This window comes from Nocardioides gansuensis (genome assembly GCF_003076135.1).
Classification (GTDB): Bacteria; Actinomycetota; Actinomycetes; order Propionibacteriales; family Nocardioidaceae; genus Nocardioides; species Nocardioides gansuensis.
Genome location: NZ_QDGZ01000001.1, coordinates 561,298 through 675,327 on the forward strand (window position 1 = coordinate 561,298; position 114,030 = coordinate 675,327).

General features: G+C 71.8%; 102 protein-coding genes, 1 tRNA gene and 1 riboswitch (2 of these 104 cut by a window edge). Of the genes, 62 read left to right on the forward strand and 41 right to left on the reverse strand.

Annotation, left to right across the window (positions count from 1 at the left end):
* Positions 1-940, forward strand: the 3' portion of a protein-coding gene (locus DDE18_RS02695) for a DUF480 domain-containing protein (RefSeq protein ID WP_211754371.1). Its footprint begins 269 nt before the window's first position; 940 of the gene's 1,209 nt are visible here — the last part of the coding sequence; its start codon lies off the left edge, out of view; the stop codon is at positions 938-940.
* 9 nt (positions 941-949) lie between these two features.
* On the opposite strand, the gene DDE18_RS02700 is transcribed toward DDE18_RS02695, so the two are convergent.
* The 3 genes from DDE18_RS02700 to DDE18_RS02710 form a co-directional block, all read right to left on the reverse strand.
* Entirely contained in the window at positions 950-1,207 is a 258-nt protein-coding gene (locus DDE18_RS02700) for a PspC domain-containing protein (RefSeq protein WP_116570662.1), read from the reverse strand.
* Between the two features lie 117 nt (positions 1,208-1,324).
* On the reverse strand, positions 1,325-1,837 hold the full coding sequence (locus tag DDE18_RS02705) for a mycothiol transferase (RefSeq protein ID WP_116570663.1): 513 nt from the start codon (positions 1,835-1,837) through the stop codon (positions 1,325-1,327).
* Between the two features lie 55 nt (positions 1,838-1,892).
* The gene (locus DDE18_RS02710) at positions 1,893-2,288 is read right to left on the reverse strand and encodes a hypothetical protein (protein ID WP_116570664.1); all 396 of its coding nucleotides are present in this window, start codon (positions 2,286-2,288) and stop codon (positions 1,893-1,895) included.
* A 300-nt stretch (positions 2,289-2,588) separates the two neighbouring features.
* On the opposite strand from DDE18_RS02710, the gene DDE18_RS02715 reads away from it, so the two are divergent.
* The 5 genes from DDE18_RS02715 to DDE18_RS02735 all read left to right on the forward strand — a co-directional run bounded on the left by DDE18_RS02715 (position 2,589) and on the right by DDE18_RS02735 (position 11,173).
* Complete coding sequence (locus tag DDE18_RS02715) at positions 2,589-4,910, forward strand: ATP-binding protein (protein ID WP_116570665.1); 2,322 nt, start codon at positions 2,589-2,591, stop codon at positions 4,908-4,910.
* 55 nt (positions 4,911-4,965) lie between these two features.
* On the forward strand, positions 4,966-6,543 hold the full coding sequence (locus DDE18_RS02720; protein ID WP_116570666.1) for an FAD-dependent monooxygenase: 1,578 nt from the start codon (positions 4,966-4,968) through the stop codon (positions 6,541-6,543).
* Complete coding sequence (locus tag DDE18_RS02725; RefSeq protein WP_116570667.1) at positions 6,540-6,725, forward strand: hypothetical protein; 186 nt, start codon at positions 6,540-6,542, stop codon at positions 6,723-6,725. Before DDE18_RS02720 ends, DDE18_RS02725 begins: the two co-directional genes overlap by 4 nt.
* A gap of 158 nt (positions 6,726-6,883) precedes the next feature.
* Complete coding sequence (locus tag DDE18_RS02730) at positions 6,884-7,249, forward strand: VOC family protein (protein WP_116570668.1); 366 nt, start codon at positions 6,884-6,886, stop codon at positions 7,247-7,249.
* 453 nt (positions 7,250-7,702) lie between these two features.
* On the forward strand, positions 7,703-11,173 hold the full coding sequence (locus DDE18_RS02735) for a PxKF domain-containing protein (protein ID WP_133241135.1): 3,471 nt from the start codon (positions 7,703-7,705) through the stop codon (positions 11,171-11,173).
* Positions 11,174-11,243: 70 nt separating this feature from the next.
* Here the strand turns inward: DDE18_RS02735 and DDE18_RS02740 are convergent, their stop codons facing one another.
* The 6 genes from DDE18_RS02740 to DDE18_RS02765 form a co-directional block, all read right to left on the reverse strand.
* Entirely contained in the window at positions 11,244-12,563 is a 1,320-nt protein-coding gene (locus DDE18_RS02740) for a guanine deaminase (RefSeq protein WP_116570670.1), read from the reverse strand.
* Positions 12,560-13,378, reverse strand: coding sequence for a xanthine dehydrogenase accessory protein XdhC (gene xdhC / locus DDE18_RS02745; protein ID WP_165820993.1), 819 nt, complete (start codon positions 13,376-13,378; stop codon positions 12,560-12,562). The genes DDE18_RS02740 and xdhC overlap by 4 nt, the downstream gene beginning before the upstream one ends.
* 13 nt (positions 13,379-13,391) lie before the next feature.
* On the reverse strand, positions 13,392-15,800 hold the full coding sequence (gene xdhB, locus DDE18_RS02750; RefSeq protein WP_116570672.1) for a xanthine dehydrogenase molybdopterin binding subunit: 2,409 nt from the start codon (positions 15,798-15,800) through the stop codon (positions 13,392-13,394).
* The gene (locus tag DDE18_RS02755) at positions 15,797-17,251 is read right to left on the reverse strand and encodes a xanthine dehydrogenase small subunit (protein WP_116570673.1); all 1,455 of its coding nucleotides are present in this window, start codon (positions 17,249-17,251) and stop codon (positions 15,797-15,799) included. Before DDE18_RS02755 ends, xdhB begins: the two co-directional genes overlap by 4 nt.
* Positions 17,248-19,173 (reverse strand): 2-oxo-4-hydroxy-4-carboxy-5-ureidoimidazoline decarboxylase, encoded by a 1,926-nt coding sequence (uraD, locus tag DDE18_RS02760; RefSeq protein WP_116570674.1) that lies wholly within the window; start codon positions 19,171-19,173, stop codon positions 17,248-17,250. The genes DDE18_RS02755 and uraD overlap by 4 nt, the downstream gene beginning before the upstream one ends.
* 153 nt (positions 19,174-19,326) lie before the next feature.
* Entirely contained in the window at positions 19,327-20,853 is a 1,527-nt protein-coding gene (locus DDE18_RS02765) for a PucR family transcriptional regulator (RefSeq protein ID WP_165820994.1), read from the reverse strand.
* Between the two features lie 169 nt (positions 20,854-21,022).
* Between DDE18_RS02765 and DDE18_RS02770 the strand changes: the two genes are divergently transcribed.
* The 11 genes from DDE18_RS02770 (at position 21,023) to DDE18_RS02820 (ending at position 33,447) form a co-directional block, all read left to right on the forward strand.
* Complete coding sequence (locus DDE18_RS02770; RefSeq protein ID WP_116570676.1) at positions 21,023-21,739, forward strand: aspartate/glutamate racemase family protein; 717 nt, start codon at positions 21,023-21,025, stop codon at positions 21,737-21,739.
* A 34-nt stretch (positions 21,740-21,773) separates the two neighbouring features.
* Positions 21,774-23,279: an NCS1 family nucleobase:cation symporter-1 gene (locus DDE18_RS02775; RefSeq protein ID WP_116570677.1), complete on the forward strand. Its 1,506-nt coding sequence runs from the start codon at positions 21,774-21,776 to the stop codon at positions 23,277-23,279.
* 106 nt (positions 23,280-23,385) lie between these two features.
* Complete coding sequence (locus DDE18_RS02780) at positions 23,386-24,204, forward strand: hydroxypyruvate isomerase family protein (protein ID WP_116570678.1); 819 nt, start codon at positions 23,386-23,388, stop codon at positions 24,202-24,204.
* 30 nt (positions 24,205-24,234) lie between these two features.
* Positions 24,235-25,134: a 2-hydroxy-3-oxopropionate reductase gene (locus DDE18_RS02785; protein ID WP_116570679.1), complete on the forward strand. Its 900-nt coding sequence runs from the start codon at positions 24,235-24,237 to the stop codon at positions 25,132-25,134.
* A gap of 1 nt (position 25,135) precedes the next feature.
* Positions 25,136-26,911 (forward strand): glyoxylate carboligase, encoded by a 1,776-nt coding sequence (gene gcl, locus DDE18_RS02790; protein ID WP_116570680.1) that lies wholly within the window; start codon positions 25,136-25,138, stop codon positions 26,909-26,911.
* A 10-nt stretch (positions 26,912-26,921) separates the two neighbouring features.
* A complete protein-coding gene (locus DDE18_RS02795; protein ID WP_116570681.1) occupies positions 26,922-28,046 on the forward strand; it encodes a glycerate kinase in 1,125 nt (374 codons plus the stop codon).
* A gap of 13 nt (positions 28,047-28,059) precedes the next feature.
* Complete coding sequence (locus tag DDE18_RS02800; RefSeq protein ID WP_116570682.1) at positions 28,060-28,938, forward strand: fumarylacetoacetate hydrolase family protein; 879 nt, start codon at positions 28,060-28,062, stop codon at positions 28,936-28,938.
* A 69-nt stretch (positions 28,939-29,007) separates the two neighbouring features.
* A complete protein-coding gene (locus DDE18_RS02805; RefSeq protein WP_116570683.1) occupies positions 29,008-30,510 on the forward strand; it encodes an NCS1 family nucleobase:cation symporter-1 in 1,503 nt (500 codons plus the stop codon).
* The gene (gene allB / locus DDE18_RS02810; RefSeq protein WP_116570684.1) at positions 30,507-31,862 is read left to right on the forward strand and encodes an allantoinase AllB; all 1,356 of its coding nucleotides are present in this window, start codon (positions 30,507-30,509) and stop codon (positions 31,860-31,862) included. The genes DDE18_RS02805 and allB overlap by 4 nt, the downstream gene beginning before the upstream one ends.
* A complete protein-coding gene (locus DDE18_RS02815) occupies positions 31,859-32,695 on the forward strand; it encodes a bifunctional allantoicase/(S)-ureidoglycine aminohydrolase (protein WP_116570685.1) in 837 nt (278 codons plus the stop codon). The genes allB and DDE18_RS02815 overlap by 4 nt, the downstream gene beginning before the upstream one ends.
* Before the next feature lie 17 nt (positions 32,696-32,712).
* Complete coding sequence (locus tag DDE18_RS02820) at positions 32,713-33,447, forward strand: SDR family oxidoreductase (RefSeq protein ID WP_245916405.1); 735 nt, start codon at positions 32,713-32,715, stop codon at positions 33,445-33,447.
* 26 nt (positions 33,448-33,473) lie between these two features.
* Here the strand turns inward: DDE18_RS02820 and DDE18_RS02825 are convergent, their stop codons facing one another.
* The 6 genes from DDE18_RS02825 to typA form a co-directional block, all read right to left on the reverse strand.
* Positions 33,474-34,511, reverse strand: a complete 1,038-nt coding sequence (locus DDE18_RS02825; protein ID WP_116570686.1) for a LacI family DNA-binding transcriptional regulator — start codon at positions 34,509-34,511, stop codon at positions 33,474-33,476.
* Between the two features lie 28 nt (positions 34,512-34,539).
* Positions 34,540-36,009 (reverse strand): GH1 family beta-glucosidase, encoded by a 1,470-nt coding sequence (locus DDE18_RS02830; protein WP_116570687.1) that lies wholly within the window; start codon positions 36,007-36,009, stop codon positions 34,540-34,542.
* Entirely contained in the window at positions 36,006-36,830 is an 825-nt protein-coding gene (locus DDE18_RS02835; RefSeq protein WP_116570688.1) for a carbohydrate ABC transporter permease, read from the reverse strand. Before DDE18_RS02835 ends, DDE18_RS02830 begins: the two co-directional genes overlap by 4 nt.
* Positions 36,827-37,849, reverse strand: coding sequence for a carbohydrate ABC transporter permease (locus DDE18_RS02840; RefSeq protein WP_116570689.1), 1,023 nt, complete (start codon positions 37,847-37,849; stop codon positions 36,827-36,829). Before DDE18_RS02840 ends, DDE18_RS02835 begins: the two co-directional genes overlap by 4 nt.
* Positions 37,850-37,906: 57 nt before the next feature.
* Positions 37,907-39,247 (reverse strand): ABC transporter substrate-binding protein, encoded by a 1,341-nt coding sequence (locus tag DDE18_RS02845; RefSeq protein ID WP_165820995.1) that lies wholly within the window; start codon positions 39,245-39,247, stop codon positions 37,907-37,909.
* A 389-nt stretch (positions 39,248-39,636) separates the two neighbouring features.
* Entirely contained in the window at positions 39,637-41,526 is a 1,890-nt protein-coding gene (typA, locus tag DDE18_RS02850; protein ID WP_116570691.1) for a translational GTPase TypA, read from the reverse strand.
* A 126-nt stretch (positions 41,527-41,652) separates the two neighbouring features.
* Between typA and DDE18_RS02855 the strand changes: the two genes are divergently transcribed.
* Positions 41,653-42,990 carry a protealysin inhibitor emfourin gene (locus tag DDE18_RS02855; protein WP_116570692.1) on the forward strand — a complete coding sequence of 446 codons (1,338 nt, stop codon included), beginning with the start codon at positions 41,653-41,655 and terminating at the stop codon, positions 42,988-42,990.
* A gap of 9 nt (positions 42,991-42,999) precedes the next feature.
* On the opposite strand, the gene DDE18_RS02860 is transcribed toward DDE18_RS02855, so the two are convergent.
* Both DDE18_RS02860 and DDE18_RS02865 read right to left on the reverse strand, forming a co-directional pair.
* Positions 43,000-43,689, reverse strand: coding sequence for an aspartate/glutamate racemase family protein (locus tag DDE18_RS02860; protein ID WP_116570693.1), 690 nt, complete (start codon positions 43,687-43,689; stop codon positions 43,000-43,002).
* Positions 43,690-43,747: 58 nt separating this feature from the next.
* Entirely contained in the window at positions 43,748-44,497 is a 750-nt protein-coding gene (locus tag DDE18_RS02865; protein ID WP_116570694.1) for an SDR family oxidoreductase, read from the reverse strand.
* 25 nt (positions 44,498-44,522) lie between these two features.
* On the opposite strand from DDE18_RS02865, the gene DDE18_RS02870 reads away from it, so the two are divergent.
* Genes DDE18_RS02870 through DDE18_RS02890 form a run of 5 tightly spaced genes read left to right on the forward strand, consistent with a single transcriptional unit; the run spans position 44,523 to position 50,225 of the window.
* Positions 44,523-45,398 (forward strand): ribonuclease HI family protein, encoded by an 876-nt coding sequence (locus tag DDE18_RS02870; RefSeq protein WP_116570695.1) that lies wholly within the window; start codon positions 44,523-44,525, stop codon positions 45,396-45,398.
* Between the two features lie 27 nt (positions 45,399-45,425).
* The gene (locus tag DDE18_RS02875) at positions 45,426-45,827 is read left to right on the forward strand and encodes a hypothetical protein (RefSeq protein WP_116570696.1); all 402 of its coding nucleotides are present in this window, start codon (positions 45,426-45,428) and stop codon (positions 45,825-45,827) included.
* A gap of 50 nt (positions 45,828-45,877) precedes the next feature.
* Positions 45,878-48,433: a non-ribosomal peptide synthetase gene (locus DDE18_RS02880; RefSeq protein ID WP_116570697.1), complete on the forward strand. Its 2,556-nt coding sequence runs from the start codon at positions 45,878-45,880 to the stop codon at positions 48,431-48,433.
* 14 nt (positions 48,434-48,447) lie between these two features.
* On the forward strand, positions 48,448-49,713 hold the full coding sequence (gene mshA, locus DDE18_RS02885; protein ID WP_245916406.1) for a D-inositol-3-phosphate glycosyltransferase: 1,266 nt from the start codon (positions 48,448-48,450) through the stop codon (positions 49,711-49,713).
* Positions 49,710-50,225 carry a type III secretion system chaperone family protein gene (locus DDE18_RS02890; RefSeq protein ID WP_281258326.1) on the forward strand — a complete coding sequence of 172 codons (516 nt, stop codon included), beginning with the start codon at positions 49,710-49,712 and terminating at the stop codon, positions 50,223-50,225. Before mshA ends, DDE18_RS02890 begins: the two co-directional genes overlap by 4 nt.
* A 99-nt stretch (positions 50,226-50,324) precedes the next feature.
* On the opposite strand, the gene DDE18_RS02895 is transcribed toward DDE18_RS02890, so the two are convergent.
* From DDE18_RS02895 to DDE18_RS02905, 3 genes are all read right to left on the reverse strand, one after another.
* Positions 50,325-51,242 (reverse strand): DMT family transporter, encoded by a 918-nt coding sequence (locus tag DDE18_RS02895; RefSeq protein ID WP_245916407.1) that lies wholly within the window; start codon positions 51,240-51,242, stop codon positions 50,325-50,327.
* A gap of 110 nt (positions 51,243-51,352) precedes the next feature.
* Positions 51,353-52,030, reverse strand: coding sequence for a response regulator transcription factor (locus DDE18_RS02900; RefSeq protein WP_116570698.1), 678 nt, complete (start codon positions 52,028-52,030; stop codon positions 51,353-51,355).
* Positions 52,027-53,298, reverse strand: coding sequence for a sensor histidine kinase (locus DDE18_RS02905; RefSeq protein WP_116570699.1), 1,272 nt, complete (start codon positions 53,296-53,298; stop codon positions 52,027-52,029). The genes DDE18_RS02900 and DDE18_RS02905 overlap by 4 nt, the downstream gene beginning before the upstream one ends.
* A gap of 123 nt (positions 53,299-53,421) precedes the next feature.
* Here DDE18_RS02905 and phoU point away from each other — a divergent pair, with 123 nt between their 5' ends.
* Positions 53,422-54,078 (forward strand): phosphate signaling complex protein PhoU, encoded by a 657-nt coding sequence (gene phoU / locus DDE18_RS02910; RefSeq protein WP_116570700.1) that lies wholly within the window; start codon positions 53,422-53,424, stop codon positions 54,076-54,078.
* Between the two features lie 139 nt (positions 54,079-54,217).
* Here the strand turns inward: phoU and DDE18_RS02915 are convergent, their stop codons facing one another.
* The 3 genes from DDE18_RS02915 to DDE18_RS02925 form a co-directional block, all read right to left on the reverse strand.
* On the reverse strand, positions 54,218-54,961 hold the full coding sequence (locus tag DDE18_RS02915; protein WP_116570701.1) for a phosphoglyceromutase: 744 nt from the start codon (positions 54,959-54,961) through the stop codon (positions 54,218-54,220).
* A 41-nt stretch (positions 54,962-55,002) separates the two neighbouring features.
* Positions 55,003-55,509 (reverse strand): copper chaperone PCu(A)C, encoded by a 507-nt coding sequence (locus DDE18_RS02920; RefSeq protein WP_116570702.1) that lies wholly within the window; start codon positions 55,507-55,509, stop codon positions 55,003-55,005.
* A 72-nt stretch (positions 55,510-55,581) separates the two neighbouring features.
* Positions 55,582-56,301: a UbiA family prenyltransferase gene (locus DDE18_RS02925; protein WP_116570703.1), complete on the reverse strand. Its 720-nt coding sequence runs from the start codon at positions 56,299-56,301 to the stop codon at positions 55,582-55,584.
* Between the two features lie 221 nt (positions 56,302-56,522).
* Between DDE18_RS02925 and DDE18_RS02930 the strand changes: the two genes are divergently transcribed.
* Complete coding sequence (locus DDE18_RS02930; protein ID WP_116570704.1) at positions 56,523-57,008, forward strand: CarD family transcriptional regulator; 486 nt, start codon at positions 56,523-56,525, stop codon at positions 57,006-57,008.
* 73 nt (positions 57,009-57,081) lie between these two features.
* Positions 57,082-57,675, forward strand: coding sequence for a 2-C-methyl-D-erythritol 4-phosphate cytidylyltransferase (locus DDE18_RS02935; protein WP_116570705.1), 594 nt, complete (start codon positions 57,082-57,084; stop codon positions 57,673-57,675).
* Here the strand turns inward: DDE18_RS02935 and DDE18_RS02940 are convergent.
* Positions 57,599-58,303 carry an IspD/TarI family cytidylyltransferase gene (locus DDE18_RS02940; protein ID WP_116570706.1) on the reverse strand — a complete coding sequence of 235 codons (705 nt, stop codon included), beginning with the start codon at positions 58,301-58,303 and terminating at the stop codon, positions 57,599-57,601. The genes DDE18_RS02935 and DDE18_RS02940 overlap by 77 nt on opposite strands.
* Positions 58,304-58,495: 192 nt before the next feature.
* Between DDE18_RS02940 and DDE18_RS02945 the strand changes: the two genes are divergently transcribed.
* The 3 genes from DDE18_RS02945 to DDE18_RS02955 all read left to right on the forward strand — a co-directional run bounded on the left by DDE18_RS02945 (position 58,496) and on the right by DDE18_RS02955 (position 63,632).
* Complete coding sequence (locus tag DDE18_RS02945) at positions 58,496-60,034, forward strand: MFS transporter (protein WP_211754372.1); 1,539 nt, start codon at positions 58,496-58,498, stop codon at positions 60,032-60,034.
* 104 nt (positions 60,035-60,138) lie between these two features.
* On the forward strand, positions 60,139-62,244 hold the full coding sequence (locus DDE18_RS02950; RefSeq protein ID WP_116570707.1) for a molybdopterin oxidoreductase family protein: 2,106 nt from the start codon (positions 60,139-60,141) through the stop codon (positions 62,242-62,244).
* Positions 62,241-63,632 (forward strand): FAD-dependent oxidoreductase, encoded by a 1,392-nt coding sequence (locus DDE18_RS02955; RefSeq protein WP_245916408.1) that lies wholly within the window; start codon positions 62,241-62,243, stop codon positions 63,630-63,632. Before DDE18_RS02950 ends, DDE18_RS02955 begins: the two co-directional genes overlap by 4 nt.
* A gap of 5 nt (positions 63,633-63,637) precedes the next feature.
* Here DDE18_RS02955 and soxR read toward each other — a convergent pair whose 3' ends face one another.
* Positions 63,638-64,099 carry a redox-sensitive transcriptional activator SoxR gene (soxR, locus tag DDE18_RS02960; protein WP_116570708.1) on the reverse strand — a complete coding sequence of 154 codons (462 nt, stop codon included), beginning with the start codon at positions 64,097-64,099 and terminating at the stop codon, positions 63,638-63,640.
* Between the two features lie 46 nt (positions 64,100-64,145).
* Here soxR and DDE18_RS02965 point away from each other — a divergent pair, with 46 nt between their 5' ends.
* From DDE18_RS02965 to DDE18_RS02985, 5 genes are all read left to right on the forward strand, one after another.
* Positions 64,146-64,850 carry an SDR family NAD(P)-dependent oxidoreductase gene (locus tag DDE18_RS02965; protein WP_116570709.1) on the forward strand — a complete coding sequence of 235 codons (705 nt, stop codon included), beginning with the start codon at positions 64,146-64,148 and terminating at the stop codon, positions 64,848-64,850.
* Positions 64,847-65,941 carry an S-adenosylmethionine:tRNA ribosyltransferase-isomerase gene (locus tag DDE18_RS02970; RefSeq protein WP_116570710.1) on the forward strand — a complete coding sequence of 365 codons (1,095 nt, stop codon included), beginning with the start codon at positions 64,847-64,849 and terminating at the stop codon, positions 65,939-65,941. Before DDE18_RS02965 ends, DDE18_RS02970 begins: the two co-directional genes overlap by 4 nt.
* A gap of 78 nt (positions 65,942-66,019) precedes the next feature.
* Positions 66,020-68,647 (forward strand): nitrite reductase large subunit NirB, encoded by a 2,628-nt coding sequence (gene nirB / locus DDE18_RS02975; protein WP_116570711.1) that lies wholly within the window; start codon positions 66,020-66,022, stop codon positions 68,645-68,647.
* Positions 68,644-68,988, forward strand: coding sequence for a nitrite reductase small subunit NirD (gene nirD / locus DDE18_RS02980; RefSeq protein WP_116570712.1), 345 nt, complete (start codon positions 68,644-68,646; stop codon positions 68,986-68,988). The genes nirB and nirD overlap by 4 nt, the downstream gene beginning before the upstream one ends.
* Positions 68,985-70,106, forward strand: a complete 1,122-nt coding sequence (locus DDE18_RS02985; protein WP_116570713.1) for a uroporphyrinogen-III synthase — start codon at positions 68,985-68,987, stop codon at positions 70,104-70,106. Before nirD ends, DDE18_RS02985 begins: the two co-directional genes overlap by 4 nt.
* Here DDE18_RS02985 and DDE18_RS02990 read toward each other — a convergent pair.
* From DDE18_RS02990 to ispF, 3 genes are read right to left on the reverse strand one after another with little or no spacing between them, the layout of a single operon-like run.
* Positions 70,082-70,504 carry an alpha/beta fold hydrolase gene (locus tag DDE18_RS02990; protein WP_342748897.1) on the reverse strand — a complete coding sequence of 141 codons (423 nt, stop codon included), beginning with the start codon at positions 70,502-70,504 and terminating at the stop codon, positions 70,082-70,084. The genes DDE18_RS02985 and DDE18_RS02990 overlap by 25 nt on opposite strands.
* Positions 70,464-71,033: an alpha/beta fold hydrolase gene (locus tag DDE18_RS02995; protein ID WP_116570715.1), complete on the reverse strand. Its 570-nt coding sequence runs from the start codon at positions 71,031-71,033 to the stop codon at positions 70,464-70,466. The genes DDE18_RS02990 and DDE18_RS02995 overlap by 41 nt, the downstream gene beginning before the upstream one ends.
* Positions 71,030-71,512 (reverse strand): 2-C-methyl-D-erythritol 2,4-cyclodiphosphate synthase, encoded by a 483-nt coding sequence (gene ispF, locus DDE18_RS03000; RefSeq protein ID WP_116570716.1) that lies wholly within the window; start codon positions 71,510-71,512, stop codon positions 71,030-71,032. The genes DDE18_RS02995 and ispF overlap by 4 nt, the downstream gene beginning before the upstream one ends.
* A 60-nt stretch (positions 71,513-71,572) precedes the next feature.
* On the opposite strand from ispF, the gene DDE18_RS03005 reads away from it, so the two are divergent.
* Positions 71,573-73,093 carry a molybdopterin-dependent oxidoreductase gene (locus tag DDE18_RS03005; protein ID WP_116570717.1) on the forward strand — a complete coding sequence of 507 codons (1,521 nt, stop codon included), beginning with the start codon at positions 71,573-71,575 and terminating at the stop codon, positions 73,091-73,093.
* A gap of 9 nt (positions 73,094-73,102) precedes the next feature.
* Here DDE18_RS03005 and DDE18_RS03010 read toward each other — a convergent pair whose 3' ends face one another.
* Positions 73,103-74,287, reverse strand: a complete 1,185-nt coding sequence (locus DDE18_RS03010) for a C39 family peptidase (protein ID WP_116570718.1) — start codon at positions 74,285-74,287, stop codon at positions 73,103-73,105.
* An 84-nt stretch (positions 74,288-74,371) separates the two neighbouring features.
* On the opposite strand from DDE18_RS03010, the gene cysS reads away from it, so the two are divergent.
* Genes cysS through DDE18_RS03025 form a run of 3 tightly spaced genes read left to right on the forward strand, consistent with a single transcriptional unit; the run spans position 74,372 to position 78,238 of the window.
* Positions 74,372-75,784: a cysteine--tRNA ligase gene (cysS, locus tag DDE18_RS03015; protein WP_116570719.1), complete on the forward strand. Its 1,413-nt coding sequence runs from the start codon at positions 74,372-74,374 to the stop codon at positions 75,782-75,784.
* Entirely contained in the window at positions 75,784-76,740 is a 957-nt protein-coding gene (gene rlmB / locus DDE18_RS03020; RefSeq protein ID WP_116570720.1) for a 23S rRNA (guanosine(2251)-2'-O)-methyltransferase RlmB, read from the forward strand. The genes cysS and rlmB overlap by 1 nt, the downstream gene beginning before the upstream one ends.
* A 1-nt stretch (position 76,741) precedes the next feature.
* Positions 76,742-78,238: a metallophosphoesterase gene (locus DDE18_RS03025; protein ID WP_245916409.1), complete on the forward strand. Its 1,497-nt coding sequence runs from the start codon at positions 76,742-76,744 to the stop codon at positions 78,236-78,238.
* A 33-nt stretch (positions 78,239-78,271) separates the two neighbouring features.
* Here the strand turns inward: DDE18_RS03025 and DDE18_RS03030 are convergent, their stop codons facing one another.
* Both DDE18_RS03030 and DDE18_RS03035 read right to left on the reverse strand, forming a co-directional pair.
* Positions 78,272-79,543: a DUF4032 domain-containing protein gene (locus tag DDE18_RS03030; RefSeq protein ID WP_116570721.1), complete on the reverse strand. Its 1,272-nt coding sequence runs from the start codon at positions 79,541-79,543 to the stop codon at positions 78,272-78,274.
* Positions 79,544-79,564: 21 nt separating this feature from the next.
* Entirely contained in the window at positions 79,565-81,400 is a 1,836-nt protein-coding gene (locus DDE18_RS03035) for a glycoside hydrolase family 13 protein (protein WP_116570722.1), read from the reverse strand.
* A 79-nt stretch (positions 81,401-81,479) separates the two neighbouring features.
* Here DDE18_RS03035 and DDE18_RS03040 point away from each other — a divergent pair.
* Positions 81,480-81,552 (forward strand) — tRNA-Thr (locus DDE18_RS03040).
* 105 nt (positions 81,553-81,657) lie between these two features.
* Here DDE18_RS03040 and DDE18_RS03045 read toward each other — a convergent pair.
* Genes DDE18_RS03045 through DDE18_RS03055 form a run of 3 tightly spaced genes read right to left on the reverse strand, consistent with a single transcriptional unit; the run spans position 81,658 to position 83,897 of the window.
* On the reverse strand, positions 81,658-82,257 hold the full coding sequence (locus DDE18_RS03045) for a DUF305 domain-containing protein (protein ID WP_116570723.1): 600 nt from the start codon (positions 82,255-82,257) through the stop codon (positions 81,658-81,660).
* Positions 82,254-83,099, reverse strand: coding sequence for a pyridoxal kinase PdxY (pdxY, locus tag DDE18_RS03050; RefSeq protein WP_116570724.1), 846 nt, complete (start codon positions 83,097-83,099; stop codon positions 82,254-82,256). Before pdxY ends, DDE18_RS03045 begins: the two co-directional genes overlap by 4 nt.
* A gap of 24 nt (positions 83,100-83,123) precedes the next feature.
* Positions 83,124-83,897 (reverse strand): dioxygenase family protein, encoded by a 774-nt coding sequence (locus tag DDE18_RS03055; protein WP_116570725.1) that lies wholly within the window; start codon positions 83,895-83,897, stop codon positions 83,124-83,126.
* A 133-nt stretch (positions 83,898-84,030) separates the two neighbouring features.
* Here DDE18_RS03055 and DDE18_RS03060 point away from each other — a divergent pair, with 133 nt between their 5' ends.
* The gene (locus DDE18_RS03060) at positions 84,031-84,717 is read left to right on the forward strand and encodes a uracil-DNA glycosylase (protein WP_116570726.1); all 687 of its coding nucleotides are present in this window, start codon (positions 84,031-84,033) and stop codon (positions 84,715-84,717) included.
* Between the two features lie 56 nt (positions 84,718-84,773).
* Positions 84,774-85,448 carry a TetR/AcrR family transcriptional regulator gene (locus DDE18_RS03065; RefSeq protein ID WP_116570727.1) on the forward strand — a complete coding sequence of 225 codons (675 nt, stop codon included), beginning with the start codon at positions 84,774-84,776 and terminating at the stop codon, positions 85,446-85,448.
* A 19-nt stretch (positions 85,449-85,467) separates the two neighbouring features.
* Here the strand turns inward: DDE18_RS03065 and DDE18_RS03070 are convergent, their stop codons facing one another.
* Entirely contained in the window at positions 85,468-86,664 is a 1,197-nt protein-coding gene (locus tag DDE18_RS03070; RefSeq protein ID WP_116570728.1) for an alpha/beta fold hydrolase, read from the reverse strand.
* Between the two features lie 119 nt (positions 86,665-86,783).
* Here DDE18_RS03070 and DDE18_RS03075 point away from each other — a divergent pair, with 119 nt between their 5' ends.
* Entirely contained in the window at positions 86,784-88,343 is a 1,560-nt protein-coding gene (locus tag DDE18_RS03075; protein ID WP_116570729.1) for an FMN-binding glutamate synthase family protein, read from the forward strand.
* Between the two features lie 4 nt (positions 88,344-88,347).
* Here the strand turns inward: DDE18_RS03075 and DDE18_RS03080 are convergent, their stop codons facing one another.
* Complete coding sequence (locus DDE18_RS03080; protein WP_281258328.1) at positions 88,348-89,787, reverse strand: alpha,alpha-trehalose-phosphate synthase (UDP-forming); 1,440 nt, start codon at positions 89,785-89,787, stop codon at positions 88,348-88,350.
* A 153-nt stretch (positions 89,788-89,940) separates the two neighbouring features.
* On the opposite strand from DDE18_RS03080, the gene napA reads away from it, so the two are divergent.
* From napA to DDE18_RS03105, 5 genes are all read left to right on the forward strand, one after another.
* A complete protein-coding gene (napA, locus tag DDE18_RS03085; protein ID WP_116570731.1) occupies positions 89,941-90,237 on the forward strand; it encodes a nucleoid-associated protein NapA in 297 nt (98 codons plus the stop codon).
* A 7-nt stretch (positions 90,238-90,244) separates the two neighbouring features.
* Entirely contained in the window at positions 90,245-90,787 is a 543-nt protein-coding gene (locus DDE18_RS03090; protein WP_116570732.1) for a LytR C-terminal domain-containing protein, read from the forward strand.
* Positions 90,788-90,835: 48 nt separating this feature from the next.
* The gene (otsB, locus tag DDE18_RS03095; protein ID WP_116570733.1) at positions 90,836-91,684 is read left to right on the forward strand and encodes a trehalose-phosphatase; all 849 of its coding nucleotides are present in this window, start codon (positions 90,836-90,838) and stop codon (positions 91,682-91,684) included.
* 73 nt (positions 91,685-91,757) lie between these two features.
* Positions 91,758-91,900, forward strand: a riboswitch (SAM riboswitch).
* A gap of 11 nt (positions 91,901-91,911) precedes the next feature.
* Positions 91,912-93,204 (forward strand): threonine synthase, encoded by a 1,293-nt coding sequence (thrC, locus tag DDE18_RS03100; protein ID WP_211754373.1) that lies wholly within the window; start codon positions 91,912-91,914, stop codon positions 93,202-93,204.
* A gap of 20 nt (positions 93,205-93,224) precedes the next feature.
* Positions 93,225-93,503 carry a MoaD/ThiS family protein gene (locus DDE18_RS03105; protein WP_116570735.1) on the forward strand — a complete coding sequence of 93 codons (279 nt, stop codon included), beginning with the start codon at positions 93,225-93,227 and terminating at the stop codon, positions 93,501-93,503.
* A 52-nt stretch (positions 93,504-93,555) separates the two neighbouring features.
* Here DDE18_RS03105 and DDE18_RS03110 read toward each other — a convergent pair whose 3' ends face one another.
* Positions 93,556-94,044 carry a GDYXXLXY domain-containing protein gene (locus tag DDE18_RS03110; RefSeq protein ID WP_116570736.1) on the reverse strand — a complete coding sequence of 163 codons (489 nt, stop codon included), beginning with the start codon at positions 94,042-94,044 and terminating at the stop codon, positions 93,556-93,558.
* Entirely contained in the window at positions 94,041-95,255 is a 1,215-nt protein-coding gene (locus DDE18_RS03115) for a DUF2157 domain-containing protein (protein WP_165820998.1), read from the reverse strand. Before DDE18_RS03115 ends, DDE18_RS03110 begins: the two co-directional genes overlap by 4 nt.
* A gap of 138 nt (positions 95,256-95,393) precedes the next feature.
* Between DDE18_RS03115 and DDE18_RS03120 the strand changes: the two genes are divergently transcribed.
* Positions 95,394-96,224 (forward strand): SGNH/GDSL hydrolase family protein, encoded by an 831-nt coding sequence (locus DDE18_RS03120; protein WP_116570738.1) that lies wholly within the window; start codon positions 95,394-95,396, stop codon positions 96,222-96,224.
* A gap of 3 nt (positions 96,225-96,227) precedes the next feature.
* On the opposite strand, the gene DDE18_RS03125 is transcribed toward DDE18_RS03120, so the two are convergent.
* Positions 96,228-97,571, reverse strand: a complete 1,344-nt coding sequence (locus tag DDE18_RS03125) for a rhodanese-like domain-containing protein (protein ID WP_116570739.1) — start codon at positions 97,569-97,571, stop codon at positions 96,228-96,230.
* Between the two features lie 96 nt (positions 97,572-97,667).
* Between DDE18_RS03125 and DDE18_RS03130 the strand changes: the two genes are divergently transcribed.
* From DDE18_RS03130 to DDE18_RS03145, 4 genes are all read left to right on the forward strand, one after another.
* Positions 97,668-98,408: a class I SAM-dependent methyltransferase gene (locus DDE18_RS03130; protein ID WP_116570740.1), complete on the forward strand. Its 741-nt coding sequence runs from the start codon at positions 97,668-97,670 to the stop codon at positions 98,406-98,408.
* Positions 98,405-99,268, forward strand: a complete 864-nt coding sequence (locus DDE18_RS03135; RefSeq protein WP_116570741.1) for an ATP-grasp domain-containing protein — start codon at positions 98,405-98,407, stop codon at positions 99,266-99,268. The genes DDE18_RS03130 and DDE18_RS03135 overlap by 4 nt, the downstream gene beginning before the upstream one ends.
* Before the next feature lie 214 nt (positions 99,269-99,482).
* A complete protein-coding gene (gene groL, locus DDE18_RS03140; RefSeq protein WP_116570742.1) occupies positions 99,483-101,108 on the forward strand; it encodes a chaperonin GroEL in 1,626 nt (541 codons plus the stop codon).
* A 302-nt stretch (positions 101,109-101,410) separates the two neighbouring features.
* Entirely contained in the window at positions 101,411-101,905 is a 495-nt protein-coding gene (locus DDE18_RS03145) for a hypothetical protein (RefSeq protein WP_116570743.1), read from the forward strand.
* Here the strand turns inward: DDE18_RS03145 and DDE18_RS03150 are convergent.
* Complete coding sequence (locus tag DDE18_RS03150) at positions 101,902-103,185, reverse strand: MFS transporter (protein ID WP_116570744.1); 1,284 nt, start codon at positions 103,183-103,185, stop codon at positions 101,902-101,904. The two genes, DDE18_RS03145 and DDE18_RS03150, sit on opposite strands and share 4 nt — an antisense overlap.
* Before the next feature lie 235 nt (positions 103,186-103,420).
* On the opposite strand from DDE18_RS03150, the gene DDE18_RS03155 reads away from it, so the two are divergent.
* The 9 genes from DDE18_RS03155 to DDE18_RS03195 all read left to right on the forward strand — a co-directional run bounded on the left by DDE18_RS03155 (position 103,421) and on the right by DDE18_RS03195 (position 112,998).
* Positions 103,421-103,972: a nucleotidyltransferase family protein gene (locus tag DDE18_RS03155; RefSeq protein WP_116570745.1), complete on the forward strand. Its 552-nt coding sequence runs from the start codon at positions 103,421-103,423 to the stop codon at positions 103,970-103,972.
* Between the two features lie 45 nt (positions 103,973-104,017).
* Positions 104,018-104,899: an AAA family ATPase gene (locus tag DDE18_RS03160; protein WP_116570746.1), complete on the forward strand. Its 882-nt coding sequence runs from the start codon at positions 104,018-104,020 to the stop codon at positions 104,897-104,899.
* Positions 104,896-106,032: a vWA domain-containing protein gene (locus DDE18_RS03165; protein ID WP_116570747.1), complete on the forward strand. Its 1,137-nt coding sequence runs from the start codon at positions 104,896-104,898 to the stop codon at positions 106,030-106,032. The genes DDE18_RS03160 and DDE18_RS03165 overlap by 4 nt, the downstream gene beginning before the upstream one ends.
* Positions 106,025-107,152, forward strand: coding sequence for an XdhC family protein (locus tag DDE18_RS03170; protein WP_116570748.1), 1,128 nt, complete (start codon positions 106,025-106,027; stop codon positions 107,150-107,152). The genes DDE18_RS03165 and DDE18_RS03170 overlap by 8 nt, the downstream gene beginning before the upstream one ends.
* Before the next feature lie 12 nt (positions 107,153-107,164).
* Positions 107,165-108,427, forward strand: a complete 1,263-nt coding sequence (locus tag DDE18_RS03175) for a sigma-54-dependent transcriptional regulator family protein (protein ID WP_245916410.1) — start codon at positions 107,165-107,167, stop codon at positions 108,425-108,427.
* Positions 108,428-108,535: 108 nt separating this feature from the next.
* Entirely contained in the window at positions 108,536-109,006 is a 471-nt protein-coding gene (locus DDE18_RS03180) for a (2Fe-2S)-binding protein (protein WP_116570750.1), read from the forward strand.
* The gene (locus tag DDE18_RS03185) at positions 109,003-111,465 is read left to right on the forward strand and encodes a xanthine dehydrogenase family protein molybdopterin-binding subunit (RefSeq protein ID WP_116570751.1); all 2,463 of its coding nucleotides are present in this window, start codon (positions 109,003-109,005) and stop codon (positions 111,463-111,465) included. The genes DDE18_RS03180 and DDE18_RS03185 overlap by 4 nt, the downstream gene beginning before the upstream one ends.
* A complete protein-coding gene (locus tag DDE18_RS03190; RefSeq protein WP_116570752.1) occupies positions 111,462-112,316 on the forward strand; it encodes an FAD binding domain-containing protein in 855 nt (284 codons plus the stop codon). The genes DDE18_RS03185 and DDE18_RS03190 overlap by 4 nt, the downstream gene beginning before the upstream one ends.
* A 7-nt stretch (positions 112,317-112,323) precedes the next feature.
* Positions 112,324-112,998 carry an SRPBCC family protein gene (locus tag DDE18_RS03195; RefSeq protein WP_116570753.1) on the forward strand — a complete coding sequence of 225 codons (675 nt, stop codon included), beginning with the start codon at positions 112,324-112,326 and terminating at the stop codon, positions 112,996-112,998.
* Here DDE18_RS03195 and DDE18_RS03200 read toward each other — a convergent pair.
* Positions 112,995-113,609 (reverse strand): alpha-ketoglutarate-dependent dioxygenase AlkB, encoded by a 615-nt coding sequence (locus DDE18_RS03200; protein ID WP_116570754.1) that lies wholly within the window; start codon positions 113,607-113,609, stop codon positions 112,995-112,997. The genes DDE18_RS03195 and DDE18_RS03200 overlap by 4 nt on opposite strands.
* A gap of 131 nt (positions 113,610-113,740) precedes the next feature.
* Between DDE18_RS03200 and DDE18_RS03205 the strand changes: the two genes are divergently transcribed.
* Positions 113,741-114,030: the 5' end (the start) of a GntR family transcriptional regulator gene (locus DDE18_RS03205; protein ID WP_245916411.1), read on the forward strand. Its footprint extends 430 nt past the window's final position; 290 of the gene's 720 nt are visible here — the first part of the coding sequence; its start codon is at positions 113,741-113,743; its stop codon lies off the right edge, out of view.

Consider the following 114,030-nt stretch of genomic DNA (forward strand, 5'->3'; position numbering starts at 1 on the left):
GCGGCTCGGGCTGGATCCGGACGAGCGGGCGCTCCTGACCGTGCTGTTGCTCCGGGGCCCGCAGGCGCCGGGTGAGCTGCGCACCCGCACGGAACGGTTGCATGCGTTCGCCGACCGAGGCGAGGTCGAGGCGTGTCTACGCCGGATGATGGGGCGTCCCCAGCCACTGGTGCACGAGCTCGAACGGCAACCCGGGCAGCAGGACCGACGCTGGGTCCACCTCCTCGGGCCGACTCCGCAGCAGGCCGTGGCCGCCCCGCCGGCAGTCGACCGGGACGCCGTGATCGCCGACGGCGCGGACCTGCGCGACGTACGGGTGCGGTCGTCCTACGGCGCCATCGCCGCTGCCTATGCCGACCAACTCACCGACGAGCTGGAAGCACTGCCGTTCGAGACCTGGCTGCTTGACCGGGTGGTCGCCCATGCCGCTGGGCAGCCCGTGGTCGAGGTCGGCTCGGGCCCGGGACACATCACGGCGTACCTGGCCGACCGTGGCGCCGACGCCATGGGGATCGATCTCTCGCCCGCGATGGTGGTCGAGGCCCGCCGGCGCTTCCCGGGTCGGAGCTTCGAGGTCGGCGACCTGCGGCTGCTGACGCGCCCTGCCACAGCCTCCGCCTGGGCGGCCGTGCTGGGGTGGTACTCCCTGATCCACCTGGCGGCCTCCGAGCTGCCCGACGCGGTCGCGGCCCTGGTCCGCCCGCTCGCTCCCGGCGGATGGCTGGTCGTCGGCATGCATGCCGGAGCCGAGGTCCGCCACCTCGACGAGTGGTTCGGCCACGAGGTCGACCTCGACTTCGTGCTGCACGAGCCGGGGTTCGTGGTCGGGAACGTCGAGGCCGCCGGTCTCGTCGACATCGAGTGGTATGTGCGCGGGCCCCTCTCCGCCAGGGGTGAGACGACCCAGCGCTTGTACGTCGTGGCTCGCAAGCCCGCCTAGCGGGCGTTCTCAGGCGGCGGGGGCCGGCGGGGTGCGCGGCGGCTGGGTGCCGACCGCCTCCTCCGAGGGCATCAGGATCCACAGGAGGGGGTAGACCAGGACCTGGCTGCCGGGAAGGACCATGAGGAGCAGCACGAAGAGGAGTCGCGCGGTCCACGGTGCGATCCCGAAGCGCCGGGCGAGGCCGGCGCACACGCCGCCCAGGATCCGCCCGTCCCGGGTGCGGACAAGACCCTGGTGAGCGAGGCGCTCTTGGATCTGGTTCATGGTGTGCTTCCTTCAGATGGTGTCGTGGGCGTCTCCCCGACACCTCCAGTGTCCTCCGTCGGGCTTTCTCGGGGTATCGGGTGCGACCCCGAGCCACCCCCGAGGTCTGGGCTCAGCTCAGTCGAGGCGCCGCTCGAGCAGCCCGCGGACGTAGGCCGCCTGGCCGATGTGCTGCGTGGCGTCGTTGACGACGCTCACCAGTCGCACCCCCAGGGTGACCGGAGGATCCCAGCGCTCGTCGACGACCCGGTCGAGGTCGCTGGGTGTCAGCGTGCCGACGTATGCCAGGACCGCCTCGGCCACCGCGTGGTGGTAACCAGCCAGGAGGTCGGATGGCACCCTGACGGCGGCGACCTCGGCTGATGAGTGTCCGTAGCCGTGGGCGGCGGCCGGGAACGGGAGCCCGAACCGTTCGTACCAGCCGTCGGAGGTCCAGACCTGCTCGGTGCCCGCGACCTCGGCGACATGGTCGTCTGCCACCCGGGTCAGGTGCCAGACCAGCCAGGCGATCGAGTTGGCGTCGGGGTCGGGGCGCCAGGCGAGGTCGTCTTCGTCGAGCCCGTCGACGACTGCCGGTACTTGCTCGCGGACGCGGGTGAGGGCGTCGGCGAGGACTTCGTCGATGTTCATGACCCCACTCTGCCGGAACCCGGACTGACGGAGGTCAGACCGAGCACCGTTGGCGCTAGAGGTCCTGCGTTGTCCCCAGCGCGTCGGGGTCGAGTCGCGGCGGCACGCTCGCGAGCGCGGACTGGACGAGCGCGGTCCGGGCCTTGACCAGCACGGCGCGCCGCACTCTGCCCAGGTCTTGTCCGACCAGCTCCGCGACGATCTCGCTCACCTGCTGGTTCGTGTACGACGGGCGGGTGCCCGGCTGAACCTCGATGTCGGGCAGGGCTGTCAGCACGGGCAGGACCTGGCTGCCGACGGCGTCGAGCAGCTTGTACTTCTCGTAGCGGTCCATGGCGTCCCAGGCCGTGTCGATGTCTGGGCTGCTCTTGCGGAACTTCTTGCGCGCCGCCACCACGGACTTCGCCGCTCCCGCGACTGCTGCGGTGAGCTCGTGCTCGGTGAATCGCATGCACCCAGCATGGCGGGTGCGCCGCGATGTGTAGGTCCTGGCCCCTGTGACCACCTGGGCCAGGGCCTGGGCGACGTCTGGCTCCTCGAACGCCGGGGGCCCACCGGACCTGCGCCTCCTGGGGAGCCCATCGTCGCCGAGGACGGCCCACTGGTGGACCGTCGAGCTCGCCCGTCTCAGCCCGGCCTGTCGACGGCTCCTCCTCGTGTGTGACCGCGAATCCGGTGAGACCATCGAAACTGCGGGCGTCGTGCGCTCAGACCGGTGGGCGACGTTCATCCCGCCGGAGGAGGACGGGCCATGCCTCTCCCAGCCGAGGGCGCCGGAAGCTCAGCCGGCCGCCTACCCCGTCCGCGGAGTAGCTTCGTCGGCAGGGAGGGCGAATTGGCGTCGGCTCGCCGCCTGCTCGAGGGCACCCGCCTGTTGACGCTGACCGGACCCGGCGGTTCGGGGAAGACCCGGTTGTCCATCGAGCTCGCTGCTCGCGGTGGGGTGGAGTTCCGCGACGGCGTTCACTTCGTCGCACTCGCCGCGGTCACGGACCCAGCCTTGGTGCCGGCATTGATCGCGCAGAGCATCGGCCTGCAGGACGCCCGAGGGCAGTCACTGTCACTGCTCGAACACGTCAGCAACGTCCTGGCGAACCGCCAGGTGCTGCTGATCCTGGACAACTTCGAGCAGGTCTTGCCGGCCGGCGAGTTCGTGGCGGAACTCTTGGGCGCGACGACCAAGCTGCGGGTCCTCGTGACGAGCCGCTCACCACTGCACGTGTCGGGTGAGCAGGAGTTCCAGGTCCCTCCCTTGCTCCTTCCCAAACCGGACTCGATGGTCTCCGCGTCGTCCCTCGCCACCTGTGAGTCCGTCCAGTTGTTCGCTGCCCGGGCCTCGGCCTCGGTATCCGGCTTCACCGTCACCGACGAAAATGCCGGGGCCATCGCGGGGATCGTGGAAAGGCTCGACGGGCTGCCACTGGCGATCGAACTGGCCGCGACACGTATCAAGGTGTTGCCACCGGAAGCGATCCTGGACCGGCTCGCGGACTCGCTCGGACTGTTGGTCGGTGGCAACCGGGACGTCCCGGATCGCCAGCGGACGCTGCGAGCCACGATCGCCTGGAGCCACGACCTGCTGAGTCCGGCGGCAAGGCGACTGCTGGCGTCTTGCTCAGTCTTCCGTGGTGGTATCGCCCTGGAGCACATCGAGGCCGTCGGCGCCCAGGCGCTGGACCTCGGCGTGCCGGTGCTGGAGGCAGTCCAGGAGCTGGTCGACCAGAGCCTCCTCCGGCCGGCCACCTCCTCCCTGCCGGCCCCTCGGTACGCGATGCTCGAGACGGTGCGCGAGTACGCCGTCGAGCAGCTCAGCGGTCTGCGGCAGCACGAGCACGTGCGACACGCCCACGCCTCGGTCTTCTGGGATCTCGCGAAAGATCTCCCCCGACCGCCGTCATCGCCCGACCGGGCCGGCCTCGACCGGCTGGACGTCGAGCACGACAACTTCCGGGCGGCGCTGGACTGGTACGGCGAGACGGATCCGGCCATGGCGCTGCGCCTGGCCAACCGGCTCACCGGGTTCTGGTCGGTACGAGGGCACTTCTCCGAAGGGCGACGACGGCTGGCCAGCCTGCTCGACGCGGTCGCCGCCGACGATCCGGAGCGGTTGGACGCGCTCAACGGCGCGGCGTGGCTCGCCACCGACCAGGGCGACCGTGCTGCGGCCATCGGGATGCTCGACGAGAGCATCGAACGCGCCCGCGCCGCGCATGACGCGGTGCGCGAAGCGGCTGGCCTGTGCTGCCGGGGGCGGGCCAAGCTGATCATCGGCGACCCGACCGGCGGCCGCGCCGAGATCGAGCGGGCGCTCGAGCTGCAGGGCGCGGCCGGTGACGACGTCGGGTTCGCGGCGACCCTGTGGCTGGCCGGGGCAGCAGCGATGTTCGATGACGACCTGCGTGCCGCAACGGAACGGCTCGAACGCTGCGTCGAACTCTCAGCGACATGGCGGCTGCCAGCCGTCGGAGCGCGCGCTCTCCAGCTTCTCGGCGTGGTCCGCATCGAGCTCGGCGACCTCGCCGGTGCCACAGCGGCGCTGGCCAAGGGCGTGCCCGCGATCGTCGATCTCGGCGATCGCTTCGCGATCCCCGTCGGATTCAGTGCTCTGGCAGGGCTCGCCGCCAAGACCGGCCGGCCGGGGGCAGCGCTCAAGCTGGCCGGCGCTGCGGCCGCGTACGAAGAGGTCAACCAGACCAACCGCCCACAAAAGATCCGCGCAGAGCTGGACGCCTGGCTGGCGCCGGCCCGCGCGCACGTGGGCGCCGCAGCCCAGAGATTGTGCGAGCAAGGCCGACAGCTGTCACTCGGCGAGGCGCTCGCACTGGGTCTGGACGACACCCGAGAGGACGCCTGGCGGATCGGGCCCTCGCCGAGGCTCACTCGCCGCGAGCGGGAGGTCGCGATACTCGTGGCCGAGGGCCGGAGCAACCGCGAGGTCGCGAGCCTGCTGTTCCTCTCGATCAGAACGGTGGAGGTACACGTCGACCACATCCTGACCAAGCTGGGCTTCTCCAACCGCACGCAACTGGCGGCCTGGGCCCACTCTGAAGGCCTTGTGCCACGAGATAAGTAGCGGCTACGTAGTTCTTCAGACGATTCGCGACGCGAGCCGAACCAGCGTTGCGGGTATGACCACAACACAAGCCACGGCACCCGAATGCCAGGTGCTCGTCGTCGGCGCCGGGCCTACCGGCCTGACCCTGGCGGCGCAACTCCTCGCCATGGGAGTTCGCACCCGTGTCATCGACAAGGGTGAGGGACCAGTTCTCCAGAGCCGAGCGCTCGGCATCCATGCGCGCACCCTCGAGCTCCTCGACACCATGGACCTGGCGGAGGCATTCCTCGACCAGGGCCACCAGGTACGGCGCGTACGCATGTATGCCGGGACGCGAAACCTCCTCGACCTCGATCTGGCTCGCAACGGGTCCCGATTCGGCTTCGTGCTGCACCTCCCGCAGAGTCAGACCGAGACACTCTTGCGCGCCCGTGTGCGAGAGCTCGGCGGCACCATCGAGCATCGGGTGGAGCTTGTGCGCGTGGAGGAGCGAGGCGACGTGGTCGACGCGACGCTCCGCGACGTCTCGGGCCTGGAGATCCACGTGAACCCTGGCTACGTGGTCGGCTGTGATGGCGCACACAGCCGTGTGCGCCATGAGATCGGGCTCCCGTTCGAGGGGCAGCCATACCCGCAGGACTGGCTGCTCGCCGACGTCGCACTGGACGGCGCCGGCAGCGACGACGCGGTGCATGCATTCTTCCGCCCGGACGGACTTCCCTTGGTCTGCATACCCATGGGTGGGCGTCGCTGGCGTGTGGTCATGGCGAACGCCGGCGATCGCGGCGACCGGCCGCCGACATTCGCGGACATCCAGGCGCTCGTCGCGGATCGGGCGCCACGGCCAATCGAGGTCGCGGATCCGGCGTGGCTGGCCTCGTTCCGGTGTCAGCTGAGGTCGACCACCAGCTACCGGCGAGGGCGTGTACTGCTTGCCGGCGACGCCGCACACATCCACTCACCTGCCGGTGGCCAGGGCATGAATACCGGGATGATGGATGCGCACAACCTCGCCTGGAAGTTGGCGCTGGTCGCGGAGGGCCGCGCCCCGGACGCGCTCCTCGACACGTACGGCCAGGAGCGCGGCCCCGTGGCGTCCGGCGTACTGGAGTTCACTGACCGGTTGGTCGGGTTGCTGACCATGCGGAACCGGGCCAAGCGTGCTGTGCGCGACACCGTCATACCGATTGCCAGCCGACTGCCGGCGGCGCAACGCCGCGGGGCCCGAAAGCTGTCCCAGGTTTCGGTCGCCTGCCCGTCGAGTCCGCTCATCGAGCCCGGCGGTCACCGCCGCGGCCCGAAACCCGGCGATCGTCTACCTGACGTCCAGATCCGCACCCAGCACGGACCAGCCCCTCTCTACCGTCTGCTCGGCAGTCGACGCCACGTACTCATCGTGTCCGGTCCCCGGGTCCGCGTCGCGTTCGAGGCGGCCGGCCTCCACATCTACTCCGATCTTGTCGATGTCGTCGACGGAGATCCGAAGGGTGCATTCGCGCTCGTTCGGCCGGATGGAATCCTCGCCGTGCGTGGGTCCGGGAGCGAGACTCGCCGTGTCCTGGACTACCTGCAGCGGCTTGGCGGCGAAGTGCCCCCCTCCTGGTCGGAGCATGGTGCTCCACCGATCAAGGCTGACATTCTGCAGCCATGAGCCGAACTATCACGGTCACCATCAAGGGCGAGGTCGACGACGACCGCTACGCCGACCTGGCGAATGCCATCTGGCTGGTCGCTTACAACACGGGGCTGGAGTTCACGGTTACGCCGGACCAGGAGGCCGAGCCGAGCCGGCTCAACGAGGCCTGGAGGAACTATGGCGAGGTCAGCTGGTGATGGGCCACTTCGCTTGAATCCGCCGACAGCGCCCATGTGGCACAGACCTTCCCCACGCGCCATCGGGCTTCAGCCAGCGCGCCCAGCGACTTTGCGGGCATATCGGGCATTGCATACAGGCCCTCGGCATGAGGTCCCGGTGACGGGACAATTTCAACGTGAGGATCGAGCTCACCCTTGACTGCTCTGACCTCGACCGCATGTCGCAGTTCTGGCGGGAGGCCGCATGCTTCGTGGTGGACGGCATCATCGAGGGCCGGTACGTGTCCTTGGGTGGGCACCCCGTCACTCTCACCCTTCAACGCGTCGACGAGCCGAAGACGGTCAAGAACAGGATGCACCTCGATCTGTTGGTCGATGACCTCGATGCTGAGGTTCGCCGTCTCGAAGAGCTGGGCGCAGTCCGACTGTCGGCGGCCGCACATGAAGAGTTCGGTCAGACCTGGTTCGTCATGGCGGACCGGAGGGCAACGAGTTCTGCGTGGCCAAAGGCTCCTGAGGGCCCGGCCCGGGACAGCGGATAGATCACGTTCGTGAGTTTGCTGTAGAGCTCGCCGACCCCGCGGTAGTGCTCCTCGAGGCGAGGCCGAGCGGCTTGCGGTGGTCAGCGTCGGGAGTCACGCGACGAAGGCACGCAGCGGGTCACCTGGTCGGCCAGCCGCGGGTCTCTCATCTCACAGGTCGCTCGCCACGGCGTCGTAGGTCACTGCCCGGTGCGAGCCGACCAGCTCGAGCGAGGCGCGGGAGAAGGTGGCCTCGGCCACGACTACCCCATTCGGTCCGTCACCGCTGTCCGTCAAGTGCCCGAATGGGCAGTGTGGATGGCTCATCCAGACCACCCGATCGGAGTCGAACGGATCGTTCTGGGCGTTTTGCTACGCGCGGAGCGGCACGGCTGCGACTGTGCAGTGGGTCCTCGGGAGCTCGCCATGTTGTGCCGGGTCATTGCCGGTACGTCAGATCCCTGGGGAGACCTCATGCGCACACCGCTTCGTCGTACGGTGACCCTGGCCGCGGCCACGCTCGTGCTGGCCGCGTCCGCGCTGCCCGCATTCGCCGACAACGTGACCACCGACGAAGGCGACGCGGTCGTCCCCGGGGTCACCCAGGTCAATCTGGGCGACGTCTGCGCCGGTGCCTCGGCCTCCCGGACCCTCGGGTTCAACCTGGTCCGCACCGGCGGCACCAACAACAACACCTGGGCCGACGGGGCGGAGGTCACGGTCATTCCGGCGTCGGGGTCGATCGCCACCGGCCGGGGCACGGTCTCCCTGGGCAGCCTGACGAAGACGCTCGGCAGCACCTGGACCACGTCCGGCAACAACACCTCGGTCGACGCAGGCGACGCCACGATCGGCCTGGCCGTCGCCGCCACTGCGCCCCTGGGCGCCGGGTCCACCGGATCGGTCACCTACTCCGCGACCGGCGCCTCCGCAACCGGTGGCACGAACACCCGCACCGTCAGGGTCGCGGTGAACTGGAACGTCGTGAGGTGCGCGCCGGTGGACACCACCCCACCGCAGGTGAGCTACACCCTCGACTCGTCCGCGCCCACCGGCAGCGACGGGTGGTACACCGGCGACGTCGCGATCGACTGGACCGTCTCCGACGCCGAGTCGAGCGCAACCACCACCGGCTGCGCCGACAGCACGCTGTCCACCGACGGCACCCGCGTCTACTCCTGCACGGCAACCAGCGCCGGCGGCACCACCGGCCCGGTGCAGGTCACCCTGAAGCGGGACGCGACCGCTCCCACCGTGTCCCCGCTCGTCACCGGCGAGCTGGGCGAGGACGGCTGGTACGTCGGCGACGTCGACGTCACCTGGGCCATCAGCGAGGACGGCTCCGGCGTCGGCTCGTCGGTCGGCTGTGACCCCGCGACCCTGGAGACGGACGCGCTCGCCCGGACCTACACCTGCACCGTGAGCGACGTGGCCGGCCACCGGACCACGCAGTCGGTCACCGTCAAGCGCGATGCCACCCAGCCCGCGATCGAGCGCACCGTGAGTGGAACCGTGGGCAGCAACGGCTGGTACACCAGCGACGTCCAGATCGGCTGGAGCGTGGAGGACTTCACCTCCGACGTGGCGACCACCACCGGCTGCGCCCCGGTCACCGTCTCGGTGGACACCCCCGGCGACAGCTTCACCTGCGCGGCCGTCGACCGCGCCGGCAACGAGGCCTCCGACACCGTGACGATCAAGCGGGACGCCACCGCACCCGACATCACCTTCACCCGCACCGGCGAGCCAGGGCAGAACGGCTGGTTCATCGGCCCGGCGGCGCTGGCCTGGCAGGTCTCCGACGACACCTCCGGAGGCGTGGCGACCGACGGGTGCCAGGCGCGGACGGTGACCGACGACACCGATGCCGACGGGGCAGCCTTCACCTGCACAGCCATGGACGCGGCCGGCAACGTGGGCTCGGCCACCGCGGTCGTCCGCAAGGACGGCACCGACCCGACCGTCACCCACGACGTGGCCGGCCCGCGGGGAGACAACGGCTGGCACACCGGGGACGCGACCGTGACCTTCAGCTACGACGACGTCAGCTCGGGCGTCGTGACCTGGCAGGCCTGCGACGGCGGCACCGTGTCCGAGGACACCGCAGGCATGGAGTTCACCTGCGCGGTGACCGACGAGGCCGGCAACACCGCCTCCGACAGCGTCACCGTGAAGCGGGACGCCACCGAGCCGGCCATCGCGAAGGTGGTCTCCGGCACGGAGGGCAGCAACGGCTGGTACACCGGCGACGTCGGCATCGACTGGACCGTCTCCGATGCCATGTCCGGCCTGGCCGGCACGAGCGGCTGCACCGACGTGCTGGTCAACGCCGACACCGCGGGCACCGACTACATCTGTTCGGCGACCGACCGGGCCGGCAACCCGGCGACCGTGACGGTGCGGGTGAAGCGGGACGCGACGGCACCCAAGGTCACCCCGGTCGTCACCGGCCTGGTCGGCGACGACGGCTGGTACGTCGGCGACGTGCTTCTCCGCTGGGAGGTCGCCGAGCACGGCTCCGGAGTGGACACGACGAACGGCTGCGACGAGGCCACGCTGAACGAGGACACTGCCGGCCGCACCTACACGTGCACCGTGAGCGACAATGCCGGCAACCTCACCACCGTGTCGACCACCCTCAAGCGGGACGCCACGAAGCCGCTCATCACCCTGACGGTGTCTGGCACCGAGGGCGCGAACGGCTGGTACACCGGTGATGTCTCGGTCGACTGGACCGTCTCGGACGCCACGTCCGACCTGGCCACCACCACCGGCTGTAACGACGTCGTCCTCGATGATGACACCTCCTCAACCACCTACACCTGCGCGGCGCGGGACAAGGCCGGCAACCAGGCCAGCGACAGCGTCACGCTGAAGCGGGACACCGTGGCCCCGATTGTCGGGCGCCAGGTCGCCGGCCCTGAAGGCGTGGACGGCTGGTACGTCGGAGACGTCTCGGTCCGTTGGACGGTCTCCGACGAGCTGTCCGGCGTGGCCGCGACCGACGGGTGCGACGAGGTGATCCGCAGGGAGGACACCACGGGTATCACCTACACCTGCACCGTCACCGACGAGGCGGGCAACAAGGCCAGCGACAGCGTGACCGTCAAGCGGGACGCCACCCGGCCGGTCATCACCAGGGCCGTGTCCGGCGCCCAGGGCGCGGACGGCTGGTACACCGGCGACGTGCTCGTGGACTGGACCGTCTCCGACGCGACGTCCGGCTTGTCCTCGACCAGCGGGTGCGACGACGTGACCCGCGACCAGGACACGGTGGGCGTCACCTACACCTGCACCGCGAAGGACGCGGCCGGACTCGAGTCGTCCGACACCGTGACCGTCAAGCGGGACGCGACGGGCCCGGAGGTCACGCTCATCGGTGGGCCGGTGTCGGGCGCGGCGTACGACTTCGGGGACCCGATCCCCACGCCGACCTGCACCGCCTCCGACGCCACCTCGGGTGTGTCCCCGGCCGGCTGCACCGTCACCGGCGGCGGCGCCGAGGTGGGGAGCCACGCGTTCACCGGCTCCGCCTCCGACAACGCGGGCAACGCCGGCTCCGCGTCGGCCGGCTACACGGTTCGGGCCTGGACCCTGGACGGCTTCTACAAGCCGGTCACGATGGGCACCAGCGTGGTGAACACCGTCAAGGCCGGGTCGACAGTGCCGCTGAAGTTCAACGTCTACAAGGGCGGCACCCCGCTCACGACGTCCGCCATCGGCGCGGTCTTCTCGGCCAGGAAGGTCACCTGCAACGGTGCCGCGATCCCGGACGCGGTCGAGGAGTTCAGCACCACCGGCCAGACCAGCCTGCGTTACGACGCCACCGCCGGCCAGTGGATCCAGAACTGGGCCACTCCGTCGTCGGGCAAGAACTCCTGCTACCGGGTCACCATGACCACCGCGGACCGCTCGAGCATCTCGGCGGACTTCCTGCTCAAGTAGCCGGAGCGACCGGGGGACTGGCCCCGACAGCCACACCGGCTGCCGGGGCCAGTTGTCCGCATCCGGGCTCTCAGCCCGCGACGACCTCCAGATCCCCCGGTCGCGGAGGAGCGAGATCCACCTGCTCCCCGCTCACCCACACCGCCCGCACATCGGCTGCCGTCCCGAGTGCAAACACCCGGGCCAGCGCTTCCTCCCCATCAGCAGTATGCGCGAGCCCGACGTCCAGCGGCGACCCAGGCGCAGGCCGCAGCCACTGGGCATCAAAGCTCTGCCCCACGGACAAGTCGCCGACATCCGGCAGGTCGAGCGCTGCGGCACCGGCACTGGTCGCCAGGTGCAGCAGGTGCGCGGGGGAGAGCGGATGGCCGTCGGGACCGAGCAGCTGCTGGGCGAAGTAGGCCTGCAGGCCCTCCTTCAGCAGCGAGAAGCCGGTGCCCGCGCCGACGTCGGAGCCGAGCGCCACCCGCACGCCGTACGACAGGTGGCGGGCGAGCGGGAAGAGGCCGCTGCCCAGCGCCGCGTTGCTCGTCGGGCAGTGCGCGACCGCGGAGCCGGCGTCCGCGAGCAGGGCGAGCTCGGCGTCGGTCGGGTGCACGTTGTGAGCGAGCACCGTGCGCGGGCCGAGCAGGCCGCTGGCCCAGTAGGTCTCGACATAGCTGCGGCCGTCGCAGAGCTCGGCCACGGTCGCGATCTCGCGCGGGTTCTCGTTCACGTGCGAGGTGGCCAGGGCGTCCGGCACCTCGGCGAGCACGGCCGCACACGACGCGAGCAGCCCGTCGGTGCACGACAGCGCGAACCTCGGGATCACGGCGTACCGGCTGCGCCCGACGCCGTGCCAGCGCTTGGCCAGTGCGATCGAGTCGTCGTAGGCCTGGGCGGGGCCGGTCAGCAGCTCGGGCCGCAGCAGCCGGTCGCTCACCACCAGTCCGCTGGTCACGCGCACGCCGACCCGGGCCGCCTCGGTGAACAACGCGTCGACCGCCGGGGCGTAGTGCGCTCCGAAGACCAGGGCGCTGGTCGTGCCGGCGGAGGCGAGCCCGCGCACGAAGTCGGCGGCGACCCCCGTGGCGTAGCCGAGGTCCGCCATCCTGGCCTCCTCGGGCAGCGCGCACCGCTCCAGCCAGTCCAGCAGCGGCATCCCGAGGCCGCCGATCACGCGCACCTGCGGGAAGTGCACGTGCGTGTCGACGAACCCGGGGAGCACCACGCCGCCGGTGAGGTCGACGACCTCCTCGGCCGGGTGGCGGCGCCGGAGCTCGGCGTAGGGCGCTCGCTCGCGGATCACGCCGTCCTCGACCAGCAGCCCGGCGTCGACGTCGGCACGGAGCGTGCCTCCGGTGAAGGGGTCCTCCGGCGTGTCCAGGAAGGTGCCGCGGAAGATGGTCATGCGGTCACCTCGGGATGGGAGGCGTGCTCGGCCGCGAAGACCTGCAGCAGCCAGGCGGCCACGCTCACCGCGATGGTGGCCGGCTCCTTGCCCGTCATGCCGGGCAGGCCGATCGGCGTGGTGATCCTGGCGATCGCCTCGGGGGAGTGGCCCTCGTCGGCGAGCTTGCGCTGGAAGCGCGCCCACTTCGCCGCCGACCCGATCAGCCCGATCGTCGCGGGCCGGCCGCTGCGCAGCGCGGCGTCGCACAGGGCGGCGTCCTCGGCGTGGTCGTGGGTCATCACCAGCACGTGCGTGCCGGGCGGCAGCTCGCCGAGCACGAGCTCGGGCAGCACCGGCACGCGGTGCACGTGCACCTCGGCCGCCGCGTCATCCAGCACCGCCAGCCGCTCGTCGACCAGCTGCTCCGGCCGGGAGTCGACCAGGTGCAGCTCGAGGTCGTGGCGCGCCAGGATCCGGGCCAGCTCCAGCCCGACGTGGCCGACGCCGAAGATCGCGACGGACGGCACCACCGGCAGGGGCTCCAGGAGCAGGGTCACCTCGCCGCCGCAGCACTGGACGCCGTGCTGGTAGGTCGCCTTGTCCGACAGCGCCACCTCGAGGGTCTCGGGCGAGGTCGCGCCGTCGGCGAGCATCGCCCGCGCCCTCTCGATCGCGACCGCCTCGAGGTTGCCGCCGCCCACGGTCGCCCACGTGCGGTCCGCGGAGACCACCATCTTGGCGCCCGCCTCGCGCGGCGAGTGGCCGCGGACCGAGGCCACGGTGACCAGGACGCCCGGCTGCCGCTGCTCGCGCAGCGACCGGATCGCCTTCATCCACTCCACGTCGTCACCCCCGTCCCTGTACGGCGGGCACGGGCGCCTCGCGGTCGGCCGGGACGCCGTCGACGTCGACCCGGGCAGCAGCGTGCCCGGCCCGTGCCCGGTCGAGCGCCCAGTAGACCGCCTCCGGCGTGGCGGGGGAGGCGAGCTGGACGCTGGTGCCTGCCGGGCCGAACGCCGCGGCCGCCTGGCGCAGCGCCTCGCGCACCGAGAACGCGAGCATCAGCGGCGGCTCGCCGACGGCCTTCGAGCCGTAGACCGCGCCGTCCTCGTGGGCCTTCTCCAGCAGCGTGACGTGGAAGACCTCGGGCATCTCCGAGAAGCTGGGCAGCTTGTAGGTGCTCGCCGACTGGGTCGCCAGGCGGCCACGGTGCGGGCCGTCGCTCTCGTCCCAGCGCAGGTCCTCGAGGGTGAGCCACCCGGCGCCCTGCACGAAGCCGCCCTCGATCTGGCCGATGTCGACGAGGGGGCTGAGGCTGTCGCCGACGTCGTGCACGATGTCGACCCGGCGCAGCGTGTAGGCGCCGGTGAAGCCGTCGACCTCGACCTCGGCGGCAGCGACGCCGTACGCGAAGTACTTGAACGGCTCGCCATACATCGCCTCCGAGTCCCAGTGCAGGCCCTCGGTCCGGTAGAAGCCGGCAGCCCACAGCTGCACCCGCTGCATGTAGGCGTCGTGGACGACCTCCTCCCACGACAGTCGCTCGTCCCTGGCCGACAGCCCGCGCACCGCGCCGTCGACGAACCGCACGTCGGGCACGCTCACCCCGAGCCGCCCGGCGGCAACCCGGGCGAGCCGCTCGAGGATCTGCTCACAGGCGTTCTTGATCGCGGCGCCGTTGAGGTCGGCACCCGAGCTGGCAGCGGTGGCCGAGGTGTTGGGCACCTTGTCGGTGCGGGTCGGCGCCAGGCGCACGCGCGACATCGGCACGCCCAGCGTCGTGGCCGCCACCTGGATCATCTTCGTGTGCAGGCCCTGGCCCATCTCGGTGCCGCCGTGGTTGATCAGCACCGAGCCGTCCTTGTAAACGTGCACGAGCGCGCCGGCCTGGTTGAAGGCGGTGAGGTTGAACGAGATGCCGAACTTCACCGGCGTCATCGCCAGCCCCCGCTTCACGTGCGGGTGGGCGGCGTTGAACCGGGCGATCTCCGTGCGGCGCCGCTCGACGTCACCGGTCGCCAGCACCTGGCTCCAGCAGGCCTCGAGCCGCTCGGCATGGCGCACCGGCTGGCCGTACGGCGTGGTGTGGTCGGAGCGGTAGAAGTTGCGCCGCCTCAGCTCCAGCGGGTCGACGCCGAGCATGGGCGCGCACCGGCCGAGGATGTCCTCGATCACCATCATCCCCTGGGGCCCGCCGAAGCCGCGGAAGGCGGTCTGCGAGGTCTTGTTGGTCTTCGCGATCCGCCCGTCGACGCGGATGTCGGGGATCCAGTAGGCGTTGTCGATGTGGCACATCGCGCGGGCCATCACCGGCTCGGACAGGTCCAGGCTCCAGCCGCCGTCGGAGGTGAGGGTCGCGTCCAGCGCGACGATGTGGCCGTCTGCGTCGAAGCCGGCGCGCCACCTGGCGTGGAAGCCGTGGCGCTTGCCGGACATGGTGATGTCCTGGGTGCGGTTGAGCCGCAGCCTCACCGGCCGGCCGGTGAGCCGCGCGCCCAGCGCCGCGATCGCGGCGTACCCGTGCGGCTGCATCTCCTTGCCGCCGAACCCGCCGCCCATGCGCAGGCACTGCACGGTGACCTCGTGGCTCGCGAGGCCGAGCACGTGGGCCACGATCTCCTGGGTCTCCGACGGGTGCTGGGTGCTGCTCTGCACGAAGACCTGCCCCGCCTCGTCAACCAGGGCGAGCGAGGCGTGCGTCTCGAGGTAGAAGTGCTCCTGCCCGGCGAACTCGAGCTCGCCCTCGAAGACGTGCGCGGCGCTCGCCAGCGCGGCGTCTGCGTCACCACGCGCCAGGTGCCGCTGGGCGCCCTGGAAGCTGCCGGCCTCGATCGCCTCGCGCACCGTGACAAGGGCCGGAAGCGGCTCGTAGTCGACCTCGACCGCGGCCGCGCCGAGCCGGGCGGCCTCCTGCGTCTCGCCCAGCACCCAGCAGACGGCGTGGCCGTGGAACATCACCTCGCTGGGGAAGAGCGGCTCGTCGTGCTTGACCCCGGCGTCGTTGACGCCGGGCACGTCGTCGGCGGTCAGCACCCGCACGACCCCGGGCACGTCGTACGCCGGCGCGACGCGCAGCACCGTCACGCGCGCGTGCGCGTGCGGTGCCTGGACCGGCCAGGCGTGCAGCACGTCGCGCGTGCGCGCCACCAGGTCGTCGGTGTAGAGCGCCTCGCCGGTCACGTGCAGGGCGGCGCTCTCGTGCGGCAGCGGCAGGCCGACCACCGCGTGCTGCGGGCGTTCGGACAGCGTGCTCATGCGATCGCCTCTTCGCGTGCGGTCCGGGCATGCAGCCGCAGCAGCGACTGGCCGAGCATCGCCGAGCGGTAGGACGCGCTGGCCCGGTGGTCGCTCATCGGCGTCCCCTCGGTGGCCAGCACGGCGGCCGCCTCGCGCACCGTCGGCTCGGTCCAGGGCCGGCCGACCAGCGCCTCCTCGGTGGCCAGCGCGCGCAGCGGGGTGGCGGCCACGCCGCCCAGGCCGAGGCTGGCGCGGGCGACCACGCCGTCCACGACGTCGAGCGCGTAGCCGACCGCGACGCTGGAGATGTCGTCGAACCGGCGTTTGGCGATCTTGTGGAACGCGGTCAGCCGGGCTTGCGGCAGCGGGATGCGCACGGCCCGGATGAGCTCGTCGGGCAGCCTCACGGTGGTGCGGTACCCGGTGAAGTAGTCCGCCAGCGCCACGCGCCGGTCGCCCCGCTGCGACGTCAGCACGACCTCCGCGTCGAGCGCCAGCAGCGCCGGCGGGGCGTCCCCGATGGGGGAGGCGGTGCCGAGGTTGCCGCCCAGGGTGGCGCCGTTGCGGATCAGCCGGGAGGCGAATTGCGGGAACAGCTCGTCCAGCAGCGGCACCCGCCCGGCCAGCAGCCGCTCGATCTCGGTCAGGGTGAGCGCCGCGCCGAGGTGCACCGCGTCGTCGCCGACCTCGAACTCCCGCAGCTCCGGCAGCCGGTCGACCGCCACGACGTACGGCGCCCGCGCGCCGCGCAGGTTCACCTCCACGCCGTAGTCGGTGGCGCCGGCGACGACCTCCGCCTCCGGATGGCCGGCGAGCAGCCCGAGCGCCTCCGCAAGGTCGGCGGGCCGCACGAACTCGGCGCCGTCGGCCACCACGCGGGTGGTGGCGGGAGCCGGTGGGGGAGACGTACGCCGCGCCGCGAGGCCGTCGTCGTCGGCGGGCAGGCCGAGCGCGTACGCCGCGTCGCGGATCGGCCGGTAGCCCGTGCACCGGCACAGGTTGCCGCTCAGGGCGTGCAGGTCGAAGCCGTTCGGCCCGTGCTCGTGGTCGGTGCTCCCACCGCCGTTGCCCGAGCCGGTCGAGCCCCGGCCGGGCCGGTAGTACTCCGCGGCCATGCTGCACACGAAGCCGGGCGTGCAGTAGCCGCACTGCGAGCCACCCCGGACGGCCAGCTCCTGCTGCACCGGGTGGAGGTCGGTGCTGCGGCCCAGCCCCTCGGCGGTGACCACCTCCTGGCCGTCGAGCGCGGCGACCGGGACGAGGCAGGCGTTGACCGCAGTCCACTCCGTCGCTGTGTCGATCCCTGGGCGGGCGACCAGCACCGAGCAGGCCCCGCACTCGCCCTCGGCGCAGCCCTCCTTGGCCCCGGTCAGGCCACGATCACGCAGCCAGTCCAGCGTCGTGGTGTGGGCGGCGATGCCGGTGAGCGGCACCTCGTCGCCGTTGACTGTGATCCTCGGTGTGCTCATCGCTTGCTGCTCCAGGGGGTGCGGGCACTGTGGATGGGGTTGGCCTCGCGGAGGTAGTCGTCGAACCGGTGACCCGCGATCTTCGCGATCTCGATCAGGGCGGCGGCGTGCTCCTGCGTCTCACAATTGTCCAACCGCTCGCGGCCCTCGGCGAGGATCCGGTCGAGTGAGTCCGAGTCGCGCACCGAGATGACGAGGGGGAAGCCGAACCGCTCGCGGTAGGCCTCGGTCAGCGCGGCCAGCTCGTCCTGGTCCGGCTCGGCCAGGTGGGTCAGCCCGCGGGAGGACTGGTCGCGCAGCGAGGCCTCTCCGGTGAGCCCGTCGGCGACCAGCCGGGACCCCAGCTCCGGGTAGGACTCGATCAGTTGGCGCTGCTCGTCGGTTGAGCCGGAGAACAGGGCCTGCTGGAACGCGCGGCGCAGGGCGTGGGTGTCGGCGAACGGCCGCTCCGCCCAGGCCCGCTCCACCATCCAGCGGGGGCCCTGGAACAGTCCGGCGAACGTCTCGACGAACTGGTCGCGGCTCATCTTGTTGACCTGGTCCAGCCGGACGCTGTCGCCCGGGAAGCCGGCGACGGCCGGTCCGAAGTCCTTGCCGATGTGGTGGAAGACGATGTTCAGCACGATCGCGGTCAGGCTGCCCAGGGTGATGCCGCTGCCGAAGATGATCTCCGCCCAGCTGGGCACGGCCTGCGCCACCTGGGGCTGCGCGGTGACATACATGGCGAGCCCGACGCTGGAGGCGACGATCACGACGTTGCGGTGGTCGTGGAAGTCGACCTTGCCGAGGGTCTGGAAGCCGACGACCGCGACCGTGGCGAACATCGCGAGGGCGGCTCCGCCCAGCACCGGGTGCGGGATCCCCGCCACCACGGCGCCGGCCTTCGGGACCAGGCCGATCAGCATCATGATCAGGCCCGCGCTGGCGACGACCCAGCGGCTCTTCACCCGGGTCAGCCGGACGAGGCCGACGTTCTCGGCGAAGCAGGTGTAGGGGAAGGAGTTGAGCACGCCGCCGAGGCTGGTGGCCAGGCCGTCGGCGCGCAGGGCCCGGGCGATGTCCTCGCGGCCGACCCGCTTCTCGACGATCTCGCCGGTCGCGAACACGTCACCGGTGGTCTCCACCGCGGTGATCAGCATGACCACGATCATCGAGACGATGGCGGCGAAGGAGAACTGCGGCCAGCCGAAGTGGAACGGCGTGGTCACCCCGAGCCAGGCCGACTGCTCGACGGCGCCGAAGTGCGCGTCGCCGAAGGCCCAGGCCACCACGGTGCCCACGACCAGGCCGATCAGGACCGCCACGGTCGCCATGAACCCCTTGAAGACGCGCTGGATGACGACGATCAGCGCCAGGGTGCCGAGCGCGTAGGCAAGGTTGCGGCCGCTCGTCGGGTCCGACGTCGGACCGGCGCCGCCGGTGGCGTCGGCCGCGGCGACCGGGAGCAGCGCGAGGCCGATGATCGTGATCACCGAGCCGGTGACCACCGGCGGGAAGAACCGGATCAGCCGGCTGAAGAACGGCGCGATCAGGAAGGTCGCCAGTCCGGCCACGATCACCGCGCCGTAGATCACCAGCAGGCCGTCTGTGCCCCCGCCGGCGGCCATGCCGATCGCGATCATGGGCGAGACCGCGGTGAAGGTGACGCCCTGGAGCAGGGGCAGCCGCACGCCCACCTTCCAGAAGCCGACCGACTGGATGATCGAGGCGATGCCGCAGGTGAACAGGTCGGCGTTGATGAGGTGGATCAGCTGCTCGGTGCTCAGCCCGATGGCGTTTGCCAGCAGGATCGGGACGATGACCGCCCCGGCGTAGAACGCCAGCACGTGCTGGAAGCCGTACACGGCGAGCTTGCTCGCGGGCAGGATCTCGTCGACGGGGTGGACGGGGGTGCTCGGGTGTGTCTTCAGGCGTGTCTTCATCGGGAGGACTCCTCGGGGCGTCAGGGGCCACCAGTTGCCTGTGACCCACAGCACATGCTCCGCCGCTGCGGGCGTGGAGGGGCACCCGACGAACCTCCGAATCCACACCCTGTCGAGGTGGTCCGGTTTGTGCGATCTGCCAACAAGTCCGCGTCAACGGGACTTGAGCGCGAGGAAGACGTCGACCCGGTCCTCCAGCCGGGACAGGTCCCGGCCGGTCAGCTGCTGCACCCGCTCGATGCGGTAGCGGACCGTGTTGACGTGCAGGTGCAGCGCCTCGGCGGTGCGCGACCAGGAGCCGGAGCAGGCCAGGAAGGTGTCCAGGGTCGGCACGAGGTCGGCGCCGGTGCGCTCGTCATGCTCGAGGACCGGGCCGAGCACCCGGTGTGCATAGGTGCGGCGTACGTCGTCGGGCACGGCCGCGAGCAGCAGCACGTGCGAGGTCACCTCGTCGGAGCCCACGACCGACACGGGCGCGCGCCCGGCGTGGGCGACGCGGTGCGCGAAGCGGGCCTCCTCCAGGGCGCCGGCCAGGTTGTCGGTGGGGGCCTCGCCGCTCGCGCCGACCGAGAGTCGCCCGCGGCCGGTGCCGGGCGCCAGCCGACCGAAAGCCGCGTGCAGCCGGGCCGCCAGTCCCGCTGTGGCGGGCAGGATCCCGACCAGCCGGCCGTCGCGGTCCGGTGCCACGACCGGCGAGCCGACCGTCAGGGCGACGTCCTCGACCAGCGCCTGCCCCGTCTCCAGGGGGCCGTCGCCGACCAGCTCGGCGACGACCACGACCACGGGCTGCGTCGGGTCGAGGCCGGCCTGGCGGAGCCTTCCCGCGACGTCGGCGTGCGGTGCTCCGGCCTCGATGAGCCCCACCGTGTCGGCGGCGAGTGGCCGCACGGCGCGGAGTCCCTCGTCGCGGCGCGACCGGTCCAGCGCCGCGATCGCGCAGAGCTCCTGCACCGCCTCGACGTGGTCGCGGGGCCACTCGGCGTGGTCGCCGTCGGCGGCCAGCAGCCAGCCGGTGAGCCGGTTGCCCAGGCCGGAGCCGATGGGGAAGACGGTGTACGCCGTGCCCGCCGCGTCGACGCCCGCGGGCAGCCGGTCGGCGGTCAGGAACCGCCTGACGAGGAGGTCGACGGTCGGGTCGTCGAGCTCGTGGGGACCGGGCACGACGTGGCGGCCGGTGGTGGTGAGCACCCGGCAGTCGTGCCCCACCTCCGCGGAGACCCGGGCCGCCAGCTCGTCGAGGCTGCGCCCGTCGGCCAGCGCGGAGAGCAGCTGGCGCTGACGGGCCAGGCTGACCCTCGCCCCCGTCGCGGCGACGCCGCGCGCCGCGACGTACTCCGCGATGTCGGCGAAGGCGACCTCGGTCGGCACCTCGACCAGCGTCACCCCGTGCCGTCGGCACGCCTCGAGCAGGTCGTCGGGGACCGTCCCGAGCAGCGCGTCGCCCGCCAGCACCGTGGTGACGCCGCGCCCCGCGACCGACGCCACGAACGCCTCGCTGTCGTCGGCGCTCCGGCGCCAGACCAGCCCGGTCAGCACCAGCTCGCCCCCGGTGAGGTAGCGCCCCGGCTCGAGCAGGTCGGTGGTGACCACGCGGCCCACCGGCCGCTCCAGCGAGCCCGGCGCCTCGTGCAGCACGCGCAGCCCCAGCCGCGGCGCCTCGAGGAGCTCACGCAGCAGCATGGGCGGCCTCCTTCTGGAGGAAGGTACAACGCCGACCGGGACAGGAGCTGTCTGGAGCGACTCCAAAGAGTGTAGGGGCCTTGACGGCCGGTTGTGCTGCGGCTCACACTCGCTGCCATGCGGAAAAGAATTTCCGCAATACGAAAGCACTAGCGACCGGAGACACGCCGTGAAGATCCTCGTCGTCAACGTCAACACCACCGCCTCGATGACCGAGGGCATCGTCCGCTCCGCGCGGGCGGCCGCCCGGCCCGGCACGGAGATCGTCGGGCTCACCCCGCGGGTGGGCCCGGAGTCGTGCGAGGGCAACTTCGAGAGCTACTTCGCGGCGCTGGCCGTGATGAACGAGGTCGTCCAGTACGACGGCCAGTACGACGCCGTCGTGCAGGCCGGCTTCGGCGAGCACGGCCGCGAGGGGCTCCAGGAGCTGCTCGAGGTGCCGGTCGTCGACATCACCGAGGCGGCCGGCCATGTGGCGTCGCTGCTCGGTCACCGGTACTCCGTGGTCACCACCCTGGACCGCGCCGTGCCCCTCATCGAGGACCGGCTGCTGCTGGCCGGCCTCGACCGTCGCTGCGCCTCCGTGCGCTCCAGCGGGCTGTCCGTCCTCGAGCTCGAGGACGACCCCGACCGCGCCGTCAAGGCGATCGTCGACGAGGCCGAGCGCGCCGTGACCGAAGACCACGCCGAGGTGGTCGTGCTCGGGTGCGGCGGGATGGCCGGTCTCGACGAGGCCGTACGCCGCGCCACCGGCGTACCGGTCGTCGACGGCGTCGCCGCCGCGGTCACCCTCGCCGAGAGCCTCGTCGGCCTGGGCCTGTCCACCAGCAAGGTCCGCACCTACGCGCCACCGCGCCCCAAGCGGATCACCGGCTGGCCGCTCTGACCCCCTCCCCTTCACTCACCCTGGAGAACCCCCGATGAACCACCAACCGATCGACCAGCTGGCGCTCTCATCGCAGGACCCCGATGGCCGGCTCTACAACGACGACCTGAAGCCCGCGCAGCCGCACGAGCGGCAGTGGAACACCTTCAGCCTCTTCTCGCTGTGGATGAACGACGCCCACAACGCCGGCAACTACAGCTTCGCCGCCGGACTCTTCCTGCTCGGCCTCAGCCCGATCCAGGTCACGCTCGGCATCCTCGGCGGCGCGCTGATCATCTTCGGCGGCTGCTGCATGTCCGGCTTCATGGGGCACGACACCGGGACGCCGTACCCCGTCGTGAGCCGGCTGGCCTGGGGCATCTGGGGGGCCAACTTCCCCGCCCTGGTGCGCGGCACGGTCGCGATCGCCTGGTACGGCATCCAGACCTTCCTGGCCTCGATCGCCCTGAAGGTGCTGCTCCTTCGCTTCATCCCCAGCACCGAGTCGCTCGCCGACCAGTCGTTCCTCGGCATGGACCTGCTCGGCTGGCTCGCGTTCCTGCTGCTCTGGGCGGTGCAGATGGCCGTCGTCGCCAAGGGCATGGAGGCGGTCCGCCACTTCCAGGGCTGGGCCGGACCGGGCATCTGGGCGGTCATGATCGTGCTCGCGGTGTGGATGCTGTGGCAGGCGGGCTGGAGCATCTCGTGGACCGAGGGCGGTGGCGGCGACAGGCTGAGCACCGGCGAGAGCTGGTACCAGACGTTCGCGGCCGTCGGCCTCACTGTCGGCGTGCTCGCCACCCTGATGCTCAACTTCTCCGACTTCGCCCGCTACTCGCCGTCGCGCGGTGCCGTGGTCAGGGGCAACGCGTGGGGCCTGCCGTTCAACTGGACCGCCTTCGCGCTCACCTCGGTGATCGTCTCGGCTGCCTCGGTCAAGGTGTACGGCGAGGCCGTGCTCGACCCGGCCGTCCTCCTGGAGAAGTTCGAGAACGACTTCGTGGTCCTCGTCGGCACCGGGGTCTTCGTGCTCGCGACCATCGGCGTGAACATCGTCGCCAACTTCGTCTCCGCGGCCTACGACATCTCCAACGTCAACCCCAAGCGGATCAGCTTCAAGAAGGGCGGCATCATCACGTCCTTCGCGGCGCTGCTCTCCATGCCGTGGAACCTCTACAACAGCCCCGAGATCATCGCGTACTTCCTCGGCGGCCTCGGTGCGCTCCTCGGTCCCTTCTTCGGGATCATGGCCGTGGACTACTTCCTGTTCCGCAAGGGCCGGTTCAGCCTGCCCGATCTCTACGACCCGACCCCGCGCTCGGCGTACTACTACAAGAACGGCGTGAACCCGCAGGCGGTGATCGCCTTCCTGCCGTCGGCCGTGATCGCGCTGACGCTGGCCCTGGTGCCGGTCTTCAAGGACGTCGCGCCGTTCGGCTGGTTCATCGGCGCCGCCCTGGGTGCGGTGGCCTACGCGTTCGTGACCCGGGGCCAGGCGCCCGCGACCCCGGCTGCCCTGGCCGGCGTGTCTCGGCCGGAGGTCGAGCCGCTGCTCGACTGAGTGTCCCGGCGTGGTCCGGCCCTTGACGAGGCCGGACCACGCCATTACCGTACTTCCAAGATCCAGAAGAGAAATTCCGCAATACGAAATCCTGAGGGAGGCCCCGATGAGCCACTCGCTCCGCCACGAGGTCAACTGCTCGATCCTGTTCACGGAGCTGCCGCTCCTGGAGCGCCCGACTGCGGTGAAGGCGGCCGGCTTCGACGCCATCGAGTTCTGGTGGCCGTTCGCCGAGGCGGTGCCCGGCGACCGCGACGTCGACGCGTTCGTCACCGCGGTCCAGGACGCCGGCGTCCAGCTCGTCGGCCTCAACTTCTTCGCCGGCGACATGCCGGCCGGCGACCGCGGCGCGGTCTCCTGGCCGGCCCGCGCGGCGGAGTTCCGAGACAACGTCGACGTCACCGTCGGCATCGGCGAGCAGCTGGGCTGCCGGGCCTTCAACGCCCTCTACGGCAACCGCGTCGACGACGCCACCCCCGAGCAGCAGGACGAGCTGGCAGTCGAGAGCCTGACGACCGCGGCGCGCGCCGCGGCCCGCATCGGCGGCACCGTGCTGCTCGAGCCGGTCAGCGGCGCCCCGCGCTACCCGCTGCTCACCGCCGCCGACGCCCTGGCGGTCATCGACCGGGTCCAGTTCGAGTCCGGCGTCGACAACCTCGGCCTGCTGGCCGATCTCTACCACCTCGCCGTCAACGGCGACGACGTCGACAAGGTGATCGCCGACCACGCCGGCCGGATCGCCCACGTGCAGATCGCCGACCACCCCGGCCGCAACGAGCCCGGCACCGGCGAGCTGCCGCTCGAGCGGCAGCTCGCCGACCTCGAGGCCCGCGGGTACGCCGGGTGGGTCGGCCTCGAGTACAAGCCCACCGGCGCCTCCGCCGACAGCTTCGACTGGCTGCCCCGCGAGCGCCGCTCCGCCTGATCCCACGACCACCTCCGAAAGGACCCCCCAATGACCGACATCGCCTTCATCGGACTGGGCATCATGGGCAGCCCGATGGCCGTCCACCTGGCCAACGCCGGCCACGCCGTCGCCGGCTACAACCGCACCCCGGACAAGACCGGCCCCCTCGTCGAGGCCGGCGGCCGCGCGGCGGACTCGGTCGCCGACGCCGTCAAGGATGCCGACGTCGTCTGCGTGATGGTCCCCGACTCCCCGGACGTCGTCGACGTGCTCACCGGCGAGGACGGCGTGTTCGCCCACGCCCAGCCCGGTGCCCTGGTCATCGACTTCTCCAGCATCCGCCCCGACGTGACCGCCGATCTGGCCAGCCAGGCGCGCGACAAGGGCTTCCGCTACCTCGACGCCCCGGTCTCCGGCGGCGAGGCGGGCGCGAAGAACGCCGCGCTGTCGATCATGGTCGGCGGCGAGGGCGACGACTTCCAGGCGGCCAGGCCCGTCTTCGACGCGGTCGGCAAGACCGTCGTCCACGTCGGCCCGAGCGGCTCGGGGCAGACCGTCAAGGCGGCCAACCAGCTCATCGTCGCCGCCAACATCCAGGCCCTCGCCGAGGCCGTCGTCTTCCTCGAGGCGTACGGCGTGGACACCAAGGCCGCGCTCGAGGTGCTCGGTGGTGGCCTGGCCGGCTCCAAGGTGCTGGACCAGAAGAAGGAGAACATGCTGGCCCGCTCCTTCGAGCCCGGCTTCCGCATCGAGCTGCACCACAAGGACCTGGGCATCGTGACCGCCGCCGCCCGCGAGGCCGGCGTCGTGATCCCGCTCGGCTCGCTGGTCGCCCAGCTGATGGCGTCCGCCCAGGCGGTCGGCGACGGCGGGCTTGACCACTCCGGCCTGCTCCGCGGCGTGGAGCGCCTCAGCGGCCGCCCCTCGACATCCGACAAGGAGAACTGACATGGCACGCATGCGCGCGGTCGACGCCGCCGTCCTGATCCTGGAGAAGGAGGGTGCCACGCAGCTGTTCGGGCTGCCCGGCGCCGCGATCAACCCCTTCTACAGCGCGGTGAAGAAGCACGGCGGCCTCAAGCATGTGCTCGCGCGGCACGTCGAGGCCGCCTCCCACATGGCCGAGGGCTACACCCGGGCGAAGGCCGGCAACATCGGCGTCTGCGTCGGCACCTCGGGACCGGCCGGCACCGACATGATCACCGGGCTCTACTCGGCGTCCGCCGACTCGATCCCGATCCTGTGCATCACCGGCCAGGCGCCCACGGCCAAGCTGCACAAGGAGGACTTCCAGGCGATCAACATCGCCGACATCGCCAAGCCCGTCTCGAAGTGGGCGGTCACGGTGATGGAGGCGGCCCAGGTCCCGGGCACCTTCCAGAGGGCCTTCCAGCTGATGCGCGAGGGCCGGCCGGGTCCGGTCCTGGTCGACCTGCCGCTGGACGTCCAGCTCGCGGAGATCGACTTCGACATCGACACCTACGAGCCGCTGCCGGTCTCGCGGCCGGCCGCCACCCGGGCGCAGGCCGAGAAGGCGCTGGCCATGCTGAACGACGCCGAGCGCCCGCTGATCGTCGCCGGCGGCGGCGTCATCAACGCCGACGCCGCCGACCTGCTGGTCGAGCTGGCCGAGGTCACCGGCGTGCCGGTCGTGCCGACGCTGATGGGCTGGGGCACGATCCCCGACGACCACCCGCTGATGGCGGGCATGGTCGGCCTGCAGACCTCGCACCGCTACGGCAACGCGACGATGCTCGCCTCGGACCTCGTCCTGGGCATCGGCAACCGGTGGGCCAACCGGCACACCGGCTCGGTGGCGACCTACACCGAGGGCCGCACGTTCGTGCACGTCGACATCGACCCCACCCAGATCGGCCGGGTCTTGGCGGCGGACTACTCCATCCCGTCCGACGCGAAGGCGGCGCTCGAGATGTTCCTCCAGGTCGCCAGGGAGTGGGCCGCCGAGGGCCGACTGGCCGACCGCGCGGCGTGGGCCGAGGAGTGCCGCCAGCGCAAGCGGACGATGCAGCGGAAGACCAGCTTCGAGAACGTGCCGATCAAGCCGCAGCGCGTCTACCAGGAGATGAACAAGGCCTTCGGCCCGGACACCCGCTACGTCACGACCATCGGGCTGTCACAGATCCAGGCCGCGCAGCTGCTCCACGTCTACAAGCCGCGGCACTGGATCAACGCCGGCCAGGCCGGTCCGCTGGGCTGGACCCTGCCCGCCGCGATCGGCGTGGCCACCGCCGACCCCGAGGGCCAGGTCGTCGCACTGTCGGGCGACTACGACTTCCAGTTCCTCATCGAGGAGCTGGCGGTGGGCGCCCAGTTCAACATCCCCTACATCCACGTCGTCGTGAACAACTCCTACCTGGGCCTGATCCGCCAGGCTCAGCGCGGCTTCGACATGGACTACTGCGTCCAGCTGTCCTTCGACAACGTCAACAGCCCCGAGCTGGGCAACTACGGCGTGGACCACGTCAAGGTCGCCGAGGGCCTGGGCTGCAAGGCGATCCGGGTCACCGATCCGCAGGATCTCCAGTCCGCGTTCGAGAAGGCCAAGGCCCTGACCGCCGAATACCGCGTGCCGGTGGTCGTCGAGGTGATCATGGAGCGCGTCACCAACGTCTCCATGGGGGTCGAGATCGACGGCGTCGTGGAGTTCGAGGAGCTCGCCGAGCGCGGCGAGGACGCCCCGACCGCCATCGCCATGCTCGACTGAGCGAGACGCCGTGCCACGCGTGCTGATCGCCTCCGACAAGTTCAAGGGGTCGCTCACCGCCGCCGCCGTCGCGGCGGCGGTGGGTGCCGGCGTACGACGCGCCCGCCCCGACGCTGTCGTGGACTCGGTCCCCGTCGCCGACGGGGGCGACGGCACGCTGGCCGCCGCGCTGGCCGCGGGCTTCGAGCCGGTCCCGGTGACCGCCAGCGGGCCCACGGGCGAGCCGGTCCCCAGCGGCTATGCCCGGCGCGGCGACGTCGCCGTGGTCGAGCTCGCCGACGTGTCGGGGCTGGTCCGCCTGCCCGACGGGCCGGCGCCGATGACCGCGTCGAGCCGGGGCGCGGGCGAGCTCGTCGCCGCCGCCGTCGAGGCCGGGTGCCGGACCATCGTGCTCGGCATCGGCGGCAGCGCGAGCACCGACGGCGGGGCCGGTCTGCTGCGCGGGCTCGGCGCACGCCTCCTGAGCGCGGAAGGCCGCGAGCTGCCCGAGGGCGGCGGGGCACTGGCCGAGGTGGCGACGCTCGACCTGGCCGTCCTGCGCGACAGGATGGCAGGCGTCGACGTGGTCGTGGCCTGCGACGTGGACAACCCGCTCACGGGCGAGCACGGCGCCGCCGCGGTCTACGGGCCGCAGAAGGGCGCCGGCGCCGGACAGGTCGTCGACCTGGACGATGCGCTGACCCACTGGGCCGACGTCGTCGCCACCACCACCGGCCGCGACCTGCGCGACGTGCCCGGCGCCGGCGCTGCCGGCGGTGTGGGCTTCGCGGCGATGGCGGTGCTCGGAGCGCGGCTGCGCCCGGGCATCGAGCTGGTCCTCGAGCTCGTCGGCTTCGCCGACCGCCTCGCCGGAGCCGACCTCGTCGTCACCGGCGAGGGCGCCCTGGATGCGCAGACCCTGCACGGCAAGGCCCCTGCCGGCGTCGCGTCCGCCGCCCGCGCGGCCGGCGTCCCGGTGGTCGCCGTCTGCGGGGTCAACCGCCTCGACACCGAGCGCCTGCGTGCGGCCGGCATCGCCACGGCGTACGCCCTCACGGACCTGGAGCCCGACGTACGCCGCTGCCTCACGCACGGCGCCCCCCTGCTCGAAGAGCTGGGCGTGCGGATCGCGGCCGACCACCTGCCGGTCGCATGAGGCGGGCCGCGCGATGAGGCTGCTGCGCGTCGGTCCGCCGGGCCGGGAGCGGCCCGCCGCCCTGGACGCCGACGGGATCCTCCGCGACCTGTCGGGGGTGGTCCCCGAGATCGACGGCGCCCTGCTCGCCGACCCCGTCCGGATGGCCGGCCTGCGGCAGCTGGTGCTGCCAGGACTGCCGGCCGTGCGTGGCAACGTACGAATCGGCCCGCCGGTCGCGCGTCCCGGCAAGGTCGTCGGCATCGGGCTGAACTACAAGGACCACGCCGCCGAGGCCGGCCTGGCGATCCCCGACGAGCCCGTGGTGTTCCTCAAGCCGTCGACCACCGTGAGCGGGCCCTACGACCCCGTCGAGCTGCCACCCGGCAGCACCAGCAGCGACCACGAGGTGGAGCTCGGCGTCGTGCTCGGCCGGCGACTGAAGGGCTGCACCGACCCGGCGGCCGCGCTCGACGCGGTCGGGGGCTACCTCACCGCCGACGACCTGACCGAGCGCGCGCAGCTCGCCAAGGGCCCGACGTGGGCGAAGGGCAAGTGCGCCGACACGTTCACCCCGATCGGGCCGTGGCTGGTCACCGCGGACGAGGTCGGCGACCCGCAGGCGCTGTCGCTGGAGCTGTCGGTCAACGGCTGCGTGCGGCAGTCGGGCTCCACGTCCCTGATGGCCTACGGCGTGGGGGAGCTGCTCGCGTTCGTCAGCTGCCTGATGACCCTCGAGCCGGGCGACCTGGTGCTGACCGGGACGCCCGGGGGAGTGGCCGCCGGGCGGCCCGACCCGAAGCCCTTCCTCCGCGAGGGGGACGTCGTCGAGGCCGAGGTCAGCGGCCTGGGACGGCAGCGGACGCCGGTCCTCACGAGTCAGGGGCGCGGACCCGTTGACGAAGCGGTGTGACCCGCGTAACTTTTCCTCCCAGTAGAAATGAGTTTCCGCAACGCGGAACCTACGAATGGAGTCCCGCGCATGAGCCACGACGTCGAGACGGGTGACCACGGCATGACCGTCACTCCGAGCAGTCGCCTCTGGAACGAGGACCTGGCGCCCACCACGGAGCGCACCTGGGGGACCTACAGCCTCTTCGCTATGTGGATGTCCGACGTGCACAGCATCGGCGGCTACGCCTTCGCCGCGGGCCTGTTCTTCCTGGGCCTGGTGGGCTGGCAGGTCTTCATCGCCCTGGTGCTGGGCATCACGGTCGTCTTCTTCCTGATGAACCTCACCGGCTTCGCCGGCCAGAAGACCGGCGTGCCGTTCCCGGTGATCGCCCGCATCTCCTTCGGTGTCTACGGGGCCAACCTGGCCGCCCTGATCCGGGCGATGATCGCCATCGCGTGGTATGGCATCCAGACCTGGCTCGCCTCGCAGGCGGTCGTGGTGCTGGCGATCTCGGCCCGGCCGTCGCTCGCGCAGCACACCGACGGCGGCTTCGCCGGCCTCTCGCCCCTCGGCTGGGTGGCGTTCGCGGTGCTCTGGGTCCTCCAGCTGCTGGTGATCCGGCGCGGCATGGAGACCGTGCGCCGCTTCCAGGACTGGGCCGGACCGGCCATCTGGCTCGTCATGTTCGTGCTGGCGGGGTGGATCCTCATCGAGGCGGGCTCCGACTTCTCGCTCGACCTGGGTGCCGACACCAAGAGCGGTGGCGCGGCCGTCCACGCGTTCCTGGCCGCCATGGCGCTGACGATCACCTACTTCTCGACGCTGCTGCTCAACTTCTGCGACTTCTCCCGCTTTGCCCCCGACCGCCGCACCGTCGTCCGCGGCAACTTCTGGGGCCTGCCGGTCAACTTCCTGGCGTTCGCGGTCGTCACCGTCGTCTGCACGGCCGGCTCGATCTCGGTCTTCGGCGAGGCGATCACCGACCCGGTGGCCATCGTCGAGCGGATCGACAACGTGTGGGTGACCGTGATCGGTGCCGTCACCTTCGTGATCGCCACCATCGGCATCAACGTGGTCGCCAACTTCGTCTCCGCCTCCTACGACCTGGCCAACGTCGCACCGAAGTGGATCGACTTCCGCCGTGGCGGCCTGATCAGCGCCGTGGTCGCCGCGCTGATCACCCCCTGGCATCTCTACAGCAGCCCGGTGGCGATCAACTACTTCCTCGGTGGGCTCGGCGCCCTGCTCGGCCCGCTGTTCGGCGTGATCTTCGTCGACTACTTCCTGGTCCGCCGCCAGCACGTCGTCGTCGAGGAGCTCTACCTCGCCGACGCCCGCAGCCGCTACTACTACAGCAACGGCTGGAACCCGAAGGCGCTCATCGCCGGCACCCCGGCCGCGGTCGTCGCGCTGGTGGTGGCGCTCTACAAGCCGCTGGCAGACTGGGCTCCGTTCTCGTGGTTCGTCGGAGTGGCGATCGCCGGCGCGCTCTACTACGCCATCGCCCGGCGCGGTGTCCGCACCGTGGTGATGCCCGGCGAGGGCGAGACGGTGCCGACCGCGAGCGGACAGGAAGGAGCCCACGGATGAGCGACGAGCTCGACCTGGTGATCCGCGCCCGCCGGGTGGTGAGCACCGGCGGAGAGGTCGACCGCACGATCGGCGTACGGGACGGCTCCATCGCGGTCATCGAGCCCTACGACTCCGACCTCACCGCCCGCCAGGTGGTCGAGCTGGCCGACGACGAGGTGCTCATGCCGGGCATCGTGGACTCTCACGTGCACGTCAACGACCCGGGCCGCACCGAGTGGGAGGGCTTCGCCACCGCCACCAGGGCAGCGGCCGCCGGCGGCGTCACCACGATCGTCGACATGCCGCTCAACAGCATCCCGCCCACCTGCGACGTCGAGGCCCTCGAGCTCAAGCGCAAGACCGCCGCCGACCAGGCATACGTCGATGTCGGCTTCTGGGGCGGCGCGATCCCCGGCAACGTGCCGCAGCTGCGGCCGCTCTTCGACAGCGGCGTGTTCGGCTTCAAGTGCTTCCTGCTGCACTCCGGCGTCGACGAGTTCCCCCACCTCGACCCCGAGCAGCTCGAGGAGGCGATGCGGGCCATCCGGGAGTTCGACGGGCTGCTGATCGTGCACGCCGAGGACACCCACGCGATCGAGCGCGCGCCCACCGCGCACGGCGACATCTACACCGACTTCCTGCACTCGCGGCCGCGGGGAGCGGAGAACCTCGCCGTCGCACAGGTCATCGAGCTCGCCCGGTGGACCGGGTGCCGGGTCCACGTCCTGCACGTGTCGAGCTCCGACGCGCTGCCGATGATCGCCAGCGCCCGCCGCGACGGCGTACGCATCACCGCGGAGACCTGCCCGCACTACCTCACGTTCACCGCCGAGGAGATCCCGGACGGTGCCACGCAGTACAAGTGCTGTCCGCCCATCCGCGAGAGCGGCAACCGCGAGCTGCTGTGGGAGGGCCTGCGCGAGGGCGTGATCGACATCGTCGTCTCAGACCACTCGCCGTCCACGATCGACCTCAAATGCCTGGACATCGGTGACTTCGGGGTGGCCTGGGGCGGCATCTCCTCGCTCCAGCTCGGCCTGTCGGCCGTGTGGACCGGCGCCCGCGCGCGCGGCTTCACCCTCATCGACGTGGCCCGCTGGATGTGCCAGGGACCCGCCGCCCAGACCGACATGTTGCGCAAGGGGCGCATCGACCTCGGCTATGACGCCGACTTCTGCGTCTTCGCCCCGGACGACGCCTTCGTGGTCGACAAGGACAAGCTGCGCCACAAGAACCCGCTCACCCCCTACCACGGCCGTCCGCTCGCCGGCGTGGTCCGCAGCACCTGGCTGCGCGGGGAGCGCATCGACGTCGACGCCGGCTTCCAGGCCCCGCCGCGAGGCCGGCTGCTCAGAAGAGGAGAGTCATGACCGTCCCGCCCCGCTACTACGCGCCGACTGGTGGGCACCCCGACCAGACGGAGCTCACTACCGACCGGGCGGTCTTCACCGAGGCGTACGCCGTGCTGCCGCGAGGCACGATGCGTGACATCGTCACCAGCGCACTGCCGTTCTGGGACCAGACCCGGCTGTGGGTCATCGCCCGGCCGCTGTCCGGCTTCGCCGAGACCTTCTCGCAGTACATCGTCGAGGTGCAGCCGGGAGGTGGCAGCGAGCGACCCGAGCTCGACGCGGGAGCGGAGGGCGTGCTGTTCGTGGTGGGGGGCGGGGTCACGGTGACGATCGCCGGACAGGCCCACGAGATGGGCCCGGGCGGCTATGCCTTCCTGCCCCCGGGGTGCGACTGGACGCTGCGCAACACCACCGCCGAGGTGGCCGTCTTCCACTGGATCCGCAAGGCCTATGAGCGGGTCGACGGCATCGACGTGCCGGAGCCGTTCGTCACCAACGAGACCGAGTTGGTCGGCCAGGAGATGCCCGGCACCAAGGGCGCCTGGACGACGCAGCGCTTCGTCGACCCGCTCGACGTACGCCACGACATGCACGTCAACATCGTCAGCTTCGAGCCCGGCGGCGCGATCCCGTTCCCCGAGACCCACGTGATGGAGCACGGCCTCTACGTCCTGGAGGGCAAGGCCGTCTACCTCCTCAACAAGGACTGGGTCGAGGTGCAGGAGGGCGACTTCATGTGGCTGCGGGCCTTCTGCCCGCAGGCCTGCTACGCCGGCGGTCCGGGCCGGTTCCGCTACCTGCTCTACAAGGACGTCAACCGGCACGCGACGCTGTCGCGGCAGTTCGGGTGAGGACGCCGCTGGGTCCCGTGGCGGTGGTCACGGGCGCCGGGTCGGGCCTGGGCCGGGCCATCGCCGGGGCTTTGCTCGACGACGGGTTCCGCGTGGCGCTCCTCGGCCGGCGGCGCGCACCGCTGGAGGAGACCGCGAGCTCCGGCGCGCCCGACACGACCCAGGTGCTGCCGACCGACGTCACCGACGAGGCCGCGGTGGCCGACGCCTTCGACGCCACGACGGCCGCCTGGGGCCGGGTCGACGTGCTGGTCAACAACGCCGGCACCTTCGGCCCCGCCGGCGAGCCGGACGAGATCGAGCCCGACGACTTCCGCGAGGTGATCGGCGTCAACCTGGTCGCGGCCTTCCTCTGCGCCCGCGAGGCGTTCGCGGTGATGAAGCGACAGGACCCCCGCGGCGGCCGCATCATCAACAACGGCTCGATCTCCGCCCAGGTGCCCCGACCCGGGTCCGTCGCCTACACCGCAGCCAAGCACGGGATGACCGGGCTCACCCGCTCCCTCGCTCTCGACGGCCGCCGCCACGACATCGCGGTCGGCCAGATCGACATCGGCAACGCCGCCACCGAGATGACCGCCGGCTTCGCCGTCGGAGCCCGTCAGGCCGACGGCTCGGTGCACCCGGAGCCGACCTTCGACCCACGGCACGTCGCCGACGCCGTCGTCCGCATCGCCCGGCTCCCGCTCGACGTGAGCGTCCCGTCGTTGACCGTCACCGCGACCGGCATGCCGTTCCTGGGCCGGGGCTGACTCCGCAGCCGGCGTCACGTCGGGGTCTAGGTGCTCTCTCGCCGCACGAGAGCGGGCGGGAAGATCATCCGCACGGGGCTGCCGCTGTGCCCGTCCTCGATCTGCTCGATGAGCAGCCGGGTCGCCTGCCCGGCCATCTCGGAGATCGGCTGGCGGATCGTCGTCAGAGGGGGGTCGGTGCGCTCGGACACGCCGAAGTCGTCGTACCCGATCACCGCTACGTCGTCGGGCACGCGCCGCCCTGCCGAGGCCAGCGCCTTCAGCGCTCCGGCGGCCATCAGGTCGGACGCGACGACCATCCCGTCCAGGTCGGGGTGCCGCCGGAGCAGCTCGGCCGCGGCTTCCGTGCCCCCGGGCTCGGTGAAGTCGCCGTGCTCGACCGCGTCGACAGGCAGGCCGGCGGCCTGCATCGCGGCGTGCCAGCCCGCCATCCGGTCCACGCCTGCGGTCATGTCCTGCGGACCGGCGAGGTGCACGATGCGGCGACAGCCACGGTCGATGAGCACCTGGGTCGCCTGGCGGCCGCCCTCGACGTTGTCGGTGTCGACGTAGGCCACCTTGTCCGCGCTCGTCCACGGCCGTCCGACGAAGGCGCACGGCAGGGCGAGCGCGGCAAGGTGGTCGGCGAGGCTGTCGCTGCGGTGGTGGGAGACCACGAGGGCGCCGTCGACGTGCCGGTTGCGCAGGTAGCGCAGCATCCGCTGCTCCTCCTCGCCCGGCCGGGCGAACAGCAGCACGAGCTGCAGGTCGCGCTCGGCCAGCACCCGGGAGACGCCGTGCAGCGTGCGGGCGAAGAACGGGTCGGAGAACACCCGCTCGTCCGGCTCGGGCACGACCAGCGCGACCGAGTCGGTACGCCGCGTCACCAGGCTGCGGGCGGCCGGGTTGGGGGTGTAGCCCAGCGTGCGCACAGCGGCGTCGACCGCCGCCTGGGCGCCCGGGCTGACCCGGTTGCCGCCGTTGATGGCACGTGACGCGGTGGCTCGGGACACGCCCGCGAGCCGGGCGACCTCGTCGAGGGTCGGCGAGCTGCCGGGTCCCGGCCCGGCACCTGGGGACGTCACCCGAGCCACGCTATCGACACTCCCCGGCTCAGGGCCCGACCGGGCCGAGACGACCGGTGCTGGCCACGTCGGCGAGGAAGAGGGCGCTCGTCTTCGGGGTGCGCGCCTGCGTCTCGTAGTCGACGTGCACGAGGCCGAAGCGCTTGGAGTAGCCGTAGGCCCACTCGAAGTTGTCCATCAGCGACCACGCGAAGTAGCCGCGCATGTCCACGCCGGCCTCCATCGCGGCGTGCGCCGCCCGGAGGTGGCCGTCGTAGTAGTCCACCCGGTCGGGGTCGTGCACCCGTCCGTCGTCGCCGACCGTGTCGTCGTAGGCCGCGCCGTTCTCCGTGATGTACATCGGCGGGACGCCGTAGTCGGTGTGCAGCCGGACGAGGAGCCGGGTCAGCGCCTCGGGCTGGACCTCCCAGTCCATGGCGGTGACCGGGAGGCCACGCCGCGGCATGGTGACGTCCTCGCACCCGACGAAGGGGGTCCGGACCGGCCGTGGTGCGTGCTCGATCGCACTGCCCAGCACGTCGTCGTGCGGGTGCCCGGAGACCGCGTCGGGGTGGTAGTAGTTCACGCCCAGGACGTCCAGCGGGGTGCTGATCAGGTCCAGGTCGCCGTCCTGCACGACCTCCTGCCATGGCCGGCCCCGCCACGTGAGGTGCCCGGTGTCGGCGAGCAGGTCGTCGGCGTAGTGGCCCCTGAAGATGGGCTCGAGGAAGACCCGGTTGAACAGCCCGTCGATGCGCCGGGCCGCGTCGCGGTCCCGCTCGTCGTCGGGGTCGATCGGGTCGACCACCGTGAAGTTGAGCGTGATGCCGAGGTCGGCGGTCGTGCCCCGGCGGCGCAGCTCGTCGACCACCAGGCCGTGGCCCAGCATCAGGTGGTGAGCGGCCACCAGGCCGGCAACGCCTTCCTGCCGCCCGGGCGCGTGCTGGCCGCCCGTGTAGCCGAGGAAGGCCGAGCACCACGGCTCGTTCATCGTCGTCCAGAACGGCACGCGGTCCCCGAGCTCGTCGTGCAGCGACAGCGCGTAGTCGGCGAACCGGTAGGCGGTGTCGCGGCTGGTCCAGCCGCCCGCGTCCTCGAGCACCTGGGGCAGGTCCCAGTGGTAGAGCGTCAGCCAGGGCGTGATCTCGTGCGCCAGCAGCTCGTCGACCAGGCGCTTGTAGAAGTCGATGCCCTTCGGGTTCAGCGAGCCGGCGTCGGGCCGGACCCGTGGCCAGGCCACGGAGAACCGGTAGGCGTTGAGGTGCAGCGACTTCATCAGCGCGACGTCCTCGGGCATCCGGTGGTAGTGGTCGCACGCGACGTCGCCGGTGTCGCCGTTGACGACGGCGCCCGGCACGCGGGAGAAGGTGTCCCAGATCGACGGCGTACGCCCGTCCTCGTCGGTCGCCCCCTCTATCTGGTACGCCGCGGTGGAGGCGCCCCACAGGAAGCCGGACGGGAACGTGTGGTCCTCGGACGGCGAGGAGGTCGGGGCGGTGGTGGTGACGGGGGAGGTCATCCCTTGACAGCTCCTTGCATGATGCCGGCGACCAGCTGTCGGCCGGCGAGGACGAACAGAAGCAGCAGCGGGATGGTGGCCATCCCGGTGCCCGCGAGGACGAGCGCGTAGTCGGTGGTCTGGCCCTGTCCGGTGAGTGCCAGCCGGTCCAGCGCGATCTGCAGGGTCTCGGTCTTCTGCAGCGCGACGAGCGGCCACATGTAGTCGGTCCAGACCTGCATGAAGGTGAAGAGGAACAGGATCGCCATCGCCGGCCGCGCCGCCGGGACGGCGACGGTCCAGAAGGTTCGCAGCATGGTGCAGCCGTCCATGCGCGCGGCCTCGATCAGCTCGTCGGGTACGGCGTCGGTGAGGAACTGTCGCATGAAGAACACGCCGAACGCGGTGACCAGGCTCGGCAGCGCGACGGCTGTGAGCGTGTCGAGCAGGTTGTAGTCGCGCATCAGGATGAACAGCGGCACGATCGCCAGCTGCGTCGGCACCGCCATGGTCATCACCACGAAGCCCATCAGCGCGTCGCTGCCGCGGAACCGCAGCTTGGCGAAGGAGTAGCCGGCCAGCGTGGAGAAGAACACCACCGACACCGCGCACGCGGTCGACACCAGCAGGCTGTTGAGCAGCGCCTGCCAGAAGTCGACGGTGTCGAGGACCTGGCGGGCGTTCTCGAGGAAGTGGCCGCCGGGGACGATCGGCGGCGGGAAGTCGTCGGCACGCTCCTTGGTCTGCGACCCGATCACGAACGACCAGTAGAGGGGCAGCGCGGAGCCGATGACGAAGGCGGCGAGCAGCCCGTAGACGAGGAACCCCGGCCGGCGGTTCATCGGCTGCTCCTGAGGGTGGCGTAGCGGGTGACCAGGTAGTTGAGCACCGCGATCGCGACGATGACGAGGAACAGCACCCAGGCCGCCGCGGACGCACGCCCGTAGAACTGGTCCTCGATGCCCTTGACGTAGATGTAGAGCGTCGAGGTCATGTACTGGTGGTCGGGCCCGCCCTCGCGGTTCGGTGTGTCGTCGAACAGGCGTGGCTCGGTGAAGATCTGCAGCCCGCCGATGGTGCTGGTGATGATGACGAAGATCATCGTGGGCCGGATCATCGGCAGCGTCACCGAGAGGAACTGCCGAACCCGGCCGGCGCCGTCGATCGCTGCCGCCTCGTAGAGGTCCCGCGGCACCGCCTGCATCGCGGCCAGGAAGATCAGCGCGTTGTAGCCGGTCCAGCGCCAGTTGACCATGCCGGAGATCGCGAAGTGGCTCCACCACCGGTCGACGTGCCAGCGGATCGGCTCGAGCCCGAGCTCCTTCAGGAACCCGTTGACGACGCCGTACTGGTCGGCGAACAGGCTGCCGAAGATCAGCGCGACGGCGGTCGGCGCGACGACGAACGGCAGCAGCACGCTCATCCGCCAGAACGCCCGGCCGCGCACGTGGTTGTCGAGCAGCGCCGCGATCGTGACCGCGAGGATCACCTGCGGCACGGACGACATCAGGAAGATGGAGAACGTGTTGACCAGGGACTTCTGGAAGACCGGGTCGGTCAGCACGAACTGGTAGTTGTCGAGCCCGACGAACTCGCCACGCACGTAGTAGGCGCGGTTCCAGTCGAACAGCGACAGGTAGCCGGTGTAGAGCAGGGGATAGAGGCCCACCAGTGCGAAGAGCACGAAGAAGGGCGAGACGTAGAGGTACGGCGAGAGCTTCAGGTCCCACCTGGAGCGGCGCTGTCGTCGTACGAGCCGGGCGCGCTCGCGCCCCTCGTCCGTACGACGGGGCGCGGGCGCGCCGCCCGCCGGGGACTCCGCGGTGGCGGTGTCCCCGGCGGTGCGGTGCTGGGTGCTCATGGGTGGAGTCGGATCCCTTGTCGCGGTGGTGGTGGGTGCGGTGTCACTCGGCGTCGGTCACTGGAGCGACTCGACCTCGGACACGAACGTCTCCCACGACTTGTCGGGATCGGTGCCCTGGTCCACCCGGTTGATGGCGTCCTGGAACTTCCCGAGGATGTCGGAGTAGAGCGGGCCGTGGTAGGGCTGCACCTCGATCGCGGCCGCCCGGTTGGAGAAGATCTCGCCGGCCGGCGCGTTGTTGAAGTACGGGTCCTTGGTCTTCAGCAGCTGGGGGTCCTCCAGCGCCTCCACCTGCGAGGGGAAGTTGCCCAGCGACTCGAAGATCTTGAGCTGCTGCTCCGGCGCGGTGATCCAGGTGATGAACTCCAGCGCCTCCGCGTGGTGCGGCGACGACTTCGGGATCGCGAGGTAGGAGCCGCCCCAGTTGCCCCCGCCCCCGGGGAAGACGTCGGCGATGTCCCAGACGACGCCCTTGGGCGCCGGCTCACCGGTGTTGGCCTTGATGTTGCTGCGCATCCAGCCGGGGCAGGGGATGGTCGCGAAGCCGTCGCTCTTGAAGCCCGCGGTCCAGTCGTCGCTCCACTGCGCGGCCCTGGTGGACAGCTTGTCGGTGTTGGCCGCGACGGTCTCGTAGACCTGCTTGAGCTCGTCGTTCTCGACGTCGACGGTGTTGTCGGCCTGCTCGAAGGGGAACGCGACCTGGTTGAGCATGGCCTGCGCGATGGAGCCGCTGGCGTCGTACCACTTGCTGCCTGGGACCTTCTGGACGTACTGCTCACCCAGCTCGAAGTAGTCGTCCCAGGTGGTCATCAGCGCGGTCACCTCCTCCCGGTCGGTGGGGAGGCCGGCCTTCTTGAACAGGTCGGCGCGATAGCAGATCGCCTCCGGGCCGGCGTCGGTCGCGTAGCCCAGGAGCTCGCCGTCGGGCGTGGTCGCGGCTTCCACCTTGAAGTCGAGCCAGCGGCCCTCGACCTCGTCCTGGGAGAGGTCGACCCAGCGGTCGGGCGCGGCCACGAGCGCCGGCATGAAGTCGCCCTCGATGGCCACCACGTCGGGAAGTCCGTCGTTGGCCTGGAGCAGGGTGTTGAGCTCGTTCTTCCAGTCGTCCCAGAGGGAGACCTTCGTCTGCTCGACCTGGAGGTCGGGGTTGGCCTCGTTCCACTCCTCGATGAGGGCGTCGTAGCCGAACTCGCCGAAGGTGGTGATGCTCAGCGCCTCGCCGTCGGCCAGCTCCTGCTGGTCGGCGGACGCGGTGGGGTCCTCGCCGCTGCCACAGGCCGTGGTCACGCCGAGAACGAGCGTGGCGACGGCACCGGCGGCGAGGTAGCGGGCGGCACGCGATCGCGTGCCGGGTGGGACGGACCAGCGACGAGGTCCGGTAGCGATGTTGCGCACGGTGTGACGCTCCTGCCTGAGTGCGACGGTGGGGTCTGGCGCCGCCAACGTGGTCCCGAGCCGCGCCCCAAGGTGTGAGAGCGCTTCCATCACAGCGGCTTGCACACCATGACATGCGTCACATCCGAGCGTCAATCCCCCGGGAGTGGTGAAGATCGGTGCCCGCCGGGTTGTGAGAGCGCTTTCACGAGATGGCAAGCCGACCGCCGCAGGTCTGCTGCAGGGAGGAGCCGCCGTCGCGGGTTGCCGGCGCCGGCGCGGCTCCCCCGACGGTCCAGATCGTGGGGGGCGGCGGGGACGCCTACCTCTGCGCCCCTCCCACAGGCGTGGCGTGGCCGGGCGGCCAGCCGCCGAGCTGGTGCCTCTCGCTCACCGCTCGCGGACGTCGGTCAGCGGGTGCCCTTCCGGGCCCGGGAGGCGATCTTGCCGCGCTCGTTGGCGTCGAGGATCACCTTGCGGATGCGCACGGTCTCCGGCGTCACCTCGACGCACTCGTCCTCGCGGCAGAACTCCAGGCACTGCTCCAGCGACAGCCTCTTCGGCGGGATCAGCTTCTCGAAGTTGTCGGAGGTCGCGGACCGGATGTTGGTCTGCTGCTTCTCCTTGGTGATGTTGACGTCCATGTCGTCGGCGCGGGAGTTCTCCCCGACGATCATGCCCTCGTAGACCTCGGTGGTCGGCTCCACGAAGAGCACGCCGCGCTCCTGCAGCGACGTCATGGCGTACGCCGTGGCGGCACCCGCGCGGTCGGCCACCAGCGAGCCCGAGGCGCGCGAGCGGATCTCGCCGGCCCACGGCTCGTAGCCCTCCGAGATGTGGTGGGCGATGCCGGTGCCGCGGGTGTCGGTGAGGAACTCGGTGCGGAAGCCGATCAGGCCGCGCGCCGGGACGATGAACTCCATCCGCACCCATCCGGTGCCGTGGTTGGTCATCTGCTCCATCCGGCCCTTGCGGCTGGCGAGCAGCTCGGTGATGGTGCCGAGGTATTCCTCCGGCGCGTCGATCGTCAGCCGCTCCATCGGCTCGTGAAGCTTGCCGTCGATCTCCTTGGTGACCACCTGCGGCTTGCCGACGGTCAGCTCGTAGCCCTCCCGGCGCATCTGCTCGACCAGGATCGCCAGGGCGAGCTCGCCGCGGCCCTGCACCTCCCAGGCGTCGGGGCGCTCGGTGGGGAGGACGCGGAGCGAGACGTTGCCGACCAGCTCGGAGTCGAGGCGGTCCTTGACCAGGCGCGCGGTGACCTTGGCGCCCTTGACCCGGCCGACCAGCGGCGAGGTGTTGGTGCCGATGGTCATCGAGATGGCCGGCTCGTCGACGTGGATGAGCGGCAGGGCGACCGGGTTGTCGGGGTCGGCCAGCGTCTCGCCGATGGTGATCTCGGGGATGCCCGCGACGGCGACGATGTCGCCGGGGCCGGCCTGCTCGCCGGGCTTGCGCTCGAGGCCCTCGGTGACGAGGAGCTCGGTGATCTTCACGTTCTGCCTGGAGCCGTCACGCTTCAGCCACGCGACCTGCTGGCCCTTCTTCAGGTAGCCCTGGTGGATGCGGAGCAGCGCCAGGCGGCCCAGGAAGGGGGAGGCATCGAGGTTGGTGACGTGGGCCTGCAGCGGCGCGCCCTGGTCGTACTGCGGCGCCGGGATGGTCTCGAGGATCGTCTTGAAGAGCGGCTCGAGGCTGTCGCCGGCCGGGAGGGCGCCGTTCTCCGGCTTCTCGGTGCTGGCGATCCCGGCCTTGCCCGAGGCGTAGACGACCGGGAAGTCCAGCGCGTCCTGGCTGTGCGACTCGTCGAGCAGGTCCATGAACAGCTCGTAGGTCTCGTCGACGACCTCGTCGATGCGGGAGTCGGGACGGTCGGTCTTGTTGACGACCAGGATCACCGGCATGTCCGCGTTGAGGGCCTTGCGGAGCACGAAGCGGGTCTGGGGGAGCGGGCCCTCCGAGGCGTCGACCAGCAGCACGATGCCGTCGACCATCGACAGGCCCCGCTCGACCTCGCCGCCGAAGTCGGCGTGGCCGGGGGTGTCGATGATGTTGATCGTCATCGGCTTGCCCTCGGCGGCGGGACCGGCGTAGTGCACCGCGGTGTTCTTCGCGAGGATCGTGATGCCCTTCTCGCGCTCGAGCTCGCCGGAGTCCATGGCCCGCTCCGCGACGCCCTCGGCCTGGTGGGCGCTGAAGGCGCCGGCCTGGTGGAGCATCGCGTCGACGAGGGTGGTCTTGCCGTGGTCGACGTGGGCGACGATCGCGACGTTGCGCAGGTCGGAGCGGAGTGCAGGCATGGGTGTACGACGTCGCTTTCAGCTGGAGGAGGGTGCGCCACGGAGGCGCCCGTCAGTCTAGGTGCGGGGAGGCTTCGCCCCCGAATCGCTCTGGCCGCTGGGGGTGGTCTCGGGTAGACACGGGGCATGACTCCTCGGGACACCTCCTGCGCCTTCGTGCCGCCCTACCTGCTCGCCCACATCGCCTCCACCGACGCCCCCGGTGCCGAGCGGAGCCGCGACACCCTCGTCCTCGACCAGGAGTTCCGCGCGCGCCGCGAGGCGCGCACCCCGACCGGCCCGGCCGCTCCCCCCACCGCTGCCTGGACCGTGCACTCCGCCGACAACACCACCAGACTCCCCGGCCGGCCGGTCCGCGCGGCGGGGCAGTCGGAGTCGGGCGACGTCGCCGTGGACGAGGCGGCCGAGGGGATCGCCGCGACGCTGCGGATGTTCGCCGACGGCCTCGGCCTCGCGTCGTACGACGATGCGGGCGCGCCCGTGAGCCTGACCGTCCACTACGGCCAGGACTACGACAACGCCTTCTGGGACGGGGTCCAGCTGGTCTTCGGTGACGGCGACGGCAAGGTCTTCGAGCGCTTCACCAAGCCGGTCGACGTGCTGACGCACGAGTTCGCGCACGCCGTCACCGAGCACACCGCCGGCCTGGTCTACCGCGGCCAGTCGGGCGCGCTCAACGAGTCGGTGTCCGACGTGTTCGCGGCCTGCCTCAAGCAGCACCTGCGCGGCGAGACCGCGGAGGAGGGCGACTGGCTGATCGGCGAGGGGCTCTTCCTCCCGACCGTCCGCGCCCGCGCCCTGCGCGACATGGCTGCGCCGGGCACCGCCTACGACGACCCCGTGCTCGGCAAGGACCCGCAGGTCGGCCACCTGGACGACTACGTCGAGACGACCGAGGACAACGGCGGGGTGCACCTCAACTCCGGCATCCCCAACAAGGCCTTCCAGCTGGCCGCGGTCGCGATCGGCGGCACCACGCTCGAGGGCGCGGCGCCGATCTGGCTGGCCGCCCTGAGGTCGGGCGACGTCCGGCCGACCACCGACTTCGCGGGCTTCGCGGCCGCGACGGTCGCCGTCGCCGGGGAGCACGCGGACGCCGTGCGGCAGGCGTGGGCCGAGGTCGGCGTGGGCCTCGAGGTCGGCGCCGAGCCCGGGCGCCCCGGCCCGGGCGCGCCCGTCGGTGGCTCGGTCGTCCGGGTGACCCGCAGCGGCGGCTTCGCCGGCCGGACGGCCAGCGGCGAAGTGGACCTGGAGGCCGACGACCCCCGCGCCTCCGACGTACGCCACCTCGTCGACCGCCTCGACCTCGCCTCGGCGCGGGGAGGCCCGCCGATGCCCGACATGTTCGTCTACCGCTTCGAGGTGTGCGGCGCGCCCCCCGTCGAGGTGCCCGAGCAGCAGCTCACCGACGACCTGGCTGCGCTGGCCCGGATCGTGCTGGCCCGGCCCGACGACCTGGCCTGACGCCGGACGTCAGCCCAGCGCGCGGTCGAGGGCGGCCTGGACGTGCAGCGTGGTGCAGGGGAAGACGGGGATCTCGACGTCGGCCTGCTTGATGAGCAGCTCGAGCTCGGTGCAGCCGAGCAGCGCGCCGCCGGCGCCCGCGTCCCAGAGCTCCTCGATGACCGAGACGACGCGCTTGCGGGTGCGCGGCACGACGACGCCGTGCACGAGCTCCTCGTAGATCGCGTTGTTGATCCACTCGTGGTGCTGCTCGTCGGGCACGATGACCGAGACGCCGGACCCGGCGAGCCGGTCGACGAAGAACGACTCGCTCATCGCGACCTTGGTGCCGACCAGGCCGACCGTGCCGACACCGGCGTCGAGGCAGGCCTTCGCCACCACGTCGCCGAGGTGGAGCAGCGGGATGTCCACGGCCGCCTGCACCTCGTCGGCCACCTTGTGGAACGTCGTGGTGCACAGCATCAGGAAGTCGGCGCCGGCCCGCTCCACGCCCTGCGCGGCGGAGGCCAGCAGCTGGCCGATCTGGTCCCATCGCTCGTCGTCCTCGAGATGGGTGAGCTCGGCGAAGTCGACCGTGCTCAGCACCAGCTTGGGCGACGACAGGCCGCCCAGCCGCTCCTGCACCCCGAGGTTGAGGTCGCGGTAGTAGACCGCGCTGCTCTCCCAGCTCATGCCGCCGACGAGTCCGATGGTCTGCACGGGGGAAGTCTGGCACGACTTGCGGCGCCCGACGCGGCGCCGGGGCGGCGGCGGACGGTCAGACCCGGTGGATCTTGTGCGGGGCGGCCTGGGCCCGCGGCTTGATGACCAGCTCGTCGATGTCCACGTGCGAGGGGCGCGTCGCGATCCAGGCGATCGCGTCGGCCACGTCCTCGGCCCGCAGCGGGTCGGGGACGCCGGCGTACACCGCCTCGGCCGCCGCCCGGTCGCCGAGGCGCACGAGCGCGAACTCCTCGGTGCGCACCATCCCGGGCGCCACCTCGGAGACCCGGATCGGCTCGCCGTTGAGCTCGAGCCGCAGCGTCTCGGTGACCACGCGGGTGGCGTGCTTGGCCGCGGTGTAGCCGCCGCCCTTCTCGTAGGCCACGCGCCCGGCGAGCGAGCCGACGTTGACGATCAGGCTGTCCCCGCTCGCGCGCAGCGCCGGCAGGAGGGCCTGGGTCACCCGCATCAGCCCCAGCACGTTGACGTCGTACATCGCCCGCCACTGCTCCACGTCGGCCGACTCGATCCGGTCGGACCCGAAGGCGCCGCCGGCGTTGTTGACCAGCACGTGCACGACGTCGAGCGTCGCCGCGAGCGCGGCGACGGAGGCGTCGTCGGTGACGTCGCAGGTCACGGCGGTGCCGCCGATCTCCTCGGCGAGGCCGGAGATCCGGTCAGTACGCCGCGCGGCGCAGACGACGTGGAAGCCCTCGGCTGCCAGGGCGCGAGCGGTGGCGGCGCCGATGCCGCTGCTCGCCCCGGTGACGACCGCGGTGCGTGGGGAGGGGCTGGACGAGCTCATGCGGTCATGATGCAGGATCGGCCCCGTGATCATCGCGGCGGCAGACGGCTCGGCACTCGGCAACCCCGGCCCGACGGGGTGGGCGTGGTACGTCGACGACGACTGCTGGGCGTCGGGCGGCTGGGCGCACGGCACCAACAACATGGGCGAGCTGATGGCCGTGCTCGACCTGCTCCGCCAGACCTCCCACCTCGACGAGGACCTGCACGTCTACTGCGACTCCACCTACGTGATCAACACGGTCACCAAGTGGATGGCCGGCTGGAAGCGGCGCGGCTGGAAGAAGGGCGACGGCCAGCCGGTGATGAACCTCGAGCTGGTCCGGGGGCTCGACGAGGCGATGGCCGGGCGCCGGGTGACCTTCGAGTGGGTCAAGGGCCACGCCGGGCACGAGCTCAACGAGGCGGCGGACCGGCTCGCCAACGCCGCCGCCGCGGCGTACAAGGCCGGCCGAGAGCCCGACCACGGCCCGGGCTGCGTAGGGGCGCCCGCCCGCCGGGCGCCGATGACCGTCACGCGTCCGGAGCCTGAGCCGGACCTCTTCTCCGGGCTGCTGGACGCCGAGCCCTCCGCCGAGGAGCAGGTCGTCGAGCTCGAGCGCTCCCTGCTCACCGACGAGGTCCGCTCCGACCCCGCAGCCGTCGCCGCGCTGCTGCACCCCCAGTGGCAGGAGATCGGTCGCTCCGGGCGCCTGCGGACCCGGGAGGAGATCCTCGCCGAGATCGCGCCGATCCCGCAGGTCACCCTCGACGTCGTGTCGGTGAGCGAGGTGTCTCCCGGGGTGATCCTGCTGGTCTGGCGCGGCACCACCGACACCCACGCGGCCCTGCGCAGCTCGCTGTGGGTGAGGACCGGCCAGCGGTGGCAGCAGCTCTTCCACCAGGGCACCACGGAGCCCTGACCGACCGATCTGCCACACTCGACTCCGATGACCCCCCGTTCCCTCGCTCCGCCCGCAGCCGCCCTTGGCGGTGCGTTCTGGACCGTGCGCTGGCTGATGGGCGGTCCCGAGGTCGATCGCTCCGCCGGCGACGTGCTCCACTGGCTCGGACTGGTCCTCCTCGCGCTCGCCCTGGCGGTCGTGGGCGCCGGGCTGGTCAGCCGCAGCGCCGCCGGCCTGCGGGCGCTGGTCGCGGTCGCCTTCCCGGTGCTGGTCTGGTCGGTCGTGGAGGTGGTCCGGCCGAGCGGAGACGCCCACGTCTTCGACGGTCTGGTGGGTGTGATCGCCCTCGTGGCCGCGCTGGTCGTGCTGGCCCTGCGGCGCAAGGGTGCCGACCGGGACCGGCCACGGCCACGGCCACGCTCCCGGCGAGGCGCGCACGCGGCATAGCGGCAGACCTCACACTGGCATAGGTAAGGCTTCCCTCATACGCTTGGCCGGTGACAGTGCCCGTGCACGCGGCGAGCCGCCAGGCGGCCTTCCCCGCGGCGGCGCCCCTCGTGGCGCACCTCGCGTCGTTCGGCGACCGGCCGGCGCTGCTGGGTCGCGGCGCCGGCGACGGGCTCTCCTATGCCGGTCTCGCTCGCCGTGTCGCGGCGGTGGCGGCGGCGTATGCCGGGACCCGGCGGCTGGTCCTGCTCACGCCCCGCAACGACGCCGACTCGGTGGTGGAATACCTCGGCGCGCTGGCTGCCGACCAGGTCGTCCTCCTGGCCGACGAGGCCGCGGCGCCCGCGCTCGAGTCGGCGTGGCAGCCCGACGCGCTGGCCGGCCCGGAGGGACGCCGCTGGCTGCGCGACGGGTCCGCCCACTCCCTGCACCCTGACCTCACCCTGCTGCTGTCCACGAGCGGGTCGACCGGCTCGCCCAAGCTGGTGCGTCTCTCGCGCGACAACCTCGTGGCCAACGCCGCCGCCATCGCCGACTCCCTCGGCATCCGCTCCACCGACGTGGCCGCGACGACGCTTCCGCTGCACTACTGCTACGGGCTGTCGGTGCTGCACAGCCACCTGCTGCGCGGCGCGGCCCTCCTGCTGACCGAGCGCTCCGTGGTCGACGAGTGCTTCTGGGACGACGTCCGCACCCACGGCGTGACCACCCTGCCGGGCGTGCCGCACACCTTCGAGCTGCTCGAGCGCACCGGCTTCGCCGACCGGGTCCTGCCCTCGCTGCGCTGCCTCACCCAGGCCGGCGGCCGGATGGCCCCCGCGCGGGTGCGGGCCTTCGCCGAGCTCGGCCAGCGCCGAGGCTTCGACCTGTTCGTGATGTACGGCGCGACAGAGGCCACCGCCCGGATGGCCGTCCTCCCCGCCGACCTCGCCACGACGGCGCCGACGTCGATCGGGCTCCCGCTGCCGGGCACCTCGTTCTCGCTCGCTCCCGTCGAGGGCGCCGAGCCGGGGGTCGGCGAGCTGGTCTTCCACGGGCCCAACGTGATGCTGGGCTACGCCGAGCTCGCCGCCGACCTCGCGCTCGGGGCGACCGTCGACCATCTGCGCACGGGCGACCTGGCCCGCCAGCGGCCCGACGGGCTCTGGGAGGTCGTCGGGCGCACCCGCCGGATCGCCAAGGTCTGCGGCCTCCGCGTCGACCTGGACCGCCTCGAGCGCACCCTCGCCGCCCGCGGCACCGTCGTCGCGTGCGCCGACGGCGACGACCGGGTCGTCGTCGGCGTGGTGGCTGGAGCGCGACCCGTCGACCCGGTCTCCATCGCGGCCGACGCGGCCGGGGCCAGCGGCCTGGCCGTGACCGGCGTACACGTGGAGGTGCTCGACGACCTGCCGCGGCTTCCCAACGGCAAGGTCGACTACCGCGCGCTGGCGGGTCTCGGTCAGCTCGCTGGTCGAGTAGGCGCGGGGGCTGAGCGCCGTATCGAGGCCTCCGCCCGGGTGAGCGCGACCGACGTCGCCGCGCTCTACGCCCGGCTCCTCGGCAGGCCCGAGGCCCGCCCCACCGACTCGTTCCTCGGTCTCGGCGGCGACTCCCTGTCATACGTCGAGGTGTCGATCCAGCTGGAGCGGCTGCTCGGCCACCTCCCCGCCGGCTGGCCGGCGATGCCCGCGGCGGCCCTCGTCGACACCCCGCGGCCGGAGCCGCGCCGCGGCCGCCTGCTCGAGACCAACGTGCTGATGCGCGCGGTGGCGATCATCACCATCGTCGGCACCCACGCCAACCTGTTCGCCCTGCTCGGCGGCGCGCACCTGCTGCTCGCCGTGGCGGGCTTCAACCTCGGTCGCTTCCAGCTCGCCCCACAGGCCGGCTCGGCCCGGGTCGCCGGGCTGGCGCGGGCGGCCCTGCGCGTCGCCGTACCGTCCATGGCCTTCATCGGCGTCGTCGCCGCCTTCTCCGACCAGATCGGCTGGCGGCAGGCCATGCTGCTGACCCAGTTCACCGAGTGGGCGTGGTCGGAGCCGCGGTGGAGCTACTGGTTCGTCGAGGCGCTCGTGCTCGACGTCCTGCTGCTGGCGGCGCTGCTCGCGGTGCCGGCCGTGGACCGATGGTCGCGGCGCTGGTCCTTCGGCCTGCCCGTCGCCCTGACGGTGGCGCTGCTGCCGACCCGCTACGACTGGTTCGGCCTGCCGGGTGACCACATGCACCGCGGCTACGGCGTGCTCTGGGTGATCACCCTCGGCTGGGCGATGTCGCAGGCGCGCACGACCGGCCAGCGCTGGCTGGTCACGCTGCTCTCCCTCGCGATCGTGCCGGGCTTCTTCGGCGGGCCCAGCCGCCACCTCTACCTCGTCGGCGGTCTGCTGCTCCTCGTCTGGCTGCCCCACGTGCGGGTGCCGGCGGTCGTCGCGCGGCTCGTCGGGCCGGTCGCCGGTGCCTCGCTGTGGATCTACCTCGCGCACTGGCAGGTCTACCCGCACCTGGAGGACCGCTGGCCGCTGCTCGCCACGCTCGCGTCCCTCGCGGTGGGCGTGGCCGCATGGTGGACGGTCGGCGCGGGAATGAGCCGGGCACGGCGATGGTTGGGTAGGGGAGCGACTGCCTGACCGAGAGGGACCCCGTGGACCGAGTGGCGATGATCAGCCTGCACACCTCGCCCCTCGACCAGCCGGGGACGGGCGACGCGGGCGGCATGAACGTCTACGTGATCGAGCTCTCGCGGCGCCTCGCCGCGCAGGGCATCGCGGTCGACATCTTCACGCGCGCCACGGCCTCGTCGCTGGCTCCGGTCGTGGAGGTGGCCGACCACGTGCTCGTGCGCCACGTCGCCGCCGGCCCGTTCGAGGGTCTCACCAAGGGCGAGCTGCCCGGCCAGCTGTGCACCTTCGCCCGGGAGGTGCTGCGCACCGAGGCGGCCCACCCGCTCGGCCACTACGCCGCGGTCCACTCGCACTACTGGCTCTCCGGCCAGGTCGGCGCCCTCGCGCGCGACCGCTGGGGCGTGCCGCTCGTGCACTCCATGCACACGATGGCCAAGGTCAAGAACGACGCGCTCGCCGAGGGCGACACCCCCGAGCCGCTCGCCCGCGTGATCGGCGAGGAGCAGGTCGTCAGCGCCGCCGACCTCCTCGTCGCCAACACCGACATCGAGGCCAAGCAGCTGATCGAGCTGTACGACGCGGAGCCGGGTCGCGTGGAGGTCATCCACCCGGGCGTCGACCTCTCGGTCTTCGCGCCGCAGCCCAAGGACGCCGCGCGCTGGGCGCTCGGCCTGCCCGGCGACGCGCACGTGCTGCTCTTCGCCGGCCGGATCCAGCCCCTCAAGGCACCCGACGTGCTGCTCAAGGCCGTCGCCGTGCTGCTCGAGCAGGACCCCACGCTGCGCTCGCGCCTCGTCGTACCCGTCGTGGGCGGGCCTTCCGGCTCCGGTCTCGAGCATCCCGAGTCGCTCGCCCAGCTCGCCGACGAGCTGGGGCTGCAGGACGTGGTGCGGTTCGTGCCGCCCGTTGCCCAGGCCGAGCTGGCCACCTGGTGTGCGGCCGCCACGGCCGTCGCCGTGCCGTCGTACAACGAATCCTTCGGGCTGGTGGCGGCCGAGGCGCAGGCCACCGGGACGCCGGTCGTGGCGGCCGCGGTGGGCGGTCTCACCACCGTCGTCGCCGACGGCCGCAGCGGCCTGCTCGTGGACACCCACGAGCCGCGCGACTGGGCGGCGGCGCTGGGGCGCCTGCTCTCGGAACCGGACCTGGCCGCCCGCCTGGGGGAGGGAGCCCTGGAGCACGCGCGGGAGTTCTCCTGGGACCGCACGGCCGAGCGCACCCTGGCAGCCTACGAGCGGGCCCACGAGCTGATGCGCTACGAGGCCAGTGATGAGGTGGCCTCGTGAGCGAGCCCATCCCCTCCGGCGACGTCGTCGAGACCGACGCGGTCAAGACGGTCCGCGCCTATCTCGAGGCCAACGAGATCGACTTCGAGGAGCCCACGCCAGGCGTCTTCTCCTTCTCGCTGCCCGGCGAGAAGAAGCTGCAGACGCCCGTGCGCCTCGACGTCGGTCCGCACGCGCTCGGCGTGCACGCCTTCGTGTGCCGCAACCCCGACGAGGAGCACGCGCGGGTCTACCGCTGGTTGCTCGAGCGCAACCTGCGGATGTACGCCGTCTCCTTCGCCGTCGACCGGCACGGCGACATCTACCTCGAGGCCCGGCTGCCCCTCTGCGCGGTGAACGACGAGGAGCTCGACCGCATCCTCGGCTCGGTGCTCTCCAACGCCGACGAGTCCTTCAACTCCCTCCTCGAGCTCGGCTTCGCGACGTCGATCCGCAAGGAGTGGGAGTGGCGCGTCTCGCGCGGCGAGTCGACGCGCAACCTCGAGGCGTTCCGGGGCTGGCTCGAGCGCTGAGCCCGCTGCGGCCGTCCCGGCCCGTGTGACAAGCGAGGGCGAGGCGGCGTCGAGCCAGCCAGGAATCATCCACGAGCTCGCCGCCGCACCGCCTGACCGTCAGCCCGACTTGGTCGTACGCCGCGCCAGCAGCACGCCCGCGATGCAGAGCCCGCCGCCCAGGAACGCCAGGGCGGGCGGCACCTCGTCGAGCAGCAGCCACGCCATCAGGCTGGTGATGAACGGGACGAGGAACGTCGACTGCGCGAACTTCCCGGCGTCGGAGTGGGAGAGCGCGTAGGCCCACGTCGTGAAGGCGATCGCGGACGGGAAGACGCCGAGGTAGAGGATCCACCACAGGGTGTCGGCGCTGGCGTCGCCGAGCACGCTCACGGTCTGCCCCGCCCAGGGCAGGCAGACGACGGCGCCCACCACGGCGTACCAGAACGTCAGGTCCAGCGGCTGGATCGTGGGCAGCAGGCGCTTCTGGGTCAGCACACCCACGGCGAAGGTCAGGGCCGCGACGACCGAGAGGAGCACGCCGACGAGGTCGCCGTTGTCGCCCTGGCTGGAGGCCCGGCCGATGATCACGACGCCGGAGAAGCCCACGGCCATGCCGACCAGCAGCCACCGGGTGAGTCGCTCGCCGAGGAAGAAGGTCGCCAGCAGCGCCACCATGATCGGGCCGATCTGCACGATCAGGGCGGCCGTGCCGGCGTCGATGCGGCGTTCCGACTCGTTGAGCGCGAGGTTGTAGACGCCGAACCACATGGCTCCGCCGGCGATCACGAGCGGCCACTGCCTCGGGTTGGGGAGCCGTGGCAGGCGCCCGCGCATCAGCGCGAGCAGGGCGATGACCATGACCAGCAGCCGGCTCAGGCTCAGCGCGCCGGGCGGCACGTTCTCGCCGAGGTGGCGGATGCCGACGAACGCGCTGGACCACAGCACCAGCGTCACCGCGACCGCCGCGAGCGGGAGCCAGAGCGGAGCCTCTCTGGCCGGGGCGGGCGCGGGCGGCGAGGTCGGGATCGCGGTCACAGGTCAAGCCTAGGGACGCCCATGACGCGGGGCCACGCGGTTTTCGGACGGGGAACGCAGCATTCCCGCCCTACTGCCCTTGTAACCGCACGGAAGGCGACCGGAGTCGGTCAGAGGTCGAGCTTGTATCCCAACCCGCGCACCGTCACGAGGTACTTCGGCTCGCTCGGGTCGGGCTCGAGCTTGGCGCGCAGCCGCTTGACGTGGACGTCGAGCGTCTTGGTGTCGCCGACGTAGTCCGATCCCCAGACCCGGTCGATCAGCTGGCCGCGGGTCAGCACCCGGCCCGGGTTGCGCAGGAACATCTCGAGGAGCTCGAACTCCTTGAGCGGCAGTCGCTGCTCGAGGCCCTCGACCGTCACGACGTGGCGCTCCACGTCCATCCGGACGGGGCCGGCCTCGAGCGTGTCGGGGAGCAGGTCGGGCTCCTGGCCGCGACGCAGGACGGCGCGGATGCGGGCGACGAGCTCGCGGGGGGAGTAGGGCTTGGTGACGTAGTCGTCGGCGCCGAGCTCGAGGCCCACGACCTTGTCGACCTCGTCGTCCTTGGCGCTCACCATGATGACCGGGACGCTGGAGGTCTGGCGGATCTGGCGGCACACCTCCGTGCCGGGCAGGCCCGGCAGCATCAGGTCGAGCAGCACGATGTCGGCCCCGTTGCGCTCGAACTCCGCGAGCGCGGTGTTGCCGTCGGCGGCGATCGCCACCTCGTAGCCCTCCTTGCGGAGCATGTAGGCGAGAGCGTCGCTGTAGCTCTCTTCGTCCTCGACGACGAGTACCCGGGTCACCGGCGTACCTCCTGCTGTGATGGCTCGACCGACTGGTCTTGGGGTGGCTGGGACTGAGAGGACTGGGGGGCCTGGGTCGTCTTGAGCGTCCTGGCCCGGTCGGCGGTCCGGCGGTCGGCGACCGACAGCGGCCCGGCGAGGCGGGTGCTCGAGTGGCTGCTGAGCGGGAGCGTGAGCGTGAACGTGGATCCCTGGCCCTCGACCGACCACACGCTCACCTCGCCGCCGTGGGTCGCGGCGACGTGCTTGACGATGGACAGGCCGAGGCCGGTGCCGCCGGTGGAGCGGTGACGGGCGGGGTCGACGCGGTAGAAGCGCTCGAAGATGCGGTCGATCTCCTGGGCCGGGATGCCGATGCCCTGGTCGACGACGGAGATCTGGACCGTGTCGCCCATCGACTTCGCGGTCACGAGGACGCGGGACCCGGCGTTGGAGTAGGCGACGGCGTTGGCCACCAGGTTGCTCACCGCGGCTTCGATCTGCTCCTCGGAGCCGACGACCTCGAGGTCGTGGTCGCCACGGGTGATCAGGGTGATGTCCTTGGCGGCAGCCTCCGTCGCGCTCTTGTCCACGGCGGCGCTGACGACGTCGTCGATCGAGACCCGCCCCGGCATCTCGAGCGGGTCGTCGCCCTGGAGTCGCGACAGCTCGATGATCTGCTGCACCAGCGACGACAGGCGGTCACTCTCGGTGAGCATCCGCGAGGCGAACCGCTGCACCGCCTCCGGGTCGTCGGAGGCGTCGTGGACGGCCTCGGCGAGCAGCCTGATGGCGCCGACCGGGGTCTTGAGCTCATGGCTCACGTTGGCCACGAAGTCGCGGCGTACCTCCTCCACGCGCTTCTCGCGGGTGCGGTCCTCGACCAGCGCCAGCACCAGGCGGGAGCCGAGCGGGGCGACCCGCGCCGTCACCGTGCGCGTGGTCGAGCCGGCGGTGGTCAGCTCGAACTCGGCCTCGCGGATCTGACCGTCGCGGCGCACCTGGTGGACGAGGGTGCGGAGGTCTTCGGAGACCAGCTCGTTGCCGCGGACGAGCCCGAACGCGTACGCCGGCGCGGAGGCCTTCTTGACATGGTCCTCGTGGTCCACGACGACCGCGCTGGAGCGCAGCACCGACAGCACAGCAGCCACGCCGGGCGGGACGATCGGCTCCTCCTGCTCCGGCACCGCATGTTGCTGCCGGTCGCTGATGTGCCACGCGAGGACGGCACCGCCCGCGACGATCGCCCCGATCAGCGCAGCCAGGGCAGCCTGCGTCGTCGGATCCACACCTATGATCGTACGCAAGGCGTCATGCCGCGTTTGAACGCTGGACGGCCGCGCGTCGAGTGTTCACCGCCCGTTCATCGCAGCCGGTCAGGGCACCTGAGTGCGCAATCTAGGATGAAGGGCATGCGTGAGGCTTTCCACGACCAGCTCGACGGCATCTTTATCGACCTCTCCGGGATGTGTCGTCTCGTCGAGGAAGAGGTGCGCGAGGCGACCAGTGCCCTGCTGACGGGCGACGCCGCGACCGCCGAGCGAGTCATCTCGGCCGACCGGGCCGTGGACGCGGCACGCGAGAAGATCGAGGACACCTGCTTCCAGGTGCTCTCCCTCCAGCAGCCGGTCGCGGGCGACCTGCGCATGCTCGTCTCCGCCCTGCGCATGGTGAGCGAGGTGGAGCGGATGGGTGACCTGTCGGTGCACGTCGCGAAGATCGCGCGGCTGCGCACGCCCGACGTGGCCGTGCCGCTGCAGGTGCGACCCACGGTCGAGCAGATGGCGATCGTGGCGCAGGACATGGTCTCCCGGGTCTGCCAGATCATCTCCGAGCGCGACATCGAGGCCGCGGTCGAGCTCGGACGCGACGACGAGGAGATGGACCAGCTGCGTCGGCGCAGCTTCGCCGAGCTGCTCGGCGACGAGTGGAACCACGGCGTCGAGGCGGCGGTCGACATCGCCCTGCTCGGCCGCTACTACGAGCGGATCGCCGACCACGCAGTCTCGGTGGCCAACCGCGTCGTCTACACCGTCACCGGCGAGCTGCGCGGCCGCAGGGAAGACTGAGCTCGGGGTCGGAGCGAGCCGTTCCTCGCTAGGGGCCCGGCCGGGTCTCGACTACGCCCGTCGCGAGCTCGTTCCTCCTCGCGGGGCGCGCTCGACCTCGCTTCGCGACGGAGCGACCTCGTCCCTCGGTCGCTCCGGCTCAGCGACCCTGCGAGGCGACGGCGGCTGCCGCCTCGGCGGCAGCCTCGGGGTCGAGGTACTCCCCGCCCGGCACGGTCGGCCGCATCGACTCGTCGAGGCGGTAGACCAGCGGCATCCCGGTGGGGATGTTGAGCCCGGCGATGTCCTCGTCGCTGATCTGGTCGAGGTGCTTGACCAGCGCCCGGAGGCTGTTGCCGTGGGCGGCGACGAGCACGGTGTGACCCGCCTCGAGGTCGGGCACGATCTCGTCCTCCCACCAGGGGAGGAAGCGGACGACGACGTCCTTGAGGCACTCGGTGCGCGGCAGCTCGTCGCCGAGGTCGGCGTAGCGCGGGTCGCCGGCCTGCGACCACTCGTCGTCGTCGTCGAGCGGCGGCGGCGGGACGTCGAAGGAGCGGCGCCAGAGCATGAACTGCTCCTCGCCGAAGGTCTCGAGGGTCTGCTTCTTGTCCTTGCCCTGCAGGGCTCCGTAGTGGCGCTCGTTGAGCCGCCACGACCGCTTCACCGGGATCCAGTGGCGGTCGGCCGCGTCGAGGGCCAGGCAGGCGGTGTTGATCGCCCGCCGCTGCAGGGAGGTGTGCACGACGTCGGGCAGCAGGCCGGCCTCCCGGATCAGCTCGCCGCCGCGGACCGCCTCGGCGCGGCCCTTCTCCGTGAGGGCCACGTCGACCCAGCCGGTGAAGAGGTTCTTGGCGTTCCACTCGCTCTCGCCGTGGCGGAGCAGGACCAGGGTGTGCGTCATGTCGGAGTCCCTCCCGGGGTCTTCTGGTGCGGGGCGCAGCGTCAGTGTGATTCTTCGGTCTCGGTGGGCTCCTCCACCGGAGCGGGCTCGCCGTCCAGGCCGGCGTAGTCGCCGGAGTTGGGCACGACGGGCACGTCGAGGGTCGTGCGCTCGCCGCTCTCGAAGCCGAGCTCGACCGGGATGAAGTCGCCGGCTTCGAAGTCGCCCTCGACCTTGATGTCGGTGGCGGGCTCGGCGAGGTTGACCAGGCCGCCCGCAGGGATCTCCACCGGCTGGAACTCGGCGACCGTGAGGCCCTCGCCGGCGAGCTCCGACAGGGCCTGCGCCTCCTCCGAGGAGTTGTTGGCGAGCGACGCGACGAAGGTGCCCGACCCGGCCTCGGTCGAGACGACCACGGCGTTCAGCACGTCGACGACTCCGTCGCGGTCGTTGGCGCCGTGGGCCGGGGTGTAGTAGCGGTCCGTGGCGTAGTCGAAGCCGCACGAGGTCAGGGGTGCGGCGAGCGCGAGCGCGGCGGTGGCGCGCACCAGGGAGCGTCGGAGCTGCATGTGGAAGGCCTTCGCAGGTCGTCAGTGAGCCCACGGCCACGTCGGCCGTGCGGACGACAGCCTAGCGTCGGCTCAGGTCAGTCCCACCGTGCGGCCCGACATGAGAAGCGCGACGGTCACGAGGCCCGTGTAGACCCCGGCCAGGACCAGCAGCCTCGGCGCCCCGGTCCGCAGCGCCAGCAGCAGCGGCAGGGTCCGGTAGCCGTCCTGGTGGTCCTGGACGAGGCCGGGCAGCGAGCGGAGCACGTGGACGCCCAGGCCGAGCAGGCCGGCCAGCACCGTCATGGTGATGGTGGGCGGGGTCGTCTGCCCGACGCCGTTCCACCCGCCGTACGCGAGGAACGCGGGATAGAGGGCGAACTGCGCGACCCAGGGCAGGAAGGAGAGCCGCCCCTTGCGGAGGAGACGGTCGGCGAGGAAACCGATCAGCAGGGCGATCAGGTAGGTGCCGCCGGCGAGGGTGCCGTGCGAGATGGAGAGGGGTACGACGACCAGCAGGGCGCACGTCGCGACGAACCACACGGTGCCGGGCTCGAGCTCACCGGTCGCGAGCGGCTTGCCGGGCCGGTCGTGGCGCAGGTCGCGCTCCCGGTCGGCCAGGTCGTTGGACCAGCCCAGGATCGCCTGGCCGATGAGCACGGTCACCAGGACGAGCCCGACCTCCCGCATCGGCCTGCCGGCGATCGCGGCCGCGGCGGCGAGGGCGAGCGCGGTGAGCAAGGCCTGGCGCGGGTGTGCTGACCGGGTGAGCAGCACCGGCAGGCTCTGGGAGACCGAGAGGCGCAGCGACATGTGGGGAGTATCTCCTCACGCCGGTCCCGGAAACCCCCACGACACCAGCCCGGAGACCCGCGGAGGGCCGCCTAGTCCTTCCGGACTACGGCCGAGAGCCCGGCCCACCATACATACCGCGGTTCTGTCAAGCCCTGCCTAGGCCTCTGACCTGCACAAACGATGAAAGGGCCGACGTAAACACGTGTTAGAATGGTCACCTAGGAAGGGGTACTAAACACATGACTTTCACCGTCGGCGAAACGGTTGTATATCCCAATCACGGGGCCGCAGTCATCGAAGACATCGAGACTCGCACGATCAAGGGTGAGGACCGCCAGTATCTCGTCTTGAGGATCGTGGCACAGCAGGACCTGGTCGTGCGCGTGCCGGCCTGCAACCTCGATCTGGTCGGCGTCCGGGACGTCGTCGACAAGGAGGGCCTGGACCGCGTCTTCGACGTGCTGCGGGCCGCCCACGTCGAGGAGCCGACCAACTGGTCGCGCCGCTACAAGGCCAACCTGGAGAAGCTCCACTCCGGTGACGTGATGAAGGTGGCCGAGGTCGTCCGTGACCTGTGGCGCCGCGAGCGTGACCGTGGGCTCTCCGCCGGCGAGAAGCGGATGCTGGCCAAGGCACGGCAGATCCTGGTCTCCGAGCTCGCGCTGGCCGAGCACACCAACGAGGACAAGGCCGAGGCGATCCTCGACGAGGTCCTCGCCTCCTGAAAGCACCGACCGAAGGCCCCCGGGATGCGCTCCCGGGGGTCTTCGTCGTTCCCTGTCGTCATACGGTGACGGAATGATGGGTGATGACGCGTACGACGAGCCGCAGCCGGCGCTGGGGCGCGTCCTCGACGAGGGGCGCGGCTCGCTGCCCTACTCGCTGATCCATGGCGAGGCGCTGGTCGCCTGCGCCGCCTGGGCGCTCGGCGAGGCCGGAGCGACGCCGATCGACGTCGGCGCGAGCTGGTCGGGGGTGCGCACGTCCGGCGAGCCGTTCGTCCTCCACGACTCCCTGTGCCCGATGACGCCGCCCGCGTTCATCGCCGCCTGCGTACGCCGCGCGGTCGAGGCCGAGGTCGTCGTGGTCGGCGTGCGCCCGGTCACCGACACGATCAGGGTCGTCGAAGACGGGTTCGTGGGCTCGGACGTCGACCGTGACGGCCTCGCCGCCGTCTGCTCGCCCGTGGTCCTGCCACCGTCCGTGCTGCGGTCGATGGCCGAGCCGCCCGGTGACGACCTGGTCGCGTTCGTCGCAGGTCTCCCCGACGACGTCGCCGTCGAGCTGGTCGCAGCGCCCCCGGCCGCGCGCCGGGTCAGCTCGGCCGAGGAGGTGCGGCTGCTGGAGGCCCTGACAGCCGAAGCGCGAGCGCCAGGTCCTCGGGGAAGGTGACCTTGAGGTTGAGCGGCGTCGACGGGACGGCCGCGATCCGCACGTCGCCGAGCCGTTCGAGGGCGGCGGCGGTGTCCGTGCCCTCGAAGCCGTCCGCCGCCGCCCGCCGGTAGGCGGCCAGGAGCGGGCCGGCGCGGAAGGCCTGGGGCGTCTGCACCGCACCCGTGCCACCCGGAGCGGCGGAGCCGTCGGAGCGCACCAGGGACGCCACCGGGACCACCGGGATCGCGCCGCCGTGCTCGCGCGCGGCCGCCAGGACCGCCTCGAAGAGCCGGGTGCCGGCGAGCGGGCGAGCACCGTCGTGGATCGCCACGACGTCGATCGCGCCCGCCTCGATCTCGGCGGCCAGCAGCGCGAGGGCGGCCCACTCCGACTGGTGTCTGGTCGCGCCTCCGTCCACGACGAGCACCTCCCGGTCGCCCAGGTGCGGCACGAGTGCCTCGGCGACCGGCACGCGGTCCTCGGGCCGCACCACCAGCACCACCCGGCGTACGTCATCGACCGCTAGCGCGTCCAGGACGGACCACGCGAGCACGGGCAGCGGGCCGAGTGGCAGCAGGACCTTGTTGACCTCGGCTCCCACGCGGGAGCCCGAGCCTGCGGCGAGGATCACGACGGCGGCGGGCACAGGGAGAGGGTAGGTCTCGATAGCCCGACCTCGTTCCTGGGCCGTCTACTCGACCAGCGAAGGGAGCAGTGAGGTCGAAGGGAGCAGTGAGGTCGTGAGGACAAGTTGACACCTGCGTGAAACAAATGGGCGTCGTCGTGAAACGTCGCGTTCCTACCTTCGGGGCATCCCCCTGAACCAGTAGGAGCACCTGTGACCACGACTGCGACGCCACCAGACGCCGCCTACCGCGGCGGCACCACCATCGACGTGTGGAACCCCGAGGACGACGCCTTTTGGGAGACCACCGGCAAGAACGTCGCGAAGCGCAACCTGATCTGGTCGATCTTCTCCGAGCACCTGGGCTTCTCCGTCTGGCTGCTGTGGTCGGTGAGCGCGGCGCTGCTGCCCAAGGCCGGCTTCGAGTTCACCGTCAGCCAGCTCTTCCTGCTCGTGGCGATCCCGAACCTGATCGGAGCGCTGATCCGGCTTCCTTACACGTTCGCGGTGCCGAAGTTCGGCGGCCGCAACTGGACGGTGATCAGTGCCACGCTGCTGCTGGTCCCGACGCTTCTCTTCGCGTGGGCGGTGCAGCACCCGGAGACGCCGTACTGGGTCTTCTGCCTGATCGCCGCCACCGCCGGCCTCGGAGGCGGCAACTTCGCCAGCTCGATGGCCAACATCAACTTCTTCTACCCGACCAAGAAGAAGGGCACGGCACTCGGCCTCAACGCCGCGGGCGGCAACCTCGGTGTCGCTGTGATCCAGTTCTTCCTGCCGATCATCGTCGGCGGGGCGGGCGTCTTCGGCCTGGTCCAGGCCAGTGAGAACGGCTTCCGCCTCGAGCGGGCCGGCTACCTCTACGCCGTCCTCGCCGTCATCGCCGCGGTCTCGGCCTGGGTATTCATGAACAACCTCTCCGGTGCCAAGAGCTCCCCGCGCGAGCAGCTCAGGGTGCTGAAGTACAAGCACACCTGGGTGATGTCGTTCCTCTACATCGGCACCTTCGGCTCGTTCATCGGCTACTCCGCCGCGATGCCGCTGCTCATCAAGCTGAACTTCTGGAACCAGCCCGTCCCGACGGTCCAGGGGATCGGCATCAACTTCGCCTACTACGCCTTCCTCGGCGCCCTCGTCGGCTCGGTCGCCCGCCCCTTCGGCGGCTGGCTGGCCGACAAGTACGGCGGCGCGAAGGTGACGTTCTGGACGTTCGTCGCGATGATCGCCGGCACGGCCGCGGTGGTCTACACGCTCACCCTGCTCACGCCGGTCCCGAAGCCCCCGGCCGGTGCCCCGGCCCCGGACCCGGCGACCTTCCAGTACAGCGACGCCGTCGTGGCCGCGGTCAACGCCAACTCCGACATCTTCCCGTGGTTCCTCGCGGCCTTCCTGTTCGTCTTCGCCGCCACCGGCATCGGCAACGGCTCGACCTACCGGATGATCCCGCTGATCCTCGCCAACGAGGCGAAGAAGAAGGCCAGCCCCGACACCGTCGCCGAGGCGATGTTGAGGGCGACGAAGGAGTCGAGCGCGGTGATCGGCATCGCCGGCGCGATCGGTGCCATCGGCGGCTTCCTGATCCCGATGACGTTCGGGGCGCCGTGGGTCACCGACCCGGTGGAGGCCGTGAAGACCGCGTTCGTCGTCTTCGCCGGGTTCTACGTGGTCTGCCTGGCGACGACCTGGTTCTTCTACACCCGCAAGATCTCGTTCGCGGGCCGGTCGACGAGCCTGGCGGCCGCCAACATCTGACACCTTCCCCCTCGACCCCTCGTCGGTCCCGGTCAACGTCGACCGGGACCGACGAGGTGCCACGTCTGACACAGACACCGTTCACCAGCTCCTCGGAGGATCCGATGCCCGCCATCGAGACGCACTGCCCCTACTGCTCCCTCCAGTGCGGCATGCGGCTGTCCGGGCGGCGCACGCCCGAGGTCCAGGAGTGGGCGGAGTTCCCCGTCAACAAGGGCGCGATGTGCCGCAAGGGGTGGAACGCGGCAGGCCTGTACGGCGGTCGCGAGCGGCTCACCACGCCGCTGCTCCGGGACCGGGCGACCGGGGAGTGGAGCCCGGCGAGCTGGGACCAGGCACTCGACGTGATCGCCGAGCGGATCGCGGCCATCCAGGCCGAGCGCGGACCCGACTCGATCGCCATCTTCGGCGGCGGTGGCCTGACCAACGAGAAGGCCTACTCCCTCGGCAAGTTCGCCCGGGTGGCGCTGCGCACCTCCCAGATCGACTACAACGGCCGCTGGTGCATGTCCTCGGCCGCCTCCGCGGGCACCCGTGCGTTCGGCGTGGACCGCGGCCTGCCGTTCCCGCTCGCCGACGTCGAGCAGGCCGACGTGGTGGTCCTCGTCGGCTCCAACCTCGCCGAGACCATGCCGCCTGCTGCGCGCCACCTCGACGCCCTGCGGGCGCGTGGCGGCCAGGTCGTCGTCATCGACCCGCGCCGCACCAGCACCGCCACCCGCGCGGACGTCTTCCTCCAGCCGGTGCCCGGCACCGACCTCGCCCTCGCGCTCGGCGTGCTGCACCAGCTGGTGGCCCTCGGCGCCGTGGACACGGCGTACGTCGAGGAGAGGACGACCGGCTGGGAGGACGTCAAGGAGTCCGTGGCCGCTTGGTGGCCCGAGCGGGTGGAGCGGGTCAGCGGCGTGCCGGCCGACGACGTGCGGGCGCTGGCCGCCCAGCTCGCGGGAGCCGGGAAGGTGATGGTGCTGACGGCCCGCGGAGCCGAGCAGCACAGCACCGGGTCCGACACCGTGCTGGCCTGGATCAACGTGGCGCTGGCGCTCGGCATGTGCGGCAAGGAGGGCGCGGGCTACGGCTGCCTCACCGGGCAGGGCAACGGGCAGGGCGGTCGCGAGCACGGCCAGAAGGCCGACCAGCTGCCCGGCTACCGGATGATCGACGACCCTGCTGCCCGCGCGCACGTCGCCGGCGTGTGGGGCGTCGACCCGGACTCGCTGCCCGGGAAGGGTCGGTCCGCCTACGAGCTGCTCGACGCCCTCGGCACCGACGACGGGCCGTCGGCGATGCTGGTCTTCGGCTCCAACATCGTCGTCTCCGCGCCGCACGCCACCCACGTCACCGAGCGTCTGGAGTCGCTCGACCTGCTGGTGGTCGCCGACATCGTGATGAGCGAGACTGCTGCGGTGGCCGACGTGGTGCTGCCCGTGACCCAGTGGGCCGAGGAGACCGGGACGATGACCAACCTCGAGGGACGCGTGATCCTGCGCCAGCAGGCCATCACGCCGCCCGCCGGCGTGCGGTCCGACCTCGACGTCATCGCCGGGCTCGCCGAGCGGCTCCACTCGCCGGTGAAGTTCCCGACCGACCCGGAGGAGATCTTCGAGGAGCTGGGCCGGGCGTCCGCCGGAGGCAAGGCCGACTACGCCGGCATCACGTACGCCCGGGTGCGCGACGAGCTGGGCGTCTTCTGGCCGTGCCCGGACGCCGGGCACCCCGGCACGCCCCGGATGTTCCTCGACTCCTTCGCCCACCCGGACGGCCGCGCCCGCTTCCACGTGGTGGCGTACCGCGGGGCCGCCGAGCAGCCCGACGACGACTACCCGGTGCACCTGACCACCGGTCGCGTGCTCGCGCAGTACCAGTCCGGCGCCCAGACCCGCCGCGTCAAGGAGCTGCCCGACACCGGCCCCTTCGTCGAGATCCACCCCATGCTGGCCGGCCGGATCGGCGCCGTCGACGGCGAGCCGGTCACGCTGATGACCCGCCGCGGCACGATGACCGCCCCCGCCCGGGTGGTCGACACGATCCGGCCCGACACCGTGTTCGTGCCTTTCCACTGGGTCGGCGCCAACAAGCTGACCAACGACGCCCTCGATCCGGCGTCGCGGATGCCGGAGTTCAAGGCCTGCGCGGCCCGGGTGTCCATACCTCCGGTGGTCGAGCAGGGCCGTCAAGGCCCGTCACGAGACCAGGAGGTGGCCTCGTGAGCGCCGAGCGCCTCGTCATCGTCGGTGGCGGGATGGCCGCGGTCCGTCTCTGCGAGGAGCTGGTCGCCGGGTCGTACGACGGCAGCGTCACGCTGCTGTGCGACGAGGACCACCCGCCATACAACCGGATCCTGCTGTCCGCCGTCCTGGAGGGCACCCAGCCGGCCGACGCCCTGACGCTGCGCTCGGAGCAGTGGTTCGCCGACCGGGGGATCGACCTGCGCCTGGGTGCGCGGGTGCTCGAGGTCGACCGGGAGCGCAACGAGGTGATGCTGGTCGACGGCACCCGGCTGCCCTACGACCGTCTCGTGCTGGCCACCGGCGCGATCCCCACACTGCCGCCGATCCGCGGGCTCGTGCGGCTGGACGGCTCCCTGCACCCGGATGTGCACGCCTTCCGTTCGCTGGCCGACTGCCGGCGGCTGGACGTGGCGGTGAAGCCCGGCCAGCGGGCCATCGTCGTCGGCGGTGGCCTGCTGGGGCTGCAGGTGGCGCGCGCCCTGTCGGTGCGCGGGATGCTCACCGAGGTCGTCGAGGGCGCCGACCACGTGCTGCACAGCCAGCTCGGCGAGGCGGGCGGCCGTGTGCTCGCGCGTGACCTGCGCCGGCTCGGGACGGAGGTCTACACCGGCGCCCGGGCGGTGCGCCTGCGGGACAACGTGCTGGTGCTCGACAACGGGCACAGCCTCGAGACCGATCTCGTGGTCCTCACCGCCGGTGGCCGCCCGTCCACCGCGCTCGCGCGGCGCGCCGGCCTGATGGTCCGCCGCGGCGTCGTCGTCGACGCCCACCTGGCCTCGGTGACCGACGACAGGGTCCACGCCATCGGCGACTGTGCGGAGCACCGTGGCCGGACGACCGGCTTCGTGCCCCCGGCCTGGGAGCAGGCCTCGGTCCTCGCCCGGCACCTGTGCGGCGAGGACGTCTCCTACGACGGGTCCCGCAACGTGGCCCGGCTGCGCGCCACCGGTCTCGACGTCGCGGTGCTCGGCGACCCGGAGAGGGCAGTCGGCGAGATCGTGGAGATGACCAACCCGATCGTCGGGTCGCACCGCAGGCTGGTGGTGCAGGGGGGCCGGGTCGTGGCCGCCGCCCTCGTGGGCGACCTCTCCCGGGTCGGACTGGTGACGCAGCTCTACGACCGCGGCACCGTGCTCGGGGTCGACGAGCCCGGCCAGCTGCTGATGCCCGAGGCGGCCGCCGCACCCGTCACCCTCCCCGACGAGGCCGAGGTGTGCGCCTGCGCCGGCGTCACGGCGGGCCAGATCCGCGCCTGCTCCTCCCTCGAGGCCTGCCGGGAGACGACGCGTGCGACCACCGGCTGTGGCGGGTGCACGCAGGCCGTCTGCGAGCTGCTCGGCGTCCAGCCGGAGCTCGCGACCTCCTGAGCGAGCTACAGCGGCCGCAGGGCGCGGGGCAGCAGCTTGGCCCCCGGCTCCTCGTCGATGCCCGCCACCACGTCGTCGGGGTTGGTCAGCCGGCAGCGCTGGAGGCTCAGGCAGCCGCAGCCGATGCAGCTGTCGAGGCCGTCGCGCAGCCGCTCCAGGGCGGCGATCTGCTCGTCGAGACGCCCGCGCCAGTGGCGTGAGACCCGCTGCCAGTCGGCGCGCGTGGGGGTGCGGTTGCTCGGCAGGTGCGCGAGCTCCGCGCGGATCTCCTCGAGCCGCAGCCCCACGTTGGAGGCCGCGCGGATGAACGCGAGCCGGCGCAGCGTGCTGCGCTCGAAGAGCCGCTGACCGCCGGGGGAGCGGGTGGCGTGGATCAGGCCTTCGGCCTCGTAGAAGCGCAGTGCGGACGCAGCGAAGCCGCTGCGCCTGACCACCTCGCCGATCGGCAGCAGATCACGGGAATCCATGCGCACCCCTTGAACTCAAGTTCACTTGAACTTCAATGATGGACTCATGACCACGACCGATCAAGTGCAGGAGGCGGAGCGGGTCGCCCTCGTGACGGGCGGGACGGCCGGCCTGGGACTCGCGCTGGTGCGCGCCCTCGCGGGGGAGGGGTGGCGAGTCGTCACCGACGGCCGGTCCGAGGTGCGGGCCAAGGAGGCCGAGCTCCCCGCCGGGGTGGACTTCGTGGCGGGGGACCTCACCGACGACGACCACCGCGCCACCCTGGTGGCCCGAGTGGCGGCGCTCGGCCGGCTCGACCTCCTCGTGCACAACGCCAGCACCCTCGGTCCGTTGCCGATGCGACCGCTCTCCGACGCGAGCATCGCCGACCTGCAGCACGTGTGGCGCACCAACATCGGCGCCCCGCTCGTCCTCACCGGCGCCCTGCTGCCGTGGCTGCAGCGCTCGGAAGGCGTCCTCCTCTCGATCAGCTCCGACGCCGCCGTGGAGCACTACGAGACCTGGGGCCTGTACGGCGCGAGCAAGGCCGCGCTGGACCACGTGACCCTGACCTACGGCGCCGAGGCGGGCATCACCGCCTGGGCGGTCGACCCCGGCGACATGCGCACCCAGATGCATCAGGACGCGTACCCCGGCGAGGAGATCTCCGACCGTCCGCTGCCCGAGGAGGTCGTCCCCCGCTTCCTGTCGCTGCTGCGGCAGCGACCCGCGTCCGGGCGCTACCGGGCCAGCGAGGTGGCGCTCGGATGACCGCGCTCACCGAGGTGCCGTCGGTCACCTTCGAGGCGGCGGCCTTCGCTCCCCGGCCCGCGGAGTGGCGAGGCCTGGCCAGAGACGAGGTGCGGCTGCTCGTCGCCCGCCCCGAGGGCCTGGCCCACGTGCGGTTCCGCGACCTCGTCGACCACCTGCGCGCCGGGGACGTGCTGGTGGTCAACGACTCGGCCACGGTCCCGGCCGAGATCGACGGCCGGCTGGGGCCCCGGCCCGTCGTCGTACACGCCGCGGCGCGGCTGGGGGCGCACAGCCGCGTGGTCGAGCTGCGCACCGCCCCCGACGCGTCTCGCGCGCTGCTCGACGCCCAGCCGGGGGAGTCGGTGGACATCGAGGGAGTCCGGCTGACGCTCGTGGAGCCCTGGCCGAGCGGCGCAGGCTCGTCGCCCACCGGCTGGGGCAACCGCCTCTGGGTGGCCCGGGTGACCGGTGACCTCGACGCCGCCCTGGCTGCCCGCGGCCGGCCGATCGCCTACGGCTACCTCGACCGGCGCTACCCGCTCTCGGCATACCAGACGCTCTTCGGGGTCCGCCCGGGAAGCGCGGAGATGGCCTCGGCGGGCCGCCCCTTCACGCCGGCTCTGGTGGCAGCCCTGGTGGCGCGGGGCGTGGTCTTCGCGCCGGTGACCCTCCACACCGGCGTGTCCTCGCAGGAGGCGGGCGAGGCGCCCGGTCCCGAGTGGTTCGAGGTGCCGGAGACGACCGCCCGGCTGGTCAACGCGGTCCGGGCCGGGGGCGGCCGCGTCGTCGCGGTCGGCACCACCGCGACCCGGGCGCTGGAGTCCGCGGTCGAGGGCGACGTCGTCGTGTCAGCGCGGGGCTGGACGTCCCGCGTCGTCACGCCGGGCGACCCGCCCCGGGTCGTCGACGGGCTCGTCACCGGCTGGCACGACCCGCGTGCCTCCCACCTGCTCCTGGTGGAGGCGGTGGCCGGCCGCGACCTCACGCAGGCGGCGTACGACGCGGCGGTCGCGCACGGCTATCAGTGGCACGAGTTCGGCGACTCGGCGCTGCTCCTCCCGGCGCGCGGGCGGCGACCACGGTCGCGCGAGGGACCCGGTGATCTGTGAGGGGAGTGCGGGAGGGTTTTCACGGGCGAAACAAATGGCGAAACATGCCGGAACATCGCCAACCTAGGTTTCCTTGCCATGAGCAAGCGCAAGAGGATCGTCGTCGTCGGGCACGGCATGGTCGGCCACCGGTTCGTCCAGGCCGCCGTCGAGCGTGGGCTCACCGAGACCCACGACATCGTGGTGATCGGCGAGGAGCCGCGGCCGGCCTACGACCGCGTCGCCCTGACCAGCTTCTTCTCGGTCGAGAGCGCCGAGGAGCTCAGCCTGCTCCCGGGGGGCCAGTACGACGACCCGCGGGTCCGGCTCGTGCTGGACACCGCGGTCACCGGCATCGACCGCAAGGACCAGGTCCTCACGCTCGTCTCGCCGCCCCCGACCCCCTCCGGCGTGGAGCTCGAGGACCCCGGCACCGTCTCCGAGCTGGAGTACGACGTGCTGGTGATGGCCACGGGCGCCGCCCCCTTCGTCCCGCCGGTGCCCGGCAAGGACCTGCGCAACGTCTTCGTCTACCGCACCATCGAGGACCTGGAGGCGATCCGCGAGGCGTCGCAGACCGCCAAGGCGGGCGTCGTCATCGGCGGTGGCCTGCTCGGCCTCGAGGCCGCCAACGCGCTGCACCAGCTCGGTGTCGAGACGCACGTCGTCGAGCTCGCCCCCCGCCTGATGGCCGTGCAGGTCGACGACGCCGGTGGTGCCACGCTCAAGCGCCACATCGAGAACCTCGGCCTGAGCGTCCACACCGGCGTGATGACCGAGCTCATCGACGGCGACGATGACGGCATCGTCAGCGGCCTGAAGTTCAAGGACGTCGAGGAGCCACTCGAGGTCCAGATGGTCGTCTTCTCCGCCGGCATCCGCCCCCGCGACGCCCTCGCCCGCGAGTGCGACCTGCCGGTCGCCGAGCGCGGCGGCATCCTGGTCGACGAGCAGTGCCGCACCGCCGACCCGCACGTCTTCGCCATCGGCGAGTGCGCCGCCCCCGACGGCCGGATGTACGGCCTGGTCGCGCCCGGCTACTCGATGGCCGAGGTCGTGGTCGATGCCCTGCTCGAGGGCCCCGGCACCTTCACCGGCGCCGACATGTCCACCAAGCTCAAGCTGCTCGGCGTCGACGTCGCCAGCTTCGGTGACGCGTTCGCGACCACGGACGGCGCGCTCGAGCTCGTCTACTCCGACGCCGTGGCCGGCGTCTACAAGAAGCTCGTGGTGAGCGAGGACGGCAAGCGGCTCCTCGGCGGCATCCTGGTCGGCGACGCCAGCGCCTACGCCTCGCTGCGCCCGCTCGTGTCCTCCGGCATCGCGCTGCCCGACAACCCCGAGGAGCTGATCCTCCCGGCCTCGCGCGGCGGCGTACAGCTGGGCATGCCCGACGAGGCCCAGGTCTGCTCCTGCAACGACGTGACGAAGGGCCAGATCAAGGAGGCCGTCGCCGAGGGCGGCGAGCACAGCTGCGAGGACGTGGCCTGCGTCAAGAAGTGCACCAAGGCGGGCTCGACCTGCGGCTCCTGCGTGCCGATCGTCAAGAACATCATCGAAGAGCACTTCGCCAGCATCGGCAAGGTCGTCGACAAGGGCCTGTGCGAGCACTTCCGCCTGACCCGGCAGGAGCTCTTCGACCTGGTCTCGGTGCATGGCTACCGCCGGTTCGACGACATCGTCGAGGCCCACGGCACCGGCCGCGGCTGCGACATCTGCAAGCCCGCGATCGCGAGCATCCTGGCCAGCCAGTTCAACGGCCACGTGCTTGCCCAGGAGACCGCGGCGCTGCAGGACACCAACGACGCCTACCTCGCCAACATCCAGCGCAACGGCACCTACTCGGTCGTCCCGCGCATCCCCGGCGGCGAGATCACGCCCGACAAGCTGATCGTGATCGGCGAGGTCGCCCGCGACTTCGGGCTCTACACCAAGATCACCGGCGGCCAGCGGATCGACCTGTTCGGCGCCCGGATGGAGCAGCTCCCCGCGATCTGGAAGCGGCTCGTCGACGCCGGCTTCGAGTCCGGCCACGCCTACGGCAAGGCGCTGCGCACGGTGAAGTCGTGCGTGGGCTCCACCTGGTGCCGGTACGGCGTGCAGGACAGCGTCGGACTCGCCATCGCCCTCGAGCTCCGCTACCGCGGCCTGCGTTCGCCGCACAAGCTCAAGGGCGGCGTGAGCGGCTGCGCCCGCGAGTGTGCTGAGGCCCGGGGCAAGGACTTCGGCGTCATCGCCACGGAGAAGGGCTGGAACCTCTACGTCGGCGGCAACGGCGGCGCGGTCCCGGCCCACGCCAGGCTGCTCGCCGGCGACCTGGACACCGAGACGCTGGTCAGGTACCTCGACCGGTTCCTCATGTACTACATCCGCACCGCCGACCGCCTCCAGCGCACCGCTGCCTGGATCGAGCAGCTCGACGGTGGGCTCGACCGGGTCAAGGAGGTCGTGGTCGACGACGCCCTGGGCCTCGGCGCCGAGCTCGAGGCGGCGATGGCCCGCCACGTCGACTCCTACTTCGACGAGTGGAAGGCCACGATCGAGGACCCGGAGAAGATGGCGCGCTTCGTCAGCTTCGTCAACGCCCCCGACGTGCCGGACCCCGCCATCGCCTTCACCACGGAGCGTGACCAGATCAAGCCGGCCGATCCCGACGGGGCTGTCTCACTCGGCTCGACGATCCCCGTCGGCGCTCCCGGCCTCGTCACGGCGGGAGACGCCCGATGAGCGAGACCTACCAGGTTGTCTGCCCGGTGGACGACCTGGAGGTCGAGCGGGGCGTGACAGCGCTGGTGCACGGCCAGGCAGTGGCGATCTTCCGGACGCACGACGGCGAGGTCTTCGCCCTCGGCAACCACGACCCGTTCGCGAAGGCGTCGGTGCTCTCCCGGGGCATCGTCGGCACGCGCGGCGGCGTCCCCTTCGTGGCCTCGCCCATGCACAAGCACGCGTTCGACCTGCGCACCGGCCGATGCCTCGACGACGACACGGTCACCGTCCCGGTCTTCGAGGTCAGGGTGGAGGATGGCATGGTCCACATCGGGGGCCGCAAGCAGAAGGTGGCATGACCAGGACGAGCAAGGGGCCGCTGGACGGTTATCGCATCGGCGTCACCGCGGCACGCAAGGTGGACGAGCAGGTCGCCCTGCTCGAGCGCCGGGGCGCCCGCGTGGAGTGGGCGCCGATGCTCTCCCTCGACCCCAACCACGTCGACGACGACGAGCTCCGTGCGGCCACCGACGACGTGCTGGCGCGCCCGATCGACATCTTCGTGGCCACCACCGGCGTCGGGATGAAGGCCTGGTTCGCCGCGGCCGACCGGTGGGGGATGCTCTCCGGGCTGGTCGAGGCGATCAGCGCTGCCGAGGTGCTGGCCCGCGGGCCGAAGAGCGTGGGCGCCCTGCGGCGCCAGGGCATCCGCGAGCTGTGGGCCCCCGACTCCGAGTGCTTCGAGGACGTGCTGGCGCACCTGCGCGGCCGCGACCTGCGCGGGCTGCGGATCGTCGTGCAGGAGCACGGCCAGTCGCTCTCGATGGTCGCGCACGCCCTGCAGCGGCAGGGCGCGGACGTCGCGGTCGTGACCGTCTACCGGGTGGCGAGCGCGGAGGACCCCGAGCCGATGTTCCGGATGGTCGACCTGGTCGCCGACGCCAAGCTCGACGCCGTCACGTTCACATCGGCGCCCGCCGTGGCGGCGATGATGGAGGCCGCCGGCGTGACCGGCCGCCGCGACGAGGTGATCGCCGCCTGCCAGGCCGACGTCGTCGCCACCTGCGTGGGCCCGGTGACGGCCGCGGCCTTCGAGATGTGGGGCGTGCCGACGATCATGCCCGACCGCTCCCGCCTGGCCGCGATGGTCAAGCTGCTGGAGACCGAGCTGCCCTCACGCCGCCTGGGCCTCACGCTCGAGGTGGCCGGCCACCTCCTGCTGCTGCACGGTGACATGGTGCTCCTGGACGGCGTCGAGGTGCGCCTCTCGCCGGCACCGCTCGCGGTCCTGCAGGCACTTCTCGTCAACCCCGGACACGTCGTCTCCCGGGCCGAGCTGCTGGCCGCGCTCCCGAGCGGCACCGCCGGCTCGGAGCACGCCGTGGAGATGGCGGTCGCCCGCCTTCGGGCGGGCCTCGGCACCAAGGTGGTGCAGACCGTGGTGAAGCGCGGCTACCGGCTCGCCGTCAGCTCCTGAGCCGCCGGGGCCGACTCCTCGACGAGCACGTCGGCCTCGGGCCCTGCCGCGGCCGGCCCCTCCAGCGCGAGCTCGACCAGCTCGACCAGCTCGTGGGTGACCAGCTCGTGCCGCTCCAGGGGAAGCATGTGCCCGGCGTCCTCGGCCACGACCAGGCGCGCGCCCCGCACGTGGGCCGCGATCTTGCGGGCGTGGTGGAGCGGGGTCAGCAGGTCGCGGGTGCCGACCAGGACGCGCGTCGGGATGTCGTCGTACGCCGCGAGCGCGGCCGCCCGGTCGTGGTGCATGAAGTCCTCGTAGAAGCCACGCATGGTGGCCGGCGGGCAGTTGATGATCTGGTCGACGACCAGGCCGGCATCACGCTGGCGCAGGGGATGGCCGAAGAGGAACCTCTGCACCACCCAGCGCTCGATGGTGGGAGTGCGGCGACGGTGCGGACGGGAGATAGCGCGGGCGCGCACGGCGAGCATCCGGGGGATCTGCGCGCAGTCGCTCCCCGGCGTCGGGCAGGCCGAGCGTGACGGTGTCGAGGTCCGACGACGACGTCGCCACGAAGAGCGCGCCGCGGACCCGGGCGATGATGTCCGGCCGCTGCTCGGCCAGGCCCATCATGGTCATGCCGCCGATCGAGTGGCCGGCGAGCACGAGTGGCCCCTCCGGGGCGAAGGCGTCGATCACGTCGCCCATGTCGCGGGCGAGGTGCTCGATGGTGCAGGTGCGCTGGGGTGCGGGGTCGGACATCCCGTGGCCGCGGTGGTCCCACAGCAGCAGGCAGACACCGTGGCCGTAGCGGCTGAGCAGGTCGCGCACCTGGTAGCGCCAGTTCTCGGTGTCGGCGGTCCAGCAGTGCGCGAGCACGACGGTCAGTGGCGCGTCGTCCGGTCCGTGCACCTCGACGTACAGCTCGAGTCCGTCGTGAGTCCTCACGAGGTGCCTCCTGTGACGAGTGCCGTCGCGATGGCGGCGATGCCCTCGCCGCGACCGGTCAGACCGAGTCCGTCGGTGGTCGTGGCCGACACCGTCACGGGCGCCCCAGCGGCCGCGGACAGCGCGGCCTCGGCCTCTGCCCTCCGGGGCCCGAGCCTTGGCCGGTTGCCGATCACCTGCACGGCGATGTTCCCGATCTCGAAGCCGGCCTCCCGCACCAGCCGGGCCGACTCCGCCAGCAACGCAGCGCCCGAGGCGCCCGCCCACTCGGGCCGGGACGTGCCGAAGTTGCTGCCCAGGTCGCCGAGCGAGGCGGCGGACAGCAGGGCGTCGCAGGCTGCGTGTGCCGCGACGTCGGCGTCGGAGTGGCCCTCGAGGCCCTGGGGCTCGTCCGGCCAGGCCAGGCCGGCCAGGTGCATCGGAGCACCGTCGACGAGACGGTGCACGTCCGTGCCGATGCCGATGCGTGGGGGCCTCACGGAACGGCATCATGCCCCAGCCGAAGGGGCCGGCGTGAGGACGTCCGTCACAATGGGGGGATGGAGGACAGCCGGAGGCGCTGGGCCGCCTCGGGCGTCGTCGCCGGAGTCGCGGGGCTCGCGACGAGCTATGCCACGGCGACGGCGCTCAACATCCGCGAGTCGCCGGTGGTCGCGGTCGCCGAGCTCGTCATCCGGCTCACCCCCGGCCCGGTCGTGGAGGGCGCGATCCAGCTGCTCGGGCAGGCCGACAAGCCGGTCCTCGTGGCCGGTGTGCTGCTGGCGGTTGGGCTCCTCTTCGCACTCGCCGGACTCCTGGCCCGCGGCGGGTTGTCGCGGTCGGTGCTCGTCTGGCTCTCGCTCGCCCTGATCGGCATGGTCGCCGTGCTGCGGCAGCACGGGGCCGGGCCGGTCGACGTCCTGCCCGTGGGGGTGGGGCTGGCGACCTGGCTGGCGCTCCACTCCGCGCTCGTGAACCCGCTCGCCAAGGGCCGCGCCCACCCCGAGCTCGCGTCGCGTGAGCGCCGGGTCTTCCTGATGGTCGCCGGCACGGTCGGGCTCGCGGCCGTGGCGATCGGGCTGGCCGGCCGGTTCGTCGGCAGCGGCCGCCGGCACGTGGAGTCGAGTCGCCGGCTGCTGCGCATCGAGGGGGTCACCCGGCGCCAGCCGCCGGCGTCCGCGACCGTCGGAGTGCCGGGCATCTCGCCCTGGCAGACGCCCAACGAGGACTTCTACCTGATCCACACGGCCATCTCGGTGCCCGCGATCGAGCCGACCGACTGGTTCGTGCGCATCCACGGGATGGTCGAGCGCGAGCTGGTCGTCACCTACGACGACCTGCTGGCGCGGGAGCTCACCGAGTCGTGGGTCACCTTGACGTGCGTCAGCAACCCGGTCGGCGGTGACCTCGTCGGCAACGCGCGCTGGAGCGGCGTGCGGGTGGCCGAGCTGCTCGCCGAGGCGGGAGTCCTGCCCGACGCCGACTGCGTGCGCCAGGTCTCGGAGGACGGCTGGGACTGCGCCACGCCGCTGGTGGCGCTCACCGACGGCCGCGACGCCATGCTCGCGGTCGCGATGAACGGCCATCCCCTCCCGATCGAGCACGGCTTCCCCGTGCGCACCGTCGTGCCCGGGCTCTACGGCTTCGTCTCCGCGACCAAGTGGCTGGTGGAGCTGGAGGTGACCCGGTTCGACCGCGTCGAGGCCTTCTGGACCCAGCGCGGCTGGTCCGAGGAGGGCCCGATCAAGGTGTCCTCGCGCATCGACGTACCCCGCTCCGGCGCGGACGTCCCCGCCGGCGAGCTGCGCGTCGGCGGCGTGGCCTGGGCCCAGCACACCGGCATCTCCTCGGTCGAGGTGGCCCTCGACGGCGGCGACTGGATCGGCGCGGACGTCGCGGCACCCCCGACCAACGACACCTGGGTGCAGTGGGCGGCCACCTTCGAGGTGGAGCCGGGTGACCACGTCCTCAGGGTGCGGGCGCGCACCAAGACCGGCGAGCTGCAGACGGGCGTCGTGCGCGATGTCATGCCCGACGGCGCCACCGGCTGGCACACGGTGGAGTTCACGGCGCAGTCCTGAGAGTCGGAGCTACCCGATCACGTAGACGGTGCCGGAGGAGGCGGTCTGCCAGGCGTCCTCGAGCTCGCCGCGGTCATAGACGCGGCGGACGGAGGCGTTGCTCGGAGCGGCCGGGTCGTTGACCACCACGTCGCCGTCCGCCTCGAATCCGACGATCACCAGCAGGTGACCTCCGCTCGACGAGATCGGGGCGCCGGTCAGGTCGCCGCGGCCGAAGGCGATCGAGGCGACGAGCGGAGTCCCGGCCACGATGTAGTCCTCGGCCTCCCGGAGGTCGTGCAGCCGGGTGACGTAGGCCGACTTCACCAGCCCGCCGGCGTACGCCGTGTTGAAGGCCCAGTTGCCGGCGCCGTCGTAGCCATGGTCGTAGACCATCCGCGCCGCGTGGTCGACCCACGGATCCGGGTGGCCGCCGGGGACCCAGCCGTACGCCGCGGCGCCGGGCAGGGCGCCGCGGTAGGCGAGCACCATCGACGTCGACGTGGGGGAGCACCACGCCTGGCCGCCGCCGCCCCACTGCGGGGAGTGGCCGGAGTGGATCATCTGGGAGTACGCCGGGACGTCGAGGACCTTCCCGGCCGCCGGCCCGGTAGCCGAGGTGGCGACGTCGGAGCGCGCCGGGACCGCGCTCGCGACCGCGCCGATCCGGTCGACGCGCAGCCGGGCGGACGTGCCCTCGCGCCGCATCAGCAGGACCTTGAGCTGCCACCCGGTCACGCCGGGCGTGCGCCAGGTGTCGACCGCAACGGACGTGCCGTCGTCGTCCTGGCCGGAGAGCGTGGTCCGGTCGATCGCCCCGCCCGAGGTCCAGCGGGCCATCGTGTCCCAGCTCGTCATCGAGCCGTCGCGCTCACGGCCGCGCACGCGCACCTCGATCCAGCTGTCGCCCGGGGTGGACGCCTGCCAGGACGGGATCAGCTCGGTGAGCCCGAAGCCGGGGGAGACCCACGGCGAGGTCCAGGTGCCCTTGTCGTAGCGGCGGCCCTCGAACGTGCGCCGGCCCGCCTCGGCGGTGAGCAGCAGCTTGCCGCGCTTCACCGCGACGCCGCGGACCGAGCCGGCGGCCAGCTCGTCGCCGGACCCCCAGGAGACGTGCTGGATCGGGTCCTGCGGCGCGGCCCCGGCGGGCGGCGCCACGAGGGTGCCCGCAGCCAGGAGCGGGGCGAGCAGGGCGGCGAGCGATCGTCGTACCACGCGATGACGATAACCCCAGAAGCCTCACCAGCCCCATGAATCGGCAATGAGGGCCGCCCGAGCGCCCGCCCCTAGACTTGGCGGGTGACTCTCAGGCTCCACGACACCGCGACCCGCGAAGTCCGTGACTTCGTCCCCCTCGAGGAGGGGAAGGCGGGCATCTACGTCTGTGGCCTGACCGTGCAGTCGGAGCCGCACGTCGGACACGTGCGCTCGGCGGTCAACTTCGACGTGCTGCGGCGCTGGCTGACGGCCAGCGGCTACCAGGTCACCTTCATCCGCAACGTCACCGACATCGACGACAAGATCCTGGTGAAGTCGGCCGAGCAGGGCCGCCCGTGGTTCAACCTCGCCTACGACATGCACCGCGAGCTCACCCGGGCGCTGGACAGCATCAACGTGCTGCCGCCGACCTACGAGCCCGCCGCCACCGGCCACGTGCCGGAGATCCTCGACCTGATCGACCGGCTGATCAAGGCCGGCCACGCCTATGCCGCCGAGGACGGCTCGGGCGACGTCTACTTCGACGTGCGGTCGTGGCCGCAGTACGGCGAGCTGACGCGGCAGCGGGTCGAGGACATGGAGCCGGCGGGTGACGCCGACCCACGGGGCAAGCGCGACCCGCGCGACTTCGCCCTCTGGAAGGGCTGGAAGAAGGACAGCGAGCCGGCGACCGCCGCCTGGCCGAGCCCCTACGGTCCCGGCCGCCCGGGCTGGCACATCGAGTGCTCGGCGATGGCCGGCAAGTACCTCGGCAAGGCCTTCGACATCCACGGCGGTGGCGTCGACCTGCGCTTCCCCCACCACGAGAACGAGCAGGCGCAGTCGCGCGCGGCGGACGACCCCTTCGCGTCGTACTGGCTGCACAACGCCTGGATCACCACCGCCGGCGAGAAGATGAGCAAGTCGCTCGGCAACTCGCTGCTCGTGCCCGAGGTGCTGAAGCGGGTGCGCGGGATCGAGCTGCGGTTCTACATGGTGAGCGCGCACTACCGCTCGCACGTCGAGTTCAGCTTCGAGGCGCTCGAGGAGGCCGCGAAGTCGTTCCAGCGCATCGAGAACTACCTGGCCCGGGCCGCCGAGGCCCTTGGCCGCGAGGTGCCCTCGGGCGGGGCGCTGTGCGCGGAGTTCACCGAGGCGATGGACGACGACCTCGGAACCCCCGCCGCGGTGGCCGTCATCCACGACGTCGTCCGCGAGGGCAACAAGCTGCTCACCGACGGCGACCCGGAAGCCTTGAGCGGCAACGCCGCCTCGGTGCGGGCGATGCTGGCGATCCTCGGCCTCGACCCCGCCGACCCGGCGTGGGGCGCCACCAGCAGGGGCGACGACAAGCTGACCGGCGTCGTGGACGCGCTCGTCCGCGGCCTGCTCGAGGAGCGCGAGCGCGCTCGCCTCGAGAAGGACTGGGCGCGCGCCGACGCCATCCGTGACCAGATCAAGGCGGCCGGCATCGAGGTCGAGGACACCCCGACCGGCCCGAAGTGGAGTGTTTGATGCCGGGTAACTCGTCCCGACGCGGAGCGATCCGCAAGACCAGCAAGAAGCCCACGGCGGGCTCGGGCGGGCGCGTCCGCCGCGGCCTCGAGGGCAAGGGCCCCACGCCGAAGGCCAAGGAGCGGCCCAACCACAAGGCCTACAAGATGGCGCAGAAGGCCGCCCGCAACGAGGCCGCCCGGCCCAAGCGGCCGAAGAAGGCCGGCGACGCCGAGTGGGTCGCCGGCCGCAACTCCGTCGTCGAGGTGCTCCAGGCGGGCGTGCCGGTCACCGGCGTCTACGTCGCCGAGGGCGCCGAGCGCGACGGCCGGCTCAGGGAGGCCTTCCGCCTGGCCGCCGAGCAGGGCGTGAGCCTGCTGGAGGTCAACCGCAACGAGCTCGACCGGATGACCGGCGGCGCCGTGCACCAGGGGCTCGCGGCCCGGCTCCCGGCGTACGAGTATGCGCACCCCGACGACCTGCTCGAGGCCGCCGCGGAGGTCGGCGAGCCGCCGCTCATCCTCGCCCTCGACTCGGTCACCGACCCGCGCAACCTGGGTGCCTCCATCCGCTCCGCCGCCGGCTTCGGGGCGCACGGGGTGCTGATCCCCGAGCGGCGTGCCGCCGGCATGACCGCCTCGGCGTGGAAGACGAGCGCCGGCGCCGCCGCCCGCGTGCCGGTGGCGCAGACGGTCAACCTGGTTCGCCAGCTCAAGGCCTACCAGGAGGCCGGCCTGATGGTGGTCGGGCTCGCGGCCGACGGCGACGTCACGCTCCCCGAGCTGGTCGGCCCCGACGGGTTGGCCGACGGGCCGCTCGTGCTCGTGGTCGGCTCGGAGGGCAAGGGCCTGGGCCGCCTGGTCGCGGAGACCTGCGACCAGATCGTGTCCATTCCGATGTCCGGGCAGCTCGAGTCGCTCAACGCCGGCGTCGCCGCCTCGGTCGCCCTCTACGCGATCTCCCAGGCACGCGCCTGACGTGCCCCACCCCGCTCAACGCGTCGGCACCGCCACCTTCGTGGCCGGCGGGGTGCTGCTCGGCCTGCTGACAGCGGTGGCGCTGTTCCTGGGCAGCAGCCGCGAGGTGGTGCTGGCCAGCCACGACGCCGAGGTCCGCCCCACCCTGGATCGCCACGTGGTGCTGCGCACGGGCCCGCTGCTGCCCGACCTGCGGATGGCGTACGACGGCCCCGTCGGCGTCGACATCCGGCTGGGCAAGACCGAGGCGACCTCGGTCGAGGAGCTGGTCGAGCGCTACGCCTTCATCGCCTCCGACCCGGCGGCCCAGGAGGCGAAGGTCGCGGAAGCAGTGCGCGACATGGCCGTGTCCGCCGGGCTGCGGGGTGCGGCGATCGGGCTGGTGCCGCTCGCGGTCTGGCTGCTGGTGGGGCCGCACCGCCGGGGCGAGCTGTTCCGGGGGCTCGGCACCCGCAAGGGCCTGGTCGGCGGCGCGCTGCTGACGCTCCTGCCGCTGGCGCTCTGGCAGCCGTGGGAGCGGTCCGAGGAGACGGTGGAGGAGCAGCAGGCCTGGGAGCCGCTGCAGGAGTTCGTCGGCGAGAGCGTGCCGCTCCCCGCCGCGGCGCAGGCGCTGGAGATCCGCACCGGGCCCACCACGGCCTCCACGCGCCGGCTGCTGCTGAGCGCGGTGGACACCTACGAGAAGAGCAAGGAGTTCTACGACCGCGTCGCCGAGGAGGCAGCAGAGCTCGACCTGCGCGAGCCGAGCTCGGCGGAGACGGTCGCCATCCTGGTCAGCGACCGCCACGACAACATCGGCATGGACCGGGTCGCGCGGGCGATCGCGGACGCCGCCGGCGCGACCGCCGTGCTCGACGCCGGTGACGACACCTCCACCGGCCAGGCCTGGGAGGCGTTCAGCCTGGACTCGCTGGTCGAGGCGTACGACGGCTTCCAGGCGTTCGCCGTCACCGGCAACCACGACCAGGGCGACTTCGTCAGCGGCTACCTCGCCGAGCGCGGCTGGACGATGCTCGCCGGCGAGCCGGTCACCGGCCCGGGCGGCGGGCTGCTGCTCGGCGTCGACGACCCCCGGTCGAGCGGGCTCGGCAACTGGCGCGACGAGACCGGCCTGTCGTTCGCCGAGGTCGAGGAGCGGCTGGCGGACGCGGCCTGCGACTCCGAGGAGCGGATCGCGACGATCCTGGTCCACGACGCCAACCTCGCCAGCGAGGCGCTGGAGCGCGGCTGCGCCGACCTCGTCCTGGGCGGGCACACGCACGTCCAGAGCGGCCCGACCGAGGTGACGGGGGAGAACGGCGAGACCGGCTGGAGCTGGACGAACGGCACGACCGGCGGCGCGGCGTACGCCATCGCGGTCGGCAGCAAGCCGCGCCGCGACGCCGACGTCAGCCTGGTGACCTACCGCGACGGTCGCCCGGTCGGGCTCCAGTTCGTCCGCCTGCTCACCGACGGGCGCTGGGTGGTCGGCGCCTACTCGCCGCTGCTTCGGGAGTAGTCACGGAGGTGCACGCGCCGGCCGGCAGCGGCGTCAGTGGCGCCCAGCGTCGTGGAAGGCCTGGGTGAAGATGTCCATGAGCGCGGGAGTGCGCTCGGCGTCGACCCCTCCGACAGCCTCGTCGGGCCGCTTGCTGAGCACGTTGTAGATGTAGTCCCGGGCCGCGTCGAAGGTGTCGACGCCCTGGCCGGCCCGCTCGGAGAGATACCAGCGGTGCACGAGGATCTCGTGGAAGACCTCGGCGGGCTCGAGCTTGCCGCGCGCCTCCAGCGGGACCATCTCGATGAGGGGCTCGTAGACCTCGGTGAGCCAGCGGTTGGCGACGAGCTGGCGGTCCTCCCTGCCCAGGTCGAAGTGGGCGGTGAAGGAGGCGATGTCGTTGAGCAGCCGCCGGGCCTGGTTGTCCTCGACGTCGAGCCCGGTGAGCGCCTGCAGCTCGCGCCGGTGGTGCTCCGCCTCGACGACCTTCGGCTGGATGCGGACGGTCTCGCCGTCGATGTCGGTGACGATGTCGAGCTCGTCGACGTCGAAGCCCAGGTCGTTGAGCCGCTCGATCCGCTCCTCGATCCGCCACATCTCGTCGACCCTGAACTCCTCGGCGTGGGTGAGCTCGGCCCACAGCGCGTCATACTGCTCCTGGAGCCTGTCGATGACCGCGAATCCGTCGACCTCGGAGCTGACCGCGCCGCTGGCCTGCAGGTCCATCAGCTCGCCGAAGATGTTCTGACAGCCGACCTCCAGGTCGTAGTGCCGCATCCGGTCGCTCACCTCGTCGTGCAGCTCGCCGGTCTCGGCGTCGACGAGGTAGGCCGCGAAGTCCCCGGCGCTGCGCCGGAACAGCACGTTGGAGAGCGACACGTCGCCCCAGTAGAACCCCGCGAGATGGAGGCGGACCAGCAGGACGACCATGGCGTCGACGAGGCTGGGGAGGCTGTCGGCCGTCAGCCCGTGGGCGAACAGGCTGCGGTAGGGCAGCGAGAAGCGCAGGTGCTCGGTCAGCAGGGTGGCCGGCAGCTCGTCACCCGCCGCGTCCGTCCGGCCGGCGACGACGCCCTGCGCGACGACGGCGGGCAGCCCGAGGCGCTGGAGGTCGCGGAGGAGGCGGTACTCCCTGAACGCGATGTCCTCCTGCGTCTCCTTGATCGCGTAGGTGCGCTGACCGAGCCGGACGATCCGGACGATGTGCCGCGAGAGGCCGCGCGGCAGTGGCACGACGTGCTCGGCGGTCCAGTCCTCCAGCGGGATCGACCAGGGCAGGCTCATCAAGGCCGGGTCGGGGCGACTGGCGACGATGCGCAAGGGCATGACGGGCAACCTACTCCCGGCTCAGGCCAGCGCCCAGAGGTCCAGCCGCGGCCCGTCGGAGGGAGGTACGACGAGCTGGTCGCCATGGGCGGCCAGGTCACCGCCGCCCTCCTCCGTGCCGAGCAGGTGGCTGCCGTGACTGGCGCCGAGGGCCCGCGCCGGCAGGGTGACCGCCGGACCAGCGGCGCGGCGCGCACACACCAGCACCGGGCCGTCGGCGTGCTCCCGCACGAAGACGAGCGCGTCGTCGTCGACGTGCGCCCAGCGGAGGCCGCCGCGACGCAGGGCGGTGCGCTCCCGGCGTACTCCCGCGAGGGCGGTGTAGGTGGCCAGGGTCTCGCGGTCCCACGCCTCGGGGCGGTCCCACGGCATCGTGCGCCGCGAGTCCTCGCCGTTGACGCCCTCGAGGCCGATCTCGTCGCCGGCGAAGACCATCGGCACACCCGGCAGCGCGAACTGGAGACCCGCCGCCACCCGGTGCACCGCCGGCGAGCCCACCACGGTGCGGATGCGGGCGGAGTCGTGGGAGCCGAGGATGTTCCAGCTCGTCGTGGTGGCGCGCCAGCCGAGGGCGCCGTGCCAGGCGCGGAAGGTGTCGAGCACGGCCTGGCCAGGCCGGCGTGGCACCTTTACCGGCCTGCCGAAGGGGCGGGCGGGGGTGGCGGGGTCGCGCAGCCACGACCACACCGGCCACGAGAAGCCGGAGTAGTTCATGGTGCCGTGCCAGCCGTCGCCGTCGACGTCACCGGTCGCGTCGTGGTTGTGCTCGCCGATGACGAGCGGGTCCTCGCGCAGCGCCTCCGCGGTGCGCCGGGCCGCCTGGGCGACCTCGTGGTTGACGTCGAGGGCGCCGAGTCGCCCGGTCATGTTGGCGACGTCGATGCGCCAGCCGTCGACGTCGTAGGGCGGCCTCAGCCACCGGCCGACGACGGAGTCCTTGCCCTCGACCATCGCCGCGCGCAGGTCGGGGTCGCCGTGGTTGACCTTCGGCAGGGTGCCGTGGCCCATCCAGCAGGCGTAGCTGCCGTCCTCCTCGAAGTAGTAGAACGATCGCTCACGGGCCGTCGGGTCGGCCGCGGCCGAGCGGAACCACTCGTGGGTGTCGCCGGTGTGGTTGGTTGTGAGGTCGCCGAGGATCCGCCAGCCGCGCACGTGGACGGCGGTGCTGAGCCGCTCGTACGCCGCGTCCCCGCCGAGCAGCGGGTCCACCTCGGTGAAGGTGGTGGCGTTGTAGCGGTGGTTGCTCTCGCCGGGGAAGACGGGCGTCGTGTAGACGATGTCCGCGCCCACCTCCGCGACGTGGTCGAGGTGCTCGGTGATCCCGTCGAGGTCGCCGCCGTAGAACTGCAGCGGGGTGCGGGGGTCGTCCGGCTCGAAGATCACCTCGTCGTCCCACGCGGCGGGGATCGCCCAGGCCGGCACGGGGTGCTCGTCGGCCTGCGCCGAGCGGGCGAACCGGTCGGGGAAGATCTGGTAGACCACCCCGTCCCGGCCCCAGTCCGGTGCCTGTGGGAAGGCGCTGATCCGGAAGTCATGGGCGTCCGGCACGTCGTGGCCGATCTCGCCCGCCCCCGTCAGCCAGGTCTGGTCGCCGCCCCGCACGACCAGGAAGCGGTAGTGGGTCACCGGGTTGTGCACGGGCAGCGCGCCCTCCCACCACACGACGTCGCCTGCGCGCGTCGCGGTCGTCGGGTGGAACACCGGCTCCTCGTCGAACGTCGTGCGCAGCCAGACCGCCTCGATGGGATCCGCGGCGGTCGTGCGGACCCGCACCGCGACCGTGTCGCCGAGCCGCGGCGCCTCGTCATCGACGTAGAGCGGCGACCCGTCGTGGTGGGGCTGGTCCAGCAGGCTCATGGAGGTCAGTCTCTCGTGCCCGTGGCTCCACCTGCGACTCGGCGGTCCACTAGCATGGCCGCGCGCCGATAGGGCGCGCGCCGGTGTAGCTCAGTTGGTAGAGCGTCTTACTTGTAATAAGAGGGTCGCGGGTTCGATTCCTGTCACCGGCTCGGACAGCACGTCCCCTGTGTGCGAGTAGCCGCGACGTCGGTCTTCACCGGCTGCCGTGGGCGAGCGTCGTACGACGCGGCGACGGGGCACCCCGGCCCAGCGAGCTAGCCGAGCATCGCCTCGATCTGCTCGAGCTCGGCCTCCTGGGCCTCGATGATCGACTCGGCGAGCGCGAGGGCAGCGGGATCCTCGCCGGAGTCCAGCTCCTCTTGCGCCATCTCGACGGCCCCGTCGTGGTGCGCCGCCATCAGCTCCAGCCACATCTGCTCGAAGTCCTTGCCCCGGGCCGACTCGAGAGCGGCCAGCTCGTCGGCGGAGGCCATGCCGCGCATCTCCTCGTGCTCGGGCAATGGACCGGCGTCGGCGTGTTTGCCGTGGTCTCCGTGGCCGGCGTTGACGTGGTCGCGGCTCGTCTCGGGGATCGGCTGCTCCCACGCTTCCAGCAGGTCCACGAGCTGCTCGATCTCGGGCGCCTGCGCTGCCCGCACCTGCTCGGCGACCGCGGCGACGTCGGGGGAGAGGTCGCGCCCGACCGTCAGGTCGACCATCGAGAGGGCTTGCGCGTGATGGGGGACCATGTCGGTCGCGAACGCGACGTCCGCGTCGTTGAAGGGCTCCGACTCGGGGATCTTCGAAGTGGCCTCCGGTTCGCTCCCGCACGCGGCGGCGAGAAGGAGCAGGGGCACGAGCAGGGCGCGCTTCATCGGACCTGCCTCACCTCGAACTCGCACGCCGGCTCGGCGATCGCGGACTGGGCGGCGACGAGGCGCAGCTCCCGCTCGGCCGACTCCAGCGTCGTGGCCAGGACGGCGAACACCGACGAGGCGGTCCGCGCCAGGGCCTCGGCCGGGGAGCCGGTCTCGAGCAGGTGCGCGGTGAACAGGGCGGCGGTGATGTCGCCCGACCCGTTGGCCTTCATCGGCAGCCGGGGGGTCTCCACGAGCCAGGCGCCTTCGCCGGTCACCGCCAGCATGCCGATCCGGCCCTCCGGGACGGCGTCCACGGAGGTGACGAGCACCGTCGTGGGACCGAGCTGCCGCGCCAGGTCGGCGGAGGCGATCACCTCGTCGAGTGAGGCGGGCGTCGTGTCGGTGAGGAACCCGAGCTCGAACTGGTTGGGCGTGATGATGTCGGCGACCGGCACGACCTGCGAGCGGATCACTGGCGGGATGGCCGGATCGACGAAGCAGCCCGACGTCGCGTTGCCCATCACCGGGTCGCACGTGTAGACGGCGTCCGGGTTCGCGGCCTTGACCCGCGCCACCGCGTCCACGACGACGTCGGCGATCGCGGGCGAGCCCTGGTAGCCCGACAGGACGGCGTCGCAGGAGCCGAGCACGCCGCGCTCCTCGATGCCCGTCACCACCGCGCGGACGTCGTCCGCCGCGATCAGCGGCCCGCGCCACGCGCCGTACCCCGTGTGGTTGGAGAAGTTGACGGTGAGCACCGGCCACACCTCGTGGCCGAGGCGCTGCAGCGGGAAGACGGCGGCGGAGTTGCCGACGTGTCCGTAGGCCACGTGGGACTGGATCGAGAGGACCTTCACCCGGCCCAGTCTGTCAGGGGGTGGTCAGGCGACCTGGAGCGAGCGCTTCGAGAGGCCCAGCCAGTAGCCGTCGATCACCTGGACGCCGGGCTCGTCCGGCGCCGTCGCGACACCAAGGGTGACGAAGAGGGGCGTGAAGTGCTCGACGGTCGGGTGGGCGAACGGCATGCCGGGGGCCTTGGCGCGGTAGTCGGCCAGCTCGTCGACGTCGCCGCGGGCCAGCGCGTCGGCCGCCCAGAGGTCGAAGTCCACCGACCACCCGGGGGCCGCGGCGTCGATGCGCCACTCCGTGAGGAAGGGCAGGCCGTGGGTGAGGAACCCGGAGCCGATGACGAGCACGCCCTCGTCGCGCAGCGGCCGGAGCCGCTCGCCCAGGCGCAGCAGCCGCACCGGGTCGTGCGTGGGCAGCGACATCTGCAGGACCGGGATGTCGCCGTCGGGGTACATGATCTTCAGCGGCACCCACGCCCCATGGTCGAGGCCGCGGCTCGCGTGCTGGTGCACGGGCTCGTCCGCCGGCATCAGCCCGGCGATGCGACGGGCCAGGGCGGAGGCGTCGGGAGTCTCGTAGGTCATCCGGTAGTACTTCGCGTCGAAGCCCCCGAAGTCGTAGACCAGCGGGGCGCCACTGGCGCTGAGCATGACCGGCGCCGACTCCCAGTGCGCGCTCACGATCAGGATCGCCTTCGGACGCGGCAGGTCGGCGGCCCAGGCAGCGAGCTGGCCGCTCCAGACCGGGTCGTCGAGCAGCGGGGGCGCGCCGTGGCCGATGTAGAGCGCGGGCAGGCGGTCGGTCATGCCGGCATAATAGTTCAATCTTTAACTTTATTCCCCTCGGTCGGGATAGTCCGTGACGAAGGGATCCTCCCCAGGCCCGGATGAGGGTCCGATCGTCACGGACTATCCCGGCGGCCCCGCTACCCTCACCCCCGTGGGCGCGCTGGCAGGACTGGTGGACAGGGGCCTGGTCGCCCCCGACTGGGCTGCCGCCCTGGCTCCAGTCGACGAGAGGATCGTCGCGATGGGCCGGTTCCTGCGCGAGGAGCTGGCCGCGGGCCGGTCCTACCTCCCGCACGGCGACCACGTGCTGCGTGCGTTCCAGCGCCCGCTGGCCGACGTACGCGTGCTGATCGTCGGCCAGGACCCCTATCCGACCCCGGGCCACCCGGTCGGGCTCAGCTTCTCCGTGCACCCCGACGTGCGGCCGATCCCGCGCAGCCTGGCCAACATCTACGCCGAGCTGGAGGCCGACGTGGGGGTCCCGCCCGCTCCGCACGGCGACCTCACCGCGTGGGCCGACCAGGGCGTGATGCTGCTCAACCGGGTGCTCACGGTCCGACCCGGCCAGGCCGCGTCGCACCGCGGGCGCGGCTGGGAGGAGGTCACCGAGGCGGCGATCCATGCCTTCGCCGCCCGCGGCGGCCCGCGCGCCGCGATCCTCTGGGGCCGGGACGCCCAGTCGCTCAAGCCGATGCTGCGCGACGTGCCGTGGATCGAGTCTCCGCACCCGTCGCCGCTGAGCGCGAGCCGGGGATTCTTCGGGTCCCGGCCGTTCAGCCGGGTCAACCGCCTGCTCGTGGAGCAGGGTGGCGCTCCTGTGGACTGGGCGCTGACCTGACAGCCATTTCCGGGGAACCCGAGGGCCAGTCAGTTCCATCGACCTAGACTCACGACATGGACGAGGACCGCGGGAGTGAGGCAGAGGGCTTCGACCCCCTGGTGCCCGCGCCCGCCGCGGCGACCACGCGGCGTACGCCTCAGCAGCGGCGCAGCCGTCAGCGCGTCGCCCGCATCCTCGACGCGGCGTCTGCCCTCGTGCTCGAGGGGGGTGTCGAGCGGCTGTCGACCCGCCGGATCGCCGAGGTGGCCGGCGTGCCGGTCGCCTCGCTCTACCAGTACTTCGGCGACAAGGAGGACGTCCTTCTCGCGCTCGTCGACCGCGACATGGCGGAGATGGACGCCCAGGTGCTGCAGGACCTGCAGGGCCTCGCCAATCCCTCGCTGGGCGAGCTGGTCGCGACCGCGATGCGCTCCTTCACCAAGGTCTACGCCCGCCGCCCCGCCTTCGTGGAGATCTGGATGCGCGGCCGCACCAACCCGGCGATCCGGCAGCGCGGCCGCGACCACAACGAGCTGATCGCCACCACGCTCCACGAGTACGCCGCGGCCGCCGGGCTGGTCCCGGCCGGCCTGAGCCCCAAGGTGCCGCTCCTCGCCGTCGAGGTCGGGGACAAGGTCTTCCAGCTCGCCTACGAGAACGACATCCAGGGCGACCCGGAGCTGGTCGAGGAGGGCATCCGGATGGTGACGGCCTACCTCGCGCCGTACGCCGCGCCCACCGCCGTCTAGGCCCGAGACCGCCTGCCGGTCAGGGGGCCAGCGCGCGCGAGCCGGCCGAGGGGTAGCGGCGCGTCGGGTTGGCCCCGATCGCGCCGGGGGAGGCCGACGTCCGCGCCTTCCTCGCCTTCCGCGGAGCCGCGGACTTCTCCTCGAACTTCTCCTCGGTCGACCACTGGTCGATCCACTCCTCCATCACCCGCCACGTCGTGCCGCGCGCGGCACGCCCGGTGAGCATGCCGAGGTGACCGCCGGGCACGACCTCGAAGCGCACCTCGCGTGCCTTCTTCAGCAGGGGTACGACGGCCTCGACGGCGGCGATCGGCGCGATCCCGTCGTTGGCCCCCGCGAACACGAGGGTGGGGGCGGTGATGTCGGCGAGCCTGATGGTCCTGCCGCCCAGCTCCATCTCGCCCTCGGCGAGCGCGTTGCCGCGGACGAACCGGTGGTAGAGCTGCCCGAAGGTGCGGCCGGGGTAGGCGATCATGTTGGCGGTGAAGCGGTCGACCGCCTCGATCTGCGCGAGGAAGTCGGCGTCGTCGAGGTGGGTGGCGACCGCCAGCGGCTTGGTGACCAGCTTCTGGAAGGACGACAGCTGGAAGGCCCACTTCACCAGCGGCTTGGGGGCGCCCCCCATCGCCCGGTAGGCGCGGGTGACCACGCGCCCTCTGGAGATGTTGAGCAGCGGGCGCACCGGGGCGACGAGCGGCACCCTGGTCACGTCGACCGGTGAGCCGACGATGGTGATCGAGGCGAGGGGCAGCTCCGGCTGGTCGGCCGCCGTCAGCATCGTGAAGATGCCGCCGAGGCTCCAGCCGATCAGGTGGACGGGCCGACCGCCCGCGTGCTCCGAGACCGCCCGGACAGCCTCGGGGAGGACCTCGTCGATCCAGTGCTCCATGCCGAGGGCGCGGTTGCGGAACGACACCTCGCCGTACTCCACCAGGTAGGTGCGGCGGCCCTGGGTGACGAGGTGCTCGACGACCGAGCACCCGCGCCGCAGGTCGAAACAGAGGGCCGGTGCCGCGAGAGGAGTGACGAGGAGGACCGGGTCGCCCGTCTCGACGGCCGTCTTGGCAGGCCGGTAGTGGTAGACCTCGCGCAGCTCGCCCTCGTCGATGAGGGTGCGCGGCATCGGGCGCAGGTCTGCCAGTCCGCCGTAGAGCACCTTGTGCGCCACGTTGCTGACGGCCGCGACCAGCTGGTCCGGCTTGGGGACGAGATCCATGCGCTGAAGATACGCCCGTACGCCGTGGCGCGGCAGGCGTCGACTGTCCTGCGGACCCACGGGGGACAAACCGGCCCCGCGCTCTCGACAAGGGGCCATCCCGGGACTAGACCTAGGCCATGAAGTGGACGCTCGCGGCGCTCGGCGCCGCAGCCCTCGGCGGCGTCGCCGCCCGGGACCTCACGCAGAAGCAGCACGCCATCACCCGGAACTTCCCGGTGGTCGGCCATGCCCGGTTCTTCCTGGAGCGGATCGGTCCCGAGCTGCGGCAGTACATCATCAGCGGGAACGACGTGGAGCGGCCGTTCAGCCGCGACCAGCGGCGCTGGGTCTACGCCTCCTCCAAGCTGCAGAACAACTACTTCGGCTTCGGCACCGACAACGACCTGGAGGACAAGGCCGGCTACCCGATCATCAAGCACCGGACCTTCGCCGATGTCGCGCCGCCGACCCACTCGCACACGGGTGAGGAGACGCCGCTGCCGTGCGCGAAGGTGATCGGGGCCAGGCGTGGCCGCGCCGGGGCGTTCCGGCCCGAGTCGGTCGTCAACATCTCCGGCATGAGCTACGGCTCCCTCTCGCGGAACGCGATCGTCGCGCTGAACAAGGGGGCTGCGCTCGCCGGCTGCCTGCACAACACCGGCGAGGGTGCGCTCTCGCCGTACCACCGCCAGGGTGGCGACCTGGTCTTCCAGATCGGCACGTCCTACTTCGGGTGCCGCGACGAGAACGGCCGGTTCGACGTGCTGCGGCTCAAGGAGCTCGTCGCGTCGGCGCCCGTGAAGATGATCGAGATCAAGCTCTCGCAGGGCGCCAAGCCCGGGCTCGGCGGCATGCTGCCCGGCGTGAAGGTGACCGAGGAGATCGCGCAGATCCGCGGCATCCAGCCCGGCATCGACTGCGCGTCGCCGTCGCGGCACCAGGTCTTCCACGACGTCGACTCGATGCTCGACTTCGTCGAGTTCGTCGCGACCGAGACCGGCCTGCCCGTGGGCATCAAGTCGGCCGTCGGCAACATGGACTTCTGGGACGAGCTGATCGACCAGATGTCCCCGGACCGGATGGTCGACTTCATCAACATCGACGGGGGCGAGGGCGGCACGGGTGCGGCGCCCCTCGTGTTCGCCGACTCCGTGGCCTTCCCGTTCCGGGTCGCCTTCTCCAAGGTCTACAAGCGGTTCGCGGAGGCCGACCTCTGTGACGACATCACCTTCATCGGGGCCGGCAAGCTCGGCCTGCCCGACAATGCGCTCGTGGCCTTCGCCCTCGGCTGCGACATGGTCAACGTCGGCCGGGAGGCGATGCTGTCGATCGGCTGCATCCAGGCCCAGAAGTGCCACACCGACGAGTGTCCGGCCGGGGTCGCCACCCAGAACGAGTGGCTGATGCGCGGCCTCGACCCGACGCTCAAGGCCGCTCGCTGCGCCAACTACATCAAGACGCTGCGCCGCGACCTCCTCAAGGTCTCCGAGGCCGTGGGGGTCGCCCACCCCGGCCTGATCACCGCCGACGACATCGACCTGATCGACGGGCTGCTCTCGTCCCGGCCGCTGCGGGACGTCTACGGCTACGGCCGCCAGTGGGGCACGGTCGGCCCGGAGGCCGCCGAGGAGATCATCCGGATCATGAAGCAGGTCGGCCCGGCCGAGGAGGAGGTCCCGACCCGGCGGCACGGGTGACGCGTCAGACGTGCTCCACCGGCCGCACCGTCTTGTGGTGCGGCACCCGGGCTGCGGAGAGCTCGGCGAGGAACGACGACGCCCAGGCGGACACGTCGTGCGACTTCACCGTCTTGCGCATCGCCCTCATCCGGCGCGCGCGCTCCCTGGGGTCGGCCCCGTGCGCCTCGAGCAGCGCCGCCTTCATCCCGTTGATGTCGTAGGGGTTGACCAGCCAGGCCTGGCGCAGCTCGTCGGCCGCCCCGGCGAACTCCGAGAGCACGAGCGCGCCGTCGCCGTCGTAGCGGCACGCGACGTATTCCTTGGCCACCAGGTTCATGCCGTCGCGGAAGGGCGTGACCACCATGATGTCGGCGGCGCGGTAGAGCGCGGCCATCTCCTCGCGTGGGTAGGACGAGTGGAGGTAGGAGATGACCGGCCGGCCGATCTTGCCCAGGTCGCCGTTGATGTGGCCGACGAGGCGGTCGATCTCGTCGCGGAGGATGCGGTACTGCTCGACGCGCTCCCGCGACGGCGTGGCGACCTGCACGAAGACCGCGTCCTCGACGGTGAAGTGGCCGTCCCGGACGAGCTCGCCGAACGCGCGGAGGCGGGCGTAGATGCCCTTGGTGTAGTCGAGCCGGTCGACGCCGAGGAAGACCTTCCTGGGTGAGCCGAGGGCCTCCCGGATCTCGGCGGCCCGGCGCTCGACCCCCTCCGAGCGCGCCAGCTCCTCGAAGCCGGCGGCGTCGATCGAGATGGGGAAGGCGGCCGCCTTCACCGTGCGGTCGTCGGGCAGGTAGACCAGGTCGCGGTGGGTCTTGTGCCCCACGCGCTGGCGGACCAGGCGGATGAAGTTCTGGGCTGCTCCGCTGAGCTGGAAGCCGATCAGGTCGGCGCCGAGCAGCCCCTCGAGGATCTGCCGGCGCCACGGCAGCTGGCTGAACAGCTCCGCGGGCGGGAAGGGGATGTGCAGGTAGAAGCCGATGCGCAGGTCGGGCCGGAGCTCGCGCAGCATCTGCGGCACCAGTTGGAGCTGGTAGTCCTGCACCCAGACCGTGGCACCCTCGGCCGCCACGTCGGCGGCCTTCTCGGCGAACCGGCGGTTGACGGTGACGTAGGAGTCCCACCACTCGCGGTGGAACTCCGGCTTGGCCACGACGTCGTGGTAGAGCGGCCACAGGGTGCCGTTGGCGAAGCCCTCGTAGAACTCCTCCACCTCGCAGGCGGTCAGGTGCACCGGCACCAGCTGGAGCCCGTCCTCCACGAACGGCTTGACCGAGTCGTCCGGCACGCCGGGCCAGCCGATCCAGGCGCCGTCGTGCTCGCGCATCACCGGCTCCAGCGCCGTCACGAGGCCACCCGGCGACCGCCGCCAGCCGTCGCTGCCGTCCGGACGGGTCTCCCGGTCCACCGGCAGGCGGTTGGCGACGATGACGAGCTCGGCCGTGCCTGGAGTGGTCACGTCCCACACCCTAGCCACGTTCCGAGGGCGTGTGCGCGGCGCCTGATGAAGGTCTTGCCAGGCCCACGCGACTCGCCCGAGGCGAATGACATCGGTGTGGTTCGTCGCCTACAGTGGTGCCACCGCAGGAGCAGCCCACAGGGGAGTGAAGTCATGGACGCCGCGAACGCCATCGTCGGCCACGGGGATCAGGACGGCCCCGGCCTGAGCCAGCGTGACCGCGAGATCCTGGAGTTCGAGCGCCACTGGTGGAAGTACGCCGGCGCCAAGGAGCAGGCGGTCCGCGAGAAGTTCGACATGTCCTCCACGCGCTACTACCAGGTGCTCAACGCCCTGATCGACCGGCCGGAGGCCCTCGAGGCCGACCCGTTGCTGGTCCGCCGACTGCGCCGGCTGCGGGCCTCCCGCCAGCGCCAGCGCTCCGCACGCCGCCTCGGCTTCGAGATCTGAATCCGCCATGGCCACCCCATCCCGTGCCCGTGACGCTCGTGCCGAGGTGCGAGCTCGCGAGCCTCGAAGCGAGCGTGGCGTCGCCTTCCCGTCGCCCCTGGTGATGCTCAGCGTCATCGCGGTGGTGATGGCCGGCGTGGCCTTCTTCGCCACCAAGGACCAGCCGCCGCTCGAGGAGCGCATCACCACCTCCTCCGCGTCGCCCTCGGAGACCCCGAGCGCGACGCCGACGCCGGAGGAGCCGACGAAGACCAGCAAGCCCGAGCCCCGGGTCAAGCGGGGCGAGGTCTACGTCGAGGTCTTCAACAACTCCGGCATCCAGGGCCTCGCGGGCACGACCGCGGCCAAGGCGACCTCGGTCGGCTGGGCCGTGGTCGGCGAGGACAACTGGTACGGCGCGATCCCGGCCTCCACGGTCTACTACCCCGCTCGCCTGAAGGCGGCCGCCAAGCTGCTCGCCCTCGACCTCGGCATCCAGCGCACCACACCGGCGGTCGAGCCCATGAAGATGGACCGGCTCACCGTCGTCCTCACCGCCGACGCAGCCTGACCGCACTCCGGTTGAGTCGCCTGACACCTCCCGTGGTTGGCTAGCGCCATGGAGTCCATCTCCGCGCAGTTCACGTCCGAGGAGTCCCGGCAGCGCTACGACGAGCTCGTCGCGGCGGTCGGCGCCACCGTCGTGGCGCTCGACTTCGACGGTGTCCTCTCCCCGATCGTGGACGACCCGACCGAGGCGCGCATCCACCCGGAGGCCCGCGAGGTGCTGATCGACCTCGCCGGCGTGGTGCGCGCCATCGCCGTCGTCACCGGGAGGCCCGCGCGCCAGGCCCTCGCTCTGGGTGACCTCGACGAGGTGGGTGACGAGATCGGCGACCACGGCAAGGAGCTGTTCGTCTTCGGCCAGTACGGCAACGAACGCTGGTCCTCCACCCAGCGCCGGGTGATCTCCCCACGGCCGCCGCACGGCCTCTCCAGCTTCGAGCGCGAGCTGCCCCGGGTGCTGCGCGCCGCCGAGGCGGCCGACGCGTACGTCGAGGAGAAGGGCCTCGCCGTGGCGGTGCACACCCGACGCCTCCCCGACCCGGCGGGCGCGTTCGAGCGCCTGCTCGCGCCGCTGCGCGAGCTCGCCGTGCGGCACGGCCTGACGGTGGAGCCCGGCCGCAACGTGATCGAGGTGCGCTCCCCGGGGATGCACAAGGGTCACGCCGTCGAGGCCCTCGTCGCGGAGCAGGACGCCGGTGGCTTCCTCTTCGCCGGCGATGACCTGGGTGACGTGGAGGCGTTCGAGGCGGTCGGCGAGCTCCGCAAGTCCGGCATGCCGACGCTGCTCGTCTGCTCGGCGTCCGACGAGCAGTCGGCCCTGGTCGCGCTCGCCGACGTGGTGGTCCCCGGCCCCGACGGCGTACTGGACCTGCTCCGCCGGCTCACCGCCGACGCCCGCTGACCGCGTCGGTGGTCGCCGACCACCATGTGGACCCGATGTGCGCATCGTGAGACGCCTTCCGTAGGCTGTGCGCAGCTCATCCAGAGGGACTGAGGGAACGGCCCGACGAAGTCCCGGCAACCGCCACGAACTCCCCGCGACCTGTCGACGACAGGGGCGGTCGTGGAAACGGTGCCAAATCCGGCCCAGGCGAAGTCCGCGTGGGACAGATGAGAAGGAGGATTCCCATGAGCACCGTTGTCGCCGAGACCACGCCCCAGGCCGACCAGCCGGCCCGTACGACGCTGCGCGAGGGGGCGTTCGGGCATGCCCGGGCCCTCGCCTGCCGCGAGTGTGGCCACGAGGTCGCGCTCGGCCCCCACTACGCCTGTCCGGAGTGCTTCGGCCCCCTCGAGGTGGCCTACGACTTCCCGGCCGTCACCCGCGAGGAGGTCGAGGCCGGCCCGGCCAACATCTGGCGCTACAAGGCGCTCCTCCCGGTGCCGACCGACATCGAGCAGAGCCCCAACACCGAGCCCGGCTACACCCGGCTCCTCAAGGCCCACAACCTCGGCCGCGAGCTCGGCATCGCCAACCTCTGGGTCAAAGACGACTCCACCAACCCCACCAACTCCTTCAAGGACCGCGTCGTCGCCTGCGCGCTGAGCGCGGCCCGCGAGCTCCACGCGAAGGTCTTCGCCTGCCCCTCGACCGGCAACCTCGCCAACGCGGTCGCCGCCGCGGGCGCCCGTGCCGGCATCAAGACCGTCGTGTTCATCCCGAGCAACCTCGAGAAGCCCAAGCAGGTCAACTCCGCCGTCTACACCAACAACCTCGTGGCGGTCGAGGGCAACTACGACGACGTCAACAAGCTGGCCTCCGAGATCGCCGGCGAGGAGGAGGGCTGGGCGTTCGTCAACGTCAACGTCCGCCCCTTCTACGCCGAGGGCTCGAAGACGCTGGGCTACGAGATCGCCGAGCAGCTGGGCTGGCGCCTGCCCGACCAGATCGTCATCCCGGTCGCCTCCGGCTCGCAGCTCACCAAGGTCGACAAGGCCTTCCAGGAGCTGATCAAGCTCGGCCTCGTCGAGGACAAGCCCTACAAGGTCTTCGGCGCCCAGGCCACCGGCTGCTCGCCGGTCAGCGTCGCCTACAAGGACGGCGTCGACGTCATCCGTCCGGTGAAGCCCGACACCATCGCCAAGAGCCTGGCCATCGGCAACCCCGCGGACGGCATCTACGTGCTCGACATCTGCCGCCGCACCGGCGGCGCGGTCGAGGACATCTCCGACGACGAGGTGCGCGACGGCATCCTCCTGCTCGCCCGCACCGAGGGCATCTTCACCGAGACGGCCGGCGGCACCACGGTCGGCGTGCTGAAGAAGCTCGTCGAGACCGGACAGCTCGACCCGGAGCTCGAGACGGTGGTCATCAACACCGGCATGGGCCTCAAGACCCTCGACGCCGTTGCCGACCACGTCGGTGCCGCCGCCACCATCGCCCCGAACTACCCTGCCTTCGTCGCCGCCGGCATCCTCTGAACCTGCACAAGGAGTCACACATGAGCGTCTCGGTCCGCATCCCCACCATCCTGCGCACCTACACCGGCGGCGAGTCAGAGGTGACAGCAGAGGGTGACACCCTGGCCGCGGTGCTCGACGACCTCGACGCCAACTTCTCCGGCATCAAGGGCCGCATCCTCGACGAGGCCGGCCAGCTGCGCCGCTTCGTCAACGTCTACGTCGGCAACGACGACGTCCGCTTCCTCGACAACCTCGACACGGCCACCCCCGACGGCACGCAGATCTCCGTGATCCCGGCCGTCGCGGGCGGCTGCTGAGCGGCGTCGCTTCATCGAGGTAACGAGGTGCGCATCACGCGGAGGTAGTCCCTCACTCCACGTCGACGACCGCGGCGTGCCCGCGCGAGTCGATCTTCACCGTCGCGATCGCGCCGTTCACGAGGTTGCGCTCCATGGCGGCTGCCTCGTCCTGCGGCAGGAACCAGCTCTCGATGCCGCAGCGGATCTGCCAGTCGCGGTCGTCGCACGCGAGGTAAGGCCCGTCGTCGGGCCGCTCCCGCTCCCAGGAGTCGGCGACCCAGACGTCGCCCTCCTCACGGAGCGTGATGAAGACGTCGCCCGCCTCGTCGTCCGTCATGTCGCCGAGGCCACCGTCGAAGCCCTGCGAGTCGCCTCGCTGGAGGTCCGGGTAGCCGAGGGTGACGTAGGCCCCGCGGAAGGGGTCGATCGGGTCGAGCGGCTGCACCCGCAGCTGGTAGGTGTCGCCGGCGACCCGGGCAGAGATCTGGGGAGCGACGGCGACGCCGACGAGGGCGAGCTGGCCGAGGGCCACGAGGCCGACGGTGGCGAGGCGGTTCATCGAGCGTCCCCTTCGGGGTTGGCGGAGTCGGTGTCGAGCACGTCGGCGAGGCCGCGGCGGGCCCGGTCGAAGAGGAATCCGGTGGCCAGGAAGACCAGGCCCAGCACCACGAAGAGCCAGGCGCCCTGGATGATCGCGGCGAAGACGGCGAAGCTCTGGAAAGTCGTGAACACGACGAGGCCGAGCATCGCCAGCAGCGTGAGCACGGGGTTGTCCCGGACGATGCCCAGCGCCGCGACCCCCACGGCGACCAGGACGTAGGCGGCGACGCTGACTCCGGCGTGGGCCCAGTCCGCGGCGTCGATGTTCGAGGTGTCGGTGCCGGTGTCCCAGGCGACGAGCACCGCAGCCATGCCGAGCACCGCGGCGGCGCTCACCGGCTCCAGCCGGGCGATCCCGCTGCTGAGCGCGACGGCCGCGACCGCGAGGACGCCGGCGACGACGAGGGCGCCCACGAGCCACGGCGACCAGGCGAAGTCGTCGGTCGTCGCGTAGGGGACCGCGGCGGCGAAGAGGGCGACCAGGCTGAGCAGCGCGCCGACCGAGCGCCACACGAACCCGAAGCGGTGCAGGCCCCGGTCGTGGACCACCGCGAGGGAGACGGCCACCACGCTCGCAGCGCCGATCGACGCCACCGCAGCGGCCGCGCTGGGCTCGTCCCACAGGGACAGCCAGACCCACCAGACAGTGCCCGCGGCCACACCCACGAGGAGCGGCGACACCGCGCGCACGGCGTACGCGTGGACCAGCGCGCCGGCGCCCCAGAGGCCGACGAGGTGCGGGGAGTAGGCCGGCACCTGTAGCGACTGGGCGGCCTGGAACACGGCGGCGCCGAAGACCAGGGCAGCGATCAGCCTGACCGATCCGACGAGGGGTCGCGAGGAACCACGGGCGTCAAGCGCCTCGCCGCCGGCGAGGAAGAGCAGCCACAGGAGGGCCACCACGCCGAAGCGGAGCATCGGGGACAGCTCGTCGAGGTTGGCGGCGACGAGCCAGATCAGGCCGATGCCGACGAAGCAGCCACCGAGGCCCAGCATCAGCCGGCCGAGCGAGAAGCGGCGACCGTCGACCCGGCGGTAGCCCGCGCGGATGGCCGCGGCCTGATCGCCGGAGATCAGGTCACTCGCCTGCCAGGCGGCGATCTCGCGATACAGCCAGTCGAACTGGGAGCCCGGGATCGGGCGTGGGGGCGCGGTGGGGTGCGTGTCCATGGGCCCAGCGTGGACCCTCCGACGGCGGGAAACGTGAGTACGCACCATCAACCGGGTGGTCAGTTCGTGCCACGCCGGTCCCCGGCAGGTCCCCGCCCGTTGCCCTCCGGTTCAGGTCGCCGTGGTTGAACGACCTCCATGGAAACCAGGGCATGGGCCCGTCTCGGGGTGGTCGCGGGTGTGTTCGGGGCCGTCGCCGGCGCCGCGTCGTACGGCGCTCGTGAGCTCATCGCCCGGCAGGCCGCGATCGCCCGGGGACGGATCGGTGACCCGCTCGGCCACGTCGCGCCGGAGGCGGACAGGGTCTACAAGAAGCGCTACGGCGACCCGATCGACCTGCTGATGCTGGGCGACTCGATCGCCGCCGGGCTCGGTGCCGACCACCCCAAGCACACGCTCGGAGGAGGCCTGGCCCGCCGGCTGGCGAAGCGCACCGGGCGGGCGGTGCGGCTGCGCACCGCCGCGCGTGTGGGCTCCGAGAGCAGCCGGCTGGCCAGGCAGCTCCGGAGGCTGCCGGCGGACTACCGTCCCGACGTCGCCGTGATCGTCGTCGGCGGTAACGACGTCACGCACCGGGTGCCCGTCGCCGACTCGGTGCGGCACCTCACCGAGGCCATCGACGCCTTGCGCGAGCGCGGGTGCGAGGTCGTGGTCGGCACCTGCCCGGACCTCGGCGCGCTGAAGCCGGTGCCCCAGCCGCTGCGCGCCCTCGGCTCCCGCGCCTCGCGCCTGCTGGCCGCCGCGCAGCGCGACGCCGCGATCGCCCACGGCGCCCGCGCGGTCTCGCTGGCACACGTCGTCGGGCCGTTCTTCATCACCAACCCCGACGAGATGTTCAGCCTGGACCGCTTCCACCCCAGCACGCACGGCTACAAGCGCACCGCCAAGGCGATCCTGCCCTCGGTGCTTGCCGCGCTGGGCTACGCCGAGACCGTGCCGTTCGGCCACCACGCACCGTCGGCCGGGTAGGCCTCAGGCGGCCGTGCGGACCGGAAGACCGTGCTCGAGCGCGCGCTCCCAGTCGTCGGTGACGAGGACGACGTCGCGGCCGGCGCGCGCAAGCAGGGAGGCGGCGATCGCGGCCCGGAAGCCGCTCTTGCAGTGCACCCACACCCGCCCGGGAGGCAGCCTGGGGATGCGGCCCTCGAGCTCGTGGAGCGGCACGTGCACCGAGTCGGGGAGGTGGCCCACGGCGTACTCGGCGTCGAGCCGCACGTCCAGAGTCAAGGCCCCGGCGGAGAGGCGCCGGTACGCCGCCCAGTCGGCCACGCGGTAGTCGCGGCTGTCGTACCACGTGCTCGCCGGGCCGAGCAGGTGCGTGCCTCGCACCTCCACCCCGATCTGGGCGAGGTCGTGGACGGCGGAGGCGATGTCGTCCTCGGAGTCGCCGATGACCAGGAGGTCGGCGCCCCACGGCACCAGCCACCCGGCGTACGTCGCGAGCTGGGGACTGTCCTCGATGTTGATGCTGCCCGTGAGGTGCCCGCGCGCGAAGGTGTGCCGCGGCCGCACGTCGACCACCCACGAGCCCGCCCGGATCGCGTCGTGGACGTCGTTCTCGGTGACGGGCAGCGGTGACGGCGCAGGAGCCGCGCCCGCTCCGGCGCGGTTGAGCGCCCCCATCCGGCGGTAGTGCGCGGGCACCGGGCCGAAGGAGGCGACGAGCTGGTCGACGTAGAGGTCTCTAGGAGTGGACAGCGCCGGGTTGCCGCGCAGCTCGTCGGCCAGCGTGCCGTGGAAGCCGTCGCCGCCGGCGGCCGCCGCGCAGAAGCTGCCGAAGCCGTGCGTCGGGTGCAGGGCGGTGTCGGGCGGCAGGCCTCCCTGCCGCCGGGCGCTGGCCCACTGCGCCCGGCCCATCATCCGGGCCAGGCGCGGGTCGACGAGGTCGGTGCGCCCGACCGTCCCGTGCAGCAGGCTGCCGCCGCTGAGCAGGGCCGCGGAGCCGGTGGCGGCGTCGGCGACCAGGAAGGACTGGTGGTGAAGGGTGTGGCCCGGGGTGTCGAGGACGGTCACGTCCAGGGCGCCGACCCGGATCACGTCGCCGCCGCGGACGCCGGTGCGGTCGAAGTGCACGCGCTCCTCGGCGGACAGCCAGTAGTCGACGCCATGGCGGCGTGCGAGCGAGAGCGCGCCCGAGAGGTAGTCGTTGTGCACGTGGGTGTCGGCCACGGCCGCGATCTGGATGCCTGCGGCCTCCGCGGCGATCTCCACCGGACGGTGGTCCCGGGGAGGGTCCACGACGAGGCCGTGCGTGCCGTCGTGGACGAGGTGGGTGCGGTTGCCGAGCTCGGGCACCTCGATGGTGATGACGTCCATCCAAACTCCCTTAAGTCGAGTAGATTACTATATAATCACACGGGGGCCAGTGTCGCACTCCGCGGCGCGTGTCGGGGGCTCGGCTAGGGTCGGCGCGTGCCAACCGAGGAGACCAGACAGGAGCGCCGAGCGCGCCTGAGCGGCTACGACCTGACCCAGCTGGCGCAGGAGTTCAAGACCGACAAATGGGGTCTGCACCGCTACACCCCCCACTACCAGCGCCATCTCGAGCACCTGCGCGACCGGGAGTTCGTGCTGCTCGAGATCGGCGTCGGGGGCTACCAGCGGCGCGGCCGCAGCGGCCGGTCGCTGCGGATGTGGAAGTGGTTCTTCCCGAAGGCCCGCATCCTCGGCCTCGACATCGAGGACAAGTCCCACGTCGACGGGGGCCGGATCCGGACGTTCATGGGCGACCAGAGCGACCCGGCCGTCCTGCAGCGCATCGTCGACGAGGAGGGGGCGCCTCTCGTCGTCATCGACGACGGGAGTCACCAGCCGGCCCACGTCCGCGCGTCGTTCGCGCACCTCTTCCCCCTGCTGCCTGACGACGGCATCTACTGCATCGAGGACACGCAGACCTCCTACTGGCCAGAGTGGGGCGGCCAGCTCGACCTGCGGGCCCGCGGCACGTCGATGGACCTGGTGAAGGACCTCGTGGACGGGCTCAACCACGAGGAGTTCCTGCTCGAGGACTACCAGCCCAGCTACACCGACCAGTGGGTCAGGTCCGTCCACTGCTACCACAACCTCGTCGTCGTCGAGAAGGGCGACAACCGCGAGGGCACCAACAAGGACCAGGTCGCCTGCCCGTCGCGCCGGACAGACGCGTCCGTGTGAGCCACGTCCTCCTCGCCACCTGCTCCGCGCTCCCCACGGGAGAGCCCGGTCACGAGGCGCTCGACGCCGCCTTCGCCGTCCGGGGCGTCGAGGCACGCTGGGCCGACTGGACGGACCCCGCCGTCGACTGGCCGGCCGCCTCGCTCGTCGCCGTCCGCTCGACCTGGGACTACGTCGTGCAGTACGCCGCGTTCCTGGCGTGGGCGCGCTCGCTCGACCAGTCCCGGCTGCTCAACGGCGTGGACGTCTTCGACTGGAACCACGACAAGTCCTACCTCGCCGCCGGCCTCGACGACGCTCCCACGGTGCCCACCCGGCTGGCCTCGACGCCGGAGGAGTTCGCTGCGGCAATCGACGAGTTCGGGACGACGGTGGTCAAGCCCCGCGTCAGTGCCGGGGGAGCCGGCGTGATCGTCGTGACCGACCCTTCGGACGACCGGCTCGGCAAGCCCGTCCAGTCGCACCCGTCGTACCCCTATGTCGACGGGCCGTGGATCGCCCAGCCCCTCGTCGAGTCGATCCGCACGCGCGGGGAGACCTCGGTCTTCGTGCTCGGTGGCGTCGCGATCTCGCAGGCCGAGAAGATGCCGGCGTCCGGGGAGATCCGGGTGCACGAGGAGTTCGGCGGCAGCACGCGCCCCGTGCCCCTCTCGGACGAGGCCGCGGCGGTCGCGGTGAAGGCGGCCGGGGCGGCCGGCAGACTGGTCGGGCGGCCGCTCGACTACGCGCGGGTCGACCTGGTCGAGTGGGACGGCGCGCTGCACGTGAGCGAGCTGGAGCTGATCGAGCCGGGGCTCTACCTCGATGTCGTTCCGGACAACGCCGAGGCGTTCGCCGACCTCGTCGCCGCTCGCCTCTGACGGCCCCGGGTGGCCCGAGATCGTTTGCACTCGACCCCTGCGAGTGCTAAACATGAGGCTGGCACTCTCGACATGAGAGTGACAACACGGCACAGGCGACGCTGAGGTCCGAACGCCGGCGGGAAGGGTCCGTCGGAGAGCGAGGATCGTCCGTCGCGGGCAGCCCGCCTGGCGTCGTACACAAACTCGACTCTGTGAAGGAACCTCACGAGTTATGCCGAAGCTGATTGCATTCAACGAGGAGGCCCGCCGCGGCCTCGAGCGTGGCATGAACACGCTCGCCGACGCGGTCAAGGTGACCCTCGGTCCCAAGGGCCGCAACGTCGTCCTGGAGAAGAAGTGGGGCGCCCCCACCATCACCAACGACGGTGTGTCGATCGCCAAGGAGATCGAGCTCGAGGACCCCTACGAGAAGATCGGCGCCGAGCTGGTCAAGGAGGTCGCGAAGAAGACCGACGACGTCGCCGGTGACGGCACGACGACGGCCACCGTCCTGGCCCAGGCCATGGTCCGCGAGGGCCTGCGCAACGTGGCCGCCGGCGCCAACCCGATGGGTCTCAAGCGCGGCATCGAGGCCGCCGTCGCCGCCGTGTCCGAGCAGCTGCTCAGCATGGCCAAGGACGTCGAGACCAAGGAGCAGATCGCCTCGACCGCGAGCATCTCCGCCGCTGACACCACCGTCGGTGAGATCATCGCCGAGGCGATGGACAAGGTCGGCAAGGAAGGCGTCATCACCGTCGAGGAGTCCAACACCTTCGGGCTGGACCTCGAGCTGACCGAGGGCATGCGGTTCGACAAGGGCTACATCTCGGCCTACTTCGCCACCGACCTCGAGCGCATGGAGGCGGTCCTGGAGGACCCCTACATCCTCATCGCCAACTCCAAGGTGTCGACGGTCAAGGACCTGCTCCCGCTGCTGGAGAAGGTCATGCAGTCCGGCAAGCCGCTGGTCATCATCGCCGAGGACGTCGACGGCGAGGCGCTGTCGACCCTGGTGGTCAACAAGATCAAGGGCACCTTCAAGTCCGTCGCCGTCAAGGCCCCGGGCTTCGGTGACCGCCGCAAGGCCATGCTGCAGGACATCGCGATCCTCACCGGGGGCCAGGTCATCTCCGAGGAGGTCGGCCTCAAGCTCGAGTCGGCCGGCATCGAGCTGCTCGGCCAGGCCCGCAAGGTCGTCATCACCAAGGACGAGACCACGATCGTCGAGGGCGCGGGCGACCAGGGCCAGATCGAGGGCCGGGTCAACCAGATCCGTGCCGAGATCGAGAAGTCGGACTCCGACTACGACCGCGAGAAGCTCCAGGAGCGCCTCGCCAAGCTGGCCGGCGGCGTGGCTGTCATCAAGGTCGGCGCGGCCACCGAGGTCGAGCTCAAGGAGCGCAAGCACCGCATCGAGGACGCCGTCCGCAACGCGAAGGCTGCCGTCGAGGAGGGCATCGTCGCCGGTGGTGGCGTCGCGCTCGTCCAGGCCGGCAACCAGGCCTTCGCCAAGCTCGAGCTCGAGGGTGACGAGGCCACCGGTGCCAACATCGTGCGCGTCGCGATCGAGGCCCCGCTCAAGCAGATCGCGATCAACGCCGGTCTCGAGGGTGGCGTCATCTCCGAGAAGGTGCGCAACCTGGAGCCCGGTCACGGCCTCAACGCGGCCACCGGCGAGTACGTCGACATGATCGCCGAGGGCATCATCGACCCCGCCAAGGTGACCCGTTCCGCGCTGCAGAACGCCGCTTCCATCGCGGCGCTGTTCCTGACCACCGAGGCCGTCGTGGCCGACAAGCCGGAGAAGGCCGCCCCGATGGGCGACCCGACCGGTGGCATGGGTGGCATGGACTTCTGATCGCACATCTCCACCCGACAGGGCCTCGGTCTTCGGACCGGGGCCCTGTCTCCGTTCACACGCCGGAACCGACAACCGATCACCGTGGTTGAACACTGCCACGTGCTGGCAGCAACCAACCCTGATGATGTGCAGACGCGCCGACTCGGCGCCGGGGTCGTGTGCAGATGCGCCGACTCGCCGCCGGGTGCGTGTGCAGATGCGCCGACTCGGTGAGCTGGGTACCGGAACCGCGGACGGTTCCCACCCGTCTCACCGGTGTGCGGCACTCCTGCGCCACCCCAGACCTCCGGAGGATCCTGATGACCGACGAGACGACCTCGGCCCGACGCCGTACGACGTGGGCGTGGCTGGCTGCGGCGGTGCTCGTGGCGACGGCGGCCTGCGGCGGCGAGGCCGCGGACGAGCCGGCCGACGCGGGCAGCCCGACGGCCGAGGCACCCAGCGAGCCGACCACCACCGAGCTCTCGATGCCGTCATCCGAGACCGGCCGGTGCATGCCGCCCAACGTGGCCAACCTGCAGGCTCAGGAGGTCGCCTTCGAGGGCACCGTCATCGCGCTCGAGGGCGAGCAGGCCACCCTGGAGGTGGCCGAGTGGTTCAAGGGTGACGAGACCGACCAGGTGGCCGTGACCTCGCCCGGCGGCGGTCTCGCAGACCTCGAGCTCGGCGTCGACTTCGAGCTGGGCGCGACGTACCTCGTCAGCGCGTCGGGCGGCCAGGTCACCGTCTGCGGCCTCAGCGCCGAGAAGGACGACCGGCTCGAGGAGCTCTACGAGCAGGCGTACGGCCACTAGACCACCGAGACGAGGTCGTCCTCGCGCACGCCGTTGACGCCGGGCGGGAGGCGCCGCTCCACATGGCCGACCGCCATCAGGCCCACGCCGAGCGACCCGAGGACGAGCAGCGCGATGTAGGCGTAGCCGGCGTCGTGGTCGATCAGCCAGCCCGCCACCACCGGGGCGATGATCGCGGCCAGCTGGAACGAGCCGGACGACAGCGCGTTGTAGCGGCCGCGGAGGTGGTCGGGCGCCAGGTCGTTGACCAGCGCCGGCAGGGTCGGCTGCATCAGGCTCTCGCCGAAGGCGAACACCGAGGCACAGGCGGCGACCAGCAGGGTCGCGCCGAGGGTGCCCGGCGCCAGGCCGGAGGCACCCAGCAGCAGCCAGGAGCACGCCCAGGCCAAGCCCATCACCACGATGACGCGGGTGCGGCGGTGGCCCTCGATGCGCTGGAGCACCAGCAGCTGGAGCACGACGATGACCGCGGTGTTGGCCGCGAACGCGAAGCCGAGGCCGCGGGTGGAGACCTCGCCGAGGGCGCGGGCGAAGGCCGGCATGCCGATGTTGAGCTGGGCGTAGCCGACGAAGCTGACCAGGAACCCCAGCGCCACCACGGGCGCGACCGCAGGCCGGCGGAGGACGGCGAGGTAGGAGACCTTCTCCTGCGCGGTCTCGGCGTCGTGCACCGGTCGCCCGGCCACGTGCCGCAGGGGGAGCAGCAGGATGGTGAGCGCGGGCACGAAGCTGAGGGCGTCGACGAGGTAGAGCGCCTGGAAGGTCACCAGCCGGTCGACGTCGGCCAGCAGGCCGCCGAGGATGCCGCCGAGGCCGATGCCGAGGTTGAGCAGGGCGAAGTTGAGCCCGAAGTAGCGCTGGCGCAGGCGCTGGGGGATCACCGCGGCGACCAGGCTCTGCCACGCGGGCCAGGAGAGACCGTGCGCCACGCCGCCCAGCACGAGTCCCAGGCCAGCGAGCCACAGGGTGTCGGCGAGCACGAGCACCAGGTCGCCCACGATGAGCAGTACCAGGCAGCCCATCAGGTTGACCCGGGCCCCGAACCGGTCGATCGCGTGGCCGCCCGGACCGGTCGCCAGGAACCCCGCGAGCGGAGGGAGCGCCAGCAGCACACCCACCGAGCTCAGCGGGAAGTCGCGCACCTCGTGGAGGTAGACCACGTGGAAGGGCAGCACCAGGCCGGTGCCGATGAACTCGAAGACGACGACGGACAGCAGGAACCTGCCCTCACGGGGCAGGTCGTGCCAGAAGGACGCGAGGGTGGGGCGCGGAGATGACATCGCGGGGAAGTGTGTCAACGCGGACCGACAGCGCGCATCCGGATATCGGATGAGGTCCCACCCGAGGCTCACCACGCCGGTGGCAGTCGGCGAGGGGCCGCGGCTCGGTGGCTCGGGCTGACGGTCCTGCAGCACAATCCTCGCAACCCACGCCCGAAGGTGGCTCCATGCTGACTGTCGTCATCCTCATCGCCGTCGCCCACGTGCAGACGCCGGCCGCTCCCACGGTGCAGTGTTGACCGTCCAAGGCCTGCTCCTCGCCGCCGGCGCCGGCCGGCGGATGGGCACGCCCAAGGCGCTGTTGCACGACGACGACGGCACGCCGTGGCTGCACCTCGGCTGGCGGGCCCTCGCCGACGGCGGGTGCGACAGCGTGACCGTCGTGCTCGGCGCGGCTGCGGAGGAGGCCCGGCGGCTGGTGCCGCCCGGGGTCGCCGTCGTCGAGGCCATGGACTGGGACGCCGGCATGTCGGCGTCGCTGCGCGCCGGGCTCGGGTCGCTGCCCGACGACGTGGACGCCGCGGTCGTCACGCTTGTGGACCTGCCCGACGTCGGCGCTGCCGTGGTGGCGCGCGTGCTCGCCACGGCCAGCGGCTCCACGGCGCTGGCGCGCGCGTCGTACGACGGGACGCCGGGCCATCCTGTGGTGATCGGCCGTGACCACTGGCCGGCCGTCCTCGACGTCGCGCGCGGGGACCGGGGCGCGCGCGACTACCTCGCCACCGCTGACGTCGCGCTCGTGGAGTGCGGCGACCTGGCGACAGGGCGGGACGTCGACTCGCGCTGAGCCGACCAACGAGGGACCAACGTGCCCCGGAATATGCTCCGGAGCATGGACGTGTCCGGGCTCGCGGAGCGACTCGCCGCCACGGGCTACCTCGCCGACGACGCGCTCGGGACGGTGGCCTGGCTCGCCCTGGACATGCAGCGCCCGCTGCTCCTCGAGGGCGAGCCGGGGACCGGCAAGACCGCTCTCGCGGAGGCGCTGGCCGAGGCGCTCGGCCAGCCGCTGATCCGGCTCCAGTGCTACGAGGGCATCGACGCGAGCCAGGCCCTCTTCGACTGGGACTTCCCCCGGCAGGTGCTCCACCTGCGCGCCCTGGAGGCCACCGGCGGGACCGCGCTCGACGCGGACGAGGCCGAGAAGAGCCTGTACGACGAGCGGTTCCTGCTCGCGCGGCCCGTGCTCCGCGCGCTCAAGGAAGCTCCGGCGGTGCTGCTGGTCGACGAGGTGGACCGGGCGGACGACGAGTTCGAGGCGTTCCTGCTCGAGGTCCTCTCGACCTGGCAGGTGTCGGTGCCCGAGCTCGGCACGGTGACCGCCAGCGTGCCGCCCCTGGTGGTGCTGACCTCCAACCGCACCCGCGAGCTGCACGACGCTCTCAAGCGGCGCTGCCTCTACCACTGGATCGACCATCCCGGCCTGGAGCGCGAGGTCGCGATCCTGCGGTCCCGGGCCCCCGAGGTGCCCGCGGAGCTGGCCCGGCAGGTGGCCGGCGTCGTGCAGCAGCTGCGCACGGGCGGCTCCGACGACCTGACCCTGCTCAAGCCGCCCGGGGTGGCCGAGACCCTCGACTGGGCGCGCGCCCTGCACCGGCTGGGCGCCACCGAGCTCGACCTGGAGGGCGCGGCGGCGACGCTCGGGGCGCTGGTGAAGTATCGCGAGGACGGCGACCGGGTGCGCACCGCCCTGGAGAGGATGCTGGCGCGATGACGGCTGTCGGCGCACCGGTGGCCGGCGGGTCGAGCGCAGTCGAGACCACCGCGGAGGAGCTGCTCCTCGGCTTCGCGAGCGCCCTCCGGCACGCCGGGGTGCAGGTCACGTCCGACCGCGCCACCACCTTCGTGGACGCGGTGTCGCGCCTGGGCATCGCGGACCCGGCCTCGGTGTGGCGCGCCGGGCGCGCGACCCTGTGTGCCGGGCCCGACGACCTGGACCGGTACGAGGCGGTCTTCGACGCCTGGTGGCGACAGACCGGCCGCGACGAGCAGCCGGCGCAGACAAGGCAGCGGGCCTCGACGGTCGCCCTCGACGCCGACGGCGACGCGGGGGCCGGTGACATCGACGACGTGCTCCGAGTGGCTGCGTCCGCCGCGGAGGTGCTTCGGCATCGCGACGTCGCCGGGCTCGACGCGGATGACAAGGCGCTCCTCGACCGGCTCATCGGAGACCTGGAGCCACGGCTGCCTCAGCGCCGCGCCCGGCGCCGTACGCCCTCGGCACGCGGCGACATCGACGCCCGCCGCACGCTGCGCGCCACCCTGCGCCAGCACGGCGAGCCCGCCCGGGTCGCCCGGCGGCGACGCGCGATGCGGCCGCGGCGCGTGGTGCTGCTGGTCGACGTCTCGGGGTCGATGGCGCCCTACACCGAGGCGCTGCTGCGGCTGGCGCACCGCTGGGTGCAGGTGGGGTCGGGACACGTCGAGGTCTTCACGATCGGCACGCGCCTCACCCGGGTCACTCCCGCACTCGCCCACCGCGACCCCACCCGCGCGCTCGCGATCGCCGGGCACACGGTGCCCGACTGGAGCGGCGGCACCAGGCTGGGCGAGACCCTGCGGGCCTTCTGCGACCGGTGGGGACAGCGTGGCATCGCCCGGGGCGCGGTCGTGGTGGTCTTCAGCGACGGCTGGGAGCGCGGCGACTGCGCGCTGCTCGGCGAGCAGGTCGCCCGGCTCGGCCGGCTGGCGCGGAGGGTGGTGTGGGCCAACCCGCATCGTGGTCGCGCTGGCTACGAGCCGGTGCAGCAGGGGGTCGTGGCGGTGCTGCCGCACGTGGACGACTTCGTCGCCGGGCACTCGCTGGCGAGCTGGACCGAGGTCGGAAGGGTGGTGTCGCGTGCGTGAGGTGCTGCCCGACCTGCTGCCGTGGTGGGAGGCCGGGAAGACGATCGGCGTCGGCACGGTCGTCGCGACCTTTCGCTCGGCACCGCGCCCCCCGGGCGCGTCGATGCTGGTCGGCCCGGGCGGCGAGGCCGTCGGCTCGGTCTCGGGCGGGTGCGTCGAGGGCGCGGTCTACGAGCTCGCGCTGTCGGTCGTCGAGTCCGGAGTCCCCGTCCTGGAGCGGTACGGCGTCTCCGACGAGGACGCGTTCGCCGTCGGCCTGACCTGCGGCGGGGTCCTCGACGTGTGGGTCGAGAAGGTGGACCGCGAGACCTTCCCCGAGCTGGGGGAGGTGGCCGCCGACATCGCTGCCGGCCGCCCCGTCGCGGTCGCGACCGTCATCGAGCATCCCGACCCGCAGCGCAGGGGGCGCCGGATGGTGGTGCGACCGGACGGCGACGGGGTCACCGTGGGTGGCTCGTTGGGCTCTTCGCGGGCCGACGACGCGGTGCGCGACGACGCCCTCGGCATGCTCGCCGCCGGGCACCACGGGACGCTCGCCTACGGACCTGACGGGGAGCGGCGCGGTGAGGGGATGCAGGTCTTCGTCTGGGCCTTCGGGCCGCCGCCCCGGCTCCTGGTCTTCGGCGCCATCGACTTCGCCGCCGCGGTCGCGCGGGTCGGCGCCTTCCTGGGCTACCGCGTGACGGTGTGCGACGCCAGGCCCGTCTTCGCCACCACCTCCCGGTTCACCGACGCCGACGAGGTCGTGGTCGAGTGGCCACACCGCTACCTCGCGGCCGAGGCGGAGGCCGGGCGGATCGACGAGCGCACCGCCGTCTGCGTGCTCACGCACGACCCCAAGTTCGACGTGCCGCTTCTGGAGGTGGCACTTCGACTGCCGCGGCTGGGCTACGTCGGGGCGATGGGCTCGCGGCGCACCCACGACGACCGCATGGCTCGCCTGCGCGAGGCCGGGCTGACCGACGCCGAGCTGGCTCGGCTCTCGTCGCCGATCGGGCTCGACCTGGGAGCCCGGACGCCGGAGGAGACCGCCGTCTCCATCGCTGCCGAGATGATCGCCCTGCAGTGGGGTGGCAGCGGCGTCCGGCTGGGTGCTCGCGAGGGGCGCATCCACCACTGAGGAGGGGCTACTGTGACGACAGGCACACCTCCGGAGGGCAGCATGGCCGCCGACCACGACCTGCGTCAGCGCCACCGCGCGTCGGTCCGCGCGTGGAACGCGTTCATCGAGCGTTCCGAGGGGCCCCACGACCAGGTCCGGCCCGAGATCCTGACGAGCTGGCAGCGCTCGTCTGCCGACGTGCCCGGGCTGTCGGCCGCGCCGCTGGCCGACGAGGACGACACCCGCGAGATGTGGGCGACTTCGCCCCTCCAGCTGGCGGTGGAACGGGTGGGCGAGGACCTGCGCCGCACCGCGGAGGACGGCGACCTGGTGGTGGCCGTGACCGACGAGCAGACCCGGATCCTGTGGACCTACGGCGGCCGGGTGATGCGGCGCAAGGCGGAGTCGGTGAACTTCGTGGCAGGCGGCCGCTGGGACGAGTCGAGCGTCGGGGTCAACGCCCTCAACCTCGCACTGCGCCAGGACTCCCCGGCCATGGTCTTCAGCGCCGAGCACCTCGCACCCATCGTGCACAACTGGGTGTGCTGGGCCGCGCCCGTGCACGACCCGGTGACCGGTCGCCAGCTCGGCGTCATCGACCTCTCCACCACGTGGGATCGGACCCACCCGATCGGCCTTGCGACCGCCCGGATGATGGCGCGCCTGATCGAGACGGCGCTGCCGGCCCAGCCCGGCCGTCCCAGCGCCGACGATCGCGACGCCGCCGCCGAGGGGCTCCTGCTGCGGGTGCTCGGCTCCGCGGAGGCGGTGCTCGACGGCCAGCGGCTGCTGCTCACCCGGCGCCAGACCGAGATCCTCGCGCTCCTCGCGCTCTCGCCCTCGGGCCTGTCGCTGGAGACGCTGCACGCCCACCTCTACGGCGACGAGCCGGTGACCGTCTCGACCCTCAAGGCCGAGGTGTCCCACCTCCGGGCCGCGCTCGGCGGCCGCCTCGCCTCCCGTCCCTACCGCCTCGAGATGCCTGTGCGCACCGACGTCGACGCGGTGCTCGGGCGGCTGCGCGCGGGCGACCTGCGCGGCGCCGTGGCGGCGTACGGCGGCGACCTGCTGCCCGGGACCAACAGCCCGCGCCTCACCGAGGTCGCCGACTACGTCGCGGTGGCGGTGCGCGAGGCCGTGCTGGCGGATCCGCAGCCGGACGTCGTGGCCCGCTACAGCGACCTGGTGCCCTCGGACGTCGAGGTCGTCGAGGTCTGTCTTGCCCGGCTGGGCGACGTGGCACATCCCCTGCGCCCGCTGCTGCGCGGCCGGCTCGCGGCAGCCCGGCGCTGACCCTGAACCGACCGCTGCTGAGGGCGGCCGGTGGGCCAACCGTTCGCCAACCACGGGCTCCTAGCGTGACCTGTGTCCGAGGTCACACGACAGCTCCAGGGAGCCCAGATGACGCGAATCACGATGACCGTCGACGGAGCGCAGGTCTCCGACGACGTCGAACCCCGCATGCTGCTGGTGCAGTACCTGCGCGAGAAGCTCGGCAAGACCGGCACCGTGATCGGCTGTGACACCAGCAACTGCGGTGCCTGCACCGTGCACCTCGACGGGCGCTCGGTGAAGTCGTGCAACGTGCTCGCCGTCCAGGCCGACGGCGCCGAGGTCACGACCATCGAGGGCCTGGCCACCGACGGGCAGCTGCACCCGGTCCAGGAGGCGTTCCGCGAGTGCCACGGGCTGCAGTGCGGGTTCTGTACCCCCGGCATGATCATGCAGAGCATCGACCTGCTCAACGAGAACCCCCACCCCACCGAGGAGGAGATCAGGCTCGGGCTCGAGGGCAACCTCTGCCGGTGCACTGGCTACCACAACATCGTCAAGGCCGTTCAGTACGCGGCCCGAGAGGGCGCATCGTCATGACCGCCGTGCAGGACGCCCCCACCCAGGAGATCGGCCGCGACCGCCGGCGCAAGGAGGACCAGCGCCTCATCACCGGTCGCACCCGCTGGACCGACAACATCACGTTGCCCGGGATGCTCCACCTCGCGATGGTGCGCAGCCCGTTCGCGCACGCCCGGATCGTCTCGATCGACACCGAGGCCGCGAAGGCGGCGACCAACGTGGTCACCGTGGTCACCGGCGCCGACGTCGCCGACGAGCAGGGCGCCCTGCCCAACGCCTGGCCGATCACCGCCGACCAGGTCGCGCCCAGTCACCCGCCGATCGCCGTCGACCGGGTCGCCTTCGCCGGTGAGATCGTGGCGGTGGTCGTGGCCCGCAGCGCCGCCGATGCCCGCGACGCCGCCGAGCTGGTCGACGTCGAGTACGACGAGCTGCCGGCCGTTCTCGACCTCAAGTCGGCAGCCGACGACGAGACTCTCGCCCACCCCGACCTCGGCACCAACAAGTCGGCGTACTGGGTCTTCGACTCCGGTGAGGCCGGCACCGGCGGCAACGCGGACAAGGCGATCGAGCAGGCGCGCGCCGACGGCATCGTGATCGAACGGGAGTACCGCCAGCAGCGGCTGATCCCGGCGTTCATGGAGCCGCGCAGCGTGGTCGTCGATCCGACCGGCGAGCAGATCACCATGTGGAGCGCGACCCAGATCCCCCACGTCCTGCGCTTCCTCCTGGCCGCCGTGCTCGGCATCCCGGAGTCCAAGCTCCGGGTCGTGGCTCCCGACGTCGGCGGCGGGTTCGGCGGCAAGCTCCAGACCACCCCCGAGGAGTTCATCGCGATGGTGCTCGCCCGGAGGCTCGGGAAGCCGGTGAAGTACACGGAGACACGCTCGGAGTCCCTGGTGTCGGCTCACCACGGCCGAGACCAGTGGCAGAAGCTGACTCTGAGCGCCGAGAAGGACGGGACCGTGACCGCGCTCAAGGTCGAGCTGCTCGCCGACATGGGCGCGTACCTCTCGTTGCTGGGCGGCGGCATCCCGATCCTGGGCGCGTTCATGTACAACGCGATCTACAAGTTCCCCGCCTACCACTTCGCCTGCCAGACGGTGCTGACGAACAAGACCTGGACCGACGCCTACCGTGGCGCTGGACGCCCCGAGGCGACGTTCGCGATCGAGCGGATCATGGACGAGCTCGCCGCCGAGCTCGGCGTGGACCCGCTCGAGGTCCGCGAGAAGAACTGGATCAGGCACGAGGAATTCCCGTTCACGACCGTGGCAGGGCTCGAGTACGACTCCGGCAACTACGAGGCCGCCACCGAGCGTGCCAAGGAGATGTTCGGCTACGACGAGCTGCGGGCCGAGCAGAGGCGGCGGCGCGAGAGCGGCGACCCGGTCCAGCTCGGCATCGGCATCTCGACGTTCACCGAGATGTGCGGCTGGGCGCCGTCCAAGCTGGTCGGTCAGCTGTCCTACGGCGCGGGCGGCTGGGACCACGCCACCGTCCGGATGACTGGCACCGGCAAGGTCGAGGTCCTCACCGGGGTCTCCCCGCACGGCCAGGGCCACGAGACGGCCTTCAGCCAGATCGTGGCCGATCGGCTCGGCGTTCCGTTCGACGACGTCGAGGTGCTCCACGGAGACACCCAGGTCTCCGCGAGGGGCTACGACACCTACGGGTCACGCTCCCTCGTCGTCGGCGGCGAGGCAGTTGTCCGCGCCGCCGACAAGGTGGTCGAGAAGGCCAAGCCGATCGCGGCCCACCTGCTCGAGGCGTCGCCCGATGACCTGGAGTTCTCCGGCGGCCGGTTCACGGTCCGGGGCACCGACCAGGGCATCGGGATCGCCGAGCTCGCGACCGCCGTGTTCGCTGCACACAACCTTCCCGCCGGCGTGGAGGCCACGCTCGACTCGGACGCGACGTTCGACCCGGACGCCCTCAGCTTCCCGCACGGCACCCATCTGTGCGCGATGGAGGTCGACACCGAGACCGGCAGCCTGACGATGCGCAAGTACGTCTGCTGCGACGACATCGGCAACATCATCAACCCGCTGATCGTCGCGGGGCAGGTGCACGGCGGGCTGGTGCAGGGCATCGCGCAGGCGCTCTGGGAGGAGGCGGTGTACGACGAGAGCGGCACCCTCGTCTCCGGCTCCTTCGTGGACTACCTGCTGCCCACCGCGGCCGACACGATCAGCTTCGAGATCGACCACACCACGTCGCCCTCGACGACCAACACGCTCGGCACCAAGGGTGTCGGCGAGGCCGGGACGATCGCCTCCACCCCAGCGGTGGTCAACGCGATCGTGGACGCGGTCCGGCACCTCGGCGTCAACGACATCCAGATGCCGTGCACGCCGGAGCGGGTGTGGAAGGCGATCCGGTCCGGCGGGAAGGGCGGCGCGACCGAAGGCGCGGCGATGCCGCACTTCGATCCGTCCGAACCCGGCTCGGACAGCACGGAAGGAGCGCGCGAATGATCCCCGCACGGTTCGACTATGTCGCCCCCGCCACGGTCGAGGAGGCGCTCGCCGCCTTGGCCGAGCACGGGGACGACGCCAAGCTGATCGCCGGCGGCCAGAGCCTGCTGCCGGTGCTGCGGATGCGGCTCAACGCCCCCGAGATGGTCGTCGACCTGGGCCGCATCGAGTCGCTGCGGGGCGTGAGCGACGACGGCGACGCGATCCTCGTGGGCGCGATGACGACGCACGCCGAGGTCGGTGTGGACCCGCTCGTGGCGGAGCACGCCGCGCTGGTGGCGAAGGCGATCACGCACCTGGCCGACGCGCAGGTGCGCCATCGCGGCACCTTCGGAGGCGCCCTCGCCCACGCCGACCCCGCGGGCGACCTCGGGGCACCGGTGCTCGCCCTCGGCGGCGAGTTCCTCGTCGCCGGTCCCGGTGGCACCCGCACCGTGGCGGCCGACGACTTCTTCGTCGACTACTTCACCACTGCCGTCGGCGAGGACGAGATCCTCACCGGGGTGCGGCTGCCCAAGCACACCGGCTGGGGCGCCCACTACGAGAAGTTCGTGCGGATCGCCCACCAGTGGCCGATCGTCGCCGTGGCCGCCGCGGTCCGGCTCGACGGCGACACCATCGCCGAGGCCCGGGTGGGCCTGACCAACATGGGCTCCACGCCGCTGCGGGCCCGGGCCGTCGAGGAGGCGCTCGCCGGCCAGCCGGCCACCGAGGACGCCGTACGCCGCGCTGCCGAGCTCGCTGTGGAGGGGACCAACCCGCCGAGCGACCTCAACGGCGACGCCGACTACCGCCGGCACCTGGCCAAGGTGCTGACCCGCCGGGCCGTGCTCACCGCCGCAGGGGTGTGAGGCCGTCGTGGAGCTGACGCACGAGTTCACTGTCCCCGCCTCGAAGGAGGAGACCTGGGCGGCGCTCAACGACATCGAGTCGGTCGCCGGCTGCTTCCCCGGTGCAACCGTCACGGCAGTGGAGGGGGACGCCTTCGAGGGCTCCTGCAAGGTGAAGCTCGGGCCGATCGCGCTCGTCTACACCGGCTCCGGCACCTTCGTCGACAAGGACGAGGCCGCCGGGACGATGCGGATCGAGGCCAAGGGCAAGGACAAGCGCGGCAACGGCACGGCCGGTGCCGACGTGGTGGCCACGGTGACGGGGTCGGGCACGGAGACCACGGTGCGGGTGGTCACCGACCTCGCCATCACCGGCAAGCCTGCCCAGTTCGGTCGCGGCGTGATGCAGGACGTGAGCGACAAGCTGCTCGCCCAGTTCGTCGAGTGCCTCAAGGGCAAGGTCGGCGCCGAGCCGGCCCCGGCGGCAGCCGCGGAGCCGGCGGCGGCGGCCGCGGGGGAGCCGCCGCCGCCTCCCTCTCCCCAGCCGGCGATGGTCCCGCCACCACCTGCCTCGGACGACGCCCTCGATCTGGGGGCGACGGTGCTGCCGGTACTGCTGCGCAGCTATGGCCCGAAGATCGCCGTCGGGCTCGCGGTCCTGGTCGTCCTCCGGCTGCTGCTGCGGGTGCTCGGCAGGCGCTAGAAGACGCCGCGCGGGCGGAACTGCACCGACAGCCGCGGCCCGGCCGCGGCGACCTTGGGCACGGCGTGCTCCCAGGTGCGCTGGCACGAGCCGCCCATCACCACGAGGTCACCGTGGCCCATGGTCACCGCGATGGAGTGGCCGCCCCCGCGCGGCCGCAGGCAGAGTCGACGGGGATCGCCCACCGACACGATGGCCACCATGGTGTCGTGGGTCGACCCCCGACCGAAGGTGTCGCCGTGCCAGGCGACCGAGTCGCGGCCGTCGCGGTAGTAGCAGCAGCCTGCGGTGACGAACGGCTCGCCGAGCTCGGGGAGGTAGTGGCGGGTGAGCTCGTCGCGCGCCCGGGTCAGCACCGGGTGGGGGAGCGGCTCGCCCTCGCCGTAGGTGTGCACCAGCCGCGGCACGTCGACCACCCGGTCGTACATCTGCCGGCGCTCGGCCCGCCACGGCACCTCGGCCACGAGGATGTCGAACACGTCGTCCGGCCGCGGGAGCCAGGCGCGCTGCACGTCCACCCACGCGCCGCGGGTGAGCGGCGTGCGCTCGGGCGTGGGCGGGAGGACGTCAACCGGTGCCATCTCGGCGAAGAGCGTCGACTGGAAGTCCATCACGCCACGATAGCGCGGTTCGAACGTGTGTTCTAGGGCTCGCGCCAACCGAAGGGGTCGGCGTCATCCGCGAGGATGACTTCGACGCAATCCGTGCGCAAGACGGCTGGACCGGTCCTACTCTCGAGATCGTGGAACGTCAGGACGTGGTTGCGCCGCTGCGCGAGCTGAAGCACGTCCAGGTGCGCGAACATGTCAGGCAGCTGGTCATGAACGCGGCCCCGGGTTCGCCGGCGCCGTCGGAGCGCGTGCTCGTCGCGCAGTTCGGCGTGGCCCGGATGACGGTGCGACAGGCGCTGGACGCGCTCGTCGTCGAGGGGCTGCTCGAGCGCATCCCCGGTCGCGGGACCTTCGTCGCACAGCCGCGCTCGGTCGCCGGTCGGATCACCTCGTTCACCGAGGACATGCGCCGCCGCGGGCT

Excerpts from the sequence above, each read along its gene's own strand:
- DDE18_RS02700 (WP_116570662.1), bottom strand. The coding sequence starts at position 1,207 with ATGAACCAGATCCAAGAGCGCCTCGCTCACCAGGGTCTTGTCCGCACC.
- DDE18_RS02705 (WP_116570663.1), bottom strand. The coding sequence starts at position 1,837 with ATGAACATCGACGAAGTCCTCGCCGACGCCCTCACCCGCGTCCGCGAG.
- DDE18_RS02710 (WP_116570664.1), bottom strand. The coding sequence starts at position 2,288 with ATGCGATTCACCGAGCACGAGCTCACCGCAGCAGTCGCGGGAGCGGCG.
- DDE18_RS02715 (WP_116570665.1), top strand. The coding sequence starts at position 2,589 with ATGCCTCTCCCAGCCGAGGGCGCCGGAAGCTCAGCCGGCCGCCTACCC.
- DDE18_RS02720 (WP_116570666.1), top strand. The coding sequence starts at position 4,966 with ATGACCACAACACAAGCCACGGCACCCGAATGCCAGGTGCTCGTCGTC.
- DDE18_RS02725 (WP_116570667.1), top strand. The coding sequence starts at position 6,540 with ATGAGCCGAACTATCACGGTCACCATCAAGGGCGAGGTCGACGACGAC.
- DDE18_RS02735 (WP_133241135.1), top strand. The coding sequence starts at position 7,703 with ATGCGCACACCGCTTCGTCGTACGGTGACCCTGGCCGCGGCCACGCTC.
- DDE18_RS02740 (WP_116570670.1), bottom strand. The coding sequence starts at position 12,563 with ATGACCATCTTCCGCGGCACCTTCCTGGACACGCCGGAGGACCCCTTC.
- xdhC (WP_165820993.1), bottom strand. The coding sequence starts at position 13,378 with ATGAAGGCGATCCGGTCGCTGCGCGAGCAGCGGCAGCCGGGCGTCCTG.
- xdhB (WP_116570672.1), bottom strand. The coding sequence starts at position 15,800 with ATGAGCACGCTGTCCGAACGCCCGCAGCACGCGGTGGTCGGCCTGCCG.
- DDE18_RS02755 (WP_116570673.1), bottom strand. The coding sequence starts at position 17,251 with ATGAGCACACCGAGGATCACAGTCAACGGCGACGAGGTGCCGCTCACC.
- uraD (WP_116570674.1), bottom strand. The coding sequence starts at position 19,173 with ATGAAGACACGCCTGAAGACACACCCGAGCACCCCCGTCCACCCCGTC.
- DDE18_RS02765 (WP_165820994.1), bottom strand. The coding sequence starts at position 20,853 with ATGCTGCTGCGTGAGCTCCTCGAGGCGCCGCGGCTGGGGCTGCGCGTG.
- DDE18_RS02775 (WP_116570677.1), top strand. The coding sequence starts at position 21,774 with ATGAACCACCAACCGATCGACCAGCTGGCGCTCTCATCGCAGGACCCC.
- DDE18_RS02780 (WP_116570678.1), top strand. The coding sequence starts at position 23,386 with ATGAGCCACTCGCTCCGCCACGAGGTCAACTGCTCGATCCTGTTCACG.
- DDE18_RS02785 (WP_116570679.1), top strand. The coding sequence starts at position 24,235 with ATGACCGACATCGCCTTCATCGGACTGGGCATCATGGGCAGCCCGATG.
- gcl (WP_116570680.1), top strand. The coding sequence starts at position 25,136 with ATGGCACGCATGCGCGCGGTCGACGCCGCCGTCCTGATCCTGGAGAAG.
- DDE18_RS02800 (WP_116570682.1), top strand. The coding sequence starts at position 28,060 with ATGAGGCTGCTGCGCGTCGGTCCGCCGGGCCGGGAGCGGCCCGCCGCC.
- DDE18_RS02805 (WP_116570683.1), top strand. The coding sequence starts at position 29,008 with ATGAGCCACGACGTCGAGACGGGTGACCACGGCATGACCGTCACTCCG.
- allB (WP_116570684.1), top strand. The coding sequence starts at position 30,507 with ATGAGCGACGAGCTCGACCTGGTGATCCGCGCCCGCCGGGTGGTGAGC.
- DDE18_RS02815 (WP_116570685.1), top strand. The coding sequence starts at position 31,859 with ATGACCGTCCCGCCCCGCTACTACGCGCCGACTGGTGGGCACCCCGAC.
- DDE18_RS02830 (WP_116570687.1), bottom strand. The coding sequence starts at position 36,009 with ATGACCTCCCCCGTCACCACCACCGCCCCGACCTCCTCGCCGTCCGAG.
- DDE18_RS02835 (WP_116570688.1), bottom strand. The coding sequence starts at position 36,830 with ATGAACCGCCGGCCGGGGTTCCTCGTCTACGGGCTGCTCGCCGCCTTC.
- DDE18_RS02840 (WP_116570689.1), bottom strand. The coding sequence starts at position 37,849 with ATGAGCACCCAGCACCGCACCGCCGGGGACACCGCCACCGCGGAGTCC.
- typA (WP_116570691.1), bottom strand. The coding sequence starts at position 41,526 with ATGCCTGCACTCCGCTCCGACCTGCGCAACGTCGCGATCGTCGCCCAC.
- DDE18_RS02855 (WP_116570692.1), top strand. The coding sequence starts at position 41,653 with ATGACTCCTCGGGACACCTCCTGCGCCTTCGTGCCGCCCTACCTGCTC.
- DDE18_RS02865 (WP_116570694.1), bottom strand. The coding sequence starts at position 44,497 with ATGAGCTCGTCCAGCCCCTCCCCACGCACCGCGGTCGTCACCGGGGCG.
- DDE18_RS02875 (WP_116570696.1), top strand. The coding sequence starts at position 45,426 with ATGACCCCCCGTTCCCTCGCTCCGCCCGCAGCCGCCCTTGGCGGTGCG.
- phoU (WP_116570700.1), top strand. The coding sequence starts at position 53,422 with ATGCGTGAGGCTTTCCACGACCAGCTCGACGGCATCTTTATCGACCTC.
- DDE18_RS02915 (WP_116570701.1), bottom strand. The coding sequence starts at position 54,961 with ATGACGCACACCCTGGTCCTGCTCCGCCACGGCGAGAGCGAGTGGAAC.
- DDE18_RS02920 (WP_116570702.1), bottom strand. The coding sequence starts at position 55,509 with ATGCAGCTCCGACGCTCCCTGGTGCGCGCCACCGCCGCGCTCGCGCTC.
- DDE18_RS02925 (WP_116570703.1), bottom strand. The coding sequence starts at position 56,301 with ATGTCGCTGCGCCTCTCGGTCTCCCAGAGCCTGCCGGTGCTGCTCACC.
- DDE18_RS02930 (WP_116570704.1), top strand. The coding sequence starts at position 56,523 with ATGACTTTCACCGTCGGCGAAACGGTTGTATATCCCAATCACGGGGCC.
- DDE18_RS02935 (WP_116570705.1), top strand. The coding sequence starts at position 57,082 with ATGATGGGTGATGACGCGTACGACGAGCCGCAGCCGGCGCTGGGGCGC.
- DDE18_RS02950 (WP_116570707.1), top strand. The coding sequence starts at position 60,139 with ATGCCCGCCATCGAGACGCACTGCCCCTACTGCTCCCTCCAGTGCGGC.
- soxR (WP_116570708.1), bottom strand. The coding sequence starts at position 64,099 with ATGGATTCCCGTGATCTGCTGCCGATCGGCGAGGTGGTCAGGCGCAGC.
- DDE18_RS02965 (WP_116570709.1), top strand. The coding sequence starts at position 64,146 with ATGACCACGACCGATCAAGTGCAGGAGGCGGAGCGGGTCGCCCTCGTG.
- DDE18_RS02970 (WP_116570710.1), top strand. The coding sequence starts at position 64,847 with ATGACCGCGCTCACCGAGGTGCCGTCGGTCACCTTCGAGGCGGCGGCC.
- nirB (WP_116570711.1), top strand. The coding sequence starts at position 66,020 with ATGAGCAAGCGCAAGAGGATCGTCGTCGTCGGGCACGGCATGGTCGGC.
- nirD (WP_116570712.1), top strand. The coding sequence starts at position 68,644 with ATGAGCGAGACCTACCAGGTTGTCTGCCCGGTGGACGACCTGGAGGTC.
- DDE18_RS02985 (WP_116570713.1), top strand. The coding sequence starts at position 68,985 with ATGACCAGGACGAGCAAGGGGCCGCTGGACGGTTATCGCATCGGCGTC.
- DDE18_RS03005 (WP_116570717.1), top strand. The coding sequence starts at position 71,573 with ATGGAGGACAGCCGGAGGCGCTGGGCCGCCTCGGGCGTCGTCGCCGGA.
- rlmB (WP_116570720.1), top strand. The coding sequence starts at position 75,784 with ATGCCGGGTAACTCGTCCCGACGCGGAGCGATCCGCAAGACCAGCAAG.
- DDE18_RS03030 (WP_116570721.1), bottom strand. The coding sequence starts at position 79,543 with ATGCCCTTGCGCATCGTCGCCAGTCGCCCCGACCCGGCCTTGATGAGC.
- DDE18_RS03035 (WP_116570722.1), bottom strand. The coding sequence starts at position 81,400 with ATGAGCCTGCTGGACCAGCCCCACCACGACGGGTCGCCGCTCTACGTC.
- DDE18_RS03045 (WP_116570723.1), bottom strand. The coding sequence starts at position 82,257 with ATGAAGCGCGCCCTGCTCGTGCCCCTGCTCCTTCTCGCCGCCGCGTGC.
- DDE18_RS03055 (WP_116570725.1), bottom strand. The coding sequence starts at position 83,897 with ATGACCGACCGCCTGCCCGCGCTCTACATCGGCCACGGCGCGCCCCCG.
- DDE18_RS03065 (WP_116570727.1), top strand. The coding sequence starts at position 84,774 with ATGGACGAGGACCGCGGGAGTGAGGCAGAGGGCTTCGACCCCCTGGTG.
- DDE18_RS03070 (WP_116570728.1), bottom strand. The coding sequence starts at position 86,664 with ATGGATCTCGTCCCCAAGCCGGACCAGCTGGTCGCGGCCGTCAGCAAC.
- DDE18_RS03075 (WP_116570729.1), top strand. The coding sequence starts at position 86,784 with ATGAAGTGGACGCTCGCGGCGCTCGGCGCCGCAGCCCTCGGCGGCGTC.
- napA (WP_116570731.1), top strand. The coding sequence starts at position 89,941 with ATGGACGCCGCGAACGCCATCGTCGGCCACGGGGATCAGGACGGCCCC.
- DDE18_RS03090 (WP_116570732.1), top strand. The coding sequence starts at position 90,245 with ATGGCCACCCCATCCCGTGCCCGTGACGCTCGTGCCGAGGTGCGAGCT.
- otsB (WP_116570733.1), top strand. The coding sequence starts at position 90,836 with ATGGAGTCCATCTCCGCGCAGTTCACGTCCGAGGAGTCCCGGCAGCGC.
- thrC (WP_211754373.1), top strand. The coding sequence starts at position 91,912 with ATGAGCACCGTTGTCGCCGAGACCACGCCCCAGGCCGACCAGCCGGCC.
- DDE18_RS03105 (WP_116570735.1), top strand. The coding sequence starts at position 93,225 with ATGAGCGTCTCGGTCCGCATCCCCACCATCCTGCGCACCTACACCGGC.
- DDE18_RS03110 (WP_116570736.1), bottom strand. The coding sequence starts at position 94,044 with ATGAACCGCCTCGCCACCGTCGGCCTCGTGGCCCTCGGCCAGCTCGCC.
- DDE18_RS03115 (WP_165820998.1), bottom strand. The coding sequence starts at position 95,255 with ATGGACACGCACCCCACCGCGCCCCCACGCCCGATCCCGGGCTCCCAG.
- DDE18_RS03120 (WP_116570738.1), top strand. The coding sequence starts at position 95,394 with ATGGAAACCAGGGCATGGGCCCGTCTCGGGGTGGTCGCGGGTGTGTTC.
- DDE18_RS03125 (WP_116570739.1), bottom strand. The coding sequence starts at position 97,571 with ATGGACGTCATCACCATCGAGGTGCCCGAGCTCGGCAACCGCACCCAC.
- groL (WP_116570742.1), top strand. The coding sequence starts at position 99,483 with ATGCCGAAGCTGATTGCATTCAACGAGGAGGCCCGCCGCGGCCTCGAG.
- DDE18_RS03145 (WP_116570743.1), top strand. The coding sequence starts at position 101,411 with ATGACCGACGAGACGACCTCGGCCCGACGCCGTACGACGTGGGCGTGG.
- DDE18_RS03150 (WP_116570744.1), bottom strand. The coding sequence starts at position 103,185 with ATGTCATCTCCGCGCCCCACCCTCGCGTCCTTCTGGCACGACCTGCCC.
- DDE18_RS03160 (WP_116570746.1), top strand. The coding sequence starts at position 104,018 with ATGGACGTGTCCGGGCTCGCGGAGCGACTCGCCGCCACGGGCTACCTC.
- DDE18_RS03165 (WP_116570747.1), top strand. The coding sequence starts at position 104,896 with ATGACGGCTGTCGGCGCACCGGTGGCCGGCGGGTCGAGCGCAGTCGAG.
- DDE18_RS03180 (WP_116570750.1), top strand. The coding sequence starts at position 108,536 with ATGACGCGAATCACGATGACCGTCGACGGAGCGCAGGTCTCCGACGAC.
- DDE18_RS03185 (WP_116570751.1), top strand. The coding sequence starts at position 109,003 with ATGACCGCCGTGCAGGACGCCCCCACCCAGGAGATCGGCCGCGACCGC.
- DDE18_RS03190 (WP_116570752.1), top strand. The coding sequence starts at position 111,462 with ATGATCCCCGCACGGTTCGACTATGTCGCCCCCGCCACGGTCGAGGAG.
- DDE18_RS03200 (WP_116570754.1), bottom strand. The coding sequence starts at position 113,609 with ATGGACTTCCAGTCGACGCTCTTCGCCGAGATGGCACCGGTTGACGTC.